Source organism: Mycobacterium sp. NGS61, assembly GCF_059812325.1.
This window is the reverse complement of sequence record NZ_JCALCL010000001.1, coordinates 454664-567819: the sequence shown is the minus strand read 5'-3', so window position 1 is coordinate 567819 and position 113156 is coordinate 454664. Positions and strand designations below refer to the sequence as shown.

At 64.9% G+C, this 113156-nt stretch carries 112 protein-coding genes and 1 other RNA gene (2 of these 113 running past the window's edge); 60 read left to right on the top strand and 53 right to left on the bottom strand.

What is annotated here, in order from left to right; all coding sequences use genetic code 11:
• From AC5Y3Z_RS02790 to AC5Y3Z_RS02765, 6 genes are all read right to left on the bottom strand, one after another.
• Positions 1–217: the start of an aldehyde dehydrogenase gene (locus AC5Y3Z_RS02790; RefSeq protein WP_473139183.1), read on the bottom strand. Its footprint begins 1241 nt before the window's first position; the window shows 217 of its 1458 coding nt (coding positions 1–217); it begins with the start codon at positions 215–217; its stop codon lies off the left edge, out of view.
• A 15-nt stretch (positions 218–232) separates the two neighbouring features.
• Positions 233–1564 carry a cytochrome P450 gene (locus AC5Y3Z_RS02785; protein WP_473139182.1) on the bottom strand — a complete coding sequence of 444 codons (1332 nt, stop codon included), beginning with the start codon at positions 1562–1564 and terminating at the stop codon, positions 233–235.
• Positions 1565–1701: 137 nt separating this feature from the next.
• Positions 1702–2031 (bottom strand): hypothetical protein, encoded by a 330-nt coding sequence (locus AC5Y3Z_RS02780; RefSeq protein WP_463827571.1) that lies wholly within the window; start codon positions 2029–2031, stop codon positions 1702–1704.
• Positions 2032–2080: 49 nt separating this feature from the next.
• Entirely contained in the window at positions 2081–3496 is a 1416-nt protein-coding gene (locus AC5Y3Z_RS02775) for a wax ester/triacylglycerol synthase domain-containing protein (RefSeq protein ID WP_473139181.1), read from the bottom strand.
• On the bottom strand, positions 3486–4409 hold the full coding sequence (locus AC5Y3Z_RS02770) for an alpha/beta fold hydrolase (RefSeq protein ID WP_473139180.1): 924 nt from the start codon (positions 4407–4409) through the stop codon (positions 3486–3488). Before AC5Y3Z_RS02770 ends, AC5Y3Z_RS02775 begins: the two co-directional genes overlap by 11 nt.
• A gap of 44 nt (positions 4410–4453) precedes the next feature.
• On the bottom strand, positions 4454–5554 hold the full coding sequence (locus tag AC5Y3Z_RS02765; RefSeq protein WP_473139179.1) for an NAD(P)-dependent alcohol dehydrogenase: 1101 nt from the start codon (positions 5552–5554) through the stop codon (positions 4454–4456).
• A 274-nt stretch (positions 5555–5828) separates the two neighbouring features.
• Between AC5Y3Z_RS02765 and AC5Y3Z_RS02760 the strand changes: the two genes are divergently transcribed.
• The 6 genes from AC5Y3Z_RS02760 to AC5Y3Z_RS02735 all read left to right on the top strand — a co-directional run bounded on the left by AC5Y3Z_RS02760 (position 5829) and on the right by AC5Y3Z_RS02735 (position 12962).
• The gene (locus AC5Y3Z_RS02760) at positions 5829–7343 is read left to right on the top strand and encodes an HAD-IB family hydrolase (RefSeq protein ID WP_473139178.1); all 1515 of its coding nucleotides are present in this window, start codon (positions 5829–5831) and stop codon (positions 7341–7343) included.
• A complete protein-coding gene (locus tag AC5Y3Z_RS02755) occupies positions 7340–9205 on the top strand; it encodes a 1-acyl-sn-glycerol-3-phosphate acyltransferase (protein WP_473139177.1) in 1866 nt (621 codons plus the stop codon). Before AC5Y3Z_RS02760 ends, AC5Y3Z_RS02755 begins: the two co-directional genes overlap by 4 nt.
• A gap of 41 nt (positions 9206–9246) precedes the next feature.
• The gene (locus AC5Y3Z_RS02750; RefSeq protein ID WP_463827577.1) at positions 9247–10041 is read left to right on the top strand and encodes an enoyl-CoA hydratase-related protein; all 795 of its coding nucleotides are present in this window, start codon (positions 9247–9249) and stop codon (positions 10039–10041) included.
• Positions 10042–10045: 4 nt separating this feature from the next.
• Positions 10046–11191, top strand: a complete 1146-nt coding sequence (locus AC5Y3Z_RS02745) for an acyl-CoA dehydrogenase family protein (protein ID WP_473139176.1) — start codon at positions 10046–10048, stop codon at positions 11189–11191.
• Positions 11188–12075, top strand: coding sequence for an SDR family oxidoreductase (locus AC5Y3Z_RS02740; RefSeq protein WP_463827579.1), 888 nt, complete (start codon positions 11188–11190; stop codon positions 12073–12075). Before AC5Y3Z_RS02745 ends, AC5Y3Z_RS02740 begins: the two co-directional genes overlap by 4 nt.
• A gap of 116 nt (positions 12076–12191) precedes the next feature.
• Positions 12192–12962, top strand: a complete 771-nt coding sequence (locus AC5Y3Z_RS02735) for a FadR/GntR family transcriptional regulator (protein WP_473139175.1) — start codon at positions 12192–12194, stop codon at positions 12960–12962.
• Here the strand turns inward: AC5Y3Z_RS02735 and AC5Y3Z_RS02730 are convergent.
• The 6 genes from AC5Y3Z_RS02730 to AC5Y3Z_RS02705 form a co-directional block, all read right to left on the bottom strand.
• The gene (locus tag AC5Y3Z_RS02730) at positions 12946–13602 is read right to left on the bottom strand and encodes a 3-oxoacid CoA-transferase subunit B (RefSeq protein ID WP_473139174.1); all 657 of its coding nucleotides are present in this window, start codon (positions 13600–13602) and stop codon (positions 12946–12948) included. The genes AC5Y3Z_RS02735 and AC5Y3Z_RS02730 overlap by 17 nt on opposite strands.
• Positions 13603–13633: 31 nt before the next feature.
• On the bottom strand, positions 13634–14380 hold the full coding sequence (locus AC5Y3Z_RS02725; RefSeq protein ID WP_473139173.1) for a CoA transferase subunit A: 747 nt from the start codon (positions 14378–14380) through the stop codon (positions 13634–13636).
• A gap of 22 nt (positions 14381–14402) precedes the next feature.
• Positions 14403–15590, bottom strand: coding sequence for an acyl-CoA dehydrogenase family protein (locus AC5Y3Z_RS02720; RefSeq protein ID WP_473139172.1), 1188 nt, complete (start codon positions 15588–15590; stop codon positions 14403–14405).
• Positions 15590–17287, bottom strand: coding sequence for a class I adenylate-forming enzyme family protein (locus tag AC5Y3Z_RS02715; RefSeq protein ID WP_473139171.1), 1698 nt, complete (start codon positions 17285–17287; stop codon positions 15590–15592). The genes AC5Y3Z_RS02720 and AC5Y3Z_RS02715 overlap by 1 nt, the downstream gene beginning before the upstream one ends.
• A gap of 75 nt (positions 17288–17362) precedes the next feature.
• Positions 17363–18148 carry an enoyl-CoA hydratase/isomerase family protein gene (locus AC5Y3Z_RS02710; protein WP_473139281.1) on the bottom strand — a complete coding sequence of 262 codons (786 nt, stop codon included), beginning with the start codon at positions 18146–18148 and terminating at the stop codon, positions 17363–17365.
• A 28-nt stretch (positions 18149–18176) separates the two neighbouring features.
• The gene (locus AC5Y3Z_RS02705) at positions 18177–19157 is read right to left on the bottom strand and encodes a zinc-binding dehydrogenase (RefSeq protein WP_473139170.1); all 981 of its coding nucleotides are present in this window, start codon (positions 19155–19157) and stop codon (positions 18177–18179) included.
• Between the two features lie 161 nt (positions 19158–19318).
• On the opposite strand from AC5Y3Z_RS02705, the gene AC5Y3Z_RS02700 reads away from it, so the two are divergent.
• The 3 genes from AC5Y3Z_RS02700 to AC5Y3Z_RS02690 are packed head-to-tail and all read left to right on the top strand — an operon-like array spanning position 19319 to position 22403.
• The gene (locus tag AC5Y3Z_RS02700) at positions 19319–20437 is read left to right on the top strand and encodes a LuxR C-terminal-related transcriptional regulator (RefSeq protein ID WP_473139169.1); all 1119 of its coding nucleotides are present in this window, start codon (positions 19319–19321) and stop codon (positions 20435–20437) included.
• Positions 20434–21504 (top strand): helix-turn-helix transcriptional regulator, encoded by a 1071-nt coding sequence (locus tag AC5Y3Z_RS02695; RefSeq protein ID WP_473139168.1) that lies wholly within the window; start codon positions 20434–20436, stop codon positions 21502–21504. Before AC5Y3Z_RS02700 ends, AC5Y3Z_RS02695 begins: the two co-directional genes overlap by 4 nt.
• Positions 21501–22403: a 1,4-dihydroxy-2-naphthoyl-CoA synthase gene (locus AC5Y3Z_RS02690; RefSeq protein ID WP_473139167.1), complete on the top strand. Its 903-nt coding sequence runs from the start codon at positions 21501–21503 to the stop codon at positions 22401–22403. The genes AC5Y3Z_RS02695 and AC5Y3Z_RS02690 overlap by 4 nt, the downstream gene beginning before the upstream one ends.
• 10 nt (positions 22404–22413) lie before the next feature.
• Here AC5Y3Z_RS02690 and AC5Y3Z_RS02685 read toward each other — a convergent pair whose 3' ends face one another.
• A complete protein-coding gene (locus AC5Y3Z_RS02685; protein ID WP_463827588.1) occupies positions 22414–23211 on the bottom strand; it encodes an SDR family NAD(P)-dependent oxidoreductase in 798 nt (265 codons plus the stop codon).
• Positions 23212–23728: 517 nt separating this feature from the next.
• Here AC5Y3Z_RS02685 and AC5Y3Z_RS02680 point away from each other — a divergent pair.
• The 3 genes from AC5Y3Z_RS02680 to AC5Y3Z_RS02670 all read left to right on the top strand — a co-directional run bounded on the left by AC5Y3Z_RS02680 (position 23729) and on the right by AC5Y3Z_RS02670 (position 27072).
• On the top strand, positions 23729–24664 hold the full coding sequence (locus tag AC5Y3Z_RS02680; protein WP_473139166.1) for a DUF7064 domain-containing protein: 936 nt from the start codon (positions 23729–23731) through the stop codon (positions 24662–24664).
• Entirely contained in the window at positions 24661–25683 is a 1023-nt protein-coding gene (locus tag AC5Y3Z_RS02675; RefSeq protein WP_473139165.1) for a phosphotransferase family protein, read from the top strand. Before AC5Y3Z_RS02680 ends, AC5Y3Z_RS02675 begins: the two co-directional genes overlap by 4 nt.
• Positions 25684–25944: 261 nt before the next feature.
• Positions 25945–27072, top strand: coding sequence for a LuxR C-terminal-related transcriptional regulator (locus AC5Y3Z_RS02670; protein WP_473139164.1), 1128 nt, complete (start codon positions 25945–25947; stop codon positions 27070–27072).
• Between the two features lie 7 nt (positions 27073–27079).
• On the opposite strand, the gene AC5Y3Z_RS02665 is transcribed toward AC5Y3Z_RS02670, so the two are convergent.
• The 13 genes from AC5Y3Z_RS02665 to AC5Y3Z_RS02605 all read right to left on the bottom strand — a co-directional run bounded on the left by AC5Y3Z_RS02665 (position 27080) and on the right by AC5Y3Z_RS02605 (position 38700).
• A complete protein-coding gene (locus AC5Y3Z_RS02665; protein ID WP_463827592.1) occupies positions 27080–27280 on the bottom strand; it encodes a ferredoxin in 201 nt (66 codons plus the stop codon).
• On the bottom strand, positions 27277–28632 hold the full coding sequence (locus AC5Y3Z_RS02660) for a cytochrome P450 (protein ID WP_473139163.1): 1356 nt from the start codon (positions 28630–28632) through the stop codon (positions 27277–27279). Before AC5Y3Z_RS02660 ends, AC5Y3Z_RS02665 begins: the two co-directional genes overlap by 4 nt.
• Positions 28633–28646: 14 nt before the next feature.
• Positions 28647–30122: an aldehyde dehydrogenase family protein gene (locus AC5Y3Z_RS02655; protein ID WP_473139162.1), complete on the bottom strand. Its 1476-nt coding sequence runs from the start codon at positions 30120–30122 to the stop codon at positions 28647–28649.
• Positions 30123–30156: 34 nt separating this feature from the next.
• Complete coding sequence (locus AC5Y3Z_RS02650; RefSeq protein WP_473139161.1) at positions 30157–31215, bottom strand: alcohol dehydrogenase catalytic domain-containing protein; 1059 nt, start codon at positions 31213–31215, stop codon at positions 30157–30159.
• Entirely contained in the window at positions 31208–31612 is a 405-nt protein-coding gene (locus AC5Y3Z_RS02645) for a hypothetical protein (protein ID WP_473139160.1), read from the bottom strand. The genes AC5Y3Z_RS02650 and AC5Y3Z_RS02645 overlap by 8 nt, the downstream gene beginning before the upstream one ends.
• Before the next feature lie 221 nt (positions 31613–31833).
• On the bottom strand, positions 31834–32268 hold the full coding sequence (locus AC5Y3Z_RS02640; RefSeq protein WP_473139159.1) for an ester cyclase: 435 nt from the start codon (positions 32266–32268) through the stop codon (positions 31834–31836).
• 109 nt (positions 32269–32377) lie between these two features.
• Positions 32378–33142, bottom strand: coding sequence for an SDR family NAD(P)-dependent oxidoreductase (locus AC5Y3Z_RS02635; RefSeq protein WP_463827598.1), 765 nt, complete (start codon positions 33140–33142; stop codon positions 32378–32380).
• Positions 33139–33609: an aromatic-ring-hydroxylating dioxygenase subunit beta gene (locus tag AC5Y3Z_RS02630; protein WP_473139280.1), complete on the bottom strand. Its 471-nt coding sequence runs from the start codon at positions 33607–33609 to the stop codon at positions 33139–33141. The genes AC5Y3Z_RS02635 and AC5Y3Z_RS02630 overlap by 4 nt, the downstream gene beginning before the upstream one ends.
• A gap of 2 nt (positions 33610–33611) precedes the next feature.
• Positions 33612–34916, bottom strand: a complete 1305-nt coding sequence (locus AC5Y3Z_RS02625) for an aromatic ring-hydroxylating oxygenase subunit alpha (protein WP_473139158.1) — start codon at positions 34914–34916, stop codon at positions 33612–33614.
• On the bottom strand, positions 34913–35746 hold the full coding sequence (locus AC5Y3Z_RS02620) for an alpha/beta fold hydrolase (protein WP_473139157.1): 834 nt from the start codon (positions 35744–35746) through the stop codon (positions 34913–34915). Before AC5Y3Z_RS02620 ends, AC5Y3Z_RS02625 begins: the two co-directional genes overlap by 4 nt.
• Complete coding sequence (locus AC5Y3Z_RS02615; protein WP_463827601.1) at positions 35743–36819, bottom strand: DODA-type extradiol aromatic ring-opening family dioxygenase; 1077 nt, start codon at positions 36817–36819, stop codon at positions 35743–35745. Before AC5Y3Z_RS02615 ends, AC5Y3Z_RS02620 begins: the two co-directional genes overlap by 4 nt.
• Positions 36816–37811: an amidohydrolase family protein gene (locus AC5Y3Z_RS02610; protein WP_473139156.1), complete on the bottom strand. Its 996-nt coding sequence runs from the start codon at positions 37809–37811 to the stop codon at positions 36816–36818. Before AC5Y3Z_RS02610 ends, AC5Y3Z_RS02615 begins: the two co-directional genes overlap by 4 nt.
• 145 nt (positions 37812–37956) lie before the next feature.
• Positions 37957–38700, bottom strand: a complete 744-nt coding sequence (locus AC5Y3Z_RS02605; RefSeq protein WP_463827603.1) for a FadR/GntR family transcriptional regulator — start codon at positions 38698–38700, stop codon at positions 37957–37959.
• A 521-nt stretch (positions 38701–39221) separates the two neighbouring features.
• Between AC5Y3Z_RS02605 and AC5Y3Z_RS02600 the strand changes: the two genes are divergently transcribed.
• The 11 genes from AC5Y3Z_RS02600 to AC5Y3Z_RS02550 are packed head-to-tail and all read left to right on the top strand — an operon-like array spanning position 39222 to position 50497.
• Positions 39222–39992, top strand: a complete 771-nt coding sequence (locus tag AC5Y3Z_RS02600) for an MlaE family ABC transporter permease (RefSeq protein WP_463827604.1) — start codon at positions 39222–39224, stop codon at positions 39990–39992.
• A 44-nt stretch (positions 39993–40036) separates the two neighbouring features.
• A complete protein-coding gene (locus AC5Y3Z_RS02595) occupies positions 40037–40867 on the top strand; it encodes an ABC transporter permease (protein ID WP_463827783.1) in 831 nt (276 codons plus the stop codon).
• Positions 40868–40871: 4 nt separating this feature from the next.
• On the top strand, positions 40872–42278 hold the full coding sequence (locus AC5Y3Z_RS02590; RefSeq protein WP_473139155.1) for an MCE family protein: 1407 nt from the start codon (positions 40872–40874) through the stop codon (positions 42276–42278).
• A 38-nt stretch (positions 42279–42316) separates the two neighbouring features.
• Positions 42317–43345, top strand: a complete 1029-nt coding sequence (locus tag AC5Y3Z_RS02585) for a virulence factor Mce family protein (protein ID WP_473139154.1) — start codon at positions 42317–42319, stop codon at positions 43343–43345.
• On the top strand, positions 43342–44607 hold the full coding sequence (locus AC5Y3Z_RS02580) for an MCE family protein (RefSeq protein ID WP_473139153.1): 1266 nt from the start codon (positions 43342–43344) through the stop codon (positions 44605–44607). The genes AC5Y3Z_RS02585 and AC5Y3Z_RS02580 overlap by 4 nt, the downstream gene beginning before the upstream one ends.
• Entirely contained in the window at positions 44604–45875 is a 1272-nt protein-coding gene (locus AC5Y3Z_RS02575) for a virulence factor Mce family protein (RefSeq protein WP_473139152.1), read from the top strand. The genes AC5Y3Z_RS02580 and AC5Y3Z_RS02575 overlap by 4 nt, the downstream gene beginning before the upstream one ends.
• Before the next feature lie 32 nt (positions 45876–45907).
• Positions 45908–47032 (top strand): virulence factor Mce family protein, encoded by a 1125-nt coding sequence (locus AC5Y3Z_RS02570; RefSeq protein ID WP_463827784.1) that lies wholly within the window; start codon positions 45908–45910, stop codon positions 47030–47032.
• Positions 47033–47034: 2 nt separating this feature from the next.
• Positions 47035–48486 (top strand): MCE family protein, encoded by a 1452-nt coding sequence (locus AC5Y3Z_RS02565; protein ID WP_463827785.1) that lies wholly within the window; start codon positions 47035–47037, stop codon positions 48484–48486.
• 37 nt (positions 48487–48523) lie between these two features.
• Complete coding sequence (locus tag AC5Y3Z_RS02560) at positions 48524–49138, top strand: Rv1363c family protein (protein ID WP_473139151.1); 615 nt, start codon at positions 48524–48526, stop codon at positions 49136–49138.
• Positions 49135–49818 (top strand): hypothetical protein, encoded by a 684-nt coding sequence (locus AC5Y3Z_RS02555; protein WP_473139150.1) that lies wholly within the window; start codon positions 49135–49137, stop codon positions 49816–49818. The genes AC5Y3Z_RS02560 and AC5Y3Z_RS02555 overlap by 4 nt, the downstream gene beginning before the upstream one ends.
• 16 nt (positions 49819–49834) lie before the next feature.
• Entirely contained in the window at positions 49835–50497 is a 663-nt protein-coding gene (locus AC5Y3Z_RS02550) for a CAP domain-containing protein (protein WP_473139149.1), read from the top strand.
• Between the two features lie 18 nt (positions 50498–50515).
• On the opposite strand, the gene AC5Y3Z_RS02545 is transcribed toward AC5Y3Z_RS02550, so the two are convergent.
• The 12 genes from AC5Y3Z_RS02545 to AC5Y3Z_RS02490 form a co-directional block, all read right to left on the bottom strand.
• Complete coding sequence (locus AC5Y3Z_RS02545) at positions 50516–51016, bottom strand: DUF732 domain-containing protein (RefSeq protein WP_463827612.1); 501 nt, start codon at positions 51014–51016, stop codon at positions 50516–50518.
• 107 nt (positions 51017–51123) lie between these two features.
• Entirely contained in the window at positions 51124–51978 is an 855-nt protein-coding gene (locus AC5Y3Z_RS02540) for an enoyl-CoA hydratase/isomerase family protein (protein ID WP_473139148.1), read from the bottom strand.
• A complete protein-coding gene (locus AC5Y3Z_RS02535; RefSeq protein WP_473139147.1) occupies positions 51975–52787 on the bottom strand; it encodes an enoyl-CoA hydratase/isomerase family protein in 813 nt (270 codons plus the stop codon). Before AC5Y3Z_RS02535 ends, AC5Y3Z_RS02540 begins: the two co-directional genes overlap by 4 nt.
• A gap of 19 nt (positions 52788–52806) precedes the next feature.
• Positions 52807–53592, bottom strand: coding sequence for an enoyl-CoA hydratase/isomerase family protein (locus AC5Y3Z_RS02530; RefSeq protein ID WP_463827615.1), 786 nt, complete (start codon positions 53590–53592; stop codon positions 52807–52809).
• A 42-nt stretch (positions 53593–53634) separates the two neighbouring features.
• Positions 53635–54393, bottom strand: coding sequence for an SDR family NAD(P)-dependent oxidoreductase (locus AC5Y3Z_RS02525; RefSeq protein ID WP_473139146.1), 759 nt, complete (start codon positions 54391–54393; stop codon positions 53635–53637).
• A 31-nt stretch (positions 54394–54424) separates the two neighbouring features.
• Positions 54425–55366: a hydroxymethylglutaryl-CoA lyase gene (locus tag AC5Y3Z_RS02520; RefSeq protein WP_463827617.1), complete on the bottom strand. Its 942-nt coding sequence runs from the start codon at positions 55364–55366 to the stop codon at positions 54425–54427.
• Positions 55363–56586 carry an acetyl-CoA hydrolase/transferase family protein gene (locus tag AC5Y3Z_RS02515; protein WP_473139145.1) on the bottom strand — a complete coding sequence of 408 codons (1224 nt, stop codon included), beginning with the start codon at positions 56584–56586 and terminating at the stop codon, positions 55363–55365. The genes AC5Y3Z_RS02520 and AC5Y3Z_RS02515 overlap by 4 nt, the downstream gene beginning before the upstream one ends.
• Before the next feature lie 13 nt (positions 56587–56599).
• The gene (locus tag AC5Y3Z_RS02510; RefSeq protein ID WP_473139144.1) at positions 56600–57802 is read right to left on the bottom strand and encodes a thiolase family protein; all 1203 of its coding nucleotides are present in this window, start codon (positions 57800–57802) and stop codon (positions 56600–56602) included.
• On the bottom strand, positions 57802–58569 hold the full coding sequence (locus AC5Y3Z_RS02505; RefSeq protein WP_463827620.1) for an SDR family NAD(P)-dependent oxidoreductase: 768 nt from the start codon (positions 58567–58569) through the stop codon (positions 57802–57804). Before AC5Y3Z_RS02505 ends, AC5Y3Z_RS02510 begins: the two co-directional genes overlap by 1 nt.
• Entirely contained in the window at positions 58569–59735 is a 1167-nt protein-coding gene (locus AC5Y3Z_RS02500; protein ID WP_463827621.1) for an acyl-CoA dehydrogenase family protein, read from the bottom strand. The genes AC5Y3Z_RS02505 and AC5Y3Z_RS02500 overlap by 1 nt, the downstream gene beginning before the upstream one ends.
• A 100-nt stretch (positions 59736–59835) precedes the next feature.
• The gene (locus AC5Y3Z_RS02495) at positions 59836–60915 is read right to left on the bottom strand and encodes an acyl-CoA dehydrogenase family protein (protein WP_473139143.1); all 1080 of its coding nucleotides are present in this window, start codon (positions 60913–60915) and stop codon (positions 59836–59838) included.
• On the bottom strand, positions 60842–61660 hold the full coding sequence (locus AC5Y3Z_RS02490; RefSeq protein WP_473139142.1) for a hypothetical protein: 819 nt from the start codon (positions 61658–61660) through the stop codon (positions 60842–60844). The genes AC5Y3Z_RS02495 and AC5Y3Z_RS02490 overlap by 74 nt, the downstream gene beginning before the upstream one ends.
• 240 nt (positions 61661–61900) lie before the next feature.
• On the opposite strand from AC5Y3Z_RS02490, the gene AC5Y3Z_RS02485 reads away from it, so the two are divergent.
• The 3 genes from AC5Y3Z_RS02485 to AC5Y3Z_RS02475 are packed head-to-tail and all read left to right on the top strand — an operon-like array spanning position 61901 to position 63549.
• Entirely contained in the window at positions 61901–62680 is a 780-nt protein-coding gene (locus AC5Y3Z_RS02485; RefSeq protein WP_473139141.1) for a hypothetical protein, read from the top strand.
• A gap of 3 nt (positions 62681–62683) precedes the next feature.
• On the top strand, positions 62684–63274 hold the full coding sequence (locus AC5Y3Z_RS02480; protein ID WP_463827625.1) for a cytochrome c oxidase subunit 3 family protein: 591 nt from the start codon (positions 62684–62686) through the stop codon (positions 63272–63274).
• Positions 63271–63549, top strand: coding sequence for a cytochrome C oxidase subunit IV family protein (locus tag AC5Y3Z_RS02475; protein ID WP_463827626.1), 279 nt, complete (start codon positions 63271–63273; stop codon positions 63547–63549). The genes AC5Y3Z_RS02480 and AC5Y3Z_RS02475 overlap by 4 nt, the downstream gene beginning before the upstream one ends.
• Before the next feature lie 11 nt (positions 63550–63560).
• Here the strand turns inward: AC5Y3Z_RS02475 and AC5Y3Z_RS02470 are convergent, their stop codons facing one another.
• From AC5Y3Z_RS02470 to AC5Y3Z_RS02460, 3 genes are read right to left on the bottom strand one after another with little or no spacing between them, the layout of a single operon-like run.
• Complete coding sequence (locus tag AC5Y3Z_RS02470) at positions 63561–64529, bottom strand: NADPH:quinone oxidoreductase family protein (protein WP_473139140.1); 969 nt, start codon at positions 64527–64529, stop codon at positions 63561–63563.
• 25 nt (positions 64530–64554) lie between these two features.
• The gene (locus tag AC5Y3Z_RS02465) at positions 64555–64905 is read right to left on the bottom strand and encodes a hypothetical protein (protein WP_473139139.1); all 351 of its coding nucleotides are present in this window, start codon (positions 64903–64905) and stop codon (positions 64555–64557) included.
• A gap of 14 nt (positions 64906–64919) precedes the next feature.
• On the bottom strand, positions 64920–65087 hold the full coding sequence (locus AC5Y3Z_RS02460) for a hypothetical protein (protein WP_463827628.1): 168 nt from the start codon (positions 65085–65087) through the stop codon (positions 64920–64922).
• A gap of 72 nt (positions 65088–65159) precedes the next feature.
• Here AC5Y3Z_RS02460 and AC5Y3Z_RS02455 point away from each other — a divergent pair, with 72 nt between their 5' ends.
• Positions 65160–66020, top strand: a complete 861-nt coding sequence (locus AC5Y3Z_RS02455; protein WP_473139138.1) for an oxidoreductase — start codon at positions 65160–65162, stop codon at positions 66018–66020.
• 8 nt (positions 66021–66028) lie between these two features.
• On the top strand, positions 66029–66553 hold the full coding sequence (locus tag AC5Y3Z_RS02450; RefSeq protein WP_463827786.1) for a GNAT family N-acetyltransferase: 525 nt from the start codon (positions 66029–66031) through the stop codon (positions 66551–66553).
• 10 nt (positions 66554–66563) lie between these two features.
• On the opposite strand, the gene AC5Y3Z_RS02445 is transcribed toward AC5Y3Z_RS02450, so the two are convergent.
• The 3 genes from AC5Y3Z_RS02445 to hisN all read right to left on the bottom strand — a co-directional run bounded on the left by AC5Y3Z_RS02445 (position 66564) and on the right by hisN (position 70034).
• Positions 66564–67766 carry an acyl-CoA dehydrogenase family protein gene (locus AC5Y3Z_RS02445; RefSeq protein WP_473139137.1) on the bottom strand — a complete coding sequence of 401 codons (1203 nt, stop codon included), beginning with the start codon at positions 67764–67766 and terminating at the stop codon, positions 66564–66566.
• A gap of 21 nt (positions 67767–67787) precedes the next feature.
• Entirely contained in the window at positions 67788–69173 is a 1386-nt protein-coding gene (locus tag AC5Y3Z_RS02440; protein WP_473139136.1) for an acyl-CoA dehydrogenase family protein, read from the bottom strand.
• Between the two features lie 81 nt (positions 69174–69254).
• The gene (hisN, locus tag AC5Y3Z_RS02435; RefSeq protein ID WP_473139135.1) at positions 69255–70034 is read right to left on the bottom strand and encodes a histidinol-phosphatase; all 780 of its coding nucleotides are present in this window, start codon (positions 70032–70034) and stop codon (positions 69255–69257) included.
• Positions 70035–70057: 23 nt separating this feature from the next.
• Between hisN and AC5Y3Z_RS02430 the strand changes: the two genes are divergently transcribed.
• A complete protein-coding gene (locus AC5Y3Z_RS02430) occupies positions 70058–70390 on the top strand; it encodes a hypothetical protein (RefSeq protein ID WP_473139134.1) in 333 nt (110 codons plus the stop codon).
• Between the two features lie 95 nt (positions 70391–70485).
• Here the strand turns inward: AC5Y3Z_RS02430 and AC5Y3Z_RS02425 are convergent, their stop codons facing one another.
• From AC5Y3Z_RS02425 to AC5Y3Z_RS02415, 3 genes are read right to left on the bottom strand one after another with little or no spacing between them, the layout of a single operon-like run.
• Positions 70486–71283 (bottom strand): slipin family protein, encoded by a 798-nt coding sequence (locus tag AC5Y3Z_RS02425; RefSeq protein ID WP_463827634.1) that lies wholly within the window; start codon positions 71281–71283, stop codon positions 70486–70488.
• Entirely contained in the window at positions 71280–71903 is a 624-nt protein-coding gene (locus AC5Y3Z_RS02420) for a hypothetical protein (protein ID WP_473139133.1), read from the bottom strand. Before AC5Y3Z_RS02420 ends, AC5Y3Z_RS02425 begins: the two co-directional genes overlap by 4 nt.
• A gap of 3 nt (positions 71904–71906) precedes the next feature.
• Positions 71907–74237: a nitric-oxide reductase large subunit gene (locus tag AC5Y3Z_RS02415; RefSeq protein ID WP_463827636.1), complete on the bottom strand. Its 2331-nt coding sequence runs from the start codon at positions 74235–74237 to the stop codon at positions 71907–71909.
• Positions 74238–74415: 178 nt separating this feature from the next.
• Here AC5Y3Z_RS02415 and AC5Y3Z_RS02410 point away from each other — a divergent pair, with 178 nt between their 5' ends.
• Genes AC5Y3Z_RS02410 through AC5Y3Z_RS02400 form a run of 3 tightly spaced genes read left to right on the top strand, consistent with a single transcriptional unit; the run spans position 74416 to position 77583 of the window.
• Positions 74416–75198, top strand: a complete 783-nt coding sequence (locus tag AC5Y3Z_RS02410; RefSeq protein WP_473139132.1) for a universal stress protein — start codon at positions 74416–74418, stop codon at positions 75196–75198.
• Between the two features lie 22 nt (positions 75199–75220).
• Complete coding sequence (dosR, locus tag AC5Y3Z_RS02405; RefSeq protein ID WP_463827638.1) at positions 75221–75874, top strand: hypoxia response regulator transcription factor DosR/DevR; 654 nt, start codon at positions 75221–75223, stop codon at positions 75872–75874.
• Complete coding sequence (locus AC5Y3Z_RS02400) at positions 75871–77583, top strand: GAF domain-containing sensor histidine kinase (RefSeq protein WP_473139131.1); 1713 nt, start codon at positions 75871–75873, stop codon at positions 77581–77583. The genes dosR and AC5Y3Z_RS02400 overlap by 4 nt, the downstream gene beginning before the upstream one ends.
• On the opposite strand, the gene AC5Y3Z_RS02395 is transcribed toward AC5Y3Z_RS02400, so the two are convergent.
• Complete coding sequence (locus AC5Y3Z_RS02395) at positions 77584–78561, bottom strand: Acg family FMN-binding oxidoreductase (RefSeq protein WP_473139279.1); 978 nt, start codon at positions 78559–78561, stop codon at positions 77584–77586.
• Between the two features lie 144 nt (positions 78562–78705).
• On the opposite strand from AC5Y3Z_RS02395, the gene AC5Y3Z_RS02390 reads away from it, so the two are divergent.
• Positions 78706–80085 (top strand): WS/DGAT/MGAT family O-acyltransferase, encoded by a 1380-nt coding sequence (locus tag AC5Y3Z_RS02390; RefSeq protein WP_473139130.1) that lies wholly within the window; start codon positions 78706–78708, stop codon positions 80083–80085.
• Positions 80086–80104: 19 nt separating this feature from the next.
• Here AC5Y3Z_RS02390 and AC5Y3Z_RS02385 read toward each other — a convergent pair whose 3' ends face one another.
• Complete coding sequence (locus AC5Y3Z_RS02385; protein WP_473139129.1) at positions 80105–80533, bottom strand: pyridoxamine 5'-phosphate oxidase family protein; 429 nt, start codon at positions 80531–80533, stop codon at positions 80105–80107.
• The gene (locus AC5Y3Z_RS02380) at positions 80530–81525 is read right to left on the bottom strand and encodes an Acg family FMN-binding oxidoreductase (protein ID WP_463827642.1); all 996 of its coding nucleotides are present in this window, start codon (positions 81523–81525) and stop codon (positions 80530–80532) included. The genes AC5Y3Z_RS02385 and AC5Y3Z_RS02380 overlap by 4 nt, the downstream gene beginning before the upstream one ends.
• A 172-nt stretch (positions 81526–81697) precedes the next feature.
• On the opposite strand from AC5Y3Z_RS02380, the gene AC5Y3Z_RS02375 reads away from it, so the two are divergent.
• Positions 81698–81901, top strand: coding sequence for a hypothetical protein (locus AC5Y3Z_RS02375; protein WP_463827643.1), 204 nt, complete (start codon positions 81698–81700; stop codon positions 81899–81901).
• 10 nt (positions 81902–81911) lie between these two features.
• Complete coding sequence (locus AC5Y3Z_RS02370) at positions 81912–83498, top strand: FAD-binding oxidoreductase (RefSeq protein ID WP_463827644.1); 1587 nt, start codon at positions 81912–81914, stop codon at positions 83496–83498.
• Positions 83499–83501: 3 nt separating this feature from the next.
• Here the strand turns inward: AC5Y3Z_RS02370 and AC5Y3Z_RS02365 are convergent, their stop codons facing one another.
• On the bottom strand, positions 83502–84860 hold the full coding sequence (locus AC5Y3Z_RS02365) for an FAD-dependent oxidoreductase (protein WP_473139128.1): 1359 nt from the start codon (positions 84858–84860) through the stop codon (positions 83502–83504).
• Positions 84861–84969: 109 nt separating this feature from the next.
• On the opposite strand from AC5Y3Z_RS02365, the gene prfB reads away from it, so the two are divergent.
• The 12 genes from prfB to AC5Y3Z_RS02305 all read left to right on the top strand — a co-directional run bounded on the left by prfB (position 84970) and on the right by AC5Y3Z_RS02305 (position 95469).
• Complete coding sequence (prfB, locus tag AC5Y3Z_RS02360) at positions 84970–86085, top strand: peptide chain release factor 2 (protein ID WP_463827646.1); 1116 nt, start codon at positions 84970–84972, stop codon at positions 86083–86085.
• Entirely contained in the window at positions 86075–87073 is a 999-nt protein-coding gene (locus tag AC5Y3Z_RS02355; RefSeq protein ID WP_473139127.1) for a mechanosensitive ion channel family protein, read from the top strand. The genes prfB and AC5Y3Z_RS02355 overlap by 11 nt, the downstream gene beginning before the upstream one ends.
• The gene (locus tag AC5Y3Z_RS02350) at positions 87070–87531 is read left to right on the top strand and encodes an Rv3103c family proline-rich protein (protein ID WP_463827648.1); all 462 of its coding nucleotides are present in this window, start codon (positions 87070–87072) and stop codon (positions 87529–87531) included. The genes AC5Y3Z_RS02355 and AC5Y3Z_RS02350 overlap by 4 nt, the downstream gene beginning before the upstream one ends.
• Positions 87532–87575: 44 nt before the next feature.
• A complete protein-coding gene (gene ftsE, locus AC5Y3Z_RS02345; protein WP_463827788.1) occupies positions 87576–88265 on the top strand; it encodes a cell division ATP-binding protein FtsE in 690 nt (229 codons plus the stop codon).
• On the top strand, positions 88266–89159 hold the full coding sequence (gene ftsX, locus AC5Y3Z_RS02340; protein ID WP_463827649.1) for a permease-like cell division protein FtsX: 894 nt from the start codon (positions 88266–88268) through the stop codon (positions 89157–89159).
• Positions 89160–89161: 2 nt separating this feature from the next.
• A complete protein-coding gene (gene smpB / locus AC5Y3Z_RS02335) occupies positions 89162–89659 on the top strand; it encodes an SsrA-binding protein SmpB (protein ID WP_463827650.1) in 498 nt (165 codons plus the stop codon).
• Between the two features lie 29 nt (positions 89660–89688).
• A complete protein-coding gene (locus AC5Y3Z_RS02330) occupies positions 89689–90534 on the top strand; it encodes a maleylpyruvate isomerase family mycothiol-dependent enzyme (RefSeq protein ID WP_473139126.1) in 846 nt (281 codons plus the stop codon).
• Positions 90535–90682: 148 nt separating this feature from the next.
• Positions 90683–91645 (top strand): ferritin-like domain-containing protein, encoded by a 963-nt coding sequence (locus AC5Y3Z_RS02325; protein ID WP_463827652.1) that lies wholly within the window; start codon positions 90683–90685, stop codon positions 91643–91645.
• 191 nt (positions 91646–91836) lie between these two features.
• Positions 91837–92204, top strand: a transfer-messenger RNA (tmRNA) gene (ssrA, locus tag AC5Y3Z_RS02320).
• A gap of 88 nt (positions 92205–92292) precedes the next feature.
• Positions 92293–93405: a tyrosine-type recombinase/integrase gene (locus tag AC5Y3Z_RS02315; RefSeq protein WP_473139125.1), complete on the top strand. Its 1113-nt coding sequence runs from the start codon at positions 92293–92295 to the stop codon at positions 93403–93405.
• Positions 93406–93683: 278 nt separating this feature from the next.
• The gene (locus tag AC5Y3Z_RS02310) at positions 93684–93965 is read left to right on the top strand and encodes a helix-turn-helix domain-containing protein (RefSeq protein ID WP_473139124.1); all 282 of its coding nucleotides are present in this window, start codon (positions 93684–93686) and stop codon (positions 93963–93965) included.
• Positions 93966–94143: 178 nt separating this feature from the next.
• Positions 94144–95469, top strand: a complete 1326-nt coding sequence (locus AC5Y3Z_RS02305) for a hypothetical protein (protein ID WP_473139123.1) — start codon at positions 94144–94146, stop codon at positions 95467–95469.
• A 610-nt stretch (positions 95470–96079) separates the two neighbouring features.
• On the opposite strand, the gene AC5Y3Z_RS02300 is transcribed toward AC5Y3Z_RS02305, so the two are convergent.
• Positions 96080–96517 (bottom strand): DUF732 domain-containing protein, encoded by a 438-nt coding sequence (locus AC5Y3Z_RS02300; RefSeq protein ID WP_473139122.1) that lies wholly within the window; start codon positions 96515–96517, stop codon positions 96080–96082.
• Between the two features lie 877 nt (positions 96518–97394).
• On the opposite strand from AC5Y3Z_RS02300, the gene AC5Y3Z_RS02295 reads away from it, so the two are divergent.
• The 10 genes from AC5Y3Z_RS02295 to AC5Y3Z_RS02250 all read left to right on the top strand — a co-directional run bounded on the left by AC5Y3Z_RS02295 (position 97395) and on the right by AC5Y3Z_RS02250 (position 108955).
• Positions 97395–97646 (top strand): helix-turn-helix domain-containing protein, encoded by a 252-nt coding sequence (locus AC5Y3Z_RS02295; RefSeq protein ID WP_473139121.1) that lies wholly within the window; start codon positions 97395–97397, stop codon positions 97644–97646.
• Positions 97647–97893: 247 nt separating this feature from the next.
• Positions 97894–98928 carry a DUF4062 domain-containing protein gene (locus tag AC5Y3Z_RS02290; protein ID WP_473139120.1) on the top strand — a complete coding sequence of 345 codons (1035 nt, stop codon included), beginning with the start codon at positions 97894–97896 and terminating at the stop codon, positions 98926–98928.
• 131 nt (positions 98929–99059) lie between these two features.
• Positions 99060–99527 carry a hypothetical protein gene (locus tag AC5Y3Z_RS02285; protein WP_473139119.1) on the top strand — a complete coding sequence of 156 codons (468 nt, stop codon included), beginning with the start codon at positions 99060–99062 and terminating at the stop codon, positions 99525–99527.
• 690 nt (positions 99528–100217) lie between these two features.
• Complete coding sequence (locus AC5Y3Z_RS02280; RefSeq protein ID WP_473139118.1) at positions 100218–100826, top strand: hypothetical protein; 609 nt, start codon at positions 100218–100220, stop codon at positions 100824–100826.
• A gap of 136 nt (positions 100827–100962) precedes the next feature.
• A complete protein-coding gene (locus AC5Y3Z_RS02275) occupies positions 100963–102873 on the top strand; it encodes a serine/threonine-protein kinase (protein WP_473139117.1) in 1911 nt (636 codons plus the stop codon).
• Between the two features lie 233 nt (positions 102874–103106).
• Entirely contained in the window at positions 103107–103676 is a 570-nt protein-coding gene (locus tag AC5Y3Z_RS02270) for a hypothetical protein (protein ID WP_473139116.1), read from the top strand.
• A 216-nt stretch (positions 103677–103892) separates the two neighbouring features.
• A complete protein-coding gene (locus AC5Y3Z_RS02265) occupies positions 103893–105308 on the top strand; it encodes a serine/threonine-protein kinase (RefSeq protein WP_473139115.1) in 1416 nt (471 codons plus the stop codon).
• Between the two features lie 404 nt (positions 105309–105712).
• Positions 105713–107440, top strand: a complete 1728-nt coding sequence (locus AC5Y3Z_RS02260; protein ID WP_473139114.1) for a serine/threonine-protein kinase PknH/PknJ — start codon at positions 105713–105715, stop codon at positions 107438–107440.
• A gap of 220 nt (positions 107441–107660) precedes the next feature.
• Positions 107661–108257, top strand: coding sequence for a recombinase family protein (locus AC5Y3Z_RS02255; protein ID WP_473139113.1), 597 nt, complete (start codon positions 107661–107663; stop codon positions 108255–108257).
• A gap of 137 nt (positions 108258–108394) precedes the next feature.
• On the top strand, positions 108395–108955 hold the full coding sequence (locus AC5Y3Z_RS02250) for a hypothetical protein (RefSeq protein ID WP_473139112.1): 561 nt from the start codon (positions 108395–108397) through the stop codon (positions 108953–108955).
• Positions 108956–109568: 613 nt separating this feature from the next.
• On the opposite strand, the gene AC5Y3Z_RS02245 is transcribed toward AC5Y3Z_RS02250, so the two are convergent.
• Positions 109569–109781 (bottom strand): CDGP domain-containing protein, encoded by a 213-nt coding sequence (locus AC5Y3Z_RS02245; RefSeq protein WP_473139278.1) that lies wholly within the window; start codon positions 109779–109781, stop codon positions 109569–109571.
• A gap of 444 nt (positions 109782–110225) precedes the next feature.
• Between AC5Y3Z_RS02245 and AC5Y3Z_RS02240 the strand changes: the two genes are divergently transcribed.
• From AC5Y3Z_RS02240 to AC5Y3Z_RS02230, 3 genes are all read left to right on the top strand, one after another.
• Positions 110226–111674, top strand: a complete 1449-nt coding sequence (locus AC5Y3Z_RS02240) for a serine/threonine-protein kinase (protein WP_473139111.1) — start codon at positions 110226–110228, stop codon at positions 111672–111674.
• 650 nt (positions 111675–112324) lie between these two features.
• On the top strand, positions 112325–112639 hold the full coding sequence (locus AC5Y3Z_RS02235) for a hypothetical protein (RefSeq protein ID WP_473139110.1): 315 nt from the start codon (positions 112325–112327) through the stop codon (positions 112637–112639).
• 153 nt (positions 112640–112792) lie between these two features.
• On the top strand, positions 112793–113156 hold the 5' end (the start) of the coding sequence (locus tag AC5Y3Z_RS02230) for a PASTA domain-containing protein (RefSeq protein WP_473139109.1). 551 nt of this gene lie beyond the right edge of the window; 364 of the gene's 915 nt are visible here — the first part of the coding sequence; its start codon is at positions 112793–112795; its stop codon lies beyond the right edge, outside the window.

Here is a 113156-nt window from a genome sequence, read left to right as displayed (position 1 = left end):
CGGCCCGCTCCTTGGGCTCCCACGTCGACCAACCGTCGGGGTCGTCGAAGGCCGACCGTGCGGACCCGACGGCGGCGTCGATGTCCACGCGGCTCGCGCGGGGGACCGAACCGATGCGGTCTTCATTCGCCGCACACCGCACTTCGATGCGATCGCTGCCGGTGGGTGCCGTCCAGTCGCCGCCGATGTAGAGCTGCGGATACTCGATGGTGGTCACGAATGTTCCAACCTCTCAGGAGATCTTGACCCGGGCGGGCAGATGCTTGAGACCGCCGACGAAGTTGGTCTGTGTCACGCTGCCGGGACCGAGCACCTCGATCGACTCCAGGCGGGGGAGCAGCTCCTCGAACATCACCTTCAGCTCCTGCTTGGCCAGGTGCTGGCCTACGCAGGTGTGTGCGCCGAAGCCGAAACTCAAGTGATTGTTGGGCCTTCTGTCGATATTGAACTCGTCGGGACTGTCGAAAACATCTTCGTCGCGGCAGCCGGACTGGAACAGCGGCATCACCCGGTCACCGGCTTTGATGAGCTGCCCGTGCAGGACGTGGTCTGTGACCGCGCGGCGCATGAAGTGCTTGACCGGAGCCACATACCGCAATCCCTCGTTGATGAGGTCAGGCACCAGGCTGAGGTCTGCCTTGACCCGGCTGAGCACCTCGGGGTGCAGGGCCAGTTGCTGCAGCGTACCGGCCAGGGTCGCCGACGTGGTGTCGTGGCCGGCGGTGAAGATCGCGGTATACCAGCCGTAGACAAAGGATTTGGGCCAGTACTCCCCGTCGGGCAGCTTGGCGCAGGCCACCACCGTCGCCAGGTCGTCACGCGGATTCGCCCGGCGGTCTTCGGCCAGCGCATCGAAGTATGTGAAGAAGTCCTGGATGGTGGCGGAGAACTGCTGGGCCATCGCCTCCGGCGACAGCGCCTCGACGTCCTCACGCTGGTGCTCAGGATCGGCGGTGCCGAAGAACTCCTGGGTCAGGGCCATCATCCGCGGCTCGTCCTCCGGGGGCACCCCGACCAGCGTCATGATCACGTGCAGTGGATATCCCAGCGCCCAGTCGTCGACCAGGTCGATCTGCCCGCCAGCCGAAACCTCTTTGAGCCGGTCGATGGATTCCTTGGCGAGCTCGCGAATCCGGTCTTCCATCTTCCGGACCGAGGGCGGCTTGAAGTAGCCGAACGCCATGTTCTTGGCATGGGTGTGCTCGGGCGGGTCGATGTAGGGAAGGGCGTCGAGGATGCGCAGGCTGCCACCGAGCAGCTGCTTGGTGAACTCGTCGCCGGCGATGTTCTGCAGGATCGGATTGTGGGTCCCGGGGTTATCCGTACCGCCGCCCGCGACGAAGACCTCCGACAGGCTCTCGACCTCTTGGATGTCAGCATGCTTGCTGACCAGCCAGATGGGGTTGTAGCCCTCGACCAGTGCCTTTGCGACCGGCATGTTGTTGCGTAGCCACTTGTACGCATCGTGTAGTGCGACGAGGTCCGCATGGCCCTCGGGCAGCACCAGTCGACGCGCGATCTCGTCGGGCAGGACGGCTGATTCGGTCTGTTCGGTGATGGTCATCTCAAAGGTGTCCTCTTCTTGCTGCCTGGTGTTTCTTGTCGCCGCTGGTCACGTGCCGATGATTCAAGTGTTGTGGGGACGCGTCCTTCATGCGTCACCATGACGGGGGGTCATCACTCCCGCATTGGGGGTAACCGTCACTCGCCGGGGCAGCCCTGGTCGATCCACGCCTCGATATCGGCAATCTCCTCAGGCGACATCGGGTCGAGGTAAGCGGGCATGCGCGGGGTCACCGCGCCGGCCGGCGGTTCGTCCAGGTCCGAGCCGAACGGGGCCGTGCCCTTGAGTGACAACACCAGGTTCGAATGAGCTCCGTCGCCGAGCGTGACCAACGGCCGCCCGCCCACCTTCATCGTGACGAACTGATCGCGTGTCACGTCCCGCCAGAACGGACCGTGCGACGCTACGTCGCAGTCCGGACCGCCGACTGACTTGTCGAGGAGGTCGACGACGTCCGAGAAGTTCATGGTGCTACCCCTTCCGTGGTAGTTGCAGTGCGACGCCAGGCTGTCTGCGTCAGGTGTGTCGGCCCATTGCGAGAACCTCGTCGAATCCCTCGCGCAGCGAGCTGGTGAAGGCGATCGGCTCGGTGACGGATTCCGGATCGAAGTTGACTGCGATGCAGCAGGTTTCCTGGTAGGTGACCATCGCGACCATCGCCGGAATTCCGGGCCGTGGACCCATCGGGTAGATGTGTGTGACTCGGGCGCCGGCCAGGTACAGGGGCCGGGTGATGACGCCCAGGTTCGAAGCCTGCAGGTCGGACAGGCCGGTCATGCCGCCGGCGATGCGGGTCAGCGCGATCTTCGGCAGCCGACTCAAGACGGGCGCGACGAGGTCGAGGAATCCGAGCGCGGGTTCGGCCCGGGCTTCGGCGATGAACCGGTGGATGGCCGCGATGCGCACCGCCGGGTCGGGCTCTCCGACGGGCGCGACGAATCGAGCGCCAGCGAACCTGTTGGCGCCCATCGGATCGTTGTCGGTGCGCAGGCTGACCGGGATCGCCACCGGTATGGAATCGACGGCAACGGAGAGCTTTTCGTGGTAGCGGCGAACCCCGCCAAGCAGTCCGGCCAGGAATGCATCGTTCACCGAGCCGCCGGCTGCGCGCCCGGCCGCCTTGAGTTCTGCCAGCGGGACGTCGAAGGTGTCCAGCCGGTATGACGAGCCGCCGCCGGTCAGTGCGGGGGAGTGGGCGGTATCGGGAGGGGTGAGCACGCGCTTGAACGACCGCGCGAATTTGATTGCGGCGGTAGCGGTCCCGACGGGGTCACCGACGAACCGGCCGGCCGCGCCAGTCGCCTCCCGGAGCAGCGCCGTGGGGGCATGGACGGCGGTGCTGGTCAGCCGATTCAGCAACAAACCCTCCGGCGATTCGGCAGGCCTCGGGTCGGGCACCGGGTGGTCGTCTCTGGGAGAGGGTTCGCGGCCACGGGAGTGGGCGAGGTCGAGCAACTGCAGCAACCCGATTCCGTCGCTGAGACTGTGGTGTGGCTTGAACAGGTAGGCGGCCCGGTCATCGGCGAGGCCGCAGACAAGCAGCGCCTCCCACGGCGGCCGCGTGGGATCGATTGGCCGGACAGCGAATTGGGCGGCCAGCTGGTGCAGCTCGGCCATCGAGCCGTCGCCAGCCAACTGGACCCGTTGCAGGTGGTAGGCGAGGTCGAAATGGGGATCCGGCGACCAGGCCGGAGCGACCAGCGGCAACACCGGGTCGACGATCCGCTCCCGCAACCGCGGGATGCGACGGGTGAGCCGGTCGTGGGCGGCCACCAGCCGATCCCAGTCCGGTTCGGTGTCGAGTAACTCGACCAGCACGCCGGTCGAGCGGGTGCGGGGATCGCCCTCGGTGCGCCACATCAGCGCTTCCCAGGCACTGAGATCCTGGCCCCCACCCCAGGCGGCGAACACCTCTGGACTGCTATCGGACATTGCTGCGCCCTTGCTGTTGCTCCGGGACCCGGTCCACCTGCCGGGTGAGGTCCAGGATCAGCTCGGCCACCCGAGCCGGGTCGTCAGACATCGGTACGTGCCCGACCCCGCGCAGCCGGATCAGCTCCGCACCGGGCAGGCGTTCCAGCATCGGCGCGCCGAAGTGTCTGTAGGGCAACACAAGATCGCGCTCCGCCCACACCAGTCGGACTGGATAGTCCCGATCGGCGGGCAGCGGCCGCACCGGGTCGAGATGGAGGGTCCGCAGCAGTGGGCTGACGATCGGCGCCTGGCTGCTGGCTTGCAGATACGTCACCAGCGTCTCCAGCGGTACCTGTCCCGGCTGAGCGACCTGGCCCGCGAGCATGGCCCAGCGCAGCAGCCGTCGCTGCACCAGCGTTTCGGCGCGCTCCGAATACCGGCCCAGCGCAACGAGTCCGAACCGGACGCAGTAGGCGGTCGCCCGCAGCCGGCGCGGTGATCGCCAGGCGCCGGCGGGGCTGAACAGCACCAGCGACAGTGCCCGTCCCCGGCGGGCCAGCTCGATACCGATCCAGCCGCCGAGTGAATTTCCCGCGATGTGCACCTTCGCCAGACCCAGGCGGTCGAGTTCCTGTTCGAGGTCGTCGACCAGCATCTGTACCGAAGGGACGGTCCCGGCGGTCAGGGAACGCCCACCCGCATGGCCGGCCAGCGTCGGCATGATCACGTCGTGGTGTGCTTCCAGATGGGGCAGCACCGGCGACCAGACGCGCCAGATCGCGCCGATCCCGTGTAGCAACAGCAGCGGAGTGCCGACTCCGGTGCGGTGACTCGGGGTCAGTTCCAGGCCGTAGACGGGGTCGCGGGGCCGACGCGACTCACGTCGGACCAGTGCCGCCGCCGCGCCGGCCGTCACCACCGCGGCGGCCACCGTCGCGGTTCTACGTCGCGGGCTTCTCGTCATCGCCAACGTGTTCAGGGCGTCAGCACGACCTTGAGGACCTCGCCGCGCAGCTGGGCTTCGACCGCTTCGTTGATCTGCGCCAAAGGCATTGTGGTGACCAGCTTGTCGAACGGAAAGCGGCCCTGACGGTGCAGGTCGAGCAGATACGGGATGAATGTCTGCGGGTCGGAATCGCCTTCGACGATGCCGCGGATGGTCAGACCCAGCAGCGGAGGCTGGAACAGGCCGACCGAGAAGACGGCCTGCGGGTCGGCGGGGACGCCGATCAAGCCCAGCGCGCCACGCATCCCCAGCGCCGCGAGCAGTTGTTCGACGACAGGTGTCACGGCAGTGGTGTCGATACCGTAATCGACTCCCGCAGGGGCGATTTCACGGATTTGTTCAGCCAGCGGACCCGCTTGCGGGTCGATGCTGTGGGTGGCCCCGAAGTCGGTGGCCAAAGACCTGCGGCTCTCGTGCAGGTCGACCGCGATGATCGAGACCGCGTCGCGCACGGCCGCAGCCATGACGGCCGACAGCCCGACCGCGCCGGCCCCGGCGACGACCACCGTCGAGCCCGGCTGGACGTCGAGGGAGTTGAAAACCGCGCCGGCGCCCGTCTGGATCCCGCAGCCCAGGGGTCCGACGAGTTCGATCGGTGCGTCCGCCGGCAGCTTGACGACGTTGCGCTGGTGCGCCAGTGCGTGGGAAGCCAGGGACGACTGTCCGAAGAAGTTCGCCGAGAGCGCTGCCCCGGCCGCGGACACTCCGGAGGATCCGTCCGGACGCCGCCCGCCGAAGTTGTATTCGAGGAAGTTGTGGCAGTAGGCCGGCTCGCCCTTCGCGCAATGGGCACAGTTGCTGCAACTGTTGAAACTCAGCGCAACCCGGTCACCGACGGCCACCGACGTGACGTCGCCGCCGACCGACACCACGGTGCCGCTGCCCTCGTGGCCCAGGATGCCGGGCAGCGGGAACGGCAGGTGGCCTTCTTTGACCGCGATATCGGTATGGCAGACGCCCACGCCCGCGATTTCGACGAGCACCTCGTCCGGCGCCGGGTCCTGCAGCTCGACCTCGGTGACGGTGAAGGGTGCACCTACCTCCTGCACCACCGCGGCTGAGATCTTCATCCGACCTGCCCCTCCGTTGTTGCTGTGGCGCCCTGCACGGCGCGGGTTGGTGAGACGGGCTCGGCATACCGCGGCATACCGAACCCGGTCTGGTGAGTGTGTCCGAACGGCGCGCTCGGTCGCGTCACCACATCGGGCAGTTTCCTACCCCGCATCAGGGGGATCTCGCCCGAAAATGCTTGGCCGGCGTTACTTCGGCAGCCCATAGTGGGCATCGTCGGAGCGAAGCAGCGCCGATGCGTCTCGCGCGGCGCTGTGCACGCAGGGATATGTGATGAGTCGTAAGACCCCGTCGGAGATGTCCGTCGACGAGCACATCGAACACATCAAGGACGGGCCGCGGGGACGTCGTGTGGCGGCGGTCTTCGATTTCGACGGCACCCTGATCCAGGGGTATTCCGCCAATGCGTTGTACGCGCACCGGGCTCGCAATCTCGAGCTCGGACCCGACGAGTTCGTCCGCACCGTGCGCACTGCGCTCGGTGAGCCGCTCAGCGAAGAATCGTTCAACGAGCTCTTGCTGCAGGGCATCCGGGGTTGGAGAGGTCGCACCGAGGACGATCTGATGGAGCTCGGCGAGCAGCTCTTCGCGCAGTCGATTGCCGGTTCGCTGTTCCATGAGGCGTGGCGGGTGGTGCGTGCCCATCAGAACCAGGGACACACCGTGGTCATCGCGACCTCGGCCACCCGGCTGCAGGTTCAGCCGATGGCTCGGGAGCTGGGTATCGACCATGTGGTGTGCACGGAGCTGGAAACCGAAGACGGTGTGCTCACCGGCGCCGTGGTGGGGCGCCCCCCGTGGGGGGAAGGCAAAGCCGCGGCGGTGCGGGAGTTCGCCCGCCAGCACCGAATCTCGTTGCAGAACTGTCACGCATATGCCAATGGCGCAGAGGAGATCCCGCTGCTGCAGGCCGTCGGATGTCCGCATCCGGTCAATCCAGCGCCCGAACTGGCGAACTACGCTGCCGAGCGCGGTTGGCCGGTGCTGCGATTCACCAACAAGCAGAACCAGTTTCATCCCATGGCGGTCGCCCGGACCACCGGGTTGGTCGGGGGCTTCGCCGCCGCCGTGAGCGCCGGTCTGGTCGCGGGACTGCTGACCTTCGACCGGCGCGGCGGGATGGACCTGGCGACGTCGTTGTTCGGTCGCGTCGCCGGTCACCTCAGCAACATCGACATCGAGATCATCGGCGAACAGCACACCGCACGACGGCCCGCCGTGTTTTTCATCAACCATCAGAGCACCCTCATTGACGCACTGGTGGTATCTCGGTTGATCCGGCGGGGATTCACCATCATCGCCAAGGACGAGGTGCGGCGGATACCGGTGCTGGGGCAGGTGCTCACGCTGGCCGACGTGGCGTTCGTCGACCGCTCCAACACGTCCAAAGCGATATCGGCCCTGCAGCCGGCGCTGGACAAGCTCCGGACCGGCGTGTCGATAGCCATGTCACCGGAGGGCACCCGGTCGCTGAGTCCGCGAATCGGGGACTTCAGGAAGGGTGGTTTCCATCTGGCCCGGGACGCCGGGGTGCCGATCGTACCTGTGGTGATCCGCAACACGGGTGAAATCATGTGGCGCAACGCCAAAGTGGCTCAGGAAGGCACCATCGAGGTGGTGGTGCACGAGCCTCTTCCAACGGCCGGCTGGACCCGACAGCATCTCGATGACTGGGTGCCGCGGATGCGCCAGCTCTACGTCGACACTCTCGACGACTGGCCCGGGACCGAAGCCGGCCTGCGCTGGTCTGCGGCCGTCGCCGCGGGTGTGCGGGCGAGTTCGCTGTGACCGGCCGGCTGGTCGCCCTACGCCCGCAACTGCGGGACGAGTTGGCTGCGGTGTTGGGCTCTGACGACTTTCGCACTGCGGCGGCACAATTGGCGACCAAACTGGGCCGTGGCGTATCCGATGTCACGGCGGAAGCCACCGAGTACATCCAGGAGATGGCGGCCTGGCACGAACGGCACGTGGTACGGGCCTGGGAGGCGTTGTCGGCCTGGATGGTGCGCGGTTTCGAGGTGGTCGTCGACGAGGACGATCTGGAGCGAATGCGGGTGCTCGACCGCGACCACGCGCTGATCTTCCTGATCTCGCATCGCTCGTATCTGGACCAGTTCTCCTTCCCGCCAAGCCTTGCCCGGCAGGGGATCTCGCCGACCTTCGGCCTCGCCGGCGCCAACCTCAACTTCTTCCCGCTGGGCACGCTGGCCCGGCGCAGTGGGTTCATCCCGGTGCGGCGGGCCACGGGCGACCTGCCGGTCTATCGCTTGGCACTGCGCGCGGTGGTCGCTCACCTGGTTGCCCGCGGACGCAACCTGGTCTGGTCGATCGAAGGCGGGCGCACGCGTACCGGCAAGCTGCGGCCGCCGCGCTACGGGCTGCTGCGTTATGTGGTCGACGCGGTCGCGGCGGCCCGGTCCGAGCAGACGCTGGCAGTGCCAGTCTCGATCATCTTCGACCAGTTGCCGCCACACGAGGTCAGACTGATGGCTGCCGAAGCACGCGGCCTGCCCAAGAGGCCGGAGAACGCGCGGTGGTTAATCAGTTACGCCCGCGGTCTGCGACATCAATTGGGGCGCATATACATCAACTTCGGCTCGCCGGTCCCGCTCTACGGGCGCATCGAGACGCTACGCAGTGAGGGCCTGGGTGATCGTCAGGTGGTCGAGCGGATCGCGCTGGACGTGTGCCACCGGCTGAATCTGGCAACTCCGGTGACCGCCACCGCGGCCGTCTGCGTGGCGATGCTGGGTGCCGACCGAGCGCTGACCCTCGACGAGGTGTGCGCAACGGTGGCGCCCCTGGCCGGCTATCTGCGGGCCCGCGGTTGGCCGGTCGCGGGCGGCGCCGACCTCACCGATCGCGCGACCGTGTCCCGAACGCTGCACGCGCTGGTCGGCTCGGCGGTGCTGACGTGCTACTCGGGCGGGCCGACCCCGGTCTGGGGTATCGGGGTGGACCAGCACCTGATCGTCGCGGTCTACCGCAACAGCGCGATTCACGTCCTGCTGATGCGGGCGATCGCCGAACTGGCCCTGCTGGCCATCGTGCGAGAACCGGAGTCGACCAAGCGCACCGGCTGGGAGCGGGCGCTGGCGGTGCGCGAGCTGCTCAAGTTCGAGTTCTTCTTCGCCGGCCGAGCCGAGTTCGCCGACGAGCTGTGGAACGAGTTCGCGATCATGACCGGGCGCAGTCATGACCGTGACGCGCCGCTGGATCGTGCCGAAGCACTTCGAAGCCTGGATGAAAGCGAGCTGCTGGTAGCACATCTCGTGCTGCGACCGTTCGTCGACGCCTACCGGGTGCTGGCCGAGGAGTTGATGCGGGCCGGCGGTGAGGTCGAGGAGCGTGAGCTCCTCAAACGTTGTCTGCGGCTGGGCCGGCAATGGGCGTTGCAGCGGCGCATCACCGAAGAGTCGGTGTCGGGGGAGATGTTCACCACCGCCTTCAAGTTGGCCAAGCACCGCGGCCTGATCACACCGGATGACCCCGAATCGGGGGCCCGTGGCCGCGCAGCGCTGGTCGCCGAACTCCATGACCTACAGGTGGCACTTGCCCAATTAGCCGAGCGGAGACGGGAGTTCACGGCAGTCTGTGGGAGCGGGGACAGTGGCTTCGCGCGCACGACGAGCTTTGGTAATATGGTATGACCAAATAGCTGGGTAGAGCTTTCAACGAGGAGAGGCGACCGATGCCCGAATTCACCGACATCACCTATCAGGTAGAGGATGGTCTGGCCTGGATCACCATCAACCGGCCAGAGCGGTACAACGCGTTTCGCGCGCGCACCCTCGACGAACTCATCCGGGCTTTCAAATTGGCCTGGGGGAGTCCGGAAGTCGGCGTGATCTGTTTGACCGGGGCCGGTGAGAAGGCATTCTGCACCGGTGGCGACCAGAAGCAACGCGCCGAAACCGGTGACTACGGTCCGTCGGAAACCGGCTTGTTCGAAGTGGACACGCTGCACCGGGTCATCCGCGACGTGCCCAAGCCCGTCATTGCGGCAGTCAACGGTTTCGCGATCGGTGGGGGCCACGTCCTCCATGTGTTGTGCGACTTGACGATCGCGGCGGACACCGCCCTTTTCGGCCAGAACGGCCCACGGGTCGGCTCATTCGACGCCGGCTTCGGGACCGGATATCTGGCCCGGGTGGTCGGCGAGAAGCGGGCGCGGGAGATCTGGTTCCTGTGCCGCCGGTATTCGGCGCAGCAGGCCGCCGAATGGGGGTTGGTCAACAAGGTGGTTCCCGCGGACCAACTCAAAGCCGAGGTGCGTGCCTGGGCCGACGAGATGCTGGTGCTCTCGCCGACCTCGCTGAAGGTGCTCAAGCAGTCGTTCAACACCGACACCGAACAGTTCGCCTCGGTCGGTCAGATGGCGTACTCGACGTTGAAGATGTTCGGTGAGACGCCCGAGGCGCAGGAGGGAATCACCGCTTTCAACGAGAAGCGCAGCCCCGAATTCGCCTCCTACCGAGGCAATTAGCGTCATGTCGGCCAGATTGTGCACCGAGGAGCAGCTCGGTTTCGCGCGCGCGATCGAGCGGTTTTGCGCCGACACCTGTGGCACGCCCGAACAGCGCGCCCAGCTGACCGACGGCGGACGACTGTCCAACAGTGCCACCGTTCTGCAGAAGTTCGCCGAACTCGGCTGGCTGGGCGTCTCCATTCCCGCGCAGTACGGTGGCGGCGGCGCGGGCATGGTCGAAGAGTGCATCTTCCTGGAGGAGACGGCCCGCGGCCAGGCGCCGATCCACGCCTATGGAACCGGCTTGACCGCGGCGCAGACCTATCTGCGCCATGGCAACGAGGACCAGAAGCGCGAGGTGGTCGGCAACTTGTGCGCGGGGCGTTTCGAAGCCATCGCGCTGTCCGAACCAGGTGCGGGGTCGGATCTGGCGGGTGTGCGGACGCGGGCGGTACGAGATGGGGACAGGTTCATCGTCAATGGCCAGAAAACGTGGATCACCGCGGCGCATCTGGCCGACCACCTGCTGGTGCTCACCCGTACCGACCCCGGCGCCGGCAAGCACCAGGGCCTGACGCTGCTGTATCTGCCCACGTCGACGCCGGGATTGGACATCAAAGCGATCCAGACCATGGACGGCCACACCGTCAACGACGTGTTCTTCACCGACGTCGCCATTCCGGTCGCCAACGTCGTCGGCGGGATCGGTGACGCCTGGCACCGGTTGATGCGTGGGCTGAACGTCGAACGCCTGATCATCGCCGCCATGTCGCTGGGTGCGGCCCGGCGGTCGCTGCAAGACACCATCAGCTACGTGCGCACCCGGGAACAGTTCGGCCGCACGATCGGCACCTTCCAGTCCGTTCGGCATCGGCTGGCGGATCTGGCTGCCGAGATCGACTGCTGCCGCGCCTTTGTCTATCAGGTGGCGGCCCAGATCGACGCGGGCCAGGAGGATCAGCTCGCCCGCGAGGGGTCGATAGCGAAACTCAAGTGCACCGAGGTCGCCAAGCGCGCGGCGCTGGAAGGCGTTCAGTTGATGGGTGGCAACGGTTACACCGTCGAGTTCGGCATGGAGGCGCAGGTACGCAAGGCGCTGGCGCCCCCGATCTATGGCGGAGCAAACGAGATTCAGCGCGAAATCATCGGCAAGAGTCTCGGGCTATGACCGGTATCTTCGATCCGACGGTGTTGGCCGGCAAGCGCATCCTGATCACCGGCGGGGGTACCGGACTGGGCCGCGGAGTGGCCGCGGCACTGGTCGCCCACGGCGCCGAGGTGCATCTGTGGGGGCGCCGCGAATCGGTCCTGGCGGAGGCCGCAGCCGCGATCGGCCAGCGCGGCTCCGTGCATTTCCAGCCCGTCAATGTCCGGGACTACGACCTGGTGGACGCGGCCGTGCAGCAGATCTGGGATAGGCACGGTCCGCTGACCGGAGTGCTGAACAACGCGGCGGCGAATTTCATCGCGCCGACGGCCACCCTGAGTCCGCGCGCGTTCGACGCGATCACCTCGACGGTGATGACCGGTTCGTTCAACACCACCGTGGCCGTCGGCAAGCGCTGGATCGCCGACGGCCTGCGCGGATCGGTGTTGTCCAATCTGACGACCTGGGTGTGGAGCGGCTCGGCGTTTGTGGTTCCCTCGGCGATGGCGAAAGCGGCCGTGCACGCGATGACGATGTCACTGGCGGTGGAGTGGGGCCGCTACGGAATTCGCCTCAATGCGCTCGCACCGGGACCCATCCCGACCGATTATGCATGGGAGATGCTCAACCCGACGGACGAGAGTTCGGTCGGCGCAACGCAACCCGATCAGATCCCGATGGGCCGTGCCGGGACGGTCGAGGAATTGGCCAACCTCACCATCTTCGCCTTCAGCGACGCATGTGACTACCTGACCGGCGAGACGATCGCAATGGACGGGGGCCAGCGACTCGCCGGCCCCAATACCTTCGCGGGCCTCACCTCCATGGGCGATGCCGACTGGGCTCGGGCCAGGGAACGCAGTCAGGCCGCTTCGGCTGTCGCGAAGTCCGCGCGCTCGGTGTAGGGCGCTTCGCCGTCGATCGCGGCAGGCGATGTCCGGGATAGAAGTATATGAGCTAACCTTATATTAGGCCTAACCTTTGAGCCTTTTCGCCCGAGCCGATCCCCCACGGAGCAGCGATGGACACAGACGACTCAGATGCAGCTGCGACGCGGTCTGCAATCTTGCTCAAGCCGGTCGATGTCCCCAAGGCTTCCGACGTGCTGGCACGTGAGTTGCGCGAACGGATCCTCAGCGGCGAATTGCAGGAGGGATTTGCTCTCCCCGCCGAGCGCGAGTTGGTCAAACAGACCCAGATGAGTCGTGCCACGGTGCGCGAGGCACTGCGCATCCTGGAGGTGCAGAACCTGGTCCGGGTGCGCACCGGCCGGTCCGGCGGCGCCATCGTGCAGCGGCCGACCACCAAGTCGATGGCGAGTTCGGTCAGCTTGCTGATCAGAGGTCAGCAGATCAAGCTTGCCGACCTGATGGAGACGCGGGAAGCGCTGGAGCCGTTCTGCGCCGAACTGGCCGCGCGCAAACGAACCGACGAGGACCTGGCCGTCCTGGACAAAGCCAACAGCGATATCGCCGACCCCGACGCCGATCTGTCGGCCTTCCTGCAAGCCAACCTGGACTGGCACGTCGGCGTCGCCAAAGCTGGTCACAACGAACTGCTGATCGGCTTCATGACGGCACTCTCCCAGGCGATTTACGCAGGCACCGAGAACGCGTCATTCGTCGACGACAACGTGCGGTCCGTCACGGTGCGGGCGCACAAGTCCATCACTACCGCCATCCGCAATGGCGATCCCGACGCTGCCAGCCGTCGCATGCGGCGCCACGTGCACAGCTACGCCAAGGCGGCGCTGGCCGTGGACGAGCGCAGCGCGATCACGGTAGCCGACTGAGCGCTTGGTCCGAAACCAGCAGCGGTGGTTCGGTTTTGGCGGCCACCTCGTCGATGCTGACGCCTGGCGCCGTTTCGATCACGCAGAGACCATCCGCGGTGACGTCGATAACGGCGAGATCGGTGAAGATGCGCTTGACGCAACTCCTGCCGGTCAGGGGTAACGTGCAGCGCTCGACGATCTTCGCGCTGCCGTCTTTGGCCGTGTGTTCCATCATCACGAAGACCTGCTCCACCCCGTGCACGAGGTCCATCGCCCCACCCATGCCCTTGATCATCTTGCCGGGGATCGTCCAATTCGCCAGGTCGCCGTTCACCGAGACCTGCATGGCGCCGAGCACCGCGATGTCGAGATGCCCGCCGCGGATGATCGCGAAGGACGACGACGACGCAAAGAACGCCGCGCCGGGCAGCGTGGTGACCGTCTCCTTTCCGGCGTTGATCAGGTCGGCGTCGACGTCTTCTGGTCGCGGATAGGGCCCGACACCGAGGATGCCGTTCTCGGAGTGCAGGACCACGTGAATGTCGGCGGGCAGGTGTCCGGGGATGAGGGTGGGCAGCCCGATACCCAGGTTGACGTATTGCCCGTCGCGAAACTCTGTGGCCACCCGCGCCGCGAGTTCGGCTCGGCTCCAATTCATCTGGCGTCCCTTCCGGCTACGTGCCATCCGGTCATGGACGCACCGTCTGCTTCTCGATCGGTTTGGCCGCGTGTGCGACGTGCACCACCCGGTCCACAAAGATGCCGGGGGTGTGCACCTGGTTGGGTTCGATCTCGCCCGGATCGACCAATTCCTCGACCTCGGCGATGGTGATTCGGCCCGCTGCGGCACAGTCCGGGTTGAAATTGGCCGCGGCGGCGTGGTACACGAGATTGCCGTGGCGGTCGCCCTTCCATGCGTGCACCAGCGCGAAATCGGTCTGGATGGCGTGCTCCAAAACATAGGTGCTGCCGTTGAATTCGCGGGTTTCCTTCGGCGGAGAGGCAACGGCCACAGTGCCGTCGGGGTGGTACCGCCAGGCCAGGCCGCCGTCGGCGACCTGGGTCCCGACTCCGGTGGGCGTGTAGAAGGCCGGGATTCCTGCCCCGCCGGCGCGCAGGCGTTCGGCCAGCGTGCCCTGAGGTGTCAGCTCGAGTTCGAGTTCCCCGGCCAGGTACTGGCGGGCGAACTCTTTGTTCTCCCCGACGTAGGAGTTGATCGTGCGCCGGATTCTCTTGTGCTGCAACAGCAACCCCAGGCCGACGCCGTCGATGCCCAGATTGTTGGAGACGGTGTGCAGTTCTGCCACGCCGCGTTCCACCAGCGCCGCGATGAGTTCGTGCGGAATGCCGCACAAGCCGAATCCCCCCACTGCCAACGAGGAGCCGTCGGCAATGTCTGCGACCGCCGCCGCCGTCGAGGCCACCACCTTGTCCATCCGCGTGTCCCTCCGTCGCAGGCTAGCTTCTGGGCATGCCGAGGATGCGTTCGGCGACGATGTTGCGCTGGATGAAGGTCGACCCACCGGCGATGGCGGTCCCTCGCGCCTGATAGGCCAGCCGCAACCACCGATGAGCGGAGTTGGTTGTCGGATGGTGCTTTTCGTCGAGTTCGTATTGTCCGCCCATCTCGTTGAGCTCAAGTCCGAAGTCGGCGATGTCTTCCACCAGCGGGCAGAAGTAGAGCTTGCCGATCGAGGTGACGGGGCCGGGCGGGCCGTCGCCGGCGGCGCCGCTGATAACACGCTGGCCAATGAGGTAGTGCACCAACGCTCGTCCGTACAGATCTGCGACACGTTGGCGGATGAGCGGATCCGCACCCTGCGGCGAGCCGTCATCGCTGACCCGGCAGGCGATTTCGGCAATCAGGTCGCTGACCGCCCCGGTGGTGTTGACCCGTCCGGTGGCGATGGCGACGCGTTCGAAGGCAAGCGTGCCCATGGCCACCTGCCAGCCACCGTCGACTTCCCCGACGACGCAGTCGTCCGGTACGAACACGTTGTCGAGAAAGACCTCGTTGAATTCGGACTCGCCAAGCATGTGCGCCAGCGGCCGGACCGTGATGCCGGGGCTGGCCATGTCGAGCAAGAAGTAGGTGATGCCACGATGGCGGGGGCCGCCGCCAGTGCGGGCGAGCAGGATCGCGTGGGCGGCGAGTTGGGCCCGACTGGTCCAGATCTTCTGCCCGTTGATCTGCCAGCCGCCGGGCATCCTGGTTGCGGTCGTGCGGAGCGAGGCCAGATCCGAACCCGCTTCCGGTTCGGAGAACAACTGACACCAGATCTCCTCGCCGGCAAGAATTTTAGGCAGATAGCGTTCCTGCTGGGCGGGGGTGCCGAACTGGATGATCGTCGGACCCGCGAAGTCCTCGCCGATGATGTTGAGGCGCTCGGGAGCCCCGGCGCGGTCGAGTTCCTCGTTGAACACTGCGCGCAGTTTCACGTCGGCACCCGCGCCGCCGTACTGCTTCGGCCAGGAAAGCCCTGCCAGGCCCGCCTCGTGCAGCCGGCGCTGCCAGCCGCGCCAGTAGTCGAGCTTGTCTTCCAACCGGGCGGGTTCGGGCCCGCCGAGATCGGGGACTGTTGCGGCCAGCCACCGGCGGGCCCGGTTGCGGAACTCGGCCTCGGCGGGACTGTCTTTGAGTTCCATCAGGCGGTCCCCGACACGGCGCGGTCCGGCGTGGTTTCGGCCTGGATGCGCTGTTCGATGTCTCTACGCAATTCGTGCTTGAGGACCTTGCCGGTCGCCGTCATCGGCAGGGCGTTGATCACGACGACGCGTTCCGGGGTCTTCTGAATCGGCAGGCCCCGGGCGAGCAGGAACTCCCGCAGATCGGTAACGGTGGGCGTGGTCCGTTCCGGCGCGCTCACCAGGTAGCAACACACCTTCTCGCCGAGTCGTTCATCGGGCATCCCCACCACGGCCGCCGCCACCAGCGAAGGGTGATGGGCGAGATGGTCTTCCACTTCGCGGGCGCTGATGTTCATTCCACCGCGGATGATGATGTCCTTGGTCCGCCCGGTCACCCGCACGTATCCGTCCGACGTCATCGTGCCCAGGTCGCCGGACTTGGAAAAGCCGTCGGCGGTGAACAGCGCCGCGGTTTCTTCGGGTTGGGCCAGATACTCGATCATGTGGGCCGGCCCCCGGTAGGCGATGTCGCCCTCGACACCCGGCGGCACCTCCCGGTTGTCCGGGCCGACGATGCGCACCTGTGCTCCGGGCACCGCACTACCGTCTGAGGACAAGACTTTCTCGACCCCATCGGTGAGCGAACACGTTGTGGTGACCAGGTTTTCGCTGCGGCCGTACAGGCTGAGCACTCTGACCTCCGGCAGCATCCCCGCGGTTCGCTCCACGAGTGCCGCGGCAACGGGGGCGCCCGCACACGTCCACATGCGGAGCGAGGACAGGTCGTGCCGGTCTGCGTCGTACTCGGACAACAAGGTGTGCAGGAACGTCGGTGCGGTGACCGCCGCCGTGCAACCGAAGCGTTGAATTTCTTCGATGCCCCGCACCGGGTCCCACTTGGCCATGAGGTGGGTTGCCGCCCCGGTCAGCAGCGGCAAGAACACGCTGGTCACCAGTCCCGTCGTGTGCGCCACCGGGGATGGGCCGAACTGGACATCGTCGCGCGTGTAACCGAACGGCTCGATGAGAGCACGGGAACCGGCGCAGTAGGTGTTGAAGGTATGGACGCATCCCTTGGAGCGTGATGTCGTGCCGGACGTGTAGACGATGACGAACGGGTGGTCAGCGCTGGGCGGGTCACCCAGTTCGGCCTGCGCATCGGCTGCGGTGGTTTCGGCTTGTAACTGATCGAGAGTGAACACGTCGGCTGCGTCGCTGTGGCCGCCGCTTTGCTGGGGTCTGACCACGTTGATCATCAAGTCCGGGTGATCCTGCCGCAGTTCGCGATACATGTTCAGGTAGTCGAAGTTGCCGAAACTCTCCGCAGTGAAAACGGCCCGCACTCCGGCGTTGGACAGCACGTAGCTGACGTCTTTGCGCCGATAGATGGGCATGATCGGCACCATGATGACGCTCAACCGCGAGAGGGCGGTGAGGATCTGGATGAATTCCACCCAGTTGGGCACCTGCACCGCGACGCGGTCGCCGGCACGCAGGCCGCGCCGGTGCAGTCCGACGGCCAGTTGTTGACCGGCGTCGAACATTTCGCGGAATGTCAGGGACCGAGTTCCGTCGGTCGCGAACACCTTGTCGGGTGTCTCCTCGACCCGGCGGGTCAGCAGGTCATGCAGGGTGTCGGTGGTCCAGTGGCCGGCGCGGTAGAACTCGTCGACTTCTCGTGGGCTGTAGCGGACGGTGTATGGATTCGGTTTCATCGCACACATCTCTCAGTCGAACCTAATCGTCTCGAACATTACAATGGTCAGGCCAAAAAGGTCAACGGATCGTGGTCAGGCGTTCTGCCAGTGCGGAGAACGCTTTTCCTTGAACGCGGCGACCCCTTCGCCGAGATCGTGGGTGGTGAAAGCCAGCCCGAGTTGGGCCTGGAGGTAGTCGAGTGCCTGCTCCAGAGGAAGGTCGCGGGTCACCGCCAGGGCCCGCTTCCCCATGCTCAGCAACAGCGGGGATTTGGCGGCCAGTCCGGCGACCCAGGCCCGGACCGTGTCGTCGAAGTCCGCGTCGGGAACGACTTTGTTCACCAATCCCGCTGCCGCCGCTTCGGTGGCCGTGATGAGCCGGCCGGTCATCATCAGTTCGTTGGCGACCAGCCGTCCGGTGGCGCGGAAGATCAATGCCGAGATCATGAAAGGAAATGCGCCGACGTTGATCTCGGGGCAGCCGAGGCGGGCCGAGTCCTTCGCGATGATGAGGTCACAGGCCAGGGCGACGCCGAGGGCGCCGGCAAGCACGTCGCCGCCGGCCGCGCAGATCACCGGCTTTCCGATACCGGTCAGGGTGCGAAACAGGGCCGGAAAGCGTTCCAGGCCGTGGTACTTCTCAATGGGCGCACGAGAATCGGCGAAGGCATCGAGGTTGCCGCCCGAGGAGAACACCCGCGGATGTGACGACTCCACCACGATCACCCGCACCTCCGGCGCCTCCCCGGCCAGGCCAAGTAACGCGGTCAACTGGTCGAGCAGGTTGTCCGACAACGTATTTCGTCGTGAGGGATCATTGAGCGTCAGGTAGGCGGCAAAACCTCCGGGCGCCGCCTCCTCGAGTCGGTAGCTGACCAGCTCCGGTGCGTGGTTCACTGCGGTCCTCCTATTCGTGCGTGAGCACGCATTTGCCGAAGGTGCGTCCGCACTCCAGATACTCGTGCGCTGCGGCGGCCTGGTCGAGGGCGAAGACGCGGTCCACCACGGGCGGCCGCACCTGGTACTGGTCCATGACTTCGAGCAGTCCGGCGAAGTCGCGCAGGCTGCCCATCGTGGTTCCGAGCAGATCGAACTGACCGAAGTAGAACCCGCGGATATCAAGGTGCGCGGTCTGCTCGGCGTTGGCACCCAGGACCACCAGGCGACCCCCCGGACGCAGTGCGGTGATGGACTCGCTCCAGCGCCCGACGGGGTCCAGGATCAGGTCGAAGCCACCGCCGCCCGGCGAGAGCGCACGTGCGTGCTCGGGCCAGGCCGGGTCGTGGTGCAGCACGCCAGCGCGGGCGCCGCAGGCCACGGCCCGCTCGATGGTGTCGGCCGAGGACGACGTCACCGTGACGGTGGCTCCGACGGCTGCCGCGAGTGCGACGGCCATCGTGGCGATTCCGCCACCCGCACCGATCACCAGCATCGACTCCCCGCCGCGTAGCCGACCGCGGGAGAACAGCGCGCGGAAGGTGGTCACTCCCACCAGCGGCAGCGCGGCGGCTTCTACCCAGCTCAGTCGGGGGGGCTTGGCCGCCACGCACTCCAGCGGGACCGACACCGTCTCGGCGTAGGTGCCGGGGGTGTGATCGCCCAGGATCTCGAAATCGGGCCCCGGCGCCTCCGCCCGGTCGCCCCAGTGCAGTGACGGCACTACGACGACGTGCTCACCGGTGTCGGTGCGCACACCGGCTCCGTCGGCGCCGATGACGTGGGGCAGGGGGGAGGAATAACGACCTTGGCGAACCAGCACGTCGTGCCAGTTCAGCGCGCTGGCGCGGAGCGCAACCGGCACCCAGCCGGGGCGGGGCGGCGGGTTGGGGAACTCGCCGGGTTGTAGCACTCGGGCGTCGCCGTACTCGGACATGATCACTGCATGCAAGAGCACCTCCTTTGGCCTGACCATTAGACCATTGAGGCGCAGGCTTGGCAATGTGACCCAGGCCGCCGATCGCAGTCATTGTGTGCTTGCTAACACCTGGGCTATAGTTTGGTTCAATGGTATGACCTATTAAGGCTCAGCCCCGCAGGGAGGGAGTGGTGATGGCCTCAACAGCATCCATGGTCGCAGTTGCAGAGAACCCGTGGTTGGTCGCTCGTGCAGAGGAAGCCGTGGTTGCGGCCGCCGAATACCTCGGCGTGGCGCCCCCCACCCTGACGCCCGCCGCCTTGGGCCACCAGCTGGCCAGTCTGCGGCAACGGCTGGAGGACCTCACCGCGCAGCCGACCGGCAGCGCCGAGGACCGCGCGGCCGCATCGCAGATATTGATCGCCATCCTGAAGTTGCAGTGCGATCTTCTTGACGAGGACCTTGCCCGGCGGGTCAGGTCGATGTCAGAAATTCGCAACGCCCTCAGTCAGCTCCGCGGCCTGGCCCCGAGCGACATGATCCGGGTCGCAGGAGATGTCCTGAGCCGGGAACTGGCCTTCGCGCGGACCATGGTTTCTGCCGTGTGCGGTTCGCTCTGGGTGCCGCGCTATGTGCACATCGAAGACAGGGACGCCGACCCCCATGCGCGGTCGCTGCAGGACTTCGTGGCAACTCGGCGTATTCAACTGGCCGACGCTCCGCTGGAGACCGAGTTGGTGCGCAAGCGGTGCGGTGTTTTCGCGCCCACTCCGCAGAACGACAAACGGGTGTTCCGCGAGATCATGGAAGCATCCGGATGTTTCGGCTACATCGGTGCCCCGATCATCGTGCAGGGCAGGGTAATCGGGATTCTGCACGCGGACCGCCCCGAGCCGCACGGCATCGTGACGATGGACCATCTCGAACAGTTGGAGGCCTTCGCCGAATGTCTGTCGGTGGCCTATGAAAGCGCCGCGCTGGAAGGTAAAGCCGCGCAACAGCGCCTCGAGGTCGAGAACTTGTGGGCGAACGCCGACAGGCGGCACCCGGCGCCGGTGCGGGTGGCGAAGCAGCTGTCGCCGACCTGCCACCGGGCGGCTGCGGTCCCGTTGACAGCGCGGGAGCACGAGATCATGTCGCACGTGGCCACCGGCGCCACCAACAGCCAGATCGCGCGCTATCTGGTCATTTCCGAGGGGACCGTGAAGTCGCACCTCAAGCACATCGCTAAGAAGCTCAACACGACCAGCCGGGCGGCTGCGGTCGCGGCCTACGCCGGCGTGGCGAGCGCGGACCTGAGGGCCGGCCGATGAAGGCGCGCGCGATGGTGGAGCGACTCAACGAGCTGAACGCGCGGGTATGCGCAGAATTCGGCATCGCGGCCCTCTCCGATGCGCAAAACCTGGACGAAGCGATCGCGGTGTCGACGACCACCGTCGACTTCCTGATGGCCCGTGGGGATTCCACGCCGGCTGAGCCGTCGATCGCCGAATTCTTGCGGGCGCAGGTCGAGGCACGCCGACTGCGCGACTCCCGTCGCGTCCATGTGGTGCGGGCGCTTACCGCGGGGGTGCGGCGCATGAAGAAGGCCGGGTCGCTGCATGCGCTCGGCCGCCAAGCCTGCTCGGAACTGTGTGATGAATTCGGTTTCGACACTGCGGTGTTGTCCTACGTCGAAGACGGCGCCTTCGTCGTCGAAGAATCCGAGCACTGCTTCGGTGGGCCCACCGTGGTGTCGCGTCAGGACTGCAAAGTCGAGAGCGCGTGTATTCAGCTGCGCGACACCGTGGCGACCGATGAGCAGCGCATGCCGGCCAGCGCGGTCTACGCCGAGCTGCTCGGGTCAGCACGCTATATCGCCGCCCCGGTCATCGCCGCAGCGCGAGTGGTCGCTCTGCTGCACGTGGGTCGGGACAGCCTGGAAAGCGTATCCTCCGACGATGTCGAACTGCTCGATGCGTTCGTCTCCGCATACTCGCTGCTGCACGAGAAAATCCTCAACGCCGAACAGGTTCAGCAGCAATGTAACTCGATTGCGCGCGCGGCTGCGCTGCTGACCGAGCAGGCCGATCGCATTGCCAACTCGGTGATCACCTTCGACTTGGACCACGATTCGCCGGTCGGTCCGGCTCCGCGGGTTCCCAGCGACTCTGGACTTGCGGCGTCGTTATCGCACCGCGAACGGCAGGTTTTCGAGTTGCTGGTGGCGGGTGCTTCCAACGCCGACATCGCCGACCAGCTGGTGATCACCGTCGAAACGGTCAAGACGCATGTCAAGCGAATCCTGCGCAAGGTCGGTGCCATCAACAGATCCGAAGCGATCGCACTCTACATGGAGGACACCCGCCCCGGTGGGTGGGGTAATCCGCAAAAACGTTGAACGAGAACCCTTTTCACGCGGCGCACTGGCGCCCGGTATCCGGCTTCGGCAACCTGACCGACATCACCTACCACCGCCACGCCAGCCAGCCGACGGTGCGGGTGGCGTTCAACCGGCCCGAGGTACGCAACGCATTCCGGCCGCACACCGTCGACGAGTTGTATCGCGCGCTCGATCATGCCCGGATGTCCCCGGACGTCGGGGTGGTGCTGTTGACCGGCAACGGGCCGTCGCCGAAGGATGGTGTGTGGGCGTTCTGCTCGGGCGGCGACCAGCGCATCCGCGGACGGACCGGCTACCAGTACGCGTCCGGTGACACGGCCGAGACCGTCGATGCCGCCCGCGCCGGGCGGTTGCACATCCTGGAGGTGCAGCGCCTGATCCGCTTCATGCCCAAAGTGGTGATCTGCCTGGTCAATGGGTGGGCCGCGGGCGGCGGGCACAGTCTGCACTCGACCTGCGACCTGACCCTGGCCAGCCGGGAGCACGCCTGCTTCAAGCAGACCGACGCCGACGTGGGCAGTTTCGACGGCAGCTACGGCAGTGCCTACCTGGCACGGCAGGTAGGCCAGAAGTTCGCCCGTGAGATCTTCTTCCTGGGCCGGCCGTACACCGCCGAGCAGATGCACCGGATGGGTGCGGTGAACGAGGTCGTCGACCACGCCGAGCTGGAAACGGTGGCGCTGGACTGGGCGGCGCAGATCAACGCCAAATCGCCGCAGGCGCAACGAATGCTGAAGTACGCGTGCAACCTGCTCGACGACGGTTTGGTGGGTCAGCAGTTGTTCGCCGGGGAAGCTACCCGGCTGGCCTACATGACCGACGAGGCGGTCGAGGGCCGGGATGCGTTCCTGGACAAGCGTCCTCCGGATTGGACGCAGTTCCCCCGCTATTTCTAGGTCGCGCGAGCTAAGCGGCGGAGATACCGCCGTTGACGCTGATCGCCTGTCCGGTGAGACGGGCGGCCGCGGCGCTGCACAGGAAGACCGCCAGCGCGGCGATGTCGTCGGCGTCAGGCACCCCGAGCGCGGCCTGCTGGGCGGCGCGGGCGAACAACTTGCCGCTGAACCCGTCGGCGGTGATGCGTTCGGTCGAGGCGGTGCCGTGCACCAACGAGGGGGTCAGCGCATTGGCGCGGATGCCATAGCGCTTCTCCTCGATGGCCAGGGTGCGGGTGAACATCACGATGGCCGCCTTTGCGGCACCGATGACGGCTTCACCGGGCGTCGCCGTCTTCGCGGCGTCGGAAGCGACGTTGATGATCACACCCCGGCGGCGACTGCGCATCCCCGGCAACACCGCGCTGGCCATCTGCATCGACGGCACGGCCAAGTCGGTCAGGATGCCACTGATGTCCGAGGTCGCGATATTGACGAACAATTCCGGGCGCACGTCGGCAGCCGTGGTGCATATCAGGATATCTATGCCGGACAACAAGTCTTCTGCTTGTGCTGCAACGGAAGTCGCGACGGCGGGATCTCTGGCGTCGCCGGCGATGAAGTCGACGGCCACCCCCACCTGCGCGATGGACTTCGCGGCGAGTTCGCCGCGGTCCGCGCTGCGACCCACCACCACAATTCGCGGTACTCCGGCCGCGGCCAGCGCCCGTGCCGATGCGAGCCCGATCCCGGCGGTACCGCCGACGATCAGCGCGCTCGATTCGCCGAGTTCATTGGGGGCGGGCAGGTCAGCCTGTTGGGCACTCATTGTGTCTCCTTACCGTGTCATCTTGCTTGTCCTGCTGCGTGTGGTCCTGCTGGGCAACCCTTGTCAGCCAGGCCAACAGCTCTGCGATCACCTGGTCGTCACGTCCAGTGTGGGATACCCGGGCCAGCTGCGCGGCGTCGGTGAGCCGGCCGGCGAACGAAGCGGAGTCGATGGCGAACCCGCAATGGGGATCGGCGAGATAGGCGTCGACGACGGTCTCGTCGCCGGTCAGCCCGTCGAAATCGGTAGGCGCGCAGATGCTCGCCCATCCCGTGGACGAGCACGACGCTGCCGAGATGTTCCAGGCCGGACCGAACCTGCCAGCGATAGCCGGCCAGCTGCCTGCCGTCGGTGGCTCGGAAGGTCAGATGGTCGGGCGAGGGCCTGACCTGCGACACCTGCAAACGATAGAATGGTCAGACCGAAAAAGTCAACATCACGCCTCGTCCTTGAGTGAATGGTCTGACCATTATAGGATAGAGGTGCCGGGTCTCAGTGCCGCGAGGGGAGTTGTCCGATGACGGTGCGCCACATCGCACAGGTACTCCGCCCCGCCGACGACCTGCGGCACCGCCCCGCCCCCGGTGGACGGATGCGCGACAGTCTGTTCTGGGAAGTCATCGTGGCCGAGGAAGAGATCGGCGTACAGGTGTATCTGTATCTGACGGACCGGGGCCGTGCCGGTTACAACGTCGTGGTCTGGGGCAGTGCCGGGGAGCCGTTGGCGCTGCAGCTCAACTCCGGGTGGGTCGCTGATGATGCCGACCTCGATCACCTCGAGTTCGGCGGCCTGTCCGTGCGGCAGCACGAACCGTTGCGAAGTTGCGTACTGTGCTACCAGCACGATGAGGTAGCAATCGAATACGAATTCCACGCTCTGCACCAGGCGTTCAGCTACTGGTCTAATCCGGGCGGCATTCCGGGCTGGTTCGCCGAGAACCGGATGGAGCAGACCGGCCGGGTGCGGGGCTCCGTACAGGTCGGGAGTCGCCAGGTGGCGCTGGACCATCCGGGACACCGGGACCATTCCTGGGGCGTGCGTGACTGGGGTGTCCCGCAGCACTGGAAGTGGTTCGTCGCCTACACCGATGCAGGTGTCGCGGTCAACGGCTGGATCTGGATTGCCAAGGGGGAGTGGGGTTTCGGCGGATACGTGAGCCGTGGTGGGGACACCGTGGCGGTCCGCAGCATCGAACATCGGGCGGACTACGACCCGCAGATGCGTCAGCGGCGGCTGCAGGCCACAGTGATCGACGTCGAGGGCGGTCGTACCGCTGTCGAGCTCGAAGCATTCGGCGTGGTTGAGTTACCCAGTCACGATCCGATGCAGACCGTCATCCGCGAGGCCGCCTGCCGCGCCCGGATCGACGGCGAGCCCGGTGCGGGCCAGTTTGAAACCCATTGGACAGGTGCCTATTTGAACTACCTGGTGGAATCGGGCAACCGGCGGTGAACTGGCAGTGGTCGGCGTCGGGGCTGACCCGGTTGGGTGGCTTCCTGTGCGAACATGCCGAGCTGGGTCAGCGGGTCAGCGCCCGCCGGGTCGGGGACGGCCACTCCAACCTGACCTACCTGGTCTCCGACGGTGACCGCACGGTGGTGGTCAGACGGCCGCCGCCGCCACCGCTGCCAGCCGGCGCCCACGACGTGGTGCGGGAGGCTCGGCTGTTGGCGGCGCTGGCCGACACGCCGGTCCCGGTGCCGCGCGTGATTGCGGTGGCAGAGCCCGGAGAAGTTGTCGACGTACCGCTGGTGGTGACTGAGTTCGTCGACGCAGCAGTGATTACCGAGCAGACACCGCCGCCGCTGGACAACCCCCGTGCTCGACGCCGGATTGCCGAGTCGGTGGTCGACGTTCTCGCGGATCTGCACGCCGTCGACTGGGCCGGCATCGGTCTGCGCGACTTCGGTAAACCCGGGGGATTCAACTCCCGTCACTTGCGCCGGGTCTGCGCCCTTGTCGAAGAGGCCGACGGTCACCTGCCCGCAGCATTCCAGGGATTGGCGCACTGGCTCGGTGCGCACACCCCACCGGAGTCGGCGGCCGCGATCGTGCACAACGACTTTCGGCTCGGCAATCTGATGATCGCCGCGCCGGGTCGGGTTGCGGCGGTGCTGGATTGGGAGTTGGCCACCATCGGCGATCCGCTGTTCGACCTGGGCTACTTTGTGTCGTCCTACCCGGCACCGGGTGAGGAACTGACCCCGACCGCGGCGATGGCCGTGGCGGTGCTGGAGGACGGTTATCCGGCCCGCGACGAGTTGCTCGCCCGATACAGCCAGCGGACCGGGGTGGCGCCACGCAACATCGAATGGTATTCGGCGCTGGCGCAATTCAAGCTCGCCGCGCTTTACGAATACGGGCGCCAGCGCGCCGAAACGGGGACCGGTGACCCGTACTTCGGCGATCCCGGAATGGTCGCGTCGTTTCTGCGGGCCGGCCGGCGGTGGGCGAAACTCGAGCGGAGTTGAAGAGAATTGCCGTGGCTCCGGCCCGCCCGCGATCTACCTTATCGAAGAACTGTTGGGATCGTTCTTGCACCGTGCTGTTGCCACCGCAGAGCGCGTACCCCCACATCGCCTAGACGCGCAGCTGGTCGCGCAGCGGCCGCCCGATGATCTCGAGTGCCGTCTCCTTGGCCGGTACCACCCACTTTCCCCTCGTCACGCGTTAACCACTCGTACCAGGGCAAATCCGGCGGCGGGGTTGCGGCGCTGCTCTACAGTTATGGGGTGGATCACAGCACCGGGCGGGAGCCGCCGGCGTCACACCGCGAGGTGGACGAGCGGCTGGCTGTGGTGTTGGACGGGTTGCGATCGATCGCCGACCACGACGATCCGCACTGGCAGCCGCCGCCGGCCGACGCCCGGGCCATCGTCGACGATGCCTGGTCGGCGATCGCTGACGCGCTGTGCGATCAGCCGGCCGCCGGGGCGGTGCTGGCGGCGCTGCGGACACTGGCTCGCACCGATGTGTCGTTGCTGCATGCGTGTGATGCTTCGCATCGGATCGCCGGGGTGCTGTCCCGGCTCGAGGCGGCACCGTGCACCGTTACCGACCTGATGGATCTGGCGCCGCGACTGGTCACCGAACTCGGTTTCGACCGGGCCATCTTCTCCCGCATCGTGAACGGCGTGTGGATATCGCAGTCGGTCTGCGTGCCCGATGACCCCGAGTGGGCGCGGGAGATCAATCGGATCGGCCAGGAGCAGCCGCAGCCGCTGGTGCCCGGCTTGTTCGAGACCGAGATCGCCCGCCGCCGTGAGGCGATGAACGTCACCGATGTCCAGCACGAGGCGCGGGTGCACCGGCCCATCGCGGACGCGTCGCGCTCGACGTCCTATGCCGCCGCCCCGGTCATAGCAGGTAACCGGGTCGTCGGTCTGCTGCACGCCGACCGTTATCGGCAGGGACGCGACACCGACGTCGCCGACTGCGAGATACTGACCTCCTACGCGCGGGGTCTGGAGCTGGCGTTCAGCCGGGCACGCGCCGTGCAACGACTGGAGTCCATCGGATCGGCGCTGCACGGGGTGGCCAGTGAGTGCGGCGAAACTGCCGACACTGTCCATCATTTCGACCTGGATGCGGCTGCCGGCGGCGGCGGCGCACACCGCGCTCTCCCGGCCGCATCTTGTCTGCCCGTCCGGGCGAGCAGGTCGGTCCGCGAGGCGTTGACGGCGCGCGAGATCGAGATCCTCGAGCAGATGGCGCTCGGGCGCACCAACCCCGCTATCGCAACGCGTCTGTTCATTTCGGAGGGCACGGTCAAACAACACGTCAAGCACATCCTGCGCAAGCTCGGCGCGGAGAACCGGGTGGAGGCGGTCTCGCTGCTCTACCAGTCCGACGAGCGCTGACGGGCGGTCATTCCACGATGGTCAGGGACTGGGTGGGGCAGGTGCGGACCGCTTCCTCGACTTCGGCACGGCGGGTGTCGTCGACAACCTGCTGCAGCAACTGAAGTCGGCCATCGTCGTCCAGGGTGAAGATGTCCGGCGCGATTGCCTCGCACATTCCGATCGACGCGCAGCGATCGGGGGCGAACTGGATGCGGCAGCCGCTCATCGTCCCGGCTCCGGGTTCACCGGCATGCTGATCACACCGCGGATGAAGTTGGTCCGCACCAACTCCGGTTCGCCTACGGTGAAGTCCGGCATCTGGGCGTGCAATTCGCGCAGCAGCGAGCGCAGCATGGCTTTGGCGAGCTGGCTGCCCAGGCAGAAGTGAATGCCGCCGCCACCGAACGCCATGTGCGGGTTGGGATTGCGGCTGAGGTCGAGAGTATTGGGGTTACCGAAGACCGTCTCGTCGCGGTTTCCCGAGGAGTACATCAACACCACCTTGTCGCCGGGCAGGATCTGCTGGCCACCGAGCTGGTAGGGGCTCACACAGGTGCGCCGGAAGTTCTGCACCACCGAGCCCCAGCGCAGGAATTCCTCGACCGCTGAACCGATCCGGCCCTCGAAGTCCTCCCACAACCAGCCACGCTGATCCGGAAAGTCGCAGAGCGCCTTGGCAGCGAAGCTCGAGGTGTGCCGGGTGGTGTCGGTGGCCGCCACCGAACACAACACCATGGTGGCCCCGATTTCGAAGTCCGACAGTTTTTCGCCGTCGACTTCGGCCCGCACCAGGTTGGTCAACAGGTCGTCGGCCGGCCGGCGGCGGCGCAGTTCCACCAGTTCTTCGGTGACGTCGTGAATCCGCAGGGCGGCCTCGACCTGAACCTCCGCGGGGTCGCGTCCGGCCAGCAACACCGGATCCGCCCACGCCTGGGTCTCGTCGGCGGCGTGCGAGACGGTGGTTCGCAATTCCTCAGGGACACCGAACATGTCCCCGAACATCTGCACCGGCAGATGTTTGGAGATGTCATCGACGAAGTCGACATCCCCGCCGTCGCGCGCCTTATTCACCGCGGCGCGGACGATCGAACGCGCCCGCAACGCGATGTCGTTCTCGATGCGGCGCACCTGACGAGGGGTGAACGCGGAGCTGACCAACCGGCGCACCTTATGGTGTTGCGGATTGTCCATCGCCAGGAACGACATCGCCATCTCGAGGAACACCGGCGGCAGCATGTCGAACATCACTCCGTAGCGGGACACGAACACGTCGTTGTGCTGGCTCACTTCGATGATGTCAGGATGCCGGACGACCGCCCAGAAGCCGGGGTCGTCGGGATCGGGGGAAACCGCCGTCTCGATCGGCGGCTGCCAGCTCACCGGCCGCTGGTGCCGCAGCTCGGCGAATACGGGGTCGCGCTCGGGCAGGTCAAGATCCCAGAACGCGTCGCTGGAGACGTTGAGCGGGTCATAGGGGCGCGTTGCAGCTGCGTCGTTGAACGGCGGGACATCGACGCTGTCGTCGTCCTCATCGAAAGACAGGTCTGCGCAGAAGAGTTCGCTGTCGGCGGTGGTCATGGTCGGCTCCCGGGTCAATCGGCGTGGCTGAGCAGAATGTCGTACGGTTTGGCGGCGCGGCCACCGGACAGGTCCAGATGGACGGTCTTGACCTCGGTGTAGGCGTCCAGTGCGTCCGGCCCGAGTTCGCGGCCCACGCCGCTCTGCTTGTAGCCGCCGAACGGCAGTTGGCAGTTGATCTGGTGGGCGTCGTTGATCCAGACGCTGCCGCACTCGATCCGCTCGGCGATGGCAAGCGCCCGCGCGTTGTCGGTGCTCCAGATGCTGGCCGCCAGGCCGTATTCGGAGTCGTTGGCGATGGCGACGGCGTCGTCGTCGTCGCTGTAGGGGATCACCACCAGGACGGGGCCGAAGACCTCCTCCCGGGCGATGCGCATGTCGTTGCGCACCCCGGTCAGGATGGTCGGCGCCACCCAGAATCCGTCCCGCTGCAGCGCTTCTCCGCCCAGCGCGACGGTCGCGCCCTCCTCGGTGGCGCCGCGGACGTAGGCCAGAATGCGGTCCCGCTGCTTGGCGTCGATGACGGGGCCCATATCGGTGTCCCAGTCCCGGGTCTCGCCGACGACGATGGTCTTGGCGCGCTGCACCAACCGGGCCACGAACTCATCTTGCAGGTGGGCGGGGACCAGTGCGCGAGTGCCGGATTCGCACACCTGACCGGAGTAGACGAAGCAGCCGTACAGGATGCCGTCGACGGCCATGTCGAGGTCGGCATCGTCCAGCACGATCGAGGGGCCCTTGCCGCCGAGTTCCAGGGTGACGTTTTTGACCGAACCCGCTGCCAGGCGCATGATTTCGCGCCCGATCGCAGTCGATCCGGTGAACGCGATCTTGCCGACGTCGGGGTGGCTGGCCAGCCTGGCGCCGGCCTCGGGCCCGTCACCCGGTACCACGTTGAGGACCCCGGCAGGCAGGCCGTTGCGTTCGGCTATCCGGGCGAACTCCAGGATCGACAGCGGGGTGTGCTCGTCGGGCTTGACGACCACGCTGTTGCCCGCGGCCAGCGCCGGACCCACCTTCCACAGGGTCAGCAGCAGCGGAAAGTTCCACGGCGCGATCGCGCCGACCACTCCGATCGGTTCGCGGTGTACCACTGCCTGGCTCAGGGCGGGGAAGTTGGCGATGGGTGCCGGACGTTGCCAGGCATAAACTTCGGCCAGATCTGCGAAATAGGCGAAATGTGCCAGCGCATAACCGATGTGAAAACCGGTCGCCTGTCGAACTGTCGCACCGTTGGCGGACAGCTCCAACTCCACCAGTGCTTCTGCGGCGTCGTTGGCTGCCGCCACGATGCGTCGCATGATGGCGGCCCGCTCCGGTGGCGTCTTGAGCCGCCAGACGCCGGAATCGAAGGTGGTTTTGGCCGCTGCCACCGCGACATCGATGTGGCTGGCGTCGCCGCGCGCGACGGTGGCCACCGCGGCCCCGGTGCTCGGGTCGGTGATTGTCATCCGGCGTCGGGTGTCGACGTCGCGACCGCCGATTCGCATCGAATGATGTTGAATCTCAGTAGTCGTCGTCATATCAGGCCTTCGGGTCCAGGACGATCTTGGTAGCCTCGCGGGCTTCGAACATGCGGTAGGCCTCCGCGGCCTGCGACATGGGCATCTGGTGCGAGATGATCGAGCTCGGGCTGAGTTTGCCGGCCGCGGTCAGGGCAATGACTTCATCGATGTACTCGGTGATGTGCGAGACGCCCATCTGGACAGTGACCCCTTTGAGGTAGAGCTCGCCGAATGGAATGGTGAGTGCGTCCTCGGTGTAGACGCCGGGTATCGACAGCGTCCCGCCGGCACGGACCAGCGAAATCGCGGACAGCAGAGCCGATTCGTGGCCGACGGCGTCGATGACCAGGTCGGCTCCGCGCCAGTCGGTCATGTCCAGCACGGCATCGGCGGGATCGGTCTGGGCGGCGTTCACCGCCCCGGCGCCAAGGTTTTCCGCCTCCTTGAGGCGGGTGTCGACCTTGTCGATGACGACCACCCGCAGGGCTCCGAGCGCCAGGGCGGCCATTGCAGTGCACAACCCGACCGGGCCGGCGCCGACGACCGCGACGGTGTCGCCGGGCCGTAGCGCGCGGGCGACGGCTTCGTACCCGGTGGTCATGATGTCGCCGGCGAACAGGATGTCGTCGACGTTGACTGCGCCACCACCGGGCACCAACCGTGCCGTCCGGTCGGCGTTGGGCACCACGACGTACTCGGCCTGCCCGCCGGCCAGGTCGCCGAGCGCCAGACCGAGGCCGAATATCCGCGAGCCCGCACAGTTGCCGGGCTGGTGCCGTCGGCACTGGTAGCACGAACCGCAACTCACCACACACGAACCGACCACCCGGTCGCCGGTGCTGAACTGGCTGACCGCGACGCCCGCATCGACCACCGTGCCGAGGAATTCGTGTCCGAGCACGATGTCGGGTTCGACGTCGAGTCGACCCTCGTACGGGTGCAGGTCGGTACCGCAGATGGCGGTCCGTTCCACCCGCAGCAGAATGTCGGTGGGACTGGCGATTTCGGGTACGGGAACCTCTGCCACCTCGACGAGATGTGGTGCCCGCAGGACCACCGCGCGCATCGTGTCAGGCATGGGTCGCCGCGTCCTTGGGAGCGACCTTCTCCCGGTACATCGGGAACAACGGCTTGGTCAGCGGCACCAGCTTGAGGATCTTATTGACCGGGCCCTTGGCCTTGACGTGCCCCTTGGCCAACCCGATCGCCAGGTTGTACTCGCCGCGCCAGAACTGGTCGGCGGTGTCGCCACGCATCAGCAGGGTGACGTCGGGCTTCACGTCGTTGGGACCGGGGATCACCTGGTAGTCGTCGCGGAAGACCATGGTCATCTCGCAGTCGGGATCGGTGTAGATCACTCGCATGACGATGTTGGCGGCGCGCAGCTTCGGACCGGATTCGGGGTGTGCGCCGGCATCGCGGAATACCCCGCCGATGTAGGTGTCCAACTCATCGAGATCTTTGAAAAAGCCCATTTCCCAACCACTTCCAGGTCGCTGTGACTGCTCTCACAAACGTAGGCCGCCGGGCGGGCTACTGACATTTCCCCATGGTGGACTTCTTCGTATCCCGGTAGGGATATGGGTGGCGACCAATCGGTTGCGTCACTGTCGGCCGGCGGCCGGCAGCTGCTGTCCGGACTCCGGGCACACGAAATTGCGGGTGCGCTGAAGGCGCGCGCAGACGCTGGCGGTGGTTAGTTCAGGCCGAGTTGGGCAAGCAGCGCGGCGACGTTCCAATAGGCGTGCACCGACACCGCGCGGCCGTCGCCGTCGACCTCCCAGACATCCATGCCCGGGATATCGAACGATCGGCCGGACGCCGGCACACCCGGGGGGAAGTCTGCGCCGGTGTGCGTGCCGGTCATCCGCCACTCCTGGGTGACCCGGCGGTTGGGGGTATCAACCAGCGGCGCACCTACCGCCTCGAAGGTCAGGTCGGGAAAGCCTGCCCAGGATGCGGTGAAGAAGTTGCCGGCCTGCTCGTGATTGGTGATCGGCTCGGGCAGGGAGGGGTCCACCCAGTGCACCGTCTCGGCAATCGCGGTCAGCGCGGTGTCCAGGTCACGCCGGTTCCACGCAGCGAAATAGCGGGCCGGGTAGCCGGCGAGGTCGGTGGTCGTGGCGGTCATGCGCAATGTCCAATCGTTGGCTGGGCAACTACGGTAACGCGTCGACCGGTGCCGATTCGTCACACCGATGGGAGGTCTTCTGCCGCCCCTTGGGGGTGCCGTCCGGTGCTCAGCCCATGCTGGCGCCGCCGTTGACATAGATGGTCTGCCCGGTGACGAAGCGACTGTCGTCACCGGCCAGGAACGCCACGGCCGCGGCGACCTCGGCCGGATCTCCGGGTCGCCCGAGGGGGACAAGCCCAGTTCCCTGCTCGACGACACGGTGCAGTCGCGCCGGCGCCGTGCCGGAGTCGAGGGTCTCGGCGAGTTCGGGGGTGCGCACATAACACGGCGCAACGGTGTTGGCGGTGATTCCGGCGGTGCCGAATTCGCGGGCCAGGCCGGTGACCATGGCGTGCACGCCACCTTTGGCGGTGTTGTACATGGCGTGATCGATCAGCCCGGTGCGCACCGAGTCGGCACCGATGTTGACGATCCGGCCGTAGCCGCGAGAAATCATGTGCGGCAACACCGCTCGCACGCAGTGGATCGCGGTCCACAGGTTGTTGTCGATGGTGGCCCGCAGCGTTTCCTCGGTGTGTTCGAGGGTCGGGCGAATCACGCCGCCACCGGCATTGTTGACCAGGATGTCGAGATGACCGAGGGTTTCCAGCGCGGCTGCCACCAACTCGGCCGCCACGCCGGGGTGGTGCAGCTCACCGAAGTGCCCGCCGCTGATACCGGTTTGGCCGCAGAGCAGTTCGAGCTCCTCCGCGTTGCGGGTTGCTGCGAAAACCCCTGCACCGTCAGCGATGAGGCGCGCAACGATGCCCCGGCCGATACCGGATGCGGCGCCGGTGACGATTGCCGTCCGACCGTGCAGTGCGCCGCTCACAGGATGATCGCCACGTCGCCGACCGACCGCAGGTCCGTCAGGTCCAGTTCCGCGCGTTTGCAGCGAATCCGCAGGCCATCCGCGCCGTTACCAAGCCGGTAATGGTACTGGCCGACATAGCAATTGGTGCGGCCCGACCGGAACCGCCACACCGTGAACGACGCGGTCACCGCCAGTTCACCGACCGATCCTTCGTCGACCCGGACATTGAACACCTGATGGTTCGTTCGGGAGTGCGGGTACTCGCGGTGGGCGCGCCGACTATTCAGCCGCGTGACGCGGGCCGCCAACCGCACCAGGTTGTCGTCGATGAGCATCAGGTCGTGCGCCGGGTCGCCGTCGCGGGCATCATTGCACGGCACCTCGTACTTGGCGTCCTTGTCGAACAGCAACAGCCAGTCGTCCAGCGCCCAGCTGTCCAGCAGGGCGGCTTCGGCGTACAGGTACTCCTCGACCTGGTGACGCATTGTCACCGCACACCGGCCAGGTCCGCGGCGTCACCCATCTGGTGTTGCCAACGCCGCCAGAACACCCGCATCTGTTCCTCGTCGTTGGCCATCGGATCACGTCCCATCCCGCGCGAAATGTCGTTCCATTCGACGCCGCCGCTGGCGAAGCCCTGTTGGCAGGATTCCAGCGCCTCCAGGTCGTCGGGGGTGGCGAAACCACCCGGACCGAGAAATGTCAGAAAGCTGTCCAACCGGCGTCGGCGCAACGCCTCGGTTTCATCGGACGGGCCCAGTGCCCAGGCGGTGACGTCGACGGCATCCGCGGTGGGCGGGTAGAAGGTGCGCACCGTCACGGACATGATGTCGTTGATGATCAGATTCGGATAGATCAGCATGTTGCGGTTCACCTCGGACATGGCGTGCGCACGCCACTCACCGTGCTTGGCCACCAGATCTGCACGCAGTCGGTCGATTTCGGTGCGGGCGTGGTCGCCGAACAGCGGTTCCCACTTCGCCACCGGGCGTCCCCACGGTGAGCTGTACTCGATGACGGTGTGACCGTTGCCGAGGTCGATGGCCGTACCACTGACCCCGCCACGCAGGTCGGTCCCGATGGAGACCAGGTACTTGAAGTAGGTGTCGTGTGTGGACTCGGCGTGGTAGCCGTCAACGCTGTTCTCCACCAACAGCTTCCAGTTGGCATCGAAGCTGTACTGGTTGGTACCGCGGATGATCTCGGCCGAACCGCCGCAACCGTCCACAACGAGATCGATGTAGTCCTTGGCCCCGGCCAGGTAGGTCGGCAGGTCCACGATGCCGGCGTCGAAACTCGCGAACACGAACCCACGGTAGGAGTCGACCCGCGCCACCCGGCGCAGGCCGAGCTCGTCGAAATTCAACCCGTCGGCGTAGGCGTCGCGGTCCGGCACACCCTTGAGCCGACCCTCGGAGTCGAAGGTCCACGCATGGTAAAAGCACTGGAATACCTTGGAATTGCCGGATTCCTGCCGGCACACCAAGGCCCCGCGATGCGTGCAGGTGTTGTGAAACACGTTGACGTTGCCGGACTTGACGCCGCGCACCATGAAGACCGGTCGTCCGCCGATCGGTCGCCGAACGAAGTCGCCCGGATGGGGGATCTCCGATTCGTGTCCGACGTAGAGCCAGGACGTGGCGAAGATCCGGTCCACTTCGGCTCGATGGATGTCGGGTGCGGTCATCGCCGACCGGTGCACCCGGAACCTGCCGGCTGCGGCGTCCTCATCGACGATCGGCAACAGCGCTGTGGTCGGCCGGGCGAGTCCGGGTTCCGCCTCGGTGCTCATGGGCGGCTCAGGTAGTCGGCGACCAGTGCGGTGAACTCGTCGGCCCGCTCGATCTGGGTCCAGTGCCCGCAGGCGCTGAACACATGCAGGTCGGCATTGGGTAGCAGACCCACCATGGTCACCGAGACGTCCATCGGCACCACCTTGTCCTCCCGGCCGTGCACCAGCAGCGTCGGAGTGGCGATGGCACGCGCCTCGGATTCGGTGATGCCGAGTTGTGATCCGGCGTGCCGGGAATCGAAAAACATTGCGCGATAGGCTTCGTGGGCCCCGCCGGCGATACTGGCCCGGTAGCGGCTGTCGACGAGTTCGTCGGTGATCATGGTCGGGTCGACCGCGAAATAGTTGCGCAGCAGGTCGCGCATCGCCCGGTGCGACGGTTGGTAGGCACGCAGCGCCGCCAGTCCGGCGGTGGGTGTCATACCGACCCCGGGGGCGCCCATCAGCACCATCTTTTCGACGCGATCCGGCCGGTCGGTCGCCATCTGCAGCGCGATGCGGCCGCCCAGCGAGTTGCCGACGATCGAGGTCTGCACGATGCCGTGCGCGTCGAGAAAGGACCACACGTGATCGGTCCAGGTGCGCAGCGAATAGACAATGTCGTCGGGCCGCTCGGTGCCGCCGAAGCCGACGATGTCGGGAGCCAGCACCCGGAACCGGTGCGCCAAGGCCGCGATGTTGTGCTGCCAGTTGGCCAGCGCGGACGCTCCCGGCCCGGACCCGTGCAGCATCAGGATCGGGCGACCGGAGCCGGCCTGCAGGTAGGTGGTAGCGACGCCGGCGGCGTCGATGTTGCGGGAGTCGAGGTCGGCGGTGGCTGACGTCGTCATCGGGGGCATCCTTCCTGGAACACGGCAAAACACTTGTTGGAGTTGAAGACATCCGTGGTGATCAGTTCTGACCAGGTCAGCTCCAGGCCCAGTTCTTCGACGGCACCGGTCAGACAGAACCAGTTCAGCATCTCGTGCTGACCGGAGTCCACGATGTCGCGGCTGGGAGTGGCCCGCCAGGCGGCGTAGTCGCGCGCGGCGAACAGTCGATAGAGCCGGTGATCGGCGGCCGTGTCGGGGGTAAGGTGCCAGGTCTTGTCGGTCAGAAACGCGTGCGACCAACTCGACGATGCCACCAGCGCGACCCGTAGCTCGCAATCCCGCAGCGCTTTCGCCACCGCACGACCCAACTCGAAGCAACGCGCCGGAGTCGGGCCGGACGGGTCCAGTTGTTCCGCGGCGATCTCGGCGAACCTGGCCAGGCCGCCCCGGCGGGTGATCGCGTGCTGGCCATAGCAATTGACGGTGATCGGGAGCAGCCGATAGTCGAAACAGGCTCCCGCGTTGGGGTAGTCCAAGAAGAGTTGGGTGTTCACAATCGCATGCGGGAAAGGCGATTCGGGGCGTTTGCGGTAGGAGTAGGCGATGTCGAAGCCGGCCCCGATGAGATCGTTCGCCAGCCGGCGCGCCTCGTCGGCGGCCCCGTGCAGGGTGATCGTGGTGTCCTCGGGCAGGCCCCAGGGGTTCGGGCTGCCGCGGCGCGTCATCAGCTCGAAGGGGTTGACGGCGACGTCACCGTAGGCGAGCACGCAGAATGGCGGGATCACTTCTTCGCGGAAGTTCTCGTACTGATCGTCACCCCACACCACGACCACGTCGGGCGCGAAGTCGTCGAGCGCTGCCCGGCAACGAGCAAGATTGTCCACCAATATCTTTCGATGGTGCGCGGCGGCGACGAGACCGCCGTCGGTGCCCCACTCGGCGCGCATCGACGCCGGCCAGCCCGCGGGATCCTTGACCTCGGCCGGGATGTCGGGATCTTGCAGGGTCCAACGCAACAGGTCGGCCATGTGCTCGTCGGTACCGGCCAGCAGCGGGTAGTGGGTCAGGCCCAGACCCAGAAACTGCGTCATGCTGCTCCTAAGTTACTGCGGCAGATCTTGTGCCGAAGGTCGGCCGACAGGGTCGAGATCACGTCGTCCAGCGGCTCGGGCATCGCGGCAAAGGGATAGTCGGAACCGAAAACCACGTTGCCGGAACCGAATACATCGACTGCCTCATGCAGGGCCGTGTCGCGATAGGTCAGACTGTCGCACCACAGCCGGCGGACCAACCGGCTCGGTAGCTCGGGTGAGTCGACGGGGATGCCCGCCATGACGGCAGCCTTGTCCAGCCGGCCGATCAGGGCGGGCAGCGCACCGCCGCCGTGTGCCAGGCAGATGCGCGCGACCGGCCGACGAGCCAGCGCGCCACCGGCCAACAGTGCTGCCGCCGCCAGCGTCGTCTCGACCGGCATGCCGGCGCCGAAACCCAACCCGAGCTCGCGCACCCGGGCCGGCACATCCTGGTCGCTGGGGTGCACGAGGATGAACGCGCCCAGTTCCGCCGCCACGCCGAAAAACCGGTCCAGGCTGGGGTCGGCTAATTCGACGTCAGCAACCCGGGTCCCGATTTCGACGCCGAGGAAGCCGCGGGTCTGCATGCACCGGCGCAACTCATCGACAGCCCGGTCCGGGTCCTGCAGGGCGACAGCACCCAGCGCGGTGAAACGATCCGGGTGCCGGGAAGTGACCCGGGCGAAGAAGTCGTTCTGCAACGCCGCCAGTTCGGCCGCTCCGTGCGCGCACGCGCGATAGCAGAGGGTCACCGGAATGGGCGAAAGCACCTGAACTGCAACACCGTAACGATCCATGTCGGCCAGGCGTGCGGTCGTCGACCAGCTCCGGTGGTCGATCCGGCGGTATCGCCGGCCGCCGAACGCCAACCAGGCACCGGTCTCGTCGGTGCGTTGCAGGCTCGGCCAGCAATCCTGCGGATACGCAGCACCGAAGTCCGGCATCTCGGCGTCGATGGCATGGGTGTGGACGTCGATGATGCCCGGGAGAGGGTCGGTGTTGGCGATCATGGCTCCGCGCGACGTCGTCGGGGCAGGTTGCTCGGGGACTAGGCTAGGATATTATGCATTCATAATTCAAGAAATAGCTGCACAATTCCTTAGGCTGCGTGAGGCAACCGGAAAGGTGCGATGGAGTGCCGTGGGACGCGGTCGGTCAGGGATGCTGCGGTGTGTTCGGTGTCCGGTCCGGATCATCCACGCGGATCAGGTCCTGATCATGCCGGTTGATGGCGTCGACGAACGACGCCTGATCGTGCAGGGCGATAGCCGCGACGATGTCGTCATGGACGTCGAGGCTGTTGGCCAACAGCGGTTCATAACCGGCGACGAAGACCACCCGGGTCAGCATCGCCCTGATACTGGTGACGAGCAACTGGTGCATGCCTTCCAGGACGGGGATGTGGGCTGCAGCAGCGACCACCCGATGAAAGGCGATGACGGAGTCGAAGAATCGCGGCGCGTCGGTGCTGGCCCGCAGCGTCGCCATCGCCGCACGCATCGCGGTGATGTCGGCACTGGTGGCCCGTTCGAACGCCGCCTTGGTGAGGCCGAACTCCAGATACAACCGCGCTTCGAAAAGGTCCAACGGGTGCGGTGTGGACGGCTGGAACCACAGGTCCAGGGCGCCCAATCGCACCTGCGGGGGCGCACTGGCCACGGTGATCCCGCCGCCCGGGCCGGGTTTGACCGCGACCAGGTCGCGGTCGCGCAGAATCCGCAACGTTTCGTTCATCACCGTTGGGCTGATCCCGAACCGGTCCATGATCTCCGAGCGGCGGCCCAGATGGGCGCCTACCGGCAGGCGGGCGTGCAGAATCTCGTGTTCCAAGTCTGCGGCGACGCGTTCCGCCCGAGAAGGGCCGCGAGACGAACCCGGCGGCTGTTCGCGAGGTGGCACGCAGTCCCCTTCCGGATCGTCGGCGCCACGGTAGCGCCGCAACACAAGTCTGGCAGAATCGGGCTCCCCATTGAGACAGGCATGCGCCATCCGCCGATGGCGGGCGGCGCCGGCACCGGCCTCCGGACGCGCGCGGTGCGCCGGAGTCCGGCTCGAGCGCCACCAATATGGTTGTCGCACAACGTAATCGCGATGTCGGAGGATGAAGGTGTCTGGCGCCCGGTGCAGTTGCGGAACTGGCGTTGTGATCACAGATCCGGTCGGCCGGGCCGGACGGGCGGCGGCCGGTCGCTGCCGGTAGTTGGACGTGTGCCCAGCAAACACAAGACGCCGTTTCCCGTGCTGGCGGCGAAAGTGCCCCTGTTGGGGTACTGATTATCCCTCTTGATGGAGCAGTCGGCGGACCGGCGCGCTGGATAGCGTTCCCACATGCCCTCGGCCACCCTTTTCTCTGCACGACCGCAGGCGACTGCTGTCGCCGGTGTGGTCGGTGCACGCCCCTGTGTTTCGGGGGGGAATTGATGCTGACCTCGGCCGTCGCCACCAAGCCGCTGCGGGCAGTCGGCGGTTTCTTCGCGATGTCGCTGGACGCCTTCGTGTTGATGTTCAGGCCGCCGATCGCCTGGCATGAATATCTGAACCAGAGTTGGTTCGTGGCGCGCGTATCGATGTTGCCCGCGTTGATGATGACGCTGCCCTACTCGGTGATCCTGACGTTCATCTTCAATATCCTGTTGACCGAGATCGGTGCCGGCGACTTCTCCGGAACCGGGGCGGCCGTCGGCACGGTGAACCAGATCGCGCCGATCGTCACCGTTTTGGTGGTGTCGGGCGCCGGCGCCACCGCCATGTGTGCGGACCTCGGCGCGCGCACCATCCGCGAGGAACTGGACGCACTGCGGGTGATGGGAATCAACCCCTTACAAGCCCTGGTGGTTCCGCGCGTGCTGGCGGCCACCACGGTGGCGCTGGCGCTGGAGTCGGCGGTGACTGTGGTGGGGCTGTCCGGTGCCTTCTTCTTCACGGTGTACGTCCAGCACGTCTCGGCGGGAGCGTTCGTCACCGGACTGACGACGCTCACCAGTCTGGGCGACGTCATCGTCTCGCTGGTCAAGGCGGCGCTGTTCGGTATGGCCGCCGGGCTGATCGCCTGCTACATGGGCATCTCGGTGGGTGGCGGCCCGGCCGGCGTCGGCAACGCGGTCAACGAGACGGTCGTGTTCACCTTCATGGTGCTGTTCGCGATCAATGTCATTGTGACCGCCGTCGGTATCCAGTTCACGGTGACATGAGTGCAATGACACATACGACCGCCTCCGTGAGTGTTCCGGCTGCAATGGCACCCCGATTGCGGCGCGCGGTCGGCAACGTCGTGCTGGGCTGGAATCGGGTCGGGTCCCAGATGCATTTCTACGCCGGGACATTGGGGTCCATTCCGGACGCGGTGGTCAACTACCGCGGTGAGTTGCTCCGGCTGATCGCCCAAATGGGTTTGGGCGCTGCGGCGCTGGCGATGATCGGCGGCACCGTGGTGATCGTCGGGTTCCTGACCATGACCACCGGCGCCCTGGTGGCGGTGCAGGGCTACAACCAGCTGTCTTCGGTGGGTATCGAAGCCCTGACCGGCTTCGCGTCGGCCTACTTCAATGTGCGGCTGATCGTGCCGGGAACCGCGTCGGTCGCGCTGTCGGCGACCATCGGTGCCGGCGCGACCGCGCAGATCGGCGCGATGCGGATCAACGAGGAGATCGACGCGCTCGAGGTGATCGGCATCCGCAGCGTCAGCTACCTGGCATCGACTCGGGTGGTGGCCGGCGTCGTGGTCGTCATTCCGCTGTACTGCGTGGCAATCATGATGGCATTTCTCGCATCTCGCGCCGGCACCACCGCGATCTACGGGCAGGGATCCGGTGTGTACGACCACTATTTCAACACCTTCCTCAGCCCCCGCGACATCATCTGGTCCTTCTTCCAGGTGGTGGCGATCACCGTCGTGATGATGCTCGTGCACACCTACTACGGGTTCAACGCGCACGGCGGTCCGGCCGGCGTCGGCGAGGCGGTCGGCCGGGCGGTGCGCACCTCGATGGTGGTCGCGGCGGTGGAGATCGTGATGATCACCCTGGCGGTGTACGGCCAGTCCGGCAACTTCCATCTTGCGGGTTAGCGACATGAAACATGCTGCGGGAGAGCACCGCATCCCTTCGGCCTGGTGGACAGTGATCCTGCTGGCGGCTGTCGGCGTCTTCATGTTCGTCACGACGACGGCGTTCGCCGGCACATTCCGGTCCTATGTGCCGGTGACCCTGACTTCTGATCGTGCGGGACTGGTCATGGAGGAAGGTGCCAAGGTCGAGATGCGGGGTGTGCAGGTCGGACGGGTCGGTGCCGTCGGCGACGCGCGGAACGCCGCCAGCTTGAAGCTGGAGATCGACCCCGACCAGATCCGCTACATCCCGTCCAATGTGCAGGCAAAGATCAGTGCCACCACCGCTTTCGGCGCAAAATTCGTCGAACTCGTCTATCCGGACAGCCCGAGCCGGACCCCGTTGGCTTCGGGTGCGGAGCTGCGCTCGACAAACGTCAGCACCGAAGTCAACACAGTTTTCCAGAATGTCGTCGATCTGTTGAAGATGATCGATCCGGTCAAGCTGAACGCGGTGCTGTCTGCGGTCGCCGACGGCGTGCGCGGCCAGGGCCCGCGGATGGGCCGGGCCACTACCGACCTCAACCAGGTGCTGCAGGCCCTGAACGCGCGTAGCGAAACCATGCGCCAGGACTGGCGTTCCTTCAAGAATTTCAACGACACCTACGACCGCGCGGCCCGAAACCTGGTGGCGATCCTGAATGCCGGCAGCACCACCAGTTCGACGGTGGTAGACCATGCCAAGTCGCTGGATGCGTTGCTGCTCAACATCATCGGCTTCTCGGGCGCCGGCACCAATCTGCTCGGCAACAGTAGAGACAACCTGGTCAACGGGATCAACGGCCTGGAACCGACTACCAATCTGCTGTTCAAGTACAGCCCGGAGTACACCTGCTTCCTGCAGGGCACCAAGTGGTATCTGGACAACGGAGGCTATGCGGCCTGGGGTGGCGACGGCCGCACGCTGCAACTGGATGTCGCGCTGCTGCTGGGCAACGATCCCTACGTCTTTCCCGACAACCTGCCGCGCGTCGCGGCCAAGGGCGGACCCGGCGGGAAACCGGGCTGCGGGTCGCTGCCGGACGCGTCGAAGAACTTCCCGGTGCGCCAGTTGATCACCAACACCGGCTGGGGCGACGGCCTCGACATCCGCCCCAATCCCGGTCTGGGACATCCGTGTTGGGCAAACTACCTTCCGGTGACCCGGGGGACACCCGAGCCGCCGTCGATCCGCCAGTGCCTTCCCGGGCCGGCGATCGGACCGAACCCGGGCGCACCACCGTACGGGGCGCCGCTGTACGGCCCAGGTGGCGTGCCGCTGTGGCCGGGAGTGCCACCCGCCGCCCCGGCGAGCGACCCCGCCCCGGCGGGGGTGCCACCCCCGCCGCCACCACCGAGCGAGCCGGGCCCGCCGCAACCGGGTCCCAACTGATCCCAACCCACCCCCATCCGCCCAGGAGAGAACACACAATGCGGGAGAACCTCAGAGGCATCGTGTTACGCCTCGCCATCTTCCTGGGCGTGTGTGGACTTGCCGCGACGTTGCTGGTCGGGGTATTCGGCGAGGTGCGGTTCGGTGCGGGCAACACCTACTATGCCGAGTTCACCAATGTGTCCAACCTGCGCGAGGGCAAACTGGTCCGCATCGCGGGCGTGGAGGTCGGCAAGGTCAACGCCATCTCGGTCAACCCCGATGCGACCGTGCATGTCGAGTTCACCGCCGACAAGTCGGTGACCCTCACCGAGGGAACCCGGGCGGCGATCCAGTACGACAACTTGTTCGGGGATCGCTACCTGGCGTTGCAGGAGGGTGCGGGCGGGGTTGCGGTGCTGCGCCCCGGCCAGACGATTCCGGTGGCCCGCACCCAGCCGGCGCTTGATCTGGATGCGTTGATCGGCGGCTTCCGCCCGCTGTTCCGGGCGCTCAACCCCGATCAGGTCAATGCGCTGAGCGAACAGTTGCTCGAGGCCTTTCAAGGTCAGGGGCCCACCATCGGCTCGTTCCTGAATCAGGCTGCCGCGGTGACCAATACGCTCGCCGACCGTGACGAGCTCTTCGGGCAGGTGATCACGAACCTCAACGTGGTGCTGGGTTCGCTTGGCGGACAGAGCGATCGGTTGGATAAGGCGGTCAGCTCACTAGCGGAGTTGATTCACGGGCTGGCCGCACGCAAGAACGACATCACCAATGCGGTGGCCTACACCAACGCCGCCGCCGGTTCGGTGGCCGACCTCATGGCGCAGGCCCGCGAACCGTTCCGCAAGGTGGTGCACGAGACCGACCGGGCAGCCGCGATCGCGGTGGCCGATCACGACTACCTGGACAACTTGCTCAACACGCTGCCCGACAAGTATCAGGCTCTGGTGCGCCAGGGCATCTACGGCGACTATTTCGCCTTCTACTTCTGCGATGTAGTGCTCAAGGTCAACGGCAAAGGCGGACAGCCGGTTTACGTAAAGGTGGCCGGCCAGAGCACGGGACGGTGTGCGCCGAAATGAAAAGCTTCTCCGAACGCAACCCGCTGATCATCGGCGCCGTCGGCCTGGTGGCGGTTACCGGTGTCGTCCTGGCGGCGCTGAACTACCAGAAGCTGCCCTTCTTCAACGACGGCAGGGACGTGTCCGCCTATTTCGCCGATGCAGGTGGGTTGCGCGACGGCAACACCGTCGAGGTTTCGGGCTATCCGGTGGGCAAGGTGTCCAGCATCGATCTCGAGCCGTCGGGTGTTCTGGTCAGGTTCAAGGTGGGCAAGGACATCCGGCTGGGGGACCGCACCGAGGCGGCCATCAAGACCAAGGGCCTGCTGGGCAGCAAGATCATCGACGTCCTGCCGCGCGGCGGTGGTTCGCTCGCCGGCCCGATTCCCATCGAGCGCACCATTTCGCCCTACCAGCTGCCCGAGGCGCTCGGCGACCTGGCGAACACCGTCAGCGGGCTCAACACCGAGCAGTTGTCCGGGTCGTTGAGCACGCTGGCGCACACCTTCGCCGACACCCCACCGGATCTGCACAACGCTCTGCTGGGCGTGGCGCGGTTCGCCGAGACACTCGACCGGCGCGACGCGCAACTGCGCACCCTGCTCAGTAATGCGGCCAAGGCCACCGGAGTGCTGGCCAAGCGCACCGACCAGATCGTGAACCTGGTGCATGATACGAACGCGCTGCTGGCTCAGCTGCGGATGCAGAGCGCAGCGCTGGGCCACATCTGGACCAACATGTCGGCGGTATCGCAGCAGCTGAAAGGTTTCATCGCAGAAAACCGGGAGCAGTTGCGTCCAGCGCTGGACAAGCTCAACGGGGTGCTGGCCATTGTCGAGAACCGCAAAGAGCGAATCCAGCAGGCGATCCCCATGATCAACAGCTATGTGATGTCGCTGGGGGAGTCGGTGTCATCCGGTCCCTTCTTCAAGGCATATGTGGTCAATCTGCTTCCGGGACAGTTCATTCAACCGTTCATCGGCGCGGCGTTCTCCGACCTGGGGTTGGACCCGGCCACCCTGCTGCCTTCGCAGCTGACCGACCCGCAGACCGGTCAGCCGGGAACCCCGCCACTGCCGATGCCGTACCCCCGGACCGGGCAGGGCGGCCCGCCGCGGATGACCCTGCCCGACGCGATCACCGGCAACCCCGGCGATCCTCGCTACCCGGTCCGGGTCGAGCCGCCGGCGCCGCCGCCCGGTGGACCGCCACCCGGCCCACCCGCGCAGGTCCCGGCCGCTGTCCCAACGCAGGCCCTGCAGTCGCCGGGAGGTGAACCGTGACAACCAGACTCCGGCGCCCCCGGTCCGTGCTCGGCACGGTACTCGCCCTGATTCTGGTCGCGGGCGTGGTCGTGGCGATGCGGGCGACCGACCGGTCCGAACGCAACCAGGTGGTGGCCTACTTCGAGAACAGCAATGGCCTGTTCGCCGGCGACGACGTGCGGATCCGGGGCGTCCCGGTCGGCAAGATCGTCAAGATCGAGCCACAACCGTTACGCGCCAAGGTGACCTTCTGGTTTGACCGCCAGTACAAGGTTCCCGCCGACGCCAAGGCCGCGATCCTGTCGCCGCAACTGGTCACCGGTCGGGCCATCCAGCTCACCCCGCCCTACAGCGGCGGGCCCACCATGGCCGACGGCGCCCAGATACCGCAGGACCGCACCGTGGTCCCGGTCGAATGGGACGACCTGCGCACCCAATTGCAACGCCTCACCGAGCTGCTCGCGCCGAGTCAGGCCGGTGGGGTGAGCACCCTGGGTTCACTGATCAACACCGCCGCCGACAACCTGCGCGGCCAGGGATCCACCATTCGCGACACCATTATCAAACTGTCGCAGGCGGTTTCGGCGCTCGGTGACCACAGCAACGACATCTTCACCACCTTCAAAGACCTGTCCACTCTGGTGACCGCACTGCACGACAGCGCCGACCTGCTCGAATCGCTCAACCGCAACCTGGCTTCGGTCACCTCGGTGCTGGCCGACGACCCGAATAAAGTCGGCAAAGCCTTCGAGGACCTCAATTCGGTGGTGGGCGACCTGCGCAGTTTTGTCGCCGATCATCGCGAGGCGGTCGGCACCACCTCGGACAAGCTGGCTTCGATCAGCCAGGCGGTGGTCGCCAGTCTCGATGACCTCAAGCAGACGCTGCACATCGGTCCGACGGTGCTGCAGAATTTCAACAACATCTTCGAACCCGCCAACGGCGCGCTGACCGGTGCACTGGCGGGCAGTAATATGGCCAACCCGATTGCGTTCCTGTGCGGGGCAATCGAGGCTGCTTCCCGGCTGGGTGGGGATCAGGCCGCCAAGCTCTGCGCCCAGTACATGGCGCCCATTTTCAAGAACCGCCAGTACAACTTCCCGCCGATCGGGGAGAACCTGTTCGTCGGAGCGCAGGCCCGGCCCAATGAGGTGACCTACAGCGAGGATTGGATGCGACCGGACTTCGTGCCGCCGGCCCCCGCCGACCCCGGCCCGGCGCCGACCCCCACCAATCCCGCGGCCGGACTGCCCGGCATGATGCTCCCACCGGGAGGTGGTTCGTGAGAACGCGATCCTGGCGGCACCGGTTCACCGGTCTGGCACTGCTCGCGCTGGTGGCTGCGACCTCGGGTTGTGGCTGGCATGGGCTGAATTCGCTGTCCCTGCCGGGCACACAGGGTGACGGCCCGGACTCGTTCTCGATTCAGGCGCAAATGCCCGACGTCAACAACATTCAGGCCAACTCCCGGGTCCGGGTCGCCGACGTGACCGTGGGCCACGTCGAGAAGATCGAGCGACAGGGTTGGCATGCGCTGCTGACCATGCGGCTCAATGGCGACGTATCGCTGCCCGCCAACGTCACCGCCAAGATCGGCACCACCAGCCTGCTCGGGTCCTACCACATCGAGCTGGCACCGCCGCCCAAAGGTGAAGCACCGCAGGGCAAGCTGCGGGAGGGATCGCTCATTCCGCTGTCCCGCGGCGGTGCATACCCCAGCACCGAGCAGACGCTGGCGGCGGTGTCGCTGGTGCTCAACGGCGGTGGAATCGGTCAGATCCAGGACATCACCGAGGCATTCAGCACGGCGTTCCGTGGTCGCGAGCAGGATCTGCGCAGCCTGATCGGCCAGTTGGACGCCTTCACCGCGAACGTCAACAACCAGTCCGGCGACATCATCGCAGCCACCGACAGCCTCAACCGCCTGGTCGGCAAGTTCGCCGAGCAGCAACCGGTGCTGGATCGCGCCCTGGCCACCATCCCCGACGCGCTCGCCGTACTCAACAGCGAACGGGACAACCTGGTCATGGCGGCCGATCAGCTGTCCAAATTCAGCGCGCTGACCGCAGACGCGGTCAACCGGACCAAGACGAACGTGGTCAACGAGCTCAAACAGCTTGGGCCCGTGCTGGAGTCGCTTGCCAACGCCGGGCCCAGCATGACGCGAGCCCTCAGCCTGCTGGCTACCTTCCCGTTCCCGAACGAGACATTCGAGAATTTCCTGCGCGGTGATTATGCGAACCTGACGGGGATCATCGACCTGACGTTGAGCCGAATCGACCAGGGGCTCTTCACCGGTACCCGGTGGGAGTGTCATCTGACCCAGCTGGAACTGCAGTGGGGCCGCACCATCGGCCAGTACCCCAGCCCGTGCACTTCCGGCTACCGGGGTACCCCCGGCAATCCACTGGCCATTCCGTACCACTGGGATCAGGGGCCGTAATGCTGCATCTACACCGGCGGGTCAAGATTCAACTGGCCGTCTTCAGCGTGATCGCACTGATCGCGATGGCGGTGATGGCGCTGCACTTCGTCCAGCTGCCCGCCATGATGTTCGGGATCGGCCACTACACCGTGTTGGTGGAGTTACCCGAATCGGGTGGGTTGTACAGCAGCGGCAACGTCACCTACCGCGGTACCGAGGTGGGCCGGGTGCAGTCGGTGCGCCTGCGCGACGGCGGGGTCGTCGCGGAGCTGTCGCTGAATTCCGGTGTCGGTATCCCGTCCGACCTCAAAGCCGAAGTGCACAGTCAATCCGCGGTCGGTGAGTCCTACCTGGAGTTGCTTCCCCGCAACGCCACCTCGGCGCCGCTGAAGGACGGCGATGTGATCCGGCGGCCCGACACGTCGGTACCGCCCAACATCAACGCGCTGCTCAGCGCGGCCAACGGCGCCTTGCAGGCGATCCCCCGGGACAACCTGAAAACCGTTGTCGACGAGTCGTATACGGCGGTGGGCGGACTCGGACCGGAGCTGTCCCGATTGGTCGCCGGGTCGACGAACCTGGCGATCGACGCCCGAAAGAACCTCGACCCGTTGCTCGCACTGATCGACCAGTCCAAGCCGGTGCTGGATTCTCAGACCCACACCTCGGCTGCGATCGCCGGCTGGGCATCCCACCTGGCCACTGTGACATCGGAATTGCAGGCCAACGACGATGCCGTGGCCGGCACCATCGACGGGGGTGGCCCGGCGTTCGCCGAGATGCGCAACCTCTTCGAGCGTGTGCAGCCGACCCTGCCGATCCTGCTCGCCAATCTGGTCAGCGTCGGGCAGGTCGCGCTCACCTACCAGAACGACATCGAGCAATTGCTGGTGGTCTTTCCAGAAGCCATCGCGGCCGAACAGGCCGGCATCCTCGGCAACCTCAACAGCAAGCAGCCCTACCACGGTCAATATCTGAGCTTCAACCTGAACCTCAACCTGCCGCCGCCCTGCGCCACCGGCTTTCTGCCCGCTCAGCAGCAGCGCAACGCCTCCCTCGTGGACTACCCGACACGCCCGCCCGGCGACCTGTACTGCCGGGTGCCGCAGGACTCGTGGCTCAATGTGCGCGGCGCGCGCAACATTCCGTGCGAGACGGTGCCCGGCAAACGTGCGCCGACGGTGAAGCTGTGCGAGAGCAACCAGCAATTCGTCCCGCTCAACGACGGTGACGCCTGGAAGGGAGACCCGAACGCGACGGTGTCGGGGCAGAGCATCCCGCAGCTGCCGCCCCCGCCCGGAGTCGCCGGGGCGCCGCCGCCGGCACTTCCGCCGCTTGCGGCAACACCCTACGACCCCGCCACCGGCACCTTCTTCGGTCCGGACGGTCAGGTGCACCCGCAGTCCGACCTCGCCCGGAACGCACCAAGGGACAAGACATGGCAATCGATGCTGCTGCCGCCAACGCCCTGACGGCACCGGCTCACCCATGGCTAGAAAGGAGTCATGCATGACCGTATCAAGTTCTGCCACAATCGATTTGGACGACCGCGCCGAGATCCAGGAGCCAGCCGATGACGGCGACGCGGTTGCCGCGGACGCCGAGTCCGAGCCTAGCGCCAAGTCTCGGTTGCGCAGGCCCATGTCCGCGCCGCGACGGGCGACACTGTTCGGCTTGTGCGTGGTGCTCGCCCTCACCGGGCTGGCCGGTTGGTGGGGTTGGCGGCTGCACCAATCGCAGCAGACGCAGGCGCAGCGCAGTCACTACCTGCAGGTGGCCAAGCAGGGCGCGCTGAACCTGACCACCATCAACTGGCAGCACGCCGACGCCGACGTGCGCCGGATACTGGATGGCGCGACCGGCCAGTTCCACGATGACTTCGCCAAACGGTCGCAACCGTTCGTCGAGGTACTTCAGCAGGCCAAAGCGGTCACCGTGGGGACCGTCACCGAGGCCGCGCTGGAATCCGAAACACCGGACGGCGCACAGGCTCTGGTGCTGGTGTCGGTGCGTACGTCCAACGCCGGCGAACCCGACCCGGTGCCGCGGGCCTGGCGAATGCGGATCAACGTGCAGCGAGTCGGCACCGATATCAAGGTGTCTAACGTGGGGTTTGTGCAATGAGTCCGATGCTGTTGCGGCGCAACAAAAAGACCGATGCGGAGCCGGTGGTCGACATCGACACCGTCGAAGAAATCGAAGACGTCAAAGACACCGAAGGCGCCGAAGGCACCGAAGACACCACAGAGACTGAAGACATCGACGACGCCGAAGACATTAAGGCCGCGGACCTCGAGCAGCACGCGAGTCGGTGGCGCCGGGTGAACTGGTCGCGCACTGTCGCATACGGTCTGCTGCCCGCACTGGCACTGGTGCTCACCGGCGTCGTCGGCGTGCTGGACTGGCGGGACAACGCGACCCGCAACGCCGCGGCGACCGACACCGACGCGGTGCGGGCCGCCGCCGACGGCACCATCGCACTGCTGTCCTACAAGCCCAACACGGTGCAGGCCGACCTGGAGGCGGCGCGGAATCGACTGACCGGCGCCTTCCTGCAGGCGTACACGACGCTGACCCGCGACGTGGTGATCCCCGGTGCGCAACAGAAGCAGATTTCCGCGGTGGCTACCGTGCCGGCCGCCGCGCCGACGTTGGTGACCCCCGACCACGCGGTGGTGCTGCTGTTCGTGAATCAGAACGTGGTGGTGGGCCAGGACGCCCCCGCGAGCACCGCGTCCAGCGTGCGGGTCACCCTCGACAAGATCGACGGCCGGTGGCTGATCTCGAAGTTCGATCCGGTCTGAGGCAGGGGAGTCTGACATGCGACATCGACAACTGGCCACGTCGGCATTGCTCGCCGCCGCCGCGGGCACGGTCCTGGGGGCACCCGTGGCACATGCCGACAACAAGCGGCTCAACGACAGCGTGGTGGCCAACGTCTACACCGTCCAGCATCAGGCTGGTTGCACCAATGACGTGACCATGAGCCCGGCCCTGCAACTGGCTGCCCAACAGCATGCCCAGGACATGATGGCCAATCGAAACCTGGACGGCGACATCGGCTCCGACGGTTCCACGCCACAGGACCGGGCGGGCGCCGCCGGATACCCGGGCCGGGTGACCGAAACCGTGGCCATCAATCCGGCGATGGCGATCAGCAGCGTCGAGTTGATGAACGAGTGGGTTTCCAACCCCGGCTACGTGGCGATCATGTCCGATTGCAGTAACGGTCAAATCGGGGTCTGGTCGGAGAACAGCCTGGATCGCACCGTGGTGGTGGCGGTCTACGGGCAGTCCGGCAAGCCGCCCCCCAGCACGCAGATCGCCCAGACCGGGCCGGCCCCGGTGGTGGTGTTGCCGCCGAACGTACCGACCGACCCCAGCCCGCAGTACGACGCCTCCGATGAAGTCGAGTTCGCGATCAGCTGGTTCCCCTGGATCCTGCGCGGCGTGTACCCGCCGCCGGCGATGCCGGCGCAATAACCGGCGGATACCGGGGCGCTACCCCGCCGGCGGCGGTTGGTAGCCTGCCGCGGAATTGCGCAACTGCCAGATCTGGTCGGGGCACAACAGGTTAACCGCATAGGACACCAGATAATTCGCGGCGAACTCGTCGTTGGGGGTGACGTCGTTCTTCACCTCACCCAGGACGGCCGGGTACGGCTTGCCGGCAGCGACCTTATCACAGATGCCGTGGCCGTAACCGAGCGCGTCGTTGCCGGCGGGCCAGTTGTAATGCCGGCGCACCGTCACGTTGTACATGTATTCCACCTGGGGGTCCGGTGCGGCCTGCGCCGGTGGCGCCGACACGTACGCCGCGAATGAGGCCGTCGCGACGGTGCACCAAGCAGTCACGGATTTCCGGCCCGTGGCATGTGCCGCCGTACGTTCGCGGGCACCGAGCCGGAGGGCGATCAACAGCAACACCCCGGTCAGTACCCAGCTCGCGGAGGTCAGGATCGCCTGCCAGGTGAGGTCGTTTCCGTGGTCTAGAGGTGGCATCCGCCAACCCTATGGATCGGCGGCAACCGGCGCATCACCCGATCGAAGGTTTTCCGAACCCTCCCCAGGGGTGCCATGATGTCGGCGCCACCGAGATATGTTGGCAGTCAGCTGAGTTGACCGGGTAGCTCGGCGAGTGCACGGTTGGTGGTCGGCACCTGTATGGCGAGCGCCTGGCCGCGGTTCTCGGTTTCCAGTGCGGCCTGGAAGGAGTTGTTCTCGAAGGCGCGCAGCATCGAGTTCTTGGTGGAGCGGACGCTGTCATCGGAGTTGGCGGCGATCGATTCGGCCAGCGCGAGCGCCGCGTCGAGCGCAGTGGTGGTGTCGCACAGTTGGTTGACCAGACCGATCCGCAGTGCCTCGGCCGCTCGCACGGTGCGCCCGGTGAAGGCGATCTCGGCGGCCCGACCGGGTCCGACAATGCGGGCCAGATTCCAGGAGGTGCCCAATTCGCCGATCGACAGACCGATCCGGACGAAACCGGCACTGAAACTTGCTGTCCGGTCCGCGATTCGGATATCGGTGGCCAGCGCCAGCGACAATCCGCCGCCGGCGGCCGGCCCGCTGACCGCGGCGATGACGGGGTAGGGCAGGGCGCGCAGCCCGGTGGATCCGGCGGCGGCCGTCTCGACCAGATCAGTGAAGTCCGCGACCGACATCCGGGTCAGCACGTCGATCTCGGCGAGGTCGAATCCGGTGCAGAAGGTCTTGCCGCCGGCGCCGGTGATGATCAGTGCCCGCAGCTGTGCATGCCGCAGCACGTCTGCGGCCCAGGCGATCTCACCGAACATCTCGATGGTCTGCGAGTTGCCGCGGTCGGGGCGGTTCACCTTCATCACCACCACGCCGGACCGGTGCTGGTCGAAGGCGAGGGTGTGGGCGGTGCGCAGTTCGTCAAGCACATCGTCCAGTGGTCGTCGCGCCACCCGATTCCATTGGGGCACTACAGGATTGATGCTCATCGTCCGGAGAAATTCGGTGTGCGTTTGGTTTTGAACGCGTCCAGTGCCTCACTCATGTCGTCGCAGCGGGTGAGCAGCGCCTGCCCGCGGTTCTCCAGTTCGAGCGCCGCGGCGAAGGATGCGACTTCCAGATTGGCCTGCAGGGCCCGTTTGGACAGCCGAATGCCGCCGGGGGAGTTGGCGCAGATCTGGCCGGCCAGCTCCAGGGTCTGCTTGAGCAGGTCGTCCGTGCCGGTCACCCGGTTGAGCAGGCCCAGCCGTTCGGCCTCCTCGGCCTCGACAATGCGGCCGGTGAAACCGATTTCGGCGGCCGCGGCCGGTCCGATCAAGCGCGGCAACAGCCACGACGCGCCCAGGTCACCGGCCGACAGGCCGATCCGCACGAACGCCGCGTTGAACTTCGCCGCCGGTGATCCCAGCCGAATGTCGGCCATCAGCGTCAGCGACATGCCGCCGCCGGCCGCCGCGCCGTTGACCGCGGCAATCACCGGCACCGGGATGGCCCGCACCGCGCCCAGGGCGCGGGCGGCGCGTTCCTGCCGGTCCAGCATGCCCAGTGCCGAGAGGGACGCCAGTTCCTCGGCCTCGTCGAGGTCGTAGCCGGCGCAGAATGCCTTGCCCGCGCCGGTCAGGATCACGACCCGCGCCGAGCGATCGTCGCCGATCGCGCGGGCCACTGATTCCAGCTCGTCGAACATGGCCACCGTCATGGCGTTGTAGCGGTCCGGACGGTTCAGGGTCACCTGGATCACTCCGTCTGTCGGCGATTCGACGCACAGCGTCTGATAACTGCGGTGCAGGTTGTTCACAGGTATCTCCCGGGGGTGCTTAAGCGAAGTGCGGCGAGCGCTTGGCGAGGAACGCGTCCAGGCCCTCGATCGCTTCGCCGTGTTCGAACAGGTCCTGGATCTGGTCGACCTCGAAGCGCAGACCCTCGGCCAGTGGGCGGTCGTAGGCGGCGTCGACGGTGCGCACCACTGCCAGCTGGGCGGGGGTGGACAACGCCGACAGTTCGGCGGCCAGCTCTCGCGCGGCGGCCGGTGCGGTGATACCCGGCTCGGCCAGTCGGTCGATCAGGCCGATCGCCAGCGCCTCGTCTGCACCCACCTGGCGGCCGGTCAGCATGAGGTCCAGCGCCCGACCCCGCCCGAGTACGCGTGGAAGTCGTTGAGTGCCACCGGCGCCGGGGATCAGGCCGAGCTTGACCTCCGGCAGGCCCAGGCGGGCCCGCGTCGTGGCGACCCGCATGGTGCAGGCCAACGCCAACTCGAGTCCACCGCCCAGTGCGAGGCCGTCGATCGCGGCGACCGATACGAGCGGCAGGCCGGCCAGTCGCTCGACCGCGCCCCGCAGCGCATCCCCGTATTCGCGGAACGACGTGGCGTCGACGCTGGACATGTGCTTGATGTCCGCGCCTGCCGCGAAGAATCCGTCCACCGCCGACGTCACCACCAGTACCTTGGCTTGGGTGGTGGCGACGTAGTCCATCGCCTGGTGCAGGCCGGCGATGATCGCCGGCCCCAGGGCGTTGGCGGGCGGCTTGTCGAGCACCACTTCGATGACGGCACCGTCATGGTTCAATGCGACCGGGTCGCGGGTTGCGGGTTGTACCATTGGATCTCCTTCGAGCGCTGCGTAACTGGATCAGCCGGCCGGTCAGGCCATCGTCAGTCCGCCGCTGACCGAGAGCGTCTGACCGGTGACGTACTCGGCGGCGTCGGAAGCGAAGAAGGCCACCGCGGCAGCGACGTCCGCTGGCTGGCCGAGTCGCTTCATCGGCACTGAGCGGGTCATCCCGCCGATCACCTTGTCGGCATCCTGCCCGGAGCTGTCGGCGAACTTGCGCAGTGCCGGGGTGTCGGTGGGGCCCGGGCAGACCACGTTCGCAGTGACGCCCTTGGTGGCGACTTCGCGTGCCAGTGTCTTGGTGAACGCGATAATGCCACCTTTGGCCCCGGAGTAGACCGCCTCCAGTGACGAGCCGACCCGGCCGGCATCCGAGCCGATATTGATCACCCGGCCGAAGCCACGCTCGACCATGCCCGGCACCACTGCGTGCAGCACCCGTAGTGCGCCTTTGAAGTTGATGTCGATGATCTTGTCCCAGAACTCTTCTGAGGTCTTCAGGAAGGGCATGAAGTCGTCCCAGCCGGCGTTGTTCACCACGACCTCGATCTCACCCAGTTCGGCAGCGACCATCTTGACCGCGCTGCGGACCGACTCGGTGTTGGTCACATCGACCTGGACTGCGATGGCTTCCCCGCCGGCTTCGGCGATCCGCTTCGCGGTGGCTTCGGCGGCTTCCAGGTTCAGGTCGGCGATCGCCACCCGGAATCCGTTGGCTCCCAGCGTTTCCGAGATTCCTTGACCGATGCCTTGGGCACCGCCCGTGACGAACGCGACCCGATTACTCATCAATTTCTCCTTGTGGTGATTGGTAGTGACGCTAGTGGCAGAAACGTTTGTCCGAACCTGCAGACCAGTCGATCGGCCCAGCGATGATGGAGTGGCTGGTCAGGGTGCGGCCGAGTACGTTCTGGGCGGCTCGGGCAGCGTCGATCAGACTCGGCAGCGAGATGCCGGTCGAGACGCCCATCTCCTCGAACATGCTGACCAGATCCTCCGAAGCGATGTTTCCGGTGGATCCTCTAGGGACGGGGCAACCACCGAGTTCGCCGAAACTGGACTCGAAGCTGGTGCACCCGGCCTGCAGCGCGGCAAAGGCGTTGGCCAGGCCCTGGCCGCGGGTGTTGTGGAAGTGCGCCGTGACCTCCACGCCGGGCAGTCGTTCGATGGCCGCGGTGAAGAACTCACCTACGTAGGCGGGGTTGGCCATGCCGGTGGTGTCGCCGAACCCCACTTCGGTGGCACCGGCCGCCGCGAATTGTTCGGCGATGTCGAGGACCCGGTTCATCGGCACCCGGCCTTCGAAGGGGCAACCGTAGGAGGTGGCGATCACGGCGGCGCACTTGAGATTCTCGGCGACAATGCGTTTGGCAATGATCTCGTTGTCAGCCATCGACTCGGCGATCGTCCGGTTCACATTCTTCTTGTTGTGTGTCTCCGATCCGCTGACGAAGATCGCGACCTCTGAGAACGTGTCCCGCACCCGCAGCGCGTTGTCGAGCCCTTTGCTGTTGGGCACCAACACCATCAGCGATACGTCGGCGGGGACGGTGACGCCACGCAGCACTTCGACTCCGTCGGACAGCTGCGGGATGACGTCGGGGCGGACGAAGCTGGCCACCTCGATGCGCCGCAGCCCGGTCTGGGCGAGCCGATTGATCAGGTCGATCTTGTCGCTGGTGGCGATAGTTTCCGGTTCGTTCTGAAATCCGTCGCGAGGGCCCACTTCCCGGATGTGGACCTGCCTGGGCAAGGCGCTCACAGCGTGCTCCCTTCAAGTAGTTCATCGCGGAATCGGGGGTCGGCGATCTGTATGAGTCGGTGGGCGCGCTCCCGCAGACTGCGGCCGCGCAGATGTGCGACACCGTATTCGGTGACGACGACGTCGACGTCGGAACGCGCTGTGCTCACCACCCCACCGTCGAGGAACGGCTTGATTGTCGACTGGCCGCCGGAGGTCGCACGCAAGGCGATGATCGACCGCTTTCCGGTGAGCGAGGCCGCCCGGGTGAAGTCGACCTGCCCACCGACCGCACCGACGTACACGCCGCGACTCACCTCCGCACCGACCTGGCCGGTGAGGTCGACCTCGACGGCGAAGTTGATGGACACCAGTGATTGCAGTTGCGAAAGTATCCGCGGGCTATGGGTGTAACTGATGGGCAGGAAGCAGACGGGCATCTCGGGCAGCCGGGTGTACAGCTCAGCCGACCCCAGCGCGGTACCGGCCACGATCACGCCGGGATCGATCTCTTTGCGACTGCCGGTGACCACGCCCTTGTCCACCAGCCGCAGCAACCCGTCGGTGACCATGCCGGTATGAACTCCCAGATGCTCGTGTCCGGCCAGCGCGTCGAGTACCGCGCTACCCATCGAGCCGACGCCCAACTGCACGGTGTCGCCGTCGTCGATCAGTTCGGCGATATGGCTGGCGATGCGTTGTTCGGTGTCGCCGGGCGGACGGGTGGGATCCTCGGCCAGCGGCCGGTCGGTGGTGACCCACGCCGCAAAGCGCTCGAGCGGAATACGAGGAGCGCCAAGGGTTTCGGGCATTCTCTGGTTGATCTCGGCGATCAGCACCGGGGTGTGCGGTATGGCATCGGCGACATAGTCGACGCCGATGCCCAACGAACAGGTGCCGTCCGCGTCGGGCGGGGAGACTTGGACGAGACCGACATCGCAGGGCAGCAGTCGTTCGGCAAACATGCGCGGCAGTGCCGAGTAGTGGCACGGCACCACATCGAGACGTCCGGAACGGCTCAGCTCGCGAAGTTGGCCGAGGCCGCCGTAGGAGGACATCGACATGCGGCCCGGAATTGTGATGGCGAGTTGGTCATTCCAGCTCAGCCCGGTGAAGACCTGAATCGGGCCGATCCGCGGGTTCTGCAGAATCAGGGCGTCGACCAGTGGCCGGGGTTCGGCCGCGGCCTGGCCCCACCAGACTCCGTCGCCGCGGCTGAGGTGACTGCTGAAGTCGATCACGGTGCGGACTCGCTCATGCCGAGACCCGTTGCAATAGCGTCGCAGTGCCCAATCCGCCACCACAGCACATCGTCACCAGCGCGAGGTCGGCGTCGCGGCGTTCGAGTTCGGCGACCACCGTCGCCGTCAACCGGGCGCCGGTAGCGCCCACCGCGTGCCCGAGGGCGATAGCTCCGCCGTTGACGTTGACCCGGTCGGTGTCCGGTTGCAATTCCTGCTGCCACGCCAGAACCACCGACGAGAACGCCTCGTTGACTTCGAACAGGTCGATGTCGTCGATATCGATATTATTGCGCTGCAACAGTTTCCGGGTAGCCGGGATGGGGCCGGTCAGCATGATGATCGGGTCCACCCCGACGGTGGTCTGGTCGACGAGACGGGCGCGCGGGTGTAGATCGAACCTGCGCACGGCCGCGTCCGAGCACAGCAGCACGGCGGCGGCACCGTCGCTGATCGGTGACGACGAGCCCGCAGTGATCCGGCCGTTCTCCTTGCGGAACACCGGTTTCAGGTTGGCCAGGGTCGCTACCGTGGTGTCCGGCCGGACACATTGATCGGAGTACCGGATCTGCCCGTCAAGTGTCATCGGGACCATTTCGCCCTGGAACCGCCCGTCGGCGATGGCTTTGGCGGCGAGCGTGTGTGAGCGTGCGGCAAACTCGTCCATTTCGGCGCGGCCCAGCTGCCAGCGATCCGCGATCAGTTCGGCGCTTTCCCCTTGGTGCACAAAGTCATAACGGTCCCGCAGTTCGGCCGGCCAAGGGTCGCCGTAGAGCTCGGAGATCTTGGCGGGTGAGTCGATCGGGACCCGGCCCATGTGTTCGACGCCGCCGGCGATCACCACATCGTGGGTACCGGAAGCCACCAGGGCCGCACCCATCGCCAGTGCGGTCTGCGCCGATCCGCAGCGCCGGTCCAGCGTGGTGGCGGGCACCTCGGGCGGATATCCGGCCTGCAACCAGGCGTTGCGTGCGATGTTGCGGGACTGCTCGCCGAACGGTGCCGTGCAGCCGATCACCAGATCCTCTACCGTTGCGGAATCGATTCCGGTGCGGGTGACCAGCTCGGTATAGCAGGCGGCGAGCATTGCATTCGGATGGGTGTCGCGGTACCAGCCGCGCTCCGGGTGTGACTTCCCAATCGGGGTACGCACTGCTTCGGTGATGTACACCGCACGCCCGGTCGATGCGAACGGCCCGTTGATGGTGCGCCCCATCAGATCACCGTCCCGCCGTCAACCGGCAACACCTGGCCAGTGATGTAGGAGCCCGCGTCGGAGGCCAAAAAGACGAACGTGGGTGCGATCTCGTCGGGGAACGCCCAGCGGCCCAACGGTATTCGCGCGAGAGTTTTGGCTGCCAGCTTTTCGTTGCCGCGGATGTTGGCTGTCATGGCCGTTGCGGCCAGTGGGGCGACGGCGTTGACGGTGATCGACTGCCGCGCCAACTCCTTGGCCAGGGACTTGGTCAGGCCGACGATTCCGGCCTTCGCCGCACCGTAATTGGCTTGGCCGATGGTCCCCGTCAGGCCCGCCGCGGAAGTGACGTTGATGATTCGGCCGGTGCCGTCGGTCGGCAGGTGCGGCAGGGCGGCTTGACTGCACACGAAGCTACCCACCAGGTGGATGTCGACGATGCGACGGAAGTTCTCCTCCGAGAGGTCGCCGAACATGGCCGGGGCGATGGCGCCGGCGTTGTTCACTAGGACGTGCAGGGCGCCGCCACCGAGTTCTGCTGCGGCGCCGGCGGCTTCGGCAGCGGCGGCCGAGTCGCGCACGTCCAGGACGAACGGCTGCGCGACACCCCCGGCGGCCACGATCGACTCCGCGGTGGCTACGGCGGCGTCCTTGTCGATATCGGTCACCAGCACCGCTGCGCCGGCTGCCGAGAAGGCGCGGGCAATAGCCTCGCCGACGCCGCTGCCGGCACCGGTCACCAGTGCCGAGCGGCCGTCGAGTCGGAACACGTCTCTGGGGGCATTCATCAGTAGCTCCTCGGCAGACCCAGCACGTGTTCGCCCAGGTAGTTGAGCACCATCTCCTGGCTGATCGGTGCGATGCGGGTGAGTCGGGCTTCGCGGAAGTAACGCGCGACGTGGTATTCCTCCGAGTAGCCCATACCGCCATGGGTTTGCACCGCGCGATCCGCCGCGTCGAAAGCGGCGTCGGCACACAAATACTTGGCGGTATTCGCCTCGCGCGCACAGGGTTTGCCGTTGTCGTAGAGCCAGGTGGCTTTGCGCAGGATCAGTTCGGCGGCGTCCAGGCGGGCCAGCGAATCGGCGAGCGGGAACTGCAGGCCCTGATTCATCCCGATCGGCCGTCCGAACACTTCCCGCTCGTTGCCGTAGCGGACGGCCGCGCGTAGCGCGGCCCGCCCCATGCCGAGCGCTTCGGCGGCGATCAGGCAGCGCTCTGGGTTCAGGCCGTCCAGGATGTAGCGGAAACCGTGGCCCTCCTCACCGACGCGGTCCTCCACCGGGATCTCGAGGCCGTCGATGAAGAGTTCATTGGACGACACCGCGTTCCGCCCCATCTTGGGGATCGGGCGGATCTCGACTTTGTCGCGGTCCAGGTCGGTGAAGAACAGCGTCATACCGTCGGTCTTGCGCTTGACTTCGTCGAACTTCGTGGTCCGGGTCAGTAGCAGAATCTTTTCGGATTCCAGCGCTTTCGAGATCCACACCTTGCGACCGTTGACTACGTAGCGGTTGCCCTCGCGGCGGGCGAAAGTACTGATCTTGGTGGTGTCCAGGCCCGCACCGGGCTCGGTGACACCGAAGCAGACATGCAGATCGCCGGTGACAATGCGCGGCAGATTGCGCGCCTTGAGATCCTCGGAGCCGTGCACGATCACCGGGTGCATGCCGAAGATCGACATGTGCATGGAACTTGCGCCGTTCATCCCGGCGCCACTGGCCGCGACTTCCTCCAACAGGATCGAGGCTTCGGTTATGCCGAAGCCGTGGCCGCCGTAGTCCTCGGGAGTTGTGATGCCCAGCCAACCACCGCTGGCGAAGGCGTCGTAGAACTCGGACGGAAACTCGTGGTTCTGGTCCTTCGTCAGCCAGTAGTGGTCGTCGAATTTTGCGGCCAATTCGGCGACGGCTTCTCGGATCGTCTGTTGATCCTCGCTCAGTTGGAAGTCCACACCGATCTCCGCTCGACGATGCCTACGAAAGATTTATCAGCTCGAGTGCAAATCATACTAATGGACAGACCAAAAAGAAACCGGTGCGCTGCCATCGGCGTCACGCGGTGGCGGGCAGTAACGGCAGCGCCGCCGCTATGCGTTCATTCCAGGTAGCCGGTGCGCCGAACAGCGTCCGGTCCAGCTTGGCGCGCTTGTAGAACAGCTGCAGGTCGTGCTCCCAGGTGTAACCCACCGCGCCGTGCAGTGTCAGGGCACTGTCCGCGACCTCAGCTGCCCCGCTGGTGACCTGGGCCTTGGCCACCGCCGCGTGGACGGCCCGATCGGGCAACTGTTCCTCGGCGGATTGAGCGGCGTAGTACACGATGGACATCGAGGATTCGATGGTGACCAGCATCTGCGCGGCGGCGTGTTTGACCGCCTGGAACGAACCGATCGGTTGTCCGAACTGATGGCGCTGTTTGCTATATTCCACGGCCAGGCCGAGCATCCGCTCGGCCGCACCGAGCGCGTCGGCGGCGACGAGAACCCCTGCCCAGGTGGAAATTTCGCTGAGAACGCTGGTGGCGTCGACGTCGAGCCGGCGTGCGGTGACGTCGTCGAGTTCGACGTCGGCAACCTCCCGTGACCGGTCCAGGAGTGAGCGGGAGCGGATGTCAACCCCTGCCTCGGCGACGTCGACCAGCCACAGGGTTGCGCCGGTGTCGTCGGTGACCGGAACCAACAGGTGCCGCGCCCGCGCCGCGGCGAGCACACACGGAATCTGCCCGTGCAACCGGTTTACGCTGGCGCGCACCGGCCCGAACCCCGCCGGAATGCGATCGGCACGCACCGCCAGCGCGGTCACCTCACCGGACTCCGTAGCAGCTCGGGCCAGGGCTGGTTCGCAGGCCAGGGTCGGGACGACGAGCGCGGTCTGCAGCCACCCGGCCGACGGTGCGGCCGTGCGCCCGAGCTCGCGCGCGGTGAGCGCCAGCTCCAACAGGCCGCCGCCCTGACCGCCGAGTTCCTCGCTCAAACCGACCCCGGCCCAACCCTCCTCGACGAAGATGTGCTCAAAGGACCTCGGATCCCGGTTCTCCAGCCAGCCGCGCACCGTGGCTGCGTCAGCCCGGTCGGCCAGCCACTCCCGTAGCGACGTCGCGAACAGTTGTTGCTCTGCGGACAGCTCCCAATGCATGACCTTCTCGCCCTTCAACTTCGGAAGTCGCGTCCCGAGCCGACTCCGCTTCTCGGCCCAGCTCTTTCAACATGAACCATGTCGTGATGGTGAGGTAGCCGCCCCAGACGGCAACCGGGACATAGAACGCCAGCAACCCGTGGTAGGCGAACGGTCCGCTCTTCAGGAACGCCGGCCCGGCGGCGAAGAACAACGTCAGCGCGCCGGCAAAGGTCAGCCAGGTGAACCAGCGCGGAACCATCGGTTGATCGCGGTGATCCATCAGCTCCACCACGCCGGTCGCAGCCATCTCGATTGCCAGATAGATCCAGCCCAGTAGGAAGGCGAACCAGGCCCAGTCGTAGAAAGCCTGGATGACGTCGGATCCGCTCTCTCTGCGGTAGGCCGACACGATCCACGCGCAGGCATTGAGGAAGACGATCAGCGAGATGAAGACGCCGCACACCGCGGTGGTGAACGACCATACCGGCCGCCGGCCCTCGATCTTGGCCAGCATGATGCCGAACATGATGGAGCCGGGGGTGAGGATTCCGGCGGCAACGTAGAAGACGCTGCAGCCGATAATCGTGCCCCAGTGGTGCGTTTCGCTGAACCACACCTTGGTCGCGTTCATCCCCAGGTCGGCTCTCGCGGGATGGTAGAAGTGCGCGATGCCTAGCCAGCCGATCGCGGTGAGCGCCACGAAAATCCAGTTGCACCACAGTGCAATCCGCTGCGAGCCGTAACCTTCGCGGTTCCGCATCATTCGCCCATCGTCATCGGTGACCAACAATGATTCGATAGTACAAATGGACTGACCAAAAATTCAAGGGCTGCGGCAGACCTGGCGGTGCTGCTCTGACCGGTGTCCCCAAAGGGGTAGACAAAGTTTGACTCGTTGGGGGGAAGCCAACCCGACCCCATCGGCGTGACGATCGAAGTGCCGCAGCTGCATCGATCGGGATCGTGTCGATGCGCATCAACAACGTGTCCTAGGAGCAGACCGATGGCGATAAAAACTCAACCCACCCCCTACACCCCGGCGCGGGTACCGGAACCGTACCCGACGGACTACCGAACCTGGAAGATCCTGGCCTGGACCGGTCCGGTGTTCCTGTTCGCGGTCTTCTGCCTGTGGGGGATCGTGGCCGACAACATGCCGCCATTCCCCGCCAGCGCAACGGGAGCCGAGGTCAAGCAGCATTTCCATGACTTGCGACCACGGCTGTTGATCGCACTGAGCGTCTGCCTCACCATGACCGCGTTCTACATGTCGTTCAGCGTGGCGGTCTCGCGAGTGATGGAACGCATCGAAGGTCCCGGCGGGATCCTGTCGAAGATCGAAATGATGGGCGGCACCATCACCTGCGCTCCCGTCTCGGTCACGCTGGCGATCTGGCTGGCGGCCGCGCACGAGGTCGACAATCTTCCGCCCGAGACCATGCACCTGCTCTACTGGATGGGCTGGCTCCTCTTCGATCTGGCGTATTTTGTGACGTCTCTCCAAATCGCTGCTGTCAGCATTGTTTTCATGCGGGACAAGCGGAAAACGAAGTTGGTCCCCAGCGCGGTCAGCTGGTGGGGCTGGGTCACTTTCGCATCGTTCTTCGCGGTCAGCGCCATCCCGTTCGTCACCACCGGTCCGCTGGCCTTCAACGGCGTGATCAGCTTCTGGATCGCCTTCTTCACCTGGTTCTTCTGGATCCCGTCGGTGTCCTACTTCATCATCAAAGCGATCCCGCGCCTACAGGCCGAAGATGCTGCGGCCGAACTTGCGCACGTCTAGTTCGTGAGCGTCGAAACCGCCGAGCGGGTGGAACCCAGACGCCTTCCAGGACTGGAGGGCATCTGGGTCTTCATCGGCGCCGACTCGGTGATCTTCGCGATCCTGTTCCTGACATTCATGCAGGATCGGCTCAAAAAGCCGGCGTTGTTCGAGGCGTCCCGGCACACCCTGAACATCGATCTGGGTGGGGTGGACACGCTGATCCTGTTGACGAGTTCGTGGTTGGTCGCGCTGGCCATCCAAGCCCTCAAGCGTGACCTCGTCGACCGGGTGCCCCGCTACCTGCTCGGGGGAGTGGTCACCGGGCTGATGTTCGTGGTGTCCAAATCTGTTGAGTACTCCCAGAAATTCGCCCACGGCATCACCCCGGGAACCAACCCCTTCTACATGTGGTACTTCACCCTGACCGGCATCCACCTGGCCCACGTGTTGCTCGGTACCAGCCTGCTGACGTATGTGTGGCTCAGGTCGCGGCGAGGTGCCTTCAGCAGCGGCCGCCGGGCGGTCCCGGAATCGGTGGCATCCTTCTGGCATCTCGTCGATCTGTTGTGGATTGTGTTGTTCCCGTTGCTGTATCTGATGAAAGCGGCATGATGTCGGAGTTGCGGGAGCGGGTCACCCACGTCTGGCTGGGTCTGATGGTGTTGACCTGCCTGACGACGTGGGGACTGTCCAAGGATCTGTTCAGCCCCACCGCCGCCGTCCTGGGAACGTTTGTGATTGCGGCGGTCAAAGTGCGGTACGTCATTCTGGATTTCATGGAATTGCGCCGCGCGCCGCTACCGGTGCGCGTGCTTTTCGAAGCCTGGCCGGTCGTAGTCGCAGGTGTGATCCTGGGCTGCTGGCTGACCACGCCGGCCGGGGTCTGACTACGCGCGATCTAGCGCACCCGGAGCACGACTTTGCCTTTGGCGCTGCGATTTTCGAGCGACGCCACCGCGGCCGCGGCCTCCGCCAACGGGAACACATCCGGCTCCGGGGCGGCCAGTTTGCCCGACGTGAACAGCTCCTCCAGCGCGGCCCACTGCTGTTCGAGCGCACCCGGGTGCTTACCGGCCCAGGCCCCCCAACCCACGCCGACCACGTCAATGTTGTTGAGTAGCAACCGGTTCACCTTCACGGTAGGGATCTCGCCACCGGTGAAGCCGATCACCAGCAGCCGCCCGGCCGGTGCCAGGGAACGCAGCGAATCGGTGAACCGGTCGCCGCCGACCGGGTCCACCACGATGTCGACTCCGCGGCCGTTGGTCAGCTCCTTGACCGTGTCCTTGAACCCGTCGGCCAACACCACGTCGGTGGCGCCGGCCGCTGTGGCGATCTGGCCTTTCTCCTCGGAGCTGACCACCGCGATGACGCGCGAGGCACCCATGGCCGGCGCCAGCCGCAGCGCGGAGGTGCCGATGCCGCCGGCGGCGCCGTGCACCAGTACCGTTTCGCCTTGGGCCAGGCGGCCGCGGACGGCCAGCGAGAAATACACCGTCAGGTCGTTGAACAGCACCCCGGCGCCGGCCTCGAAACTGAGGTTCTCGGGCAGCTTGAACACCCGGTCTGGTGTCAACACCGCGACCTCGGCCATTCCGCCGGTCAGCATGGTCAGGCCCAGCACCCGGTCGCCGGCCTTGACGTGGGCACCGTCAGGGGCCGAGCGGACCACCCCGGCGATCTCGGCGCCAAGCACGAAGGGCGGATCGGGCCGGTACTGGTAGAGGCCGCGGGTGAGCAGCGCGTCGGGGAATGCCACCCCGGCGGCGTGCACCTCGACCACCACGCCGTCGCCGGTGGGTTCGTCGACGTCTGCCACCTCGATAGCGTCCGGACCGTCCAGCCGAGTCACCCGTGCTGCGCGCATGCCACCTCCGATGTTGAACCTTCTGTCAATCTACGGCCCTGGCTCGTCGCGATTGCCGGCCGAGGGCCCACTGACCGCGTAGGCCAGAGAGCCAAACATAGCCAGCAGGCCGATCCAGGCCGCGGATGTGTAGGGGCGTGGCGCGGTCGGTGAGACCGAGCAAACTCTTGACGATCAACACCAGACCTGTCGGCTTCGAGGTTCGACCGGCCGTGATCTCGTTTTGGCTGGAGTTCAACGCGCCACCGACCACGAAGACCCAGAAGAAGACGAAGGCACCGAAAAGGCCCCAGCGCAAACGTAATTCACCCTTCTTCGCGAGGAATCGGATGCAACCGGATATGACGGCCACGCTCACACCGATGCCGCCGTACATGAAGCAGGTGCCTTTCAGGGTTCGACGCCACCACTGCTGCGCTGCGCCACCAGCACCCACCACGGCGGCCCGGACGGTGCTCGTTGGGTCCCGATCCCTACGGCGATGGCCACCGGCAATGCCAGGCTTGTCCAGAACAGCGGCTGCCGCAGCAAGCTGCCGCCGTTGGTGGCTCGATCCATGCTCATTCCTCGCTGCGGTCGCCGTCCCGGTGCGCCGCAATCAGACTGTCGGCTCAACGCTAATCTCACGTGATGGAGCAATTTCCACTCGGTCGCCACTCGGTGTCCCGGGTCGGCTTCGGAGCCATGCAGCTGCCGGGGCCCGGCGTGCTGGGGCCGCCGCGCGATCGAGCGGCTGCGGTGTCGGTGTTGCGGCGCGCGGTCGAATTGGGGGTGAACCACATCGATACCGCCCAGTACTACGGGCCGAAGGTGGCCAACGAACTCATCCGGGAGGCGCTGCATCCCTACCCGGAGGATCTGGCGCTGGTGAGCAAGGTCGGCGGCCGACGCGACGACACCGGCGCCTGGCTGCCGTTGTCCGATCCGGGCGATCTGCGCCGGGATCTGGAAGCCAATCTGTGCACCTTGGGTGTCGGGCAGTTGGCGGTGGTCAACCTGCGGGTGATGGAGAGCACCGAACCGGACCAACTCTTCGACGACCAGCTGGCCGTCCTCATCGCCGCCCGCGACGAAGGCCTGATCGGCGGTATCGGGCTCAGCGAGATCACCCACGCACAACTGTTGCACGCGCTGGAGATGACCGAGATCGCCTGTGTGCAGAACAGTTTCAATCTCGTCCATCGCGCCGCGATGCCGCTGGTGGATGAATGCACTTCGCGCGGTATCGCTTTCGTGCCGTTCTTCCCGCTGGGATCGGCCTTCGCCGGGGTGCACAACCCGGTATTGGGCAACGCGGTGGTGGTCCGGGCGGCCGCGCAGTACGGGCACACTCCGGCACAGGTTGCGCTGGCGTGGACACTGAGTGTGGCGCCCAACGTCCTGTTGATCGCTGGCACCTCGTCGGTGCAGCATCTGGAGGAGAATCTTGCGGTCGCCGACATCGAACTCGACGACGATGTCCGTATCCAACTCGACGCGATTGCCGGCTAGTGCCGCAACTGGTCCGCACCGCCACCGCCGCCGACGCCGCGGCCTGTGTCGAGATATACCGCCCCTACGTGCTGGACACCCCCATCACCTTCGAGACCGAAGTGCCGACCGTCGAGGACATGGCAGACCGCATCGAAGCGGCCCAGGTGGGTCACGAATGGCTCGTCCTCGAGGACGACGGGACGGTTGTCGGCTACGCCTACGCCAGCCGGTTTCACCCGCGTTCGGCCTACCGCTGGGCGGTGGAGACAAGCATCTATCTCTCACCGGATCGCAAGGCTTCGGGCGGTGGGCGCATGCTGTATACCGAATTGCTGAAACGTCTTGCCGGGCGGGGGTTCCGGCGGGTGTTCGCCTGCATCGCCCAGCCGAACGAGGCCAGCAACGAAATGCACGCAGCGTTCGGTTTCGAGCCGGTCGGCCACTTTCGCCGGGTCGGGTGGAAACTCGGGGCCTGGCACGACGTGCAGTGGTGGCAGCGCGACGCCATCTCGGCGGCGGACGAGGTGGACCCGCCCACCGAACTGGCCTGAGGGCCGGCGGTTACTTGAGTTCGGCCGAGGACAACCCGAGCAGGCGGCGGGCGACCACCAATTGCTGAATCTGTTGGGTGCCTTCGAAGATGTCCAGGATCTTGGAGTCCCGTCCCCACTTCTCCAGCAGCGTCTGCTCGGAATATCCGGTGGTGCCGGCTAATTCGACAGTCTTCAAGGTGACATCGGTGGCCATTCGGCCGGCTTTGGCCTTGCTCATCGACGCTTCTTTGGAATTGGGGATGCTGTTGTCGGCCTGCCACGCGGCGCGCAGCGACAGCAGGTAGCTGGCTTCCCAGTCAGACTCCATCCGCAAAAACTCGGCGGCGGCGGCACTTTGCACGTGCGAGGGCCGATCGTAGTCGATCTCGACCCCGGCGTTGGTGAGGATCTTGCGGATCTCCTCCAGCGCGGCGCGCCCGATGCCGACAGCCATGGCCGCCACGATCGGCCGCGTGTTGTCGAACGTCTCCATCACTCCGGAAAAGCCTTTGCCCACTTCGATTTCCGGGTTGCCCAGGATGTTGTCCCTGGGGATACGGGCGTTGTCGAAGCGGATCACCGCGGTGTCCGAACCCTTGATGCCGAGCTTGTGCTCGAGCCGCTCCACAGTGACGCCGGGGTGCTCGCGGGGTACGACGAAGGACTTGATCGCCGCCCGGCCGGCCGTCTTGTCCACTGTGGCCCACACCACGATGTGGGTGGCGCGCGAACCTGCGGTGACGAAGATCTTCTCGCCGTTGATGACGTATTCGTCACCGTCGAGTCGCGCGGTGGTCGACACCGCCGCGGAGTCCGAGCCGAATCCGGGCTCGGTGATGGCCATGGCGGCCCACACCTTGCCGAAGCGTTCCAGTTGCTCCTCGGTGGCGACCGCGGAGATGGCCGCGTTGCCCAGACCCTGATAGGGGATGGACAGCATCATCGCCAGGTCGCCCCAGCTGGCCTCGAGGGTCTGCACCAGCGCGGCCATGTTCGCGCCGTTGTGATTGTCTTCTTTGCTGTCGGCACCGCGCAGTTCGCCGGCCCCGGCAAAGCTGAACGAGTCCGATGCTCCCTCGAACAGATTGATCAGCGTGTCGAGCTCGACCGGATAGGCGTGTTCCTTCAGGTCGTACTTGCGGGCGATGGGCCGCACCAGCTCGGCGACACCCTGGTGGGTCTTGGTGATCACCGCTTGCAGCTTGCCCGGTAGCTCCAGATTGATTGCCATGATGAGTCTTTCGCCTAGAAGTTAGATGACCACAACGCCCTCGGCGACGCCGATGGCCCGCAGATCGCGGTACCAGCGCTCGACCGGGTGTTCCTTGGTATAGCCGTGGCCGCCGAGCAACTGCACGCCGTCCAGGCCGATTTGCATGCCCTTGTCGGAGGCGAATCGCTTGGCCAGTGCCGCTTCCCGGGCGAACGGTAGGCCCTGTTCGGCACGCGATGCGCCGCGCCAGGTGATCAACCGCAGTCCGTCGAGTTCGATGGCGATGTTCGCGCACATGAACGCGACGGCTTGCCGACGCGCGATCGGTTCGCCGAAGGCCTCGCGCTCCTTCACGTAGGGGATGACGTAGTCGAGCACCGCGTGGGAGGTTCCGACTGCCAGCGCGGCCCAACCCAGCCGGGCAAGGGCGATCGCTTCGGAGTAGTCGGCGTCGGCCGCGTCGTCCTCGCCCAGTCGGGCGTCCAGTGGCACGGTCACTCCGGAAAGGTGGACCTGTCCCAGGGCCGCCGCGCGGATTCCCATGCTCGGGTCGGCCTGGACGGTCAGTCCTTTGGCGGTCGACTCGACGATGAACAATGCGGGCTTGCCGTTGAGCTGGGCGCCGATGATGAACAGTTCGGCGTCAGCGGCGGCCGGCACCAGGGACTTCACGCCGTCCAGGCGGTAGCCGGACGGGGTGCGCACCGCGGTGGTCCGCAGCCTGGTCGGGTCGAACAGCGGCTGCGGTTCGGCAATGGCCACGCATGCCTGCGGCACGTTCTCACCGGCGAACTCGCCGAGGTAGGTCGACTGCTGGTCGGCGCTGCCCCAGTGGGTCAGTGCGGCCGCGACGCCGCCGGGCGCCAGGATCGGCAATGCCTGTCCCATATCGCCGTATGCCAGCGCCTCGGCGACCAGCACGTTGGTGACCGAGGAGCGGTGCTCGGCGATGCCGTCGAAGTCCTCAGGGATGTTGATGGCGGTGATCCCGAGCTCGGCAGCCTTGGCGATCAGACCGGCCGGGTAGCTCGCGGCCTCGTCGGCGTCGTGGGCGGCCGGACGCAGAATCTCGCCGGCGAACTCCTCGACGGTCTCGACGATCATTTTCTGGTCGTCGTCCGGTGTCAGGTCGAAGTAGTTCTTGCCGCTGGCTTTCAGTCGGGTCGGTGTACCCCGCAGGTTCTGCACCCGCTTGAACTGGCGACCCGCGGCGGCAGTGGTGGTGAACAACTGCTTGGTGCCGTACCGCAGCGCCCGATTCAGCGGATCGCGTAACCGATATTTGTCCAGGAACTCCTGGCCGACGATCGGCGTGATCAGCGCGATGGCGACGTCGACGCCGGTGCGTTTGTGCGGTTTCATCCCGATCTGGCGGTCATCGCGCTTCTTGGTGCGCGATCGGCTTTTCGAAACTGTGTCGGTCATGTCAGCAGCCTCTGTCGTTGGGGCGTTGCGAATAACCGTATCTTACTCCAGAGTAAGATAGATAGGCCCGTGTTAGTTAGTTCACAGGCTGCGCAGGCTGTTCAGCACCCGGTCATGCAGCAGGCCGTTGGTCGCGACCGCGCTGCCGCCGTGCGGTCCCGCGGTGCCGTCCAGGCTGGTGAACCGGCCGCCGGCCTCGCGCACCACAATGTCCAGCGCGGCCAGGTCCCACACCGATACCTCTGGTTCGGCCGCGATGTCGACGGCCCCCTCCGCCAGCAGGCAGTACGACAGAAAGTCGCCGTAGGCACGTACCCGCCAGACGGTGTCGGTCAGCGCGATGAACTGCTCGCGTAAACCGCGATCCGCCCATCCGGACAGGCTGGAGAACGACAGACTCGCCGAATCCAGTTCCGCGACAGCCGAAACCGACAGTCGGCGCGGGGCCGCCCCGTTGATCGATGCAAATGCGCCTGCGCCGCTCGCCGCCCACCACCGGCGCTGCAATGCGGGGGCGCTGACCACCCCAACGACCGGCACCCCGTCGACCAACAGCGCGATCAGGCTGGCCCAGACGGGGACTCCGCGCACGAAATTCTTGGTGCCGTCGATCGGATCGATGATCCACTGTCGTCCGGTGCAGGCGGCCGTACCGCCGAACTCCTCGCCGAGCACGTCGTCGCCGCGACGGCCGACCGCGATCGCCTCGCGCAACTCGGCTTCGACCGTGCGGTCTGCGTCGGTCACCGGGGTCAGGTCGGGTTTGGTGTCGACGCGGAGATCGATCGCGCCGAACCGGGCGCGGGTCAGCGTATCCGCACGATCGGCCAGATCCAGCGCGAACTGCAGATCGTCGTTCATTTCTGCAGTCCTACCATGGCGGCATGTGGGAATTCCTGGCGTTGATCATGCTGGTGGCCGTGCTGGCGATGTTCATCGTGCCCCGGTTCATCAAGCCCGGGCCACGCGGCGCACTGGCCAGCGGCACCCTGCTTGTGACCGGGGTCAGCCCACGGTCAGAGGAAGCCGGTGAGCAGTTGGTCACCATCTCCGGCGTCATGAACGGGCCGACCGTCAACGAGCATCCGGTCTACCGGCAAATGGTCGTCGACGCCGATCAGTGGCCGACGATAGGACAGCAGTTTCCGGTCGTGTATTCGCCCAAAAATCCGGATAACTGGAACTTCGCGCCACCAGAGCAGCTGCCGGGCGAGTAGTGCATCGACGCTGGTCCGCCCGTGGCTGCGGCCGTAGCATTGCCCAGTGTGTGGGCGGGTGGTACTGGTGAACGCTTTGGCCGTGAATTGACCCGTCAACCGTGGTGATTCACGGCATCCAGCGCGCCGCGCAGCGCGTCCGGGTTGCGCAGGAACGGCGTGATGATGTCGACGGGCAGCGGGAAGACCACGGTGGAGTTCTGATCGGCACCCAGCTCCAAAAGTGTTTGCAGATAACGCAGTTGCAGCGACGCCGGACTCTTCGAGAGCGTCTCGGCGGCCTGGCGCAACTCCTCGGACGCCTGCAGTTCGCCGCGGGCATTGATCACCTTCGCGCGGCGCTCACGCTCTGCCTCGGCCTCGCGGGCCATCGCCCGCTGCATCGACTCGGGAATCTCGACGTCCTTGATCTCCACTACGCGCACCTGCACACCCCAGGGTTCGGTCATCTTCTCGATGATGGTGCGCAGGTCGCTGTTCAGGTCCTCGCGGTGAGCCAACAGCGTGTCCAGGTCGACGCGGCCCAGCAGCGAACGCAAGGTGGTCTGGGCGATCTGGGAGGTGGCCATCGCGTAGTTCTCCACGGCCAGAATCGCTTTCAGCGGTTCGGTGACCGAGAACATGACCACCGCGTTGACGCGGGCCGGCACGTTGTCGCGGGTGATCACCTCCTGCGGCGGGATGGTGAGCGTCACCAGGCGCTGGTCGACGCGAACCATTCTGTCCACCAACGGGATCAGGAACCGCAGTCCCGGCTGGTACAGCGGACGGATGTGACCCATCCGGAACACCACCCCGCGCTCGTACTCCCGTAGCACCGACAGCGAGACCACGGCGAGGCCGACGAGCAACACGATCCCGAGGACGACCACACCGATCACCAAACCGGTCATGTCTTGTTCTCCTTGCCTTCCCATCCTCCCCAGCGGGTGGAGTAGCGGTCGACCGCGGCAGCCACCTGGTCCTCGATCGCGGTCCGGTGTGGTAGGTGGTCCGGCGCGTTGGCCGGGGTGTTCCACAGGTGCCGGGCAAGCGGCAGCCCGAGCAGTGTGATCACCGTGATGGTGCCCGCCAACACCAGGACATCAGCCGGCGTGTGGTTGGTGACCATCATCGCCAGCGGTAGCACAATACCGAAAGCCGCTACGCTGCAAGCGATCCCGCGGTGAAAACGGCCGGCTTCCGAATGCGGCCACGGATCGACCTCACGGCTGATCTCGCGTCCGTGGTTCGACGTGGTGCAGGTGGACTTGACCGGGCAGCTGTTGCACACGATGGGCAGTGCCCGGTAGCGCATCACCCGGTGCTTGGGATCGAACGAGGTCGGCCACAGCCAGTGATCCCGCGGGCACACCCAGGCGTCATGGTCGGGCCGGTAACTGAATTGCCCGCTGCGCCAAGCCGCTGCGCGTGCTGAGGCATGCCGTGCCATCAGGTCGAAACACCACCCGATGGCCAGCAGCAGCAGCGAATAGCCGGCGATCAGCCATACCGACGTCGCGGGCGCGGCCATCTCTCAGTCCTTCGCCGTTGTCGGCTCCACCGCGGTGTTCTCGGTGTACAGCGCATGTTCGGGCAGCTCGTCCACCGTTGTGCCGGACCGGAAGTTGCGCAGCGCCAGCAAGGCCATCCAGACGAACGGCAATATGCCACCGCCAATCAGGATGATGTCACCGGGCATCCGCAGCCATTCGAGTACCGCGTTGCCCGGTTTGGTGATGTAACCCAGGGTGCGCGCCTCGAAGTAGCCGTCGTTGACGGAGTGGTACAGCTGCATCACGCCCAATGGCAGCAGTGTGACGAACACCATCCAGGCGAGTCCGATGTTCATGCACCAGAACGAGATTCGGGCCAACTTCTCCGGCCACTTGTCGGCCGGGATCACATAGCGGAACGCGAACATCGCCAGTCCGACGGCGAGCATCCCGTAGACACCCATCATCGCGGCGTGACCGTGATTGGCCGTCAGCGCCGTGCCGATCTGGTAGTAGGACACCACCGGCAGGTTGATCAGGAACCCGAAGATACCGGCTCCCAAGAAGTTCCAGAATCCCACGGCCACCAGGAACATCACCGCCCAGCGGTGCGGGAACGGGTTGGCGTCACCGGATTGCTGGCGTGCGCCGAGTTGCAGGAACGCCCACGCCTCCACGGTGAGGAATGTCAGCGGGATGACCTCCGCGGCGGAGAAGAACGCCCCAAGTGCCATGTGTTCCACTGGCGTTCCGGAGAAATACAGGTGATGCATGGTGCCGATGACGCCGCCGGCCGAGTACAGGATGACGTCGAGGAAGATCACCCCGAGCGCGATGCGTTCCCGCACCACACCCAGCAGCACGAACATGTACGCCACCATCACGGTGGTGAACAACTCCAGGAAGTCTTCGACCCACAGGTGCACCACCCAGAACCGCCAGAAGTCGGCGACGGTGTAGTGGGTGTCGCTGGTGGCCAGCAGGCCGACGGCGTAGAACGCCGGAATCGCCAAGCCGGAGAAGAAGAACAGCCACGGCATGTTCATCTTCGACTCACCCTTGAGTCGGGCGCGGATGCCGCGCCAGATGATCGCGATCCACACGAACAACCCGACGACGAGCAGGATCTGCCACAACCGCGGCAGGTCGAGATACTCCCACTGCTGGGAGAACAGCCCGCCTTCGGGGATGACACCGTAAATGGACAGGGCTTCGCAGGTCAGTGAGCCGAACACCACCAGCGCGACCGCGCCCAGCAGGATGTAGGCAAGCAGCGCTTGACGTTTCGGCTCGCGACGCGCGATGAACGGCACCAGGAAGATACCGCCCGCCAGGAACGCTGCCGCCGTCCAGAACAGGGCCAACTGCAGATGCCAGGTGCGGGCCAGGTTGTAGGGCAGTATCCGGGCCAGATCAAAGCCGAAGAACGTCGACAGGTCGGCGCGGTAGTGCTCGGCCGCCGCACCCAGCAGCGCTTGGGCCAAGAAGAGCACCGAAACGACCGCGAAGAACCAGATGGTGGCTCGTTGGGCCGGCGTCAGGCCCACCTCACCGGGTTGCCGGAAAGACAGCGTAGAGGTCTCAGCGCCGTGCCAACCGACCTTCTGGCTCCAGCGGCCGTAGACGGCGAACATGATGCCGATACCGCCCAGCAGCGCGATCAGCGACAGCGCCGACCACACGATGACCGCCGCGGTAGGACCGTTGTCGACGCGCTGCTCGGCCGGCCAGTTGTTGGTGTAGGTGTATTTGTGCCCGGGCCGTTCGGCCGCGGCTGCCCAAGCGGTCCAGGCGAAGAACGCCGTCAACTGACGAATCTGCGTCTTGTCGGTGATCAGGTGCGGCAACAACCCGTATTTGGTGGAGTTCTCACCGAAATAGGCTGCGTAATGATTTTGCAGGTGGTCGAAGGCCGCGGCCTGGTGAGCGGTGAAGGACAGCGTCTTGGTGTCGGGGTTGTAGCGGTTGGTGCGGAATTCGGTGACAACTCGTTGGCGCGGATCTGCGACGCCTTCGGCGCGAAATTGGTCGGCGACGTCGTCGGTCGCCATGCGCAGGTATTCGGCGGTGTAGTCGGGTCCCAGATAGGCGCCGTGACCCAGCACCGACCCGTACTGCATCAGCCCGCGGGCCTGAAAGAGCTCTTGGCCCTTGGTGATGTCGTCGCTGGTGAACAGTGTTTGTCCGGTTTCGCTGACCACCTTGTCCGGCATCGGCATGGCCGCCGTGTAGGTCCGGTAGGCCAGGATGCCCATGACCAGGAAACCGAAGATCATCACCAGGGCAACCCCCTGGACCCAGCCCTTACCCACTAGCGGCTGGGCGGACGGCTGAGCGGGATTCGGCGTGGACGATACCTCTTGAACAGCCATTTGCAGGATCTCCTGTCTGGGCGATGGGCTGTATCGCCGGGCGCTGGCAATGGTATTTGCGCGCTCACCTGGTGGCTAGGGACTAATGGCCCGGATCCGGGGACCAACTCCTCTGGGAATCGATCCGGCCCGCTCCTAACGTTCGGATTAGCCGGAAAGACCGAAGGAGGAGACCACGATGAGCGGCCGCGAGCCTGGTCCTGCAATCGTCGTCGGTATCGACGGATCGAAGGCCGCGTTGCACGCGGCGGTGTGGGCCACCGATGAAGCCATTGAGCGTGATGTTCCGCTGCGACTGATCTACGTCATCGATGCGTTGCAGAGCGCCGGGATCGAAAGGTGCCGGGCAGCCGCGCGCGCCGCGCTGTACGACGCCTTCCGGGCGATCAGAGCAACCGGCAGCGACGTCACCGTCGAAACCGACATCCGCTGGGGTAAACCGCTCAACAAGTTGATGCAGGAGTCCAGGTCGGCCGCGATGATCTGTGTCGGCTCGATCGGCCTCGCCCATGCCCGTAGCGGCCAGGGATCGGTCGCGGGCGCCCTGGCGGGATCGTCGCTGTGCCCCGTGGCAGTGATCCACCGCAGGCCCGACGGCAGCACAACCCCCGAGATCAGCCGGGTGGTCGTGGAGGTGGAGAATGGTTCGGTGCTGCGACACGCGTTCCGGGAGGCCCGGCTGCGGGAAGTCCCGTTGCGTGCCGTTTCGGTGCAGGCGAAGCGCACCACTGATCAGAACGGTTTACAGCAGGCACAATTGGACCGCCGCTTGAGCAGGTGGACGCGGTTGTATCCCGATGTCCGGGTCGAGTCGGCGGTGGTGCCCGGCCATTCCTGCCGCTACCTGGCCGACTACGCCGGACCGGGGCAGCTGTTCGTCACCGACGCGCATACCGCGCAGGTGTGCAGTGTCTACAACGCGGGATCCTCGGTGCTGACCGTGCGGTGCAGCAACTTGTAGGGACCGAATTCGGAGGGGCGCGTTGGTAAGAGTCTTCCTGGTCGACGACCACGAGGTGGTGCGGCGCGGTCTCATCGACTTGCTCGGCGCCGACCCCGAACTCGACGTCGTCGGCGAAGCCGGCTCGGTGGCCGAGGCGATGTCACGGATACCGGCGGCCAACCCCGACGTGGCGGTCCTCGATGTCCGGTTGCCCGACGGCAACGGCATCGAACTGTGCCGAGATCTGTTGTCCCGCATGCCCGAATTGCGATGCCTGATCCTGACCTCCTACACCTCTGACGAGGCGATGCTGGATGCGATCCTGGCCGGCGCCAGCGGGTACGTGGTCAAAGACATCAAAGGCATGGAGCTGGCCCACGCCGTCAAGGAGGTGGGTGCGGGCCGGTCATTGCTCGACAATCGAGCGGCCGCGGCCCTGATGTCCAAACTGCGGGACGCCACCGAGAAGCCTGACCCGTTGTCGGGCCTCACCGACCAGGAACGCACGCTGCTGGGCCTGCTCAGCGAGGGTCTGACCAACAGACAGATCGCGGACCGGATGTTCCTCGCCGAGAAGACGGTGAAGAACTACGTCTCCCGGTTGCTGGCCAAGCTCGGCATGGAACGGCGCACCCAAGCCGCCGTGTTCGCAACGGAATTGAAGCGCTCGCGGTTACCCGGTGACGGACGATGAACCAGGACGAGCCGAGCCTGCACCCGTTCCGGCAGACGTTGTCCCAGCTGCGGCTGCGCGAGCTGCTGGTCGAGGTGCAGGACCGGGTCGAGCAGATCGTCGAGGGCCGCGACCGGCTCGACGGTCTGCTCGAGGCGATGTTGGTGGTCACCTCGGGTCTCGAGCTCAACGAAACGTTGCGCAGGATCGTGCGCTCGGCGACCAATCTCGTCGACGCCCGCTACGGCGCGCTCGAGGTGCACGATCGGGAAAACCGGGTCCTGAACTTCGTCCACGAAGGCATCGATCCGGAAACTGTCAAGCGGATCGGCCACCTGCCCGAGGGGCTCGGTGTCATCGGGCTACTCATCGACGAACCCAAAGCGCTACGGCTGGACGACCTTTCGCGACATCCGGCCTCGGTTGGATTCCCCGAGCACCACCCGCCGATGCGGACGTTCCTCGGGGTACCGGTCCGGGTGCGCGACATCTCATTCGGAACGCTGTATCTGACCGACAAGACGAACGGACAACCGTTCAGCGAAGACGACGAGGTCCTGGTGCAGGCGCTGGCCGCCGCCGCCGGTATCGCCATCGCCAACGCACGGCTGTACCAACAGGCCAAGGCGCGCCAGTCGTGGATCGCGGCGACCCGCGACATCGCCACCGAGTTGCTGTCCGGCACCGAACCTGCCACGGTGTTCCGGCTGGTCGGCGAGGAGGCGATCAGCCTGACTGCAGCCGACGCCGCGCTGGTCGCGGTGCCGCTCGACAGCAGCGCAACGGCCGCCGACGTCTCGGAGTTGCTGGTGATCGAGACGGTCGGTAGCACGGTCGAAACCATTGCCGGACAGACCATTCCGGTGGCGGGCACCGCGTTGGGCGAGGTATTCGTCAACGGCACGCCGCGGCAGATCGCCCGGCTGGACCTGGACGGCGCAGCGGGGCCGCTCGCCGCAGGACCAGCGCTGCTGCTGCCGCTGCGCGCCGCCGACACCGTCGCCGGCGTCGTCGTGGTGTTGCGTCAGGGTGCAACGCAATCCTTCACCGACGACCAACTCGAAATGATGGCCGCGTTCGCCGATCAGGCCGCACTGGCCCTGCAATTGGCCACCTCGCAGCGCCGCATGCGCGAACTCGACATCCTGACCGACCGCGACCGCATCGCGCGCGACCTGCATGACCACGTGATCCAGCGGTTGTTCGCGGTCGGGCTGTCCCTACAGGGGACCGTGCCCCGGACCATGGAACCCGAAGTGCGGCAACGGCTCTCCGAGGCGGTCGACGATCTGCAGGCGGTGATCCAGGAGATCCGGACCACCATCTTCGATCTACACGGCGCCTCGCAGGGCATCACTCGGTTGCGGCAGCGAATCGACGCCGCCGTCAGCCAATTCGCCGCAGCCGGATTGCGTACCTCTGTGCAATATGTCGGCCCGCTGTCCGTCGTGGACAGCGCATTGGCCGAGCACGCCGAGGCGGTGGTCCGGGAAGCGGTGAGCAACGCCGCGCGCCACTCGCAGGCCACCACCCTGACGGTGCGGGTGCGCGTCGACGACGACCTGTGCATCGAGGTCAGCGACAACGGCCGCGGCATGCCGGGTGACTACACCGGCAGCGGTCTGATCAATCTGCAGCGTCGGGCCGAGGAGTCGGGTGGTGAGTTTCTCGTCGAGAACCTGCCCACCGGCGGCACGTTGCTGCGCTGGTCGGCACCGTTGCTCCAATAACTATTCGGGCCAGTCGACGACGCGCGCCAACCGGCGCCGAGGCGTCGCCGGCAGCGGATCGGCGTTGATCGGGGCCCAGCCGACGCGCAGCAGCATCTGCGGGTAGCCGCGGGCGCCGAACACGTCGGCGCGGATCGCGTCGCGGGTCGCCGCGATCTCCAGCGGTTCGGTGATCGGGCAGCACGCCAGACCCATCGCGGTGGCGGTGAGCAACACGATGCTGGTGGCTTCCCCGGCGCGCAGTTGCGCCAACCGGTCGTCGTTCTCGGTGCCCAGCGCCAGGATGGCGCTGCTGTCGTCGGCGGGGGAGATGCCCGACGGTTGCGCCAGCCCAGGTCCGGCGAACAGGCGGCCGGGAATCGGGGAGCTGGGGTCCGACGGCGGAGCGCTGCGGGCCGGAACACCGGCCACCGCGCCGTACCGGCCACTCCACGTGGTCAGCTCGCGCATGTAGGCGTCGTTACCGGCATGGTCCGAAACCGCCTTGCATACAATCTCTTTCATTCGGTCCAGCGCGTCGATCTGGCGCAGCATGACTCCGCTGCGCGCAGCCCGGGCGGCCATCTGCGCGACGTCGCCGCCAGGTACCGGCCAGGAACTGTAGGCACGGCGATCGGTTCGCCGCCGCGGAATGGCCGCCGCCAGTGCGATGTCAGGCTGGTCGGGAGGCTGCGGCACCACCTCGAGGGTGGCCAGGTGACGCGAGTTGTCGGGATCGGGGAACCGACTCACCTTCGCGTGCCAACCCATCGACGCCAACGCGACCACGCAGTGATGGAGCGCGACACCGCAACTGATGATCAGATCGCGCCCGTCCGGGTCGGTGTTCTCCAGCTGCATCTCCGGCTCGGAGAACAGCTCCAGACGTGCGGCACGCACCCGCCAGCGCCACGGCTGGGTGTTGTGAATCGACGGTGCGCGGGTGGCCAGAGTGAGGACCGTCCGCAGCGTGTCGGCATCGGGGAACTGGGCGTTCATGGGTGCCGAGCCCTTCCTATCGATGACTGTGGTCATCGTTTTAGGATCGTCCGCCGGCCGCTGCCAGGGCAGGGCACGAAGCCCCGGCGGTGTGGGACCTTTGGCCCTGCTGCACCCGGCCTGCACCGGCGGATAGTAACCATCATGGAGCACCTGAGCAGCTTGGACGCCGGTTTTCTGAAGGCCGAGGACGCTGATTCTCGGGTGAGCCTGGCCATCGGAGGTCTCGCGCTCATCGAAGGCCCGGCCCCCGAGCAGGACGCATTGCTTTCGTCGTTCAGCGAACGCATCCGCGGTTGTCCGCGGTTCGGGCAACGGCTGCGGTTGCACACGCTGGATCTCGGCGCACCTGAGTGGGTGGTGGATCCTGACTTCGACATCGAGCGGCACATACGGCGCGTCGCGCTACCGCATCCCGGTGGCGACCGGGAGCTGTTTCGGTTGATCGCCGATGTGATGGCGCGGCGGCTGGACCGCGATCGGCCGCTGTGGGAGGTCTGGGTCATCGAGGGACTCGCCGACGAGCGCTGGGCGATGCTGACCAAGCTGCACCATTGCATGGCCGACGGCATTGCGGCCACGCACCTGCTGAGCGGGTTGTGTGATGACGGCGTGGGCGGCCACAGTTTCGCCCACAGCGCCGTCCGCGCTAGGGAAAAGCCTTCCGCCCCAAGGACAACACTGATCGGTGGATTGTTGAACACCTCGGCCGCGCTGACCGCGGGGATCGTCCGCGCCGTGCAGGGCGCGAGTGAGATCGCGGCAGGCTTGTTGAGGCCGGCTGCGTCGTCGCTCAACGGACCGCTGTCGGATCTGCGCCGGTACAGCGGGGCGCGGGTGGCCATGGCCGACATCGACCTGATTTGCCGGACGTTCGACGTGACTGTCAATGATGTTGCGCTGGCGGCGATTACCGAAAGCTACCGCAACCTCATGATCGAACGCGGCCTGAAGCCGGTGCGCGATTCGCTGCGCACGCTGGTACCGGTTTCGGTTCGGTCGGCCGACGCGTTCGACAAGACCGACAACCGGGTGTCGTTGATGCTGCCGAATCTGCCGGTGGACGAAGAGAATCCGGTGCAGCGGCTGCGGACCGTGCATGACCGGTTGGGCCGGGCCAAGGCCAGCGGCCAGCGGCAGGCGGGAAACCTGTTTGTGTCCTTGGCAAATCGTATTCCCTTTGCGCTAAGCGCGTGGACGGTCGGATTACTGATGCGGTTGCCGCAACGAGGCGTGGTGACAGTGGCGACGAACGTGCCGGGACCGTCCCGGCCGCTTCGGGTCATGGGCAGGAACGTCGTCGGGCTCTACCCCGTCCCGCCCCTGGCCATGGACCTGCGGACCGGCGTGGCGATGCTCAGTTACGCCGACCACCTGTTCTTCGGAATCCTTGCCGACTACGACGTGGTGGCCGACGTCGACCAACTGGCTCGCGGCATCGAAGCCGCGGTGGCGCGTCTGGTGGCAATCAGCAAGCGCCGCAGGAATCCTCCCAGCCGCGGGCCGCTGTCACTGGTCGTGTGAAAGGCGCGGACCCGAACCGCTATGACGCCGTCTCGTTGCGATCGGGCTCCGGGCCGAACTCGAACCGGCGGCCGGTGACGTCGGTCGGGGTCACCCGCACGTAATTGGGCTTGTTCGTTGCCGTCCACGGATATAGCCCGGCGCGGTCGGCTTTTTCGATGTCGGCCTCGGACTTCAACAGTTGGGCGCGACCGCGCACGATCACGCTCCAGCCCTCGACGACGTTGTGGTCGTCGGCCTCGAAGAGCACGGTGCGATTGGCGACCGCAGAGAACAGTTTGGTGCCTTCGGCAGTCCGGAACAGCACGGTGCGGTCCTGCGCCACGTAGTTGACGGGGAAGATTTCCGGCTCGCCGGCAAAGTTGGTCACCAGCCGACCGAGCGAGGCGGTGCCCAGCAGGTCCCAGCTTTCGCTCTCGGACAGGATGGTGAATGGCTCGTCGGTCATCGGCTCAGCCTTTCGGGTGACGAGTGGCGGATTTCCAGGACGGCAGCCAGCGGACGGCGCGGTGTCGGTGCCGGTCGGGGCTCCATCATGGGGGATACCCCGACGCGGATGAGCAGTTGCGGCTCGCCGCGCCCCCCGATCAGTTCACGCACGATGGCGCGACTCTGGGACGATTCGATCAGGTGGGTCAAGGTGCAGGTCGCCATTCCGGTCATGGTGCACTCCAATAGCACCGTCGAGAGTACTTCGCCGCACTGCAGCACATCGGCTCTCGTGTCCTGCGGTGTCGACAGAATCAGAATCGTCGACCAGTCGGCGGCGATCTCCGGACGCCGGTCCCGGTGGTCCCGGACCGGAAATTCCCGCGCGACATCGACCCGTCGGCGCTCGGTCTCGGATGGCAGGGCGGTTGCCGGCATTCCCTGCGCAAGCGTGAACTGTGAAGTCCACCAATCGAGTTCGGCGTGATATGTGGTGTCGTCGCGACGAAGTGCCGCGCTGAGCCGCGACGCCTGCACCAGGCGGTCGCGGTCCTGGTCGGCCAGGACGTCGAGCGCAACGGCGTCGTCGGCGAGAACGCTGCGCAGTACCGGTTCGAAATCGGCCCAGTTTCTGGGGGCGTCGAAGGGCAGCCGATCGGTGCGGCGGTGCAGAATTGCCGCCGCCCGGGTGTGCTGCGCCGGGGTGACGTGATCGAGCGGACTGAAATGCATCGTCGCCACATGCGCAGGGTCGTTCGGGTTCGGAAAGCGGGCGACGCCGGTGCGCCAACCCGCAGCGGTCATCGCGACGCGGAAATGGTCAAGTGCGCTGCCGCAGCTGAGGAGGGCTTGGCGGCCCGAAGGGTCGGCGGCCGGCACCGTCCGGTTGCGATCGGCGAAGAGGTGGACCGCCCCGTCCTCGACGACCCATCGCCAGGGTTGGCTATTGTGCACCGACGGCGCCCGGCAGGCCAGCTGGACTGCGTTTCTGACGACTTCGAGGTCCACCATGACGACGTTACGGCTGACACTTTCGGACCGGTAGGGACCTTGGTCATAATCACCAGCGGTACCAACAGTTTTCAGGCATTCCGACGCGGATCGCCGCGGCGGTCGCCGGCCGGAGCCGACGAACCTGAATGACTCCGCTTGCAATGTCGTGCCCACCTGGCATTCTGAACGGATGGCAGGCAAGGAGATCGATCCGATTCGGGCCAAGAGTGCGCTGGCCGTGATCAGGCAGAACCCGGGGATCGTCCTGTTCGCGGTGTCGCCGCTGATCGGCGTGGTGGCCGTCGTCTGGTACCTGCTCGGTGCCGGCTGGGGTATCGCGTTGGCGCTGGCGCTGCTGGTCGGCGGCGGTGCCTTCGTCATGCTCAAGCGCTGACGAGTCCGGCATGCGTTCGTGGTGGGGGTGGGGCACACTCGAGCAGGCCCTCACCGATCAGGAGACCAAGGACCTGGTGGCTCGGATGGCGGCCATGCTGCCCGGACAGGATCTGACGGACCACCGTCCGCCGGATCCGGCCGCACTCGGGCTGCCCGGGCCCCGGATCACCCCGCCCGCGACGTTGAGCGCGCTGTGTTCGGCGCATCTCATCGACCGGGTGGGCCACGCGCGCGGCAAGGCGTTTCGGGACGTGGCGCGCAACCTGCAGGGCACCATCGATCATGTCCCCGATCTGATCGTGCGGCCGCGACGCGAGCAGGACGTGATCGACGTACTGGATTGGTGTGGGCGGGAAGGGATTTCGGTCATACCCTACGGCGGAGGCAGCTCGGTGGTGGGAGGCGTCGAGCCGCGCTTCGAGGGGCCCGCCGTCACCCTCGATATCAGCGCGATGAGCGCCGTGGTCGAGGTCGACGCCGTCAGCCGCGCCGCCCGAATCCAGGCCGGCGCGCTCGGCCCGTGGATCGAAGACCAACTCCGCCGCCACGATCTGACGCTGCGGCACTTTCCGCAGTCGTTCGCCTTCTCCAGCCTCGGCGGCTGGCTGGCCACCCGCGCCGGCGGGCATTTCGCCACGCTGTACACCCACATCGACGACCTCACCGAATCGGTGCGGGTGGTCACCCCCACCGGGATCAGCGAATCGCGGCGGCTACCGGGGTCCGGGGCGGGCCCGTCCCCGGACCGGCTGTTCATCGGCTCCGAGGGCACCCTCGGCGTCATCACCGAAGCCTGGATGCGGTTGCAGAACCGGCGCCGCTGGCAGGTCACCGCGTCGGTCGCGTTCGACCACTGGGCCGGCGCGGTCGCTGCGACCCGGTCAGTCGCGCAAGCCGGGCTCTTCCCGGCGAACTGTCGGCTACTGGATCCCGCCGAAGCGTTCCTCAACGCGGGCACGTCGGTCAGCGGCGGGCTTCTGGTGCTGGCTTTCGAATCCGCGGATCACCCGATCGACCCGTGGCTCACCCGGGCGCTGGAGATCGCCGCCGAATACGGCGGCACGGTGATTTCGCGCCGGAGCCGCGACTCCGACGGCGACAAGTCCAGCGAGACGGCCGACGCCTCGGAGTCCTGGCGTTCGGCGTTCTTGCGGATGCCGTATCAACGCGACGCCATGGCACGCCGCGGCGTCATCGCTGAAACCTTCGAAACCGCCTGCACCTGGGATGGATTCGACGCTCTGCATGCCGCGGTCACCGACGCCGCCCGGGCCGCGATCAGCCGGGTCTGCGGCACCGGAGTGGTGACCTGCCGGTTCACCCACGTCTACCCTGACGGACCGGCGCCGTACTACGGCATCTATGCGGGCGGCCGGTGGGGATCGCTGGACGCGCAGTGGGACGAGATGAAAGCCGCTGTGTCCGAGGCGATCAGCGCCACCGGAGGCACCATCACCCACCACCACGCGGTCGGTCGCGATCACCGGCCGTGGTACGACCGGCAACGTCCCGGCCCGTTCGCCGCGGCGCTACGTGCGGTGAAGCACACGCTGGACCCGGCGGGCATCCTCAACCCCGGAGTGCTGGTGGGATAGCGATCAGCCGTGCCCGATGTGCAGCAGTTTGGCGAGGTTGGCCAGTTTCACCCGCGGACGCCCGTGCGGTTCGCCCGCCGACCGCTCGAACTGGTCGATGAGATCCCAGTGGGCTGAGGTGACCACTTTCGGTTGGCGTTCGAGCAACCAGTCGGCGAGCTTGTCGGCATGGTCCTCGGGCCGTTCGGCAGCCCTGGCTTCGGCCAGGTCGGCCAGCACCGTGTCGACGGTGTCCTGGGAGTCGGACTTGTTGGTCCCGATCACCCCGGTGGGGCCGCGCTTGATCCAGCCGACGACGTACTCGTTGCGGCTGCCGTCGATCCGGCCGTCGCTGTGCGGGATGGTGCCCCGCTTCTCGTCGAACGGCAAACCGGGCGTCGGCTTGCCGCGGTAGCCGACCGAGCGCACCACCAGTTGCACCGGCAGTTCCTCGCGCTCGCCGGTGTCCTTGGCCGACACCCAGCCGTTGTCGTCGGTGACCAATTCGTTGCGGCCCAGGACGATTCGCTCGACGCGTTCGTCGCCCTTGATCTCGATCGGAGATGTCAAGAAGCGGAACACAATTCGCCGGTGGCCCGGTCGCGGCTCCCGCTGCGCGTAGTCCCGCAGCACTTTGATGTTCTGCTTGGTCGTCTTGCCTGCGGCCTCGGCGGCCTCGTCGGTGATGTCGGCGAACTGGGCGGGGTCCACGATCACGTCGACCCCGTCGAGCTCACCCAACTCGCGCAACTCCAGCGTGGTGAACGCCGTCTGGAGCGGACCGCGGCGCCCGATGACGACCACCTCTTCCACACCGCGCGGTCGCAGCGATTCCAGCGCGTGGTCGGCGATGTCGGTCTGTCCCAGCACGTCGGGGTCGGTGACCAGGATGCGGGCGACGTCGATCGCAACGTTGCCGTTGCCGATCACGACGGCCCGGGCGCCGGACAGGTTCGGTGTCTTCTCCTCGAAATGCGGGTGGGCGTTGTACCAGCCGACGAAGTCGACGGCGGAGATGCTGCCGGGCAGATCCTCGCCGGGGATGTTCAACGGTTTGTCCGACTGCGCGCCAACGGCGTAGATCACCGCGTCGTACTGCTCGGCGAGCTCACTTGCGTGCACGTGCTCGCCGACCACCACGTTGCCGAAAAAACGGAAACGCGGATCACCGGCGATCTTCTCGAACTGTTTGCTGATCGATTTGATCTTGGGGTGGTCGGGGGCGACGCCGGACCGCACCAGGCCCCACGGGGTGGGCAGCATCTCGAGCATGTCGACCGCGACAGTGAGGTCGTCGGACGCGTCGGCGGCCTTGAGCAGGGATGCGGCGGCAAAGAAACCCGACGGACCGGAGCCGACGATCGCAACATGATGGGAACGCATGTCGTGCCTTCTGTTCGTGCTCGACTGCACGCGAGGGCCGGCGTCACAGTCGTGCGTTGCACTGATGGTCTCCTGATGCTAGACGGTGCTGCCGGTAACGTGGGCGCCTGTGGAACTTGACCGTCAAGCAGAAATCGCCGCTCTGGACTCCACCCTCACCACGGTGGAACGGGTGCTCGATGTGGACGGTCTGAAGAGCCGGATCGAAAAGCTCGAAAAGGAAGCGTCCGACCCCAATCTGTGGGATGACCAGGCGCGCGCGCAGAAAGTCACCAGTGAGCTGTCGCACACCCAGGGTGAGCTGCGCCGGATCGAAGAGTTGCGGCAACGCCTCGACGACCTGCCGGTGCTGTACGAACTGGCCACCGAAGAAGAGGGAGCCGAGGGCGATTCCGCGCTCGCCGAAGCCGACGCCGAGCTCAAGGCGTTGCGCGCCGACATCGAAGCCACCGAAGTGCGTACTTTGCTGTCCGGCGAGTACGACGAACGTGAGGCCTTGGTCACAATTCGCTCCGGAGCGGGCGGGGTCGACGCCGCCGACTGGGCCGAGATGCTGATGCGGATGTACATCCGGTGGGCTGAACAGCACAAATACGGCGTTGAGGTGTTCGACACGTCCTACGCCGAGGAGGCCGGGATCAAGAGCGCGACCTTCGCCGTGCACGCACCGTTCGCCTACGGCACTCTCTCGGTCGAACAGGGCACCCACCGTCTGGTGCGCATCAGTCCGTTCGACAACCAAAGTCGACGTCAGACGTCTTTCGCGGAGGTGGAGGTGCTCCCGGTGGTGGAGACCACCGACCACATCGAAATCCCCGAAGGCGACCTGCGGGTCGACGTCTACCGGTCCAGCGGGCCGGGCGGGCAATCGGTCAACACCACCGACTCGGCGGTTCGACTCACCCACATCCCAACCGGTATCGTCGTCACTTGCCAGAACGAGAAGTCGCAACTGCAGAACAAAGTTTCGGCGTTACGAGTGCTTCAGGCAAAGTTGTTGGAGCGCAAGCGTTCCGAAGAACGCGCGGAGCTGGACGCCCTGAAAGGTGACGGCGGCAGCTCCTGGGGAAACCAGATGCGGTCCTATGTACTGCACCCATATCAGATGGTCAAGGATCTGCGCACCGAGTTCGAAGTGGGCAATCCTGCGGCTGTCTTGGACGGAGACATCGACGGGTTCCTGGAAGCAGGGATCCGCTGGCGTAACAGAAAAGATGACGACTAATACAACGGCTATTTCTTTGAGGCTCGCCGATGCGGCGCAGCGCTGGCACGACTTCTGGCGCGGTCAGATCGGCGAATGGATCATCACCCGGGGCCTGCGGATCGCCATGCTGGTGATCGCGGCCATACTCGCCGCGCGGTTGGTGCAGTGGGTCGCCCAGCGGGTGACCAGCCAACTCGACGAGGGCTTCGCCGAAAGCGACGCCCTGGTCCGCTCGGAGGCAACCAAACACCGCCAGGCGGTCGCATCGGTGATCTCCTGGGTGTCGATCGTGCTGATCTCGATCGTGGTGATCGTGCAGATCGGCAGCGTGCTGCAGTTCTCGGTGGGCGGATTGATCGCGCCGGCGACAGTGGTGGGCGCCGCGCTGGGCTTCGGGGCCCAGCAGCTGGTCAAGGACCTGCTCTCGGGCTTCTTCATCATTGTCGAGAAGCAGTACGGGTTCGGTGACCTGGTGTCGCTGACGGTCTCGGGGATCGCCGCCGAGGCCCGCGGCACCGTGGAGAACGTGACCTTGCGGGTCACCCGGCTGCGCTCCTCGGACGGGGAGCTTTTCACCATTCCCAACGGTTCGATCGTCAAGACGATCAACCTGTCCAAGGACTGGGCGCGCGCGGTAGTCGACATCCCCGTCTCGACCAGCGCCGACCTCAACCGGGTCAACGAAGTCCTGCATCAGGAGTGCGAGCGGGCACTCGAGAACCCGCATCTGGGCGACCTGCTGCTGGACGCGCCGACGGTGATGGGTGTCGAGAGCATCGAACTCAGCACCGTCACACTGCGGCTGGTGGCCCGCACCCTGCCGGGCAAGCAGTTCGAGGCCGGCCGCCAGTTGCGGGTGCTGGTCATCCGGGCACTGGCCAAGGCGGGCATCGTGACGGCGGCCGATGCCACCGTGGGCGTCGTCGACGACGGCGGTGTCGCCGATCCCGAGGCCGGTGAGGGAACCGACCTGGACAAGTCCGCGGGTCAGGTGACGCGCCGATGAAACTCGAACTGAACCTGCTGAACAAGCGGAGGGAACCGGGGGAGCGTCGGGCGCCGAGTCACCTGTTCGGTGGTCGCGTCCGCACGTCGACCATCGTCTTGATGGTGGCGTTCCTGGCCATCTGGTGGGCCTACGAGACGTACCGCCCGCAGGAGCAGGCGCCGAGCCCCGCCCCGTCGTCGCAAATGGTACCGCCGGGTTACGTGCCGGACCCCGACTACACCTGGGTGCCGCGCACCAGGGTGGAGCAGCCGCAGCGCACGCTGACGCCGACACCCACCACCACCACGACGACGACGCCGCCGCCACCGCCGCCGACGACGACCACGACGACGACCACGCCGTTGATCCAGTTGCCGTGCATCCCGCCGTTCTGCACGCCGACGTCGACGCCCAGTCCGATTCCGTCAGCGCCACCGCAGCAACCGGGACCCGTCCCGCCGGCGCCGGCTCGCTGATTCTCGCGGCCCGGCGAGACACCCCGCTACACTGGCGTGCCGTGATGATCACCCTGGAACATGTCACCAAGCAGTACAAATCGTCGGCGCGTCCAGCCTTGGACGACGTCAACGTCCAGATCGACAAGGGTGAGTTCGTGTTCCTCATCGGTCCGTCCGGGTCGGGCAAGTCGACGTTCATGCGGCTGCTGCTGGCGGCGGAGACACCCTCGTCCGGGGACATCCGGGTCTCGAAGTTCCACGTCAACAAGCTCAGCGGCCGTAACGTTCCGAAGCTGCGTCAGGTGATGGGCTGCGTGTTCCAGGATTTCCGGTTGCTGCAACAGAAGACCGTGTACGACAACGTCGCCTTTGCGCTGGAGGTCATCGGCAGACGCACTGACACGATCAACAAAGTGGTGCCCGACGTGCTTGAGACGGTCGGACTGTCGGGCAAGGCCAACCGGCTGCCGCACGAGTTGTCCGGCGGCGAGCAGCAGCGGGTGGCGATTGCGCGGGCGTACGTCAACAAGCCGCTGGTGCTGCTGGCCGACGAGCCCACCGGGAACCTCGACCCCGACACCAGTAAGGACATCATGGATCTGTTGGAGCGGATCAACCGCAACGGGACGACGGTGTTGATGGCGACACACGACCACCACATCGTCGACGCGATGCGGCAGCGGGTGGTCGAGTTGTCACTGGGCAGGCTGGTTCGTGACGAACAGCGCGGCGTCTACGGGATGGATCGCTAAGTGCGCTTCGGATTCCTATTCAACGAGGTCCTGACCGGCCTGCGTCGCAACGTCACCATGACGATCGCGATGATCCTGACCACCGCCATCTCGATCGGGCTGTTCGGCGGCGGACTGCTGGTGGTGCGGCTGGCCGACAATTCGCGGGCCATCTATCTCGATCGCGTCGAGACGCAGGTTTTTTTGACCAATGACATCTCGGCCAACGACACGAGCTGTACCGGCGATCTGTGCAAGGCGCTGCGAAACAAGATCGAGACCCGGCAGGACGTCAAGTCGGTGCGCTTCGTCAACCAGCAGACCGCCTACGACGACGCGATGCGCAGGTTCCCGGAGTTCAAGGATGTCGCCGACAAGGACTCCTTCCCGGCCTCGTTCATCGTCAAGCTGTACAGCCCCGAGCAGCACAGAGACTTCGTCGCCGCCATAGAGGGGCAGCCCGGCGTGCGGGACACCCTCAACCAGAAACAGCTGATCGACCGGCTGTTCGCCGTGCTGGACGGTCTGAGCAAGGCGGCGTTCGCCGTCGCACTGGTCCAGGCGGTCGGGGCGATCCTGCTGATCGCCAACATGGTTCAGGTCGCCGCCTTCACCAGGCGCACCGAGATCGGCATCATGCGACTCGTCGGAGCCAGCCGCTGGTACACCCAACTGCCGTTCCTGGTGGAGGCCATGCTGGCCGCGACGATCGGCGTGGTGATCGCCATCCTCGGCCTGATCGGCGTGCGGACCTTCTTCCTGGAAGGGGCGTTGAGCCAGTTCTATGAAGCCCATCTGATCGCCAAGGTCGACTACGCCGACATCCTCTACATCGCGCCGTGGTTGTTCCTGGTCGGCGTGGCGATGGCCGGCTTGACCGCCTATGCCACGCTGCGGCTCTACGTCCGGCGGTAGCCGTGGCCAACAAGCCCCAGTCCAAGCGACGCGCAGACGGCAAACAAATCATCGCCAGCAATCGCAAGGCCCGGCACAACTATTCAATCCTCGAAGTGTTCGAGGCCGGGGTGGCGCTGCAGGGCACCGAAGTCAAGAGTCTGCGCGAGGGGCATGCCTCATTGGTCGATGCATTCGCCACCGTTGACGACGGCGAGATCTGGTTGCGCAACGTACACATTCCCGAATACCGGAACGGCAGCTGGACCAATCACGCACCGCGGCGCAACCGCAAGCTGCTGTTGCACCGTCGGGAAATCGACGGGCTGATCGGCAAGATCAGGGAAGGCAACTACGCCCTGGTGCCGCTGTCGATGTATTTCTACGAAGGCAAAGTCAAGGTCGAACTGGCGCTGGGCCGCGGCAAGCAGGCGCACGACAAGCGTCAGGATCTGGCCCGTCGTGACGCGCAGCGGGAAGTGGTCCGGGAGTTGGGCCGTCGGGCCAAAGGCATGGCCTGAGCGGTTCCGGCACGTCTAGGATCCGAGGAATGGCCGACCGCCCCGTGACCGTGCTCGACAAAACCACAGTGCTGGCGGGCCTTTTCGCCGTGTGGGACGACATCGACGCGCTTGCCGACGGTCTCTCCGAGGCGCAGTGGGAGACCCCGAGCGCGCTGACCGGCTGGGACGTCAAAGCGGTGGTGTCGCACATCATCGGCACCGAGTGCTTCCTGCAGGGCATCAGCCCGCCGGAGCCCGATATCGACGTCAAGTCACTCGATCATGTGCGCAACGACATCGGCGTGATGAACGAGTGTTGGGTGCGCAGTCTCAGCAAGGAATCCGGCGCCGAGGTGCTCCGCCGATTCCGGGAGGTGACCAACACCCGGCGCAACGTGCTCGCCGACCTGTCCGACGCCGACTGGCAGGCGGTGCTGCCCACGCCGGCGGGCATGGACAGTTACGGACGGTTCATGCGGATCCGGGTCTTCGACTGCTGGATGCACGAGCAGGACATCCGGATCGGGTTGGACCGGCCGTCGTCCGACGCGCAACTGGACGGCCCCGCGGCACGGTTGTCACTCGACGAGATGGCGGCGAGTATGGGGTTCGTGGTCGGCAAACTGGCCAAGGCGCCGGAGGGGTCGCGGGTGCTGTTCGAGCTGACCGGCCCGCTGGCGCGTTCGGTTCGGGTCAGCGTCGACGGCCGCGCGCAGGTGGTCGACGACTTCGGTGGTGCGGAGCCGACGGTGACGCTGCGGCTGGATGCGCTGCAATTCACCCGGCTCGGCGGTGGGCGTCCGTTGTGTCCATCGCGCGATCAGGAGATCGAGTTCAGTGGCGACCGTGAGGTCGCGCAGCGCATCGTTGAGCGAATGAATTTCGTTATCTGACACCGCGATTCGCCTCGCGAATGGCCTGCGCCGGGCCGGCAATGCGACATAGGTCACATCTGTCGAATAGATGTGGTCAACCCAGCCGCGCCGGGTAGCCGACTGCAAGGAAGCTTTGGCTATTCAATCGCTGGGAGGCGAATCTCAAATGACTGCACCAGATTTGACCAGACTGCTCGCGCAGCTGCGTACACTGCTCGACCTGACCAACACCGAAATCCAGATCGCGGAAACTCGCGTGGCACAAGCACGTACGGACGCGGTGCGCCGCGAACTCGCACAGAACGCCGAGAACGGGCGCAAGCGGGCCGAAGCCCTCGAGTCCGCGGTACGGGATCTCGGCGGCTACCCAGACGTCATCGCGCCCCTGCTGGGCCGCGCCACCGCGCTGGTGAAGGCGCTGACCGAACAGGCTGAGCCGTTCGACGAAGCGCTGCTCGGTGACCTGGCCCTGGAGGACCAGCTACTGGACCGCGCCCGCTACACCAAGGCACTGGCGATCGCCGCGAAGCGCAAGGACATCGAGGAACTGGCGGAACGGCTGATTACCGCTCACTCGGCGACGGTGGACTGGTTGACGACGGTGCTGGCCGAAGACGCGCTCGGTGGGCCTGCGGCCCTCCGGCGCACCCCGACGCAGATGGCAGCGGGGGCGGCGGTCCGGTGGGTCAACCTGCCGGTCTCCTGGTCGGCTCGCGGTCTGGAGCGGGCCGTCGACGCGCTGCGCAACCGGGGTCTGACGCTGAACGACCTGGTCAAGCGGACCGGGAACGCGGGCGAGATCGCCGCAAAAGCGCTGTCCGCCTCGCAAAGCGCGGCACTGAAGGCCGCCGAGCGGGTGACCCGCTCGGAGGGGGCCGACGAAGCCGCGGACGCCGTGCATTCGGGACGCGCCGCGGCGGGGGTTCTGGACGCGAGTGAGTTGCCCGTCGAGAACTACGACGAGCTCAACGTGGGCGATGCCGTAACGGCGATCAAGGATCTGACCGAGGCCGGTGACGTGCGCGTGGTGCTGGCTTACGAGGAGGCGCACAAGAACCGGCAGGGCGTGGTCTCGGCCGCGCAGACGCGCGTTGCCGCAATCGCGAAAGAGGCCGTCGGCATCAGCTGACCTGCTTTCTACACTCCGAGTACCCCCGAGACCAGCAATGATCGGGGGTACTCGGCTTGTCGGGGGCCGCATCGTCCAGGTTGCTTCGTGATCCGATCGGAAACAAAATCGCGTTGCCGCTAGTTCTAACCGGCGTACCATGGGAAGTCCTGCCGGAGACCCGGCAGGGATGTTCGAAGTTAACAAGACAAGGGGCTGAACGGTTTCGACTTCGCGCATCGAATCAAGGGAAGCGTGCCGGTGCAGGCAAGAGACCACCGTAAGCGTCGTTGCAACCAATTAAGCGCCGAGTCACATCAGCGCGACTACGCTCTCGCTGCCTAAGCGACAGCTAGTCTGTCGGACCGGGAACGCCCTCGACCCGGACCCCGGCATCAGCTAGAGGGATCCACCGATGAGTTCGGTCGCGGGACTCATCGGGACACCAACAGCGACTGGGATCGTCATCCTGGCTAGTTCGCGTGACCAGGAGATCCGAGCAGAGGCATAGCGGACTGCGCACGGAGAAGCCTTGAGGGAATGCCGTAGGACCCGGGTTCGATTCCCGGCAGCTCCACTGGGAAAGTGCAGGTCGTAGCTAAAGATGATTGGCTGATCGCCTCGACGTCAAGCTCTGGGTCAAGATCGCGAGTGTATGCTGCCGGTTCATGGCCTCGATCCGCATCCGTCAGCGCAAGGATGGCAGTAGCTACACCAGCGTTCTCTACGTGCATTGCGGCAAGCAGACCAGCAGCAGTTTCAACGATTACGCTGAGGCGCTCAGATTCCAAGATGTGTGCAATCGGCTGGGCCCGGCAGAGGCATTGCGAATCTGGGAAGCCGTTACGCCTAGCGACGGTCACACGGTCAAAAGCTTCATCGACAGCCACTTAGGGGCGCTGTCGGGGGTAGAGAAGAAAACTCTAGCCGAATACCGTCGATACCTTAACCGCGACATTGAGCCAGTACTCGGCCATATTCCGCTGCAGACCTTGGCGCGCACCGACCTCAGTCGTTGGGTGAACAAGCTGCATGCCGATGGAATTAGCGGCAAGACGATACAGAACAAACTCGGATTCTTAAGTGGTTGCCTCAACGCTGCTGTACGGGAGGGGCTGATGCCCGCCAACCCTGCCACCGGCATCAGGCTCCCGCGTACCGTCCCACGCGAGATGGTGTTCTTGAGCAGTGACGAGTTCCAACTGCTGAAGGCATCTTTCACCGAGCGCTGGCACCCGTTCCTTGACTTCCTGGTCGCCAGTGGCTGCCGGTTCTCGGAAGCAACCGCGTTGGCGCCTGCCGATGTTGACCGCGTCAATGGCACTGTGCGGATCACCCGAGCCTGGAAGCGCACACCGGGTAACGGTGAGGCCAAGTACGAGCTGGGACAGCCGAAGACTCGACGGTCGATCAGGACGATCAACGTCCCGGCCTCCGTGCTGGACAAGCTGGACTATAGCGCCCTATGGCTCTTCACTAACTCAGAAGGCGGACCTATTCGCCTGTACAGCTGGCGATCCAATGTATGGGTGCCGTCCTTGGCGAAGGCTACAAGCGAGGACGAGAGAAAAGCCAACAAGGTGCTGCTATCGAAACGCCCGCGCATCCACGACCTTCGGCACTCGTGCGCGAGCTGGCTGCTAGGTGCTGGCGTCCCGTTGATCATTGTCAGCGCCCACCTCGGTCACGAAAACACGGCCACCACGGCCCGCATTTATGGCCACCTCGACCGCACAGCCGGGCAGGCGGCAGCTGCTGCTATGGCCACGATCATGATTTAGGCACTGCCCGACTGGTCCGAAAGGCCGGATCGCACGGCCAAGCGCGGTCAGCCCTATTCGGGCTATGTACAGGGGCGGGGAAGCTTAAGTGACGATCGAAACTGAATCGAGAGGATTGGCCCGAAACGGGGGGTAGGATAGAGCCGTGCTTCGGGCGCTGGATCGGCAGCGGGGCGTTCGAGGGTCACTCCGATAGAGAGCGACGGCTGCACGGCAACGACAGCAGGCACCGGCCATCAAAGCCAATGGTCGGTTTCGTTCTGTAGGAGTGCTGCCCCGTGTCCACTACACCATCGCTTTTTTTAACCCTCGATCAGGCAGCTGCCTATCTCGGCTGCACGCCGAAGTGGCTTGCTGATCAGCTTCGTGCTCGCCGGTTTCCTGCCCACAAGGTTGCCAGGAAATGGATGCTGTCCGACGACGATCTTAAGGAGATCGTCCTCCGCTGCGCGATGGCATCCAGGCTTGCACCGCCCGCTGATGTCGCTGGTTCCGCAGTCCCGCAAGTCAGTTCGATGACGAAGACGACTGCTCGACGGATGCGGCGGGCTGAACACTAATGTCCGAAAACGTGCGCCCTGAACAAGATCCGCCGATCTGGTGCAATGCGAGTAGTTCCCGAGCGCGGCGTCAGGCCGAATTGTGAATGACGAACTGAGGGCGACCATGTTGCCGTCCACGCCCGCCGGTTCATCCCCCCACCCGGAACACGGTACGGCACGCGATACGGGCCCTGGTTTGGAGACGGGTTTCGGTCCACTGCGGCGTCACATAGAGCAGCGGCGCGCCGGTGGACAATCGACGACAAAGAAGTCGGTTGAGTGCCAGCACGATCCAGGCCGACCCATCAGCACTACCCTGTTGTCTCACCGCATCCCGAAATACGTCGACGATGCCATCGCTTCACCCACTGACTGGGAAGGCGCCGGGCAGGACCAGCGCCTGCTGTTCAGGCGTTTACAGCGCGACGTGGCATACCCATTGGTGCTACGCGGGTTCTCCGCCGAGGAGTTCCTGAACTTCATGCCCGCCTACACACCTCCGCCAAGTAAGGAGGGTCAACGACGCAATGTCCTTTGGGAGGAGTTGACTCATCGGGGGCGGCGTATCCGGCACCCTCAGCAGTACGAACCGATGGTGGTGAAGGCTTTCAAGTACGCGCATGAGGCGCTCGGGCAGGGTTTTATTCCCGACGAGGATCAGCCCGAATATATTGCGGCCCTGACCGACATGTGGAGGGGACTGTTGGCGGCGGGACAAATCGCTCTGTCTCCCTTGGAGGCTGGCGTATTGGACTATGTTATGCACCAGATGCACGCCCGCAGTTTCCTTAACGTCACCTGCCCGCTCCGAGATGTAGCAGCAACGTTAGGGGTGAATTATCTGCGCGTGCGGAGGGCGCTCCAACGCCTATCTGATGATGGGGTTCTTGTCTGCCGCAGCAGGGGCAACGCGCAAAGACGCAAAGCGGGAATTTATTGCTTGGCACCGCGTCTCCCCGCTGAGCGCACGGTCGCAATACAGGAAAAATCTTCTTCCTACGGGACTGCCCTGACCTTATTGCATCAGAAACCGCAGGTCAACACCGATTTTGGTGGAGAAGGCCACATGAAACATACCAATTCCCTTCGGGTTTCGTGTTCTCCTACTTCCCCTTCGTGCTCGAAGCCTGCTGCTTCCTCCGGGAGTATGGGTATGTTTCAACGGTTTTCGGGTGAGGGGGTTCATTCCGTCAACACCGATGGCCTCGACTTTCCGAAAGAGCTGCTGATAGAAGGACCCGCTGCGATCGAGAGTTACTACGCGCGACTGTGGGGGGCGTGGGCGGTGTTGTGGCCAGGACGCTGGCCCAAGGCTCCTCACCTGCCGCAGACAGAGTTGGTAGTTATGGAGTCTGAGGACGCTGCCCGAAATTGGGTGGGGGCCGCGCTGATTCACCTGGGGCGAGGCAAGCGTTTATCGAACGTCTTGTTGGATGCCCACGCGGGGCTTCAGCTTTGGTTGGGCAGCCAGATTGAGCTTCACGAATGGAGACAACGGTTGAATAGAGTGCAGAGTCCATAGACTTCAGAAGTCCCGAAGACGTACCTTCCGCGATGCACTTGAGGGTCGGAGTTGAAAAAGGTCGCATACGAAAGGATCGAACCACGCTGCCGCGTTTGCCGGGAGCCAGCGGTGCGCCGCCTGGTAAACAATCTGCTGCGTTGGCGCGGAACGCCAATTATCAACGCTGACGGTCTCGTTCACGTGGTCAACTACTCGGATATCTTGCGCAGTCTAGAGCCACACAACAGGACTCTTGTTGCGAGAGAACGCATCACCTACGACAGCCTGTGGGTGCATTCGAAGAGGCACTACGACAATTGCAGCGCATCCATTTCGTGGCGAGCCCACTGGGATGAGGTGTTGAAGGAGGCATTCGCACTTCCAATGCTGATACAAATTAGCCACAAGAACACTGTCACCAAGTACGAAGGTTTCGGTAGTGGCGAGACCTCTCCCCGCAGCAGCTAGCCTTTGGCTCGCGGGGGAGGCGGCCACTTACTTGTCTCTGCCACCATCCGACATCCCGCGACTAGTCCTGCACCTAGACATAGGCGCCTGCTCGACTCACCCACGTGGTAAGCCCGATGGGGCACCACACTCCGAAGCTCAGAAGCTCCGAACCGAGTGGTCAGATGCCTGTGGTATTTGGGACGTCAGGGCACAAATCGCGCAGGGCGAAGTGCACCAACGTTCCGGCCTCCGCATAGCTCGTCGGAACACCGCGAGAATCAAGATCCTTCACCAACGCATCACGAGCAGCGTCAGGGGTCAGTCCAATCTTGCCGATCTCGAAGCACATCTGCCGACCCTCGATGAGCAGGTCCGAGTCAGACAACGCCGGATGGACTACCCCTGGCGACGTGAGGTCTGCCAGGAACCGATTGTCGTCCGCGAATGCAGATGGCGCGAATGCGATCGCGGTGATTCCGAGGCCGACCAGAAACGCGAAGAATCTTCCCGAATCGCTAACCCGACGGCCTGTTCGCCAGTCGCGAGCTACAGGCACGCCGTTATCCATCGTTGGCGTGTCGACCTTCGAGGTCCGGTGTTGTGAGTAGAGCTTCAACGTGCAAAATCTCCTTTGATCCAGAAATCTCATCGGGACGAGGTGATCGCGAAACCGAACTGCCTTAGTGGCGCCAAGGACGCTCCGGTCCAATCTGCCGTAGCGTAGAAGAGCACCGCCGCGCCGCCGATGGTTCCTATCGTCGTTGCGCCCATTAAGCCGATGATTGCCGCTCTCTGTTGTGCCGCACTGAGAGACTGATACTGAAGAATCCATATCGCTCCGTAACGTTCACTATCGATTTCAGCGTCGGGGAAGATGCTGATCCGGGAAGTGCACAGAGCGGAATCTGTTGTGCCCCGGAGCAGAGCCATGCTTTTCTCACTCGGGCGACGATAGGAATCTTGCTGACACACCGCCGCAACGGGCGCCGACTTGCTCAAACCACCCGCAGTGACGGTGCGCGAGCTGTGCATCTGCACCCCGACAACCACGAGTAGGGCGACGACGAATAGGGCAATCGACGCAAGGCCTATCAGCTTCGCGTTATTGCGCCGTGGCAGTTGAAGCGGGTAGCGGTATGGAGTCTGCGGTGGATGGTGCGGGTGCGGGTGCAGGTAGGGCGTCGTCGATGACGAGAATATTGGCGGAGGACTTATCTGAGAGACGGGTCGAGGCGTCTGCGCCCCACCCATCGAGCCTGGCGATTGCCCCTGATGGGCTGGTCCATGTTCAGCGTTCAACGCACGACACCGCATGGACCATCAGTGAAGATGGGCCGGCCGTTAGCCTTCGTGGCGTGAATCATCTGATCCGCCTCATCGCGTTGTAATAGCCCATGGGGACGTATCACGGTACGCAAAAACCGAAGAAGGATTCAAGGTATTGGGATTCATAGTCTCTGGATTCATAGAGTTGGCCCTTATCTCCTTGGATAATGCCCGCACCGTCGCAGTCACCGGTTTCTCCGGCGACTCGCGAGTTCGGCCTTCGGGTAGCTGCTCGACGACATGAGCTTGGTTTGAGTCAGGAAAAGGCCTCGGAACTCGTTGGCCTGCACTGGACCTACCTTGGCCAGGTTGAACGTGGGCGACGAAACATTAGTCTGCACAACATCTTGAAGATCGCCCACGGCTTAGGGACCGACGCGGGCGAGTTGGTCAGTGGATTGCCGATGCTGGCCGATTGAACGCTTTCACCAGCAATGGGGCGGCCGCTGCAGTAGTTCGCGGAGAGGTGGCCCGAATACGGCGACGCCGCCAGATTGACGTGACCACGGACGTGCCGCCTTCGTCGTCTTGTCGGTTCGATGATTAGCCCCGGCGGGGCCATCGGGGTTCGGGCAGATTGCGAGAACCGGTGCAGTCGCGACCGATCAGTGTCAGTGGCTTGGTGTATTGATAGGCCACGGCACGATAAATTGATTGGAGACCGCAATGGGATTCGACGCCCACGTTCTAAAAGTGTTGATTGCGTCTCCCAGCGATACGGGTCGTGAGCGCGATGCGATCGAGAAGGCGTTACATGGTTGGAACAGCTCGCGAGCCGAGCGCGAGCAGATACAGTTGGCGCCTTGGCGCTGGGAGACGCATGCGATACCCGAACTCGGCGGGACGGCGCAGGACATCATCGATCGCCAAGCGGTCAAGACGTGTGACGTGGTAATTGCGGTTTTCAATGCCCGACTCGGGACCGCTACTGCCGACGCGGTGTCGGGTACAGCGCACGAGATCATCGAGGCACACCGAGCGGGTAAACCTGTCCACGTTTACTTCTCAACCGAGCCGTTCCCGCGAGACACGAAGCCGGACGAAATTCAGCGACTCAACGATTTCAAAGACCAGTTGCGTGGCGAAGGGCTGCTGGGCGAGTATGCGGGTATCGAGGACCTGCAGTTCAGAGTGCGCGATGCGATTGAACGCGATGTGGCTAGGATGGATCTCGGTCAGGTGATTATCCGAAGCGCCAAGGCTGACCAGGCGCGGAAAATCATGAGTTATCGAACCTCTGTAAGCGTTGTCGGCAAGGGCATGTGGAGGGTCCAAGTCTGCAATCACAGCGTTGGCCCCATCACTCGACTCAGCGTCGATGTGTCGGCAGTGGATGCGAACGGTAACCAGGTTGATGGTGTGCGCCCCTCCAAAGATGTCATATCGATGGATGAGGTCTTTAGCCGAATAATCGGCGACGGCTTGGCGAGTGGCTTCAGTCGAATGATTGGTCAGGGGTCGGCGAGAATGCTCGGCAACTCTGTTGCTTCGCAAGCGAGGCCAGCCTTGAACGATGCGTTGGTCGGGCACGTGGCCGATGGGTTTCCTTCCGGGCTCGCTCCCGACCAGTCAGCGATCGTCCTGTATGTCTTGCCCCCCGGCACAACGCCTTCTGTGGTCATGAAGTTCAACGACGAGGCTGGGAATGGCTGGTCCCGGACCAACGACGGGGACCCACAGCGCCTGACTTCATCGGCATAGTCGTTTGGGCTTTGAAATACGGGATCCACAATCGATGGCGGCCCGGATCAATCCGGTCCGAACTGGGGTGCGTCGGCGCTCCCGCCCTATGTCAAACTTCGGCAACTAGTCCACATCACAGTGGGGGTGTAGTGAGCGCACAAGCACCATCCGTCTTTGACTGGTTGCCCGCCGGGCTGGCGCCCGTCGCCCTTCGCCTAGCCCGTGCCGACGAACTTGAGTACCAGCTCGGCTGGGAATGCTTGAACTGGTCGCTTCACGCCCTCGACCTAGAGCAAGTTAAGAGAGCTGATGGTCTGCTCGACGTGGTAGTACACGCTGTGCGACCGATACCGCCAGTCGCGGCGATGCTGTTCAGTGAAATCGTGAACCACCTCCGAGCGGCAATTGACAATGTCATGTTCTATGTCGTGGAAGCCCTCGGCGGTCCACTCACCCCATCCGCAGCAGCTCAGGTAGCAATGCCAATCCAAGAGTCGGCGATCAATCTGCAGAACTGGTCGACTCGACGAAAGAAGAAAGTGCCTGGATTTGACACCGGAAAGAGCTTTAACGACGCATCGAGAGTCTTCAGCCATATAACAGCCTTGCGGTGGTAACCGCGATCTCACCCTTTGTGGGTAAACAAGACCTGCATGGCGTGCACCCGCTAACGCTGCTGCAGGGCTACTCCAACGCGGATAAACACAGGGCCATTCGTCTGACGTCCGGACGCACCATCCCCTTCCGCAGAAGCCCAGGCAAGTACGACATCACGATGCACCAAGTAGACGCGGGATTCGTCATCGCTGAGGGGCTTCCTACGAGCTCAAGGGAAGTGGACGCGACTTCCGCCGTGCATGTGCAGAGGCCTGATGGCTCGGTGTGGGTACCTCCCGGTGCTGAACTGGCTCAGATCCATAACTTTGTCTCCGATATCGCTATTCCGACTTTGATTAGCGGCGGTCCTGCATCGCCGGATATACCCCGTAAAGTCATCCTCGATGACACAGGTGTTTCGATCACTGAAGGATCGAGACAGGTGGCGCCAAGTCTGCCCATCAGCGTGTCGGCGAGGAGGCCGTTAAGAAGGCGCAAGAACTGGATGCCGAACCCCCTCCGACCCTCGCGCCGCCGCGCAAGGCTGGCAGTGAATCCAGCTAGAAGCGGGGACTTTTGGGTGGCGCAAGAAGCCTAGAACACCACTATTGAAGTATGCGCCCACCTTGGGCCGACGACACGGCTGACCCGACACGCCGGTAGGTGTCGGTGGCGGCGGGGACGATGGATGCATGTCACCGGTAGACAACGTGTGGGCCGACGCCAGTGAGCAAGGCCTCGCCTACGGATTCGCCCTGGTCGAACACCACCTGCGCGATAACGCCAGCAACTGGGGTAAGCGAGCACTGCTGTTACCTCACATGTCGGCGCGCAGGGAGCGCTATCACCAGAACTACAGCTCCAACAGTAATGTCGGTAGCGCACGCGGTAAGCCTCCTGAGCGAGGCGGACCGGTGTTAGCCGTCGACCCGCCGCTGAAGCTGTTGGAACTCGGCCTGCGACTCGCTGATGGGCAACTGTTCGGCGCGGCGACGGCTCACCCGCACGAGCTGATCGGCTGGGCAGCGGCTACGAAGGCTATTGACCTCACGACCGGCCAACGGCACCCGGGCGTGCCGCCCGAGATCGAAGAGGCGCTGCAAGACTTGCATGACGCCGGGTACAACGGCTATGCGCGACAACGCGAATGGTTCTTCGCCGCCAACTACTTTCCACCTATAGACATACTGATGGACGCGGGATATGACGTCGACTTCGTCAAGAGCTACCTTGTCGTGCTTGGGAAGTCAGCGGACAGCGTCCAGCGGATCGACAAGTTATACGTTCCGCCCTCGCAGCGGCCGCGCCCCGCGCGATGACCCTAAACCCTGAGCGCTCAGCGAAAATGAGTGACGCGCATTGATGTCAGCTGGGACGATGGCCGAATGAAGCCCACTATGCGGTGAATATTTGATTTCGACCTCGCCACCTGTGCCATCCCAATATCTTGAGCCAGTGGAAGGGACACCGTTCGGTCGCTACCGGCTCATCGAGTTACTGGGCCGTGGCGGTATGGGCGAAGTATGGCGCGGTCTCGACACGGACACGGACCGTATCGTCGCTCTAAAGCTGTTGCCCGCTGCGCTGGCAACTGATCCCACCTTCGTGCAGCGGTTTCGACGCGAGGCGTACGCCGCTGCGAAATTGAACAACCCTCATATCATCCCGATCCATAATTACGGTGAGATCGACGGCCGACTGTATGTCGACATGCGACTTGTGGAGGGCCGTGATCTACAGGAACTGCTGAGCGAAGGACCACTTGTGCCGTCGCGAGCGGTAGGGATCGTGGAACAGGTTGCGAAGGCCTTAAACAGCGCGCACAAGTCTGGTGTAGTGCACCGCGATGTCAAGCCCTCCAACATCCTGGTTGACGAGGACGACTTTGCGTACTTAATTGACTTCGGTATTGCACGTGCTGCGGATGCGACCGACCTAACTGGTACGGGCGCAACCCTCGGCACTTGGGCCTATATGGCCCCCGAGCGCTTCCGAATGGGGGGCGCTGACGCCAAGGTGGACGTCTACGCCCTCGCGTGTGTCCTCCATCAATGCCTAACTGGTAATTCAGCGTTCCCAGGTACGAGCCTGCCGGAGCAGATGCACGCGCATATTTATCTCGATCGGCCACGTCCCAGTCATCAACGTCCCGGTTTACCAACAGGATTCGACGAAGTAATCGCTCGTGGTATGGCGATAGACCCCGACAAAAGGTACGCCACAACCACCAAGCTGGCCGCTGCGGCCCGCGATGTCATCACCGTGACCGTCCCGTTGACCAATACGACACCGGCCCCTGGCAAACCTTCGTCCGTCGGAATTACGAAGTCGAACTCTTCCAAGGCGGACCCTGCGAAGCCGAGCACTGCCAAGAGCCGCGCGAACACGGCCGTGCCGAATGCCAGCCCCGCCACAGGTCCCTCGAAAGCGAGCAAGGCCAGTCCTTCCAAGGGTCCGCGCAAGGCAACCCCGACGCAGGGGCGCAGACCAGCATTTCCGCCCGACGAAGCACGGAAGTTTGCGCCCGGACCGACCAGGACCTCAGCAGGGGCATCAAGCAAGACCTGGTCGCAAGTCAAGCGGCCAAGGGACTTCTCCTCAGATAAACCGGCCAACGCAGCCGCTAAGTCCAGCAATGCTAGGTCGAGATTTCTCCAACGGATTGCACTCATAGCGGCCACGATTGCTGCCGTCGCGGCACTCACATGGGCGGACTCGCAAGAAGATCACCCAGACAAGCCCGCGCATACAACTACTTCTGCGCCGGTGAGTACAGCGTCGCCAGCACTCCCTGCGGGCAGCCCCGCCATCGCGAAGACCGATGTGCAGACGACTATTGCCATTTCTGGCAATCAGCTCGTCAGTGGCTTTCGCGAGGTATATAACTCGCCTGATAGGCGTCTGTCATTGTGCGGCGAGCCCTCGCCCGCAGCCGTGACAGCGGATGTCTACCTCTGTGAGCCATACGCGGAAGGCGCGAGCGTGTGCTGGACGGCAGCGCCCACGTCAATCTTGTGCCTCGATGACCCATGGTCCAAAGGACTGCGTCGATACACCTACACGACACCGCTTCATCAGGTCTATCCCGAGGACAACCCAAAGCCTTATGCGTTACTACTGGACGACGGCACCCGGTGTCGTCTAATGGTTGGAGGTACACGCTGGGTTCGCCCTGATGGCTACCGACAGGCCTACAGCTGCGGCATAAAGATGGGTTCAGACCTGTCGGTCATGGTGCCCTCTGACTCGAACCCGATAAACCGATCTTCACCACTATGGACGGTTATGGTCGGCGTGAACGATTCGGCGTTAGAGACCCATTCAGTTGCTACAGCCTGGTTCGCTGGCGCTGAAGGTGATGGCTGACATCACGCACGCAACTGAGGAACGGTTGTCTTCGCGGCTTCTGGCCATGGTGCGGACTAAGAACTTGGGCCTTCGGGAGTGCAGTACCTGCGTTCTATCGCGATTAAACGCGGTAATGCTCGCTCGTAAGCAACAGGGCGGGACCTGCTGGCGCCTCAAATGGTCGTTGCAGGACCGAGCAAGACTGCAGTGTTGCTCTGCCGACCGATCATTCCAACCGTTAGGTTGGCCCGATGGATGTGTCAACGCTCGCCTCACTCCTTGCTGCGCTGGGCACTGGTGGCGCAATCGGGCAGTATGTCGGAGCGGCCGGAGCACGCCGTGAGATACGCAGTGCGTTCCTAAGAGCCATCGCAATCGTCGAGGAAGCACGTTTTTCCAGGGCCCCGAATGGAGAGGACTTCCCGGCATTTGTTACCGCCATTCGTGACCTGGAAACGGCTGGGCTACTTGCCCGCATCCCCAGACGTGCAGTGCAACATTACGTAGTTCTCGCTCGCGCCGCCCGCTATTCGAGTGGCGACGCGGTCGAGTTCGACCCTGTTGATCAGGAGTTCTGGGGCAGCATTGCCCCTTCTTTCGACACCCTCCTCCGCGACACCGCTGAAATCCTCACGCGGCTGGCCTGGAATCCCTGGAAGTCGCAACTGACACTCGACCGCCAGTTGAAGAAGCTACGCAATCGCGCCTTGAGGCTCGACAATCGCTCGATCAAGCATCACCTTGCTCTAGCCCAGAAGTACTACTACGTACTCCGTGGCCCGCTCGGACAGCTTCCGGGTATCGACGAGTCCGCCGACTAGGCAACACCTTTCGGCACGGCTTCTTGGAACGTGGCAGATGCAACCACAACACCTATACCCGCCGGAACGTACGGCGGTATGGGTTGTTCTTCCGACCATTCCGCAAGCGGCCCATTGATCGCCTTTACAATGACGCCTGCAATGCGCCACTGATTCGTCTCAGAATGGCGGAACACTAGCGGCCCGCCCGAGAATCCTGGATTCACTATGGCATCGATGTTGCGGACCGGTGAGACTTTCGCCGGATACCGGATTCTGCGGGTGCTTGGCTCCGGGGGCATGGGCGAGGTTTACCTGGTCCGGCATCCCAACCTGCCCCGCCATGATGCCCTCAAGATTCTTCGCGCCGAGGTGTCCAGCGACACGTCGTTCCGGGATCGGTTCATCCGCGAAGCGGACTTGGCCGCAGTTCTACGCCATCCCCACATCGTCGGAATACACGACCGAGGCGACCACGAGGGCCAGTTGTGGATCGCGATGGACTACATCGACGGCACCGACGCGGCTCAGCTGATACAACGGCGATACCCGGCAGGCATGCCTGCCGAACTTGCTCTTCGCATCGTTGCCGCTGTCGCCAGCGCGCTGGATTATGCACACAAGAAGGGCCTGTTGCACCGAGACGTCAAGCCCGCCAATATCATGATCGCTGAGTTCGACAGCGATGATGAACAGGTTTATCTCGCCGACTTCGGTATTGCCCGCCCATTGGATGACACCAGCGGCATCACGACTACCGACATGACCGTGGGCACTGTCGCCTACGCCGCGCCCGAACAACTGATGGGTCAGCACCTGGACGGGCGAACTGATCAGTACGCGCTCGCCGCCACCGCCTACCACCTGCTTTCTGGCGTGCAGTTGTTCCCACACTCCAATCCAGTCCTCGTGATCAGCCGTCATCTCAACACGACCCCGCCCAATTTGGGCGAGCGTCGCCCAGATTGTGCATTCCTGGACGAGGTGCTTCAGATAGCGCTGGCCAAAAGCCCGCAGGACCGGTTCCCGTCGTGTTCGGCGTTCGCGGCGGCCCTAGTGGATGAGTCCCGTGCTGGACAGGGAGCAGCGTCTACAAACGCTACGACCTACGCGGCACCGAAATTACACAATTGGGCCGCCTCGTCGACGGCAGCGTCTGCCAAACCCGCAAGAGCGTCGCGGCGGGCATGGGTTGGCTTGGGAAGTGTCGTCGCAATCATGCTGTTGATCGGCGTTGTGACCTTGACTTGGCGTCCTTGGGAACCGGCTCGGCAGCAGGCTCGGCAGCAGCCGTCTACGCCGTCGGCCAGCCCGACCACGGCGCTGATGTCGTTGACCGGCAAGTGGTCTGGGTCCGTTTCCGGCGCCCAATCGGGTTTCGATGTGGTCGCCGACATCGTTGACGACGCACAGCTATCGGGCACGGTGAGCTACCCGCAGCTCTACTGTGGCGGGATATGGACTCAGTACGGCTCCGCAGGCGACGGAGTGCGGTTAATTACCGAAACGATCACGCAGGGCAGCTGCGTAAACTCGGACGTCACTCTCACCCCGCAGAATGATGGCACGCTCTCCTTCACGTCCACGTACTACGCGGCGTCTAGACAACTTGACATCACCATATACGCGACTATGCGCCGCTCGGCCCGATGATTGGCGGGGACATTGATGTTGGGGGCGTTCAACCGGGGCGTCCGAGCCGTCGAAATGCCGCCACTCGCTAAAGGACGCGGCAGCCTTACGAGCACGGCCATACCCGAGTTCAGCACCGCCATCGCCGCCTGCGGGACGTCCCCGACGACCCGGTCTACGAACCGCTCGCCCGGGCAAACAGATGACTACCGCCGCAAAGCGAGCTGCGCGTGCGATCAAATCGCCGTCAGGCCCCGCAGAGTTGTGGCGGTCTCGAAGAGACGACACACGAGTGCATCGAAGGTCATTCGCATAATTCCGGAATGAGCAATTGATTGCACCGTGATGTACAGAGTTGGCCGCTGGCGGACGATCAACACGCAATTCCTCTTTCGGCAGCTCGATCATCCGTTTATCTTGAGGCAGTGGAGGGGACGCCGTTCGGGCACTACCGCTTGATTGAGTTATTCGGTCGCGGCGGGATGGGTCAGGTGTGGCGGGCCCACGACACCGAGGCCGATCGGATCGTGGCCATCAAGGTGTTGCCCGCACACCTATCGGAGGACAAAGAGTTCCAGAAGCGGTTCCGGCGCGAAGCCCATGCGGCAGCACGCTTGAACAGCCCCCACGTCATTCCCATCCACCGCTACGGGGAGATTGACGGTCGCCTATACCTCGACATGCGACTAATCGATGGCCGCGACCTGGCCACCGTGCTGGCCAACGGACCGTTGGACCCGACCCGGGCTGTAAACATCGTAGGCCAGGTAGCCAAGGCGTTGCGTGCCGCCCATGAGGTGGGTCTGCTGCACCGCGACATCAAACCTTCCAACATCCTGCTCGATCGCGACGACTTCGCGTACCTGATTGACTTCGGGATCGCACGCATGCAGGACGAGACGCGAATGACCAAGTCCGGCAGCGTCATCGGTACCTATCTATACATCGCACCCGAACGATTAACCCTTGGGGCCGACGAAGACGCCCGCGCCGACATCTACTCGCTAGCCTGCGTGCTCTACGAATGCCTAACTGGCAGCCCACCGTTTCCGGGCGAGACCATGTCCCAACTCGTCGGGGCACACCTGTACGCCTCGGCACCGCGACCTTCGATGAGCCAACCGCAGGTGCCCCTTGCAGTCGATGACGTCATAGCGCGCGGCATGGCCAAACACCCCGACGATCGGTACGCCACAACGGTGGAGTTGGCCGATGCCGCTCGCGACGCGATCACGCAGCACGTTCCCCTACCGGTGCCCGCCCCACCATCGGATCTTCCGGGGCAAGCGGAGTCCAATCCGGGCGACGCCAGCGCGGGTCCGCCGCCCCCCACGACCACAAGCCCCGACGAGCGCCTGGCCCCGACGCCTACCGTCGCAGCGATTTCCAAACCCTTGGATCCTGTTGCGAAAGCGGGAGACCGGGAGCCGGTGGTGTCGCCACGAGCCCCGAGGCGACGGATCATCGCCGGTAGTGGAGTTGCGGCAGCCATAGTGGCGATCGTGGTCGTGGCGGCGCTCATCGGCCTGGATCGGGGTTCGACGGCGACACCCGCCGCGCGCATAACATCAACAACGCCTAGGCCGATGGTGGGCCCCGACCGCATGGACTCGATCTTGCTCAGCGCAATGGAAGTGGCAACGGTAATGGGCGTTTCTGACATGCCAAAGGTCGGGGCAATCGCTCATGTCCCTTTCGACCCGCCGGATGAGGTGTCCAATTCGGACTGTCTGGGAACGGTCTTCATCGGCGAGAAGCCAGTGTATGCGGGCAGCGGATACACCGCGATGAGCCTTCAGGTGCTTGCAGACTCGGAAACCGTAAGCCGCTTTGTCCAGCAGGGCGTGGTGCACTTTCCATCGGCTGAAAAGGCTCTGAGCTTCATCAAGAACTCGGCGACCAAATGGCGGACGTGTGCTGGGCAAACGGTGACCTGGACAAGCGGCGGCGGTCAATTCCGATGGGCCATCGGCGATCTCGCCGGAGACGCTTCGACAATTGCACAGCCGAAAACGCTAACAGGCGATGGAAGCATCTGCCAGCGCGTCCTCAGCGCAGTATCGAATCTGGTCATCGATGTCAACGCCTGCGGCCCTCGGCTCAGTGACCAAGCCCGTCAGATCGCCAGCAAGATCGCAGCCCAAGCTGGCTGACTATCGCCATCTCTGGACGCCTGACCACTGGTCGGTGACCGTCAGACCGTACTCGGAAGTGACATCGGCGCGTCACGACCTCCAATTCTTGGGTGTCTAGAATATGACCACATATGAGACACCGATAGCACCGTGCCTTACGTAAGCATTCGCCCAGGTCGGGCAATCTCAATAGTCCGTCTCAGAAATAGATGTCGCGAAAATTGCGTTCTAATGATTGGTGAGACACGAACGCGAACTTCAAGCAGCCAGGCAGCTCGCTGGCACGAGAATTGGCTACACCCGCGTGAGCACTGTCGCCCAGACCCTTGATCAGCAGAACGCCGTACTTGAGGCAGCAGGCGTTACGAAAACTTTCTCGGACGTGATGTCCGGTGCCCGCGATGACCGACCGGGACTCACTGCCTTAATGGATTACGTCCGTTCCGGCGACACTGTTGTTGTATGGAAGCTGGATCGACTGGGGCGCAACACACTTCATATCTTGGAGACGGTCAAAGCACTCACTGCGCGTGGCGTCACGCTAGTGTCGACTTCTGACGGGATCGATTCCTCAACACCGGCTGGGCGAATGATGATCGGGGTACTTGGCTCGCTCGCTGAGTACGAGCGGGAGCTGACGAAAGAACGAACCGCCCTCAAACGAGCGGCATCTCGCGCCAACGGCACTAAATTTGGCCGTCCGCGAAAGGTGGACGACGCGGAGCATATTGCCACTGCCATGCGCATGAAGTCCGATGGGCATACGGCCAGGGCTATTGCCAAGTATCTCGGTGTCAGCCGCGCGACTCTCTATCGGTACCTCGCCACGGCTTGACCATCGGTGTCGGCCACCCATTTCTCGACCGACCCGCACTGTGCGTCAGCGCCCATACCGTCGTTACCAGCAGACGCGACTACCCGAGATAGAGGTCGACAAACGAAGACTTAAGCCGCACAACAGAGGAGAATGAGATGAACCATTCAAGACAAGCTGGCACCGATTTACCGAAGGGGCACAACGTGAATGACGGCGCGGCGCTATGGGGAGGCCCCCCTGCGGCAGAGATCGAAGTGGGTCTGCAGCGCCTGATAGCTCGGTTATACAGCGAGATGCGCTGCCATCCCACGGTCGCTGAACTCGACGAGCAAGTCTATGCTGCCCAGCCCGCACCTGAGATCGTTGAGGCAATAGCTGACGCTGCCAGAGTTTTTCACGAGGACGTAGGGCGCGAACCCTCGGCTTTCGAATTGCAGGCGGGGTTGGTGCTTGCTGATACGCGGGCGGCACTCATTACCTACCTGGAACTGGAAATCCAAGTAGGCGATCGGGTTATGTGGGCCGAAACCGATGACAACGGACAGCGCCTGCATCAAAATATTGATGGCCGCGACGACATCATTGTCCCCGTCTTTGGCACCGTAATCGCCCAACCTGACGGGTGGCGCGGCGACAACGTCATCAGCCGCGACGATGGGCGCACCGTGGTCGTTGGGCGCAAGTGGCTAGTCAGCCAAACGGATTCGGCTGTCTGATAGACGCGAGACCACTAAACGCTGCGTCGATCGCGGCATTCGATCGTATTGCGGGCCAATTAGTGCAGCGACAAAATGAGCAACGGCCCGCAGGTGCAGCATTCTTGTCACCGTCGACACACCTGATCGAAGGAGTTTGGCCGCCTTCGCTAGACAGGGCCCGACAGCTTCGGGCCGACGCTTTTCTTGATCATCGCTCAGCAGTTACCTCGGGGGTGCTTACCTCGCAGGTATTTACCCGCGAAGCGACCGGAGCCTCAACGAGGAGGCATCGCCTGCCCGGAGATCGATTCAGCTGGCTACGCGGAAAGGGGTAGCGTTTGATCCCGTCGGACCAAACGAAGTCGTCCGGTGGTTACGTAGGCCAGTACTCCGGTGACGTAGTCGGCGCTCGGTTCGGGGGTCATCGGGAGCCCACCAGCACGGCAATGAGTACCTCCCGTTGCTCGGAGGTGAGGCCCGCCATGCTGGCGCCGCGCGGCCCCGCACTGGCCTCCTCAGGACGGATGGTCATGCCGTCTTTCTCGAAACCGAACGGGCGTCGGGTGCCCTGAAACTTGCCAGTCGAGCCCGACCTGGTGCTTGGCCGTCATGATGCGCTCGAATATGTGCTTCAGCTGTTGCCAGTAGCTGTTAATCGATGTGATGAGTCGGCTGCCCCAGCGGTGTCGGCGGAAACTGATCTACTCCGGGCACGACGAAAGCAGTTTTGCACGGGCGGCACGTTACCTTGGCCATTGGCGAACAGGCAGCGCTTCCACGATCCGTCTGGGCGGATCGGGCCGTCGCAGTACGTGGCGAATACCTGAGTTTCACAACCGGGCATAGGGTCACCCGGGTAAGCATCGGCCATAGGGCTGGCTGCCAACGCAATACCGGCAGCGGCGGCTACAGCCGCGCAAGACAGAGCAGCATTAAATTTCAGAAATTATCCTCCCATGTGCTGCGTGGTTTACCTTATAGACGCGGTGACAACCTGCGTTTCGCAGTGCCGTGCGTCCGGCGAAGCGTCACGTAGGACACGTGGCCTACAGATTGCTCCCGGACACATCAATAACCCATGACATCGTCGCGTCTTGGTTGCAGCGAAGAATTTGAGCGGATACTGCAAAAAGCTCGTTGTGCCCGGCACCGACCGGTTGAACCACATTAGGCGGATCCGGAGGTGCCCAGGCCTGCCTCTCGACACCGCGAACGCGCGAAGGTCCAGTGCAGTCGATCAGTCCCAGAATCCGCCCGCTTGGTCGCCGGTTGTTCGTATGATCCCCGTATGCCGCTAACCGAGGGCCAGATTTTTGCGGATTACCGGATTGTCCGCCTGCTCGGTTCAGGCGGGATGGGTGAGGTTTATTTAGCCGAACATCCCAGACTTCCTCGCCGGAATGCACTCAAGGTGCTCCCAGTCGAAATATCCGGTGATATGGACTACCGCGCCCGGTTCAACCGCGAGGCCGATCTCGCCTCCAAGCTGTGGCATCCGCACATCGTCAGTGTCCACGACCGAGGCGAGCACAACGGGCAGTTATGGCTCGCGATGGACTACGTCGATGGTCTCGACGCAGCTCGTCTTCTCACCAGCAAGTTCCCCGCAGGAATGCCAGTCGATCGAGTCGTGCAGATCGTCACCGCTGTCGCCAGCGCGCTCGACAATGCCCATAGGCGGGGACTGCTGCACCGGGATATAAAGCCTGCCAACATAATGCTGACTGACGCCACTGAGGACGAGCAGCGAATCCTGTTGACCGACTTCGGCATTGCACGCGACATAGACGACATCAGTGGCCTGACAGCCACCAACATGACGGTCGGCACGGTCGCCTACTCGGCCCCTGAACAACTGATGGGGGACGAGGTCGACGGTCGGGCCGATCAATACGCGCTTGCCGCGACCGCGTACCACCTACTGACTGGATCCCATCTCTTTCCGCACTCCAATCAGGCGGTTGTGATCAGCCGCCATCTGAACTCACCGCCACCATCCATGGCAAGTATCAGAACCGACCTAGGCCGCCTCGACGATGCGTTAGCAAAGGCTCTCGCCAAGGAGCCCGCCGACCGATACCCCACGTGTACCGCATTCGCGCGAGCGCTTGCGGGTGACACGATCCCCCACCAAGCGACGGCGCCATCGGCGGAACACACACACCCGTCACCAGTAACGCTTCCGTCGTCTTCACCGGCGGCGCGTCGCCCACCGACCCGGTTCCTGGTCGCGTCCGCCGTAGTGATGCTGATTCTTGTTGCTGCTGGTCTGGTGTTGTGGCAGCCAGGGTCATCCCGGGACGACGCGGCGAGCACAGCGGCAACATCGGCCACCGCACCGACCACCGCCGCGACCACGACCCTTTTGACGCCGATATCGTCACCTCCACCTCCACCTCCGCTGTCAACCACGACCAGCTCGCCGCCAGAACCGACGACGACGCTGCCGAGATATCCGGCGGCCGGTGTCCTCGGCGATTGGTGTTCGACCCCCGACGCAATCGGCACAGGCCCAGGAGGGGTCCTTTACTACTGTGCGCGCGTCCAGTATTCCGACGCTCACAAGTGGTCACTTACGCCAGGCGTCATCCCAACTACACTTGCAAAGCCCAATATCCCGCCCGGCAGCATCTGCATGGTTCCGGGAAGCACGGTAGAGAACTCGGCTGGTCAAACATTGTCGTGCGACCCAGCGATAACCGGCGGATGGACCTGGCAGTTCGGCGGGCCCAACTAGCGACTCGTAGTCGCGGAACTCCAATCAAGTCTTCCCCCAAGAAGGCCCCGGGCCCTCCATGGAAATGTCACGAAACTGCTGGTCGGGGCCTAATCCGTATTGCGCCAGCAGAAAGCGTTTGGCCTCCACTGCAATCTGGGTGGCCGATAGGTTAGGCGTGGCCCGGACCGTTGAGTCGATTCCTGATGAGGACGCACCCCTGGTCGTGGTAGGGCTTTCCGTCGACTCGCAACCGCTTGTCAGCAGTGCGGCGCTACAAGCGAGTGCCGCCGCTCGCCGCTGCTCGATTGATATCCATGGCTACCCATGTTCCTTAACGGCACCGATGCGGTGCGCCATAGCCCGTTCAGACCCGCCGTTGCCGAAGATAGCAACTCTTATTGCCGCAAAGGAGCCTAGGTGCGTGCTCGACGTTTGCAAGATTGTCGACCGACGCCCGCCCATGGGTTTGCCCGACGAGCCAGGTGGCGTCGCTTCCCACCAGGCCCACCCTGCACGCCGCACATCGACATGGCGGAGCCCGGAGATCTAGCAACCGATGCATTAGCCAGACGAACGGCGATTCGGACCAGTCTATTGGCCCCGGGGGAGCCACCAGTGGTTGCTGAAAATGACTGGATATCAACGGTTATGGCCAATATTCTCACTGAATGGTGGTGTCAGACACTCATGTGGAGTCGGGCAAGATCGTAGGTGACGTTCGAGTAGCGCCCGACGGCGACCTGACGGTCGCCGGGATGGTCACAGGCACGGTCACAGTGCAATCGGGCGGACACGCGCAGATCAGCGGCATGGTTGGCGGGCTGGTGGTTGAGCCAGGTGGCAGGGCAGAACTCCACGGCATGTGCACTGGCAACGTCACAAACCACATCGGGGGCGAATTATTTATCGAAGGTAGCGTGCACGGTTCGTTGGCCGGACGATCGAACACCTACGTCGCGCCTGGTGCCTATATCGGACGATAGGTGGCGTACCCCCCAAGTAATTGGCTCACGCGGCGCGTTCGCGCGCAAGCGTCGTCTGCGTATGGCTTCCCCTTCGAGAAGGATGAGCGGTCACCAAGCATCAACTCAGAGAATTTGGTGTCCCGTACCCGCAATAGCAGTACGGTGCTTCCCATGCGGCTGGGGATCGGCGGTAGCGTATTCGGCATTAGGGGCGGCATCTCGACTCGGGGGATCGGGGTAGGGCTTGGCCCACTATCGGCGGGCACTTCCTGGCGAGGCTCACGCGGAGGTAGCGGCAGCATTGGACTCCTCGCATGGATACTCGGCGGTGCGCTTATTTTCTTCGCCGCCGCCTGGCCGTACCTACTAGGCACATTCCTCGCCGTCCGCAGTGGTGCCGAAAACCCATCAACCGCCCGATTCGTGACCGGCTGGTGTTTGGAAGTCATTTACGTCGCTGGCTTGCTGGCATGGTTTCTAATTGCTCGCGAGCGAAAGGCTCACCAAGCGGTTCTGGAAGATCAGCGGATGACGT

Bases quoted from the DNA above. Each gene is read 5' to 3' on its own strand.
- AC5Y3Z_RS02785 (WP_473139182.1), bottom strand. From the start codon at position 1,564: ATGACCATCACCGAACAGACCGAATCAGCCGTCCTGCCCGACGAGATC.
- AC5Y3Z_RS02780 (WP_463827571.1), bottom strand. From the start codon at position 2,031: ATGAACTTCTCGGACGTCGTCGACCTCCTCGACAAGTCAGTCGGCGGT.
- AC5Y3Z_RS02775 (WP_473139181.1), bottom strand. From the start codon at position 3,496: ATGTCCGATAGCAGTCCAGAGGTGTTCGCCGCCTGGGGTGGGGGCCAG.
- AC5Y3Z_RS02765 (WP_473139179.1), bottom strand. From the start codon at position 5,554: ATGAAGATCTCAGCCGCGGTGGTGCAGGAGGTAGGTGCACCCTTCACC.
- AC5Y3Z_RS02760 (WP_473139178.1), top strand. From the start codon at position 5,829: ATGAGTCGTAAGACCCCGTCGGAGATGTCCGTCGACGAGCACATCGAA.
- AC5Y3Z_RS02750 (WP_463827577.1), top strand. From the start codon at position 9,247: ATGCCCGAATTCACCGACATCACCTATCAGGTAGAGGATGGTCTGGCC.
- AC5Y3Z_RS02745 (WP_473139176.1), top strand. From the start codon at position 10,046: ATGTCGGCCAGATTGTGCACCGAGGAGCAGCTCGGTTTCGCGCGCGCG.
- AC5Y3Z_RS02740 (WP_463827579.1), top strand. From the start codon at position 11,188: ATGACCGGTATCTTCGATCCGACGGTGTTGGCCGGCAAGCGCATCCTG.
- AC5Y3Z_RS02735 (WP_473139175.1), top strand. From the start codon at position 12,192: ATGGACACAGACGACTCAGATGCAGCTGCGACGCGGTCTGCAATCTTG.
- AC5Y3Z_RS02730 (WP_473139174.1), bottom strand. From the start codon at position 13,602: ATGAATTGGAGCCGAGCCGAACTCGCGGCGCGGGTGGCCACAGAGTTT.
- AC5Y3Z_RS02725 (WP_473139173.1), bottom strand. From the start codon at position 14,380: ATGGACAAGGTGGTGGCCTCGACGGCGGCGGCGGTCGCAGACATTGCC.
- AC5Y3Z_RS02720 (WP_473139172.1), bottom strand. From the start codon at position 15,590: ATGGAACTCAAAGACAGTCCCGCCGAGGCCGAGTTCCGCAACCGGGCC.
- AC5Y3Z_RS02715 (WP_473139171.1), bottom strand. From the start codon at position 17,287: ATGAAACCGAATCCATACACCGTCCGCTACAGCCCACGAGAAGTCGAC.
- AC5Y3Z_RS02700 (WP_473139169.1), top strand. From the start codon at position 19,319: ATGGCCTCAACAGCATCCATGGTCGCAGTTGCAGAGAACCCGTGGTTG.
- AC5Y3Z_RS02695 (WP_473139168.1), top strand. From the start codon at position 20,434: ATGAAGGCGCGCGCGATGGTGGAGCGACTCAACGAGCTGAACGCGCGG.
- AC5Y3Z_RS02685 (WP_463827588.1), bottom strand. From the start codon at position 23,211: ATGAGTGCCCAACAGGCTGACCTGCCCGCCCCCAATGAACTCGGCGAA.
- AC5Y3Z_RS02680 (WP_473139166.1), top strand. From the start codon at position 23,729: ATGACGGTGCGCCACATCGCACAGGTACTCCGCCCCGCCGACGACCTG.
- AC5Y3Z_RS02665 (WP_463827592.1), bottom strand. From the start codon at position 27,280: ATGAGCGGCTGCCGCATCCAGTTCGCCCCCGATCGCTGCGCGTCGATC.
- AC5Y3Z_RS02660 (WP_473139163.1), bottom strand. From the start codon at position 28,632: ATGACCACCGCCGACAGCGAACTCTTCTGCGCAGACCTGTCTTTCGAT.
- AC5Y3Z_RS02655 (WP_473139162.1), bottom strand. From the start codon at position 30,122: ATGCGAATCGGCGGTCGCGACGTCGACACCCGACGCCGGATGACAATC.
- AC5Y3Z_RS02650 (WP_473139161.1), bottom strand. From the start codon at position 31,215: ATGCCTGACACGATGCGCGCGGTGGTCCTGCGGGCACCACATCTCGTC.
- AC5Y3Z_RS02645 (WP_473139160.1), bottom strand. From the start codon at position 31,612: ATGGGCTTTTTCAAAGATCTCGATGAGTTGGACACCTACATCGGCGGG.
- AC5Y3Z_RS02640 (WP_473139159.1), bottom strand. From the start codon at position 32,268: ATGACCGCCACGACCACCGACCTCGCCGGCTACCCGGCCCGCTATTTC.
- AC5Y3Z_RS02630 (WP_473139280.1), bottom strand. From the start codon at position 33,609: ATGCGTCACCAGGTCGAGGAGTACCTGTACGCCGAAGCCGCCCTGCTG.
- AC5Y3Z_RS02625 (WP_473139158.1), bottom strand. From the start codon at position 34,916: ATGAGCACCGAGGCGGAACCCGGACTCGCCCGGCCGACCACAGCGCTG.
- AC5Y3Z_RS02620 (WP_473139157.1), bottom strand. From the start codon at position 35,746: ATGACGACGTCAGCCACCGCCGACCTCGACTCCCGCAACATCGACGCC.
- AC5Y3Z_RS02615 (WP_463827601.1), bottom strand. From the start codon at position 36,819: ATGACGCAGTTTCTGGGTCTGGGCCTGACCCACTACCCGCTGCTGGCC.
- AC5Y3Z_RS02610 (WP_473139156.1), bottom strand. From the start codon at position 37,811: ATGATCGCCAACACCGACCCTCTCCCGGGCATCATCGACGTCCACACC.
- AC5Y3Z_RS02600 (WP_463827604.1), top strand. From the start codon at position 39,222: ATGCTGACCTCGGCCGTCGCCACCAAGCCGCTGCGGGCAGTCGGCGGT.
- AC5Y3Z_RS02595 (WP_463827783.1), top strand. From the start codon at position 40,037: ATGGCACCCCGATTGCGGCGCGCGGTCGGCAACGTCGTGCTGGGCTGG.
- AC5Y3Z_RS02590 (WP_473139155.1), top strand. From the start codon at position 40,872: ATGAAACATGCTGCGGGAGAGCACCGCATCCCTTCGGCCTGGTGGACA.
- AC5Y3Z_RS02585 (WP_473139154.1), top strand. From the start codon at position 42,317: ATGCGGGAGAACCTCAGAGGCATCGTGTTACGCCTCGCCATCTTCCTG.
- AC5Y3Z_RS02580 (WP_473139153.1), top strand. From the start codon at position 43,342: ATGAAAAGCTTCTCCGAACGCAACCCGCTGATCATCGGCGCCGTCGGC.
- AC5Y3Z_RS02560 (WP_473139151.1), top strand. From the start codon at position 48,524: ATGACCGTATCAAGTTCTGCCACAATCGATTTGGACGACCGCGCCGAG.
- AC5Y3Z_RS02555 (WP_473139150.1), top strand. From the start codon at position 49,135: ATGAGTCCGATGCTGTTGCGGCGCAACAAAAAGACCGATGCGGAGCCG.
- AC5Y3Z_RS02550 (WP_473139149.1), top strand. From the start codon at position 49,835: ATGCGACATCGACAACTGGCCACGTCGGCATTGCTCGCCGCCGCCGCG.
- AC5Y3Z_RS02545 (WP_463827612.1), bottom strand. From the start codon at position 51,016: ATGCCACCTCTAGACCACGGAAACGACCTCACCTGGCAGGCGATCCTG.
- AC5Y3Z_RS02540 (WP_473139148.1), bottom strand. From the start codon at position 51,978: ATGAGCATCAATCCTGTAGTGCCCCAATGGAATCGGGTGGCGCGACGA.
- AC5Y3Z_RS02530 (WP_463827615.1), bottom strand. From the start codon at position 53,592: ATGGTACAACCCGCAACCCGCGACCCGGTCGCATTGAACCATGACGGT.
- AC5Y3Z_RS02525 (WP_473139146.1), bottom strand. From the start codon at position 54,393: ATGAGTAATCGGGTCGCGTTCGTCACGGGCGGTGCCCAAGGCATCGGT.
- AC5Y3Z_RS02510 (WP_473139144.1), bottom strand. From the start codon at position 57,802: ATGGGGCGCACCATCAACGGGCCGTTCGCATCGACCGGGCGTGCGGTG.
- AC5Y3Z_RS02505 (WP_463827620.1), bottom strand. From the start codon at position 58,569: ATGAATGCCCCCAGAGACGTGTTCCGACTCGACGGCCGCTCGGCACTG.
- AC5Y3Z_RS02495 (WP_473139143.1), bottom strand. From the start codon at position 60,915: ATGCATTGGGAGCTGTCCGCAGAGCAACAACTGTTCGCGACGTCGCTA.
- AC5Y3Z_RS02490 (WP_473139142.1), bottom strand. From the start codon at position 61,660: ATGATGCGGAACCGCGAAGGTTACGGCTCGCAGCGGATTGCACTGTGG.
- AC5Y3Z_RS02485 (WP_473139141.1), top strand. From the start codon at position 61,901: ATGGCGATAAAAACTCAACCCACCCCCTACACCCCGGCGCGGGTACCG.
- AC5Y3Z_RS02475 (WP_463827626.1), top strand. From the start codon at position 63,271: ATGATGTCGGAGTTGCGGGAGCGGGTCACCCACGTCTGGCTGGGTCTG.
- AC5Y3Z_RS02470 (WP_473139140.1), bottom strand. From the start codon at position 64,529: ATGCGCGCAGCACGGGTGACTCGGCTGGACGGTCCGGACGCTATCGAG.
- AC5Y3Z_RS02465 (WP_473139139.1), bottom strand. From the start codon at position 64,905: ATGTACGGCGGCATCGGTGTGAGCGTGGCCGTCATATCCGGTTGCATC.
- AC5Y3Z_RS02460 (WP_463827628.1), bottom strand. From the start codon at position 65,087: ATGGATCGAGCCACCAACGGCGGCAGCTTGCTGCGGCAGCCGCTGTTC.
- AC5Y3Z_RS02455 (WP_473139138.1), top strand. From the start codon at position 65,160: ATGGAGCAATTTCCACTCGGTCGCCACTCGGTGTCCCGGGTCGGCTTC.
- AC5Y3Z_RS02445 (WP_473139137.1), bottom strand. From the start codon at position 67,766: ATGGCAATCAATCTGGAGCTACCGGGCAAGCTGCAAGCGGTGATCACC.
- AC5Y3Z_RS02440 (WP_473139136.1), bottom strand. From the start codon at position 69,173: ATGACCGACACAGTTTCGAAAAGCCGATCGCGCACCAAGAAGCGCGAT.
- hisN (WP_473139135.1), bottom strand. From the start codon at position 70,034: ATGAACGACGATCTGCAGTTCGCGCTGGATCTGGCCGATCGTGCGGAT.
- AC5Y3Z_RS02430 (WP_473139134.1), top strand. From the start codon at position 70,058: ATGTGGGAATTCCTGGCGTTGATCATGCTGGTGGCCGTGCTGGCGATG.
- AC5Y3Z_RS02425 (WP_463827634.1), bottom strand. From the start codon at position 71,283: ATGACCGGTTTGGTGATCGGTGTGGTCGTCCTCGGGATCGTGTTGCTC.
- AC5Y3Z_RS02420 (WP_473139133.1), bottom strand. From the start codon at position 71,903: ATGGCCGCGCCCGCGACGTCGGTATGGCTGATCGCCGGCTATTCGCTG.
- AC5Y3Z_RS02415 (WP_463827636.1), bottom strand. From the start codon at position 74,237: ATGGCTGTTCAAGAGGTATCGTCCACGCCGAATCCCGCTCAGCCGTCC.
- AC5Y3Z_RS02410 (WP_473139132.1), top strand. From the start codon at position 74,416: ATGAGCGGCCGCGAGCCTGGTCCTGCAATCGTCGTCGGTATCGACGGA.
- AC5Y3Z_RS02400 (WP_473139131.1), top strand. From the start codon at position 75,871: ATGAACCAGGACGAGCCGAGCCTGCACCCGTTCCGGCAGACGTTGTCC.
- AC5Y3Z_RS02395 (WP_473139279.1), bottom strand. From the start codon at position 78,561: ATGAACGCCCAGTTCCCCGATGCCGACACGCTGCGGACGGTCCTCACT.
- AC5Y3Z_RS02390 (WP_473139130.1), top strand. From the start codon at position 78,706: ATGGAGCACCTGAGCAGCTTGGACGCCGGTTTTCTGAAGGCCGAGGAC.
- AC5Y3Z_RS02385 (WP_473139129.1), bottom strand. From the start codon at position 80,533: ATGACCGACGAGCCATTCACCATCCTGTCCGAGAGCGAAAGCTGGGAC.
- AC5Y3Z_RS02380 (WP_463827642.1), bottom strand. From the start codon at position 81,525: ATGGTGGACCTCGAAGTCGTCAGAAACGCAGTCCAGCTGGCCTGCCGG.
- AC5Y3Z_RS02375 (WP_463827643.1), top strand. From the start codon at position 81,698: ATGGCAGGCAAGGAGATCGATCCGATTCGGGCCAAGAGTGCGCTGGCC.
- AC5Y3Z_RS02370 (WP_463827644.1), top strand. From the start codon at position 81,912: ATGCGTTCGTGGTGGGGGTGGGGCACACTCGAGCAGGCCCTCACCGAT.
- AC5Y3Z_RS02365 (WP_473139128.1), bottom strand. From the start codon at position 84,860: ATGCGTTCCCATCATGTTGCGATCGTCGGCTCCGGTCCGTCGGGTTTC.
- AC5Y3Z_RS02355 (WP_473139127.1), top strand. From the start codon at position 86,075: ATGACGACTAATACAACGGCTATTTCTTTGAGGCTCGCCGATGCGGCG.
- AC5Y3Z_RS02350 (WP_463827648.1), top strand. From the start codon at position 87,070: ATGAAACTCGAACTGAACCTGCTGAACAAGCGGAGGGAACCGGGGGAG.
- ftsE (WP_463827788.1), top strand. From the start codon at position 87,576: ATGATCACCCTGGAACATGTCACCAAGCAGTACAAATCGTCGGCGCGT.
- AC5Y3Z_RS02330 (WP_473139126.1), top strand. From the start codon at position 89,689: ATGGCCGACCGCCCCGTGACCGTGCTCGACAAAACCACAGTGCTGGCG.
- AC5Y3Z_RS02325 (WP_463827652.1), top strand. From the start codon at position 90,683: ATGACTGCACCAGATTTGACCAGACTGCTCGCGCAGCTGCGTACACTG.
- AC5Y3Z_RS02315 (WP_473139125.1), top strand. From the start codon at position 92,293: ATGGCCTCGATCCGCATCCGTCAGCGCAAGGATGGCAGTAGCTACACC.
- AC5Y3Z_RS02295 (WP_473139121.1), top strand. From the start codon at position 97,395: ATGCCCGCACCGTCGCAGTCACCGGTTTCTCCGGCGACTCGCGAGTTC.
- AC5Y3Z_RS02290 (WP_473139120.1), top strand. From the start codon at position 97,894: ATGGGATTCGACGCCCACGTTCTAAAAGTGTTGATTGCGTCTCCCAGC.
- AC5Y3Z_RS02270 (WP_473139116.1), top strand. From the start codon at position 103,107: ATGGATGTGTCAACGCTCGCCTCACTCCTTGCTGCGCTGGGCACTGGT.
- AC5Y3Z_RS02265 (WP_473139115.1), top strand. From the start codon at position 103,893: ATGTTGCGGACCGGTGAGACTTTCGCCGGATACCGGATTCTGCGGGTG.
- AC5Y3Z_RS02250 (WP_473139112.1), top strand. From the start codon at position 108,395: ATGAACCATTCAAGACAAGCTGGCACCGATTTACCGAAGGGGCACAAC.
- AC5Y3Z_RS02245 (WP_473139278.1), bottom strand. From the start codon at position 109,781: ATGCCCGGTTGTGAAACTCAGGTATTCGCCACGTACTGCGACGGCCCG.
- AC5Y3Z_RS02240 (WP_473139111.1), top strand. From the start codon at position 110,226: ATGCCGCTAACCGAGGGCCAGATTTTTGCGGATTACCGGATTGTCCGC.
- AC5Y3Z_RS02235 (WP_473139110.1), top strand. From the start codon at position 112,325: ATGGTGGTGTCAGACACTCATGTGGAGTCGGGCAAGATCGTAGGTGAC.